General features: G+C 41.8%; 80 protein-coding genes and 3 pseudogenes. 48 read left to right on the forward strand and 35 right to left on the reverse strand.

The annotated features are described in order from the left end of the window. Nucleotides 1-126: pseudogene (locus tag IQ274_RS23180) on the forward strand (IS630 family transposase); the annotation flags it as partial. A 150-nt stretch (nucleotides 127-276) separates the two neighbouring features. Here IQ274_RS23180 and IQ274_RS23185 read toward each other — a convergent pair. From IQ274_RS23185 to IQ274_RS23235, 11 genes are all read right to left on the reverse strand, one after another. Next, nucleotides 277-1,491, reverse strand: a complete 1,215-nt coding sequence (locus tag IQ274_RS23185; RefSeq protein WP_194143538.1) for a hypothetical protein — start codon at nucleotides 1,489-1,491, stop codon at nucleotides 277-279. Continuing rightward, the gene (locus IQ274_RS23190; RefSeq protein ID WP_194143539.1) at nucleotides 1,488-2,201 is read right to left on the reverse strand and encodes a hypothetical protein; all 714 of its coding nucleotides are present in this window, start codon (nucleotides 2,199-2,201) and stop codon (nucleotides 1,488-1,490) included. Before IQ274_RS23190 ends, IQ274_RS23185 begins: the two co-directional genes overlap by 4 nt. A 14-nt stretch (nucleotides 2,202-2,215) precedes the next feature. Next, nucleotides 2,216-3,802 (reverse strand): TrbI/VirB10 family protein, encoded by a 1,587-nt coding sequence (locus IQ274_RS23195; protein ID WP_194143540.1) that lies wholly within the window; start codon nucleotides 3,800-3,802, stop codon nucleotides 2,216-2,218. Further along, nucleotides 3,799-4,590, reverse strand: a complete 792-nt coding sequence (locus tag IQ274_RS23200) for a hypothetical protein (protein ID WP_069074533.1) — start codon at nucleotides 4,588-4,590, stop codon at nucleotides 3,799-3,801. Before IQ274_RS23200 ends, IQ274_RS23195 begins: the two co-directional genes overlap by 4 nt. A gap of 67 nt (nucleotides 4,591-4,657) precedes the next feature. Then, entirely contained in the window at nucleotides 4,658-5,776 is a 1,119-nt protein-coding gene (locus IQ274_RS23205) for a hypothetical protein (RefSeq protein ID WP_194143541.1), read from the reverse strand. 54 nt (nucleotides 5,777-5,830) lie between these two features. Beyond that, nucleotides 5,831-6,541: a hypothetical protein gene (locus IQ274_RS23210; RefSeq protein ID WP_194143542.1), complete on the reverse strand. Its 711-nt coding sequence runs from the start codon at nucleotides 6,539-6,541 to the stop codon at nucleotides 5,831-5,833. Between the two features lie 2 nt (nucleotides 6,542-6,543). Continuing rightward, a complete protein-coding gene (locus IQ274_RS23215) occupies nucleotides 6,544-9,366 on the reverse strand; it encodes a hypothetical protein (protein WP_194143543.1) in 2,823 nt (940 codons plus the stop codon). 322 nt (nucleotides 9,367-9,688) lie between these two features. Continuing rightward, on the reverse strand, nucleotides 9,689-10,003 hold the full coding sequence (locus IQ274_RS23220; protein ID WP_069074926.1) for a hypothetical protein: 315 nt from the start codon (nucleotides 10,001-10,003) through the stop codon (nucleotides 9,689-9,691). 169 nt (nucleotides 10,004-10,172) lie between these two features. Beyond that, nucleotides 10,173-10,778 carry a hypothetical protein gene (locus IQ274_RS23225; RefSeq protein WP_194143544.1) on the reverse strand — a complete coding sequence of 202 codons (606 nt, stop codon included), beginning with the start codon at nucleotides 10,776-10,778 and terminating at the stop codon, nucleotides 10,173-10,175. 473 nt (nucleotides 10,779-11,251) lie between these two features. Next, nucleotides 11,252-11,767 (reverse strand): DUF192 domain-containing protein, encoded by a 516-nt coding sequence (locus IQ274_RS23230; protein ID WP_194143545.1) that lies wholly within the window; start codon nucleotides 11,765-11,767, stop codon nucleotides 11,252-11,254. A 3-nt stretch (nucleotides 11,768-11,770) separates the two neighbouring features. Further along, nucleotides 11,771-13,390 carry an ATP-binding protein gene (locus tag IQ274_RS23235; protein WP_194143546.1) on the reverse strand — a complete coding sequence of 540 codons (1,620 nt, stop codon included), beginning with the start codon at nucleotides 13,388-13,390 and terminating at the stop codon, nucleotides 11,771-11,773. A 555-nt stretch (nucleotides 13,391-13,945) separates the two neighbouring features. Between IQ274_RS23235 and IQ274_RS23240 the strand changes: the two genes are divergently transcribed. The 4 genes from IQ274_RS23240 to IQ274_RS23255 all read left to right on the forward strand — a co-directional run bounded on the left by IQ274_RS23240 (nucleotide 13,946) and on the right by IQ274_RS23255 (nucleotide 22,875). Further along, nucleotides 13,946-14,587, forward strand: a complete 642-nt coding sequence (locus tag IQ274_RS23240; RefSeq protein ID WP_194143547.1) for a hypothetical protein — start codon at nucleotides 13,946-13,948, stop codon at nucleotides 14,585-14,587. A gap of 477 nt (nucleotides 14,588-15,064) precedes the next feature. Then, entirely contained in the window at nucleotides 15,065-16,378 is a 1,314-nt protein-coding gene (locus IQ274_RS23245) for a Fis family transcriptional regulator (RefSeq protein WP_163930330.1), read from the forward strand. Continuing rightward, nucleotides 16,371-19,916, forward strand: coding sequence for a hypothetical protein (locus IQ274_RS23250; protein ID WP_194143548.1), 3,546 nt, complete (start codon nucleotides 16,371-16,373; stop codon nucleotides 19,914-19,916). The genes IQ274_RS23245 and IQ274_RS23250 overlap by 8 nt, the downstream gene beginning before the upstream one ends. Before the next feature lie 115 nt (nucleotides 19,917-20,031). Next, a complete protein-coding gene (locus IQ274_RS23255) occupies nucleotides 20,032-22,875 on the forward strand; it encodes a pPIWI_RE module domain-containing protein (RefSeq protein WP_194143549.1) in 2,844 nt (947 codons plus the stop codon). Here the strand turns inward: IQ274_RS23255 and IQ274_RS23260 are convergent. The 4 genes from IQ274_RS23260 to IQ274_RS23275 form a co-directional block, all read right to left on the reverse strand. Then, nucleotides 22,872-25,829 (reverse strand): hypothetical protein, encoded by a 2,958-nt coding sequence (locus IQ274_RS23260; protein ID WP_194143550.1) that lies wholly within the window; start codon nucleotides 25,827-25,829, stop codon nucleotides 22,872-22,874. The genes IQ274_RS23255 and IQ274_RS23260 overlap by 4 nt on opposite strands. 269 nt (nucleotides 25,830-26,098) lie before the next feature. Beyond that, complete coding sequence (locus tag IQ274_RS23265; protein WP_163939226.1) at nucleotides 26,099-26,638, reverse strand: hypothetical protein; 540 nt, start codon at nucleotides 26,636-26,638, stop codon at nucleotides 26,099-26,101. 21 nt (nucleotides 26,639-26,659) lie between these two features. Beyond that, a complete protein-coding gene (locus tag IQ274_RS23270) occupies nucleotides 26,660-27,208 on the reverse strand; it encodes a GNAT family N-acetyltransferase (protein ID WP_194143551.1) in 549 nt (182 codons plus the stop codon). Between the two features lie 89 nt (nucleotides 27,209-27,297). Further along, nucleotides 27,298-27,993 (reverse strand): hypothetical protein, encoded by a 696-nt coding sequence (locus tag IQ274_RS23275; protein ID WP_194143552.1) that lies wholly within the window; start codon nucleotides 27,991-27,993, stop codon nucleotides 27,298-27,300. A gap of 1,257 nt (nucleotides 27,994-29,250) precedes the next feature. Here IQ274_RS23275 and IQ274_RS23280 point away from each other — a divergent pair. Together IQ274_RS23280 and IQ274_RS23285 are read left to right on the forward strand one after the other, a co-directional pair. Continuing rightward, nucleotides 29,251-29,415 (forward strand): hypothetical protein, encoded by a 165-nt coding sequence (locus IQ274_RS23280; protein ID WP_194143553.1) that lies wholly within the window; start codon nucleotides 29,251-29,253, stop codon nucleotides 29,413-29,415. Nucleotides 29,416-29,504: 89 nt separating this feature from the next. Then, nucleotides 29,505-30,311 (forward strand): phosphate/phosphite/phosphonate ABC transporter substrate-binding protein, encoded by an 807-nt coding sequence (locus IQ274_RS23285; RefSeq protein ID WP_194143554.1) that lies wholly within the window; start codon nucleotides 29,505-29,507, stop codon nucleotides 30,309-30,311. 124 nt (nucleotides 30,312-30,435) lie between these two features. On the opposite strand, the gene IQ274_RS23290 is transcribed toward IQ274_RS23285, so the two are convergent. The 4 genes from IQ274_RS23290 to IQ274_RS23310 form a co-directional block, all read right to left on the reverse strand. After that, entirely contained in the window at nucleotides 30,436-31,686 is a 1,251-nt protein-coding gene (locus IQ274_RS23290; RefSeq protein ID WP_194143555.1) for a tetratricopeptide repeat protein, read from the reverse strand. 273 nt (nucleotides 31,687-31,959) lie between these two features. After that, the gene (locus tag IQ274_RS23295; protein WP_194143556.1) at nucleotides 31,960-32,943 is read right to left on the reverse strand and encodes a tyrosine-type recombinase/integrase; all 984 of its coding nucleotides are present in this window, start codon (nucleotides 32,941-32,943) and stop codon (nucleotides 31,960-31,962) included. 84 nt (nucleotides 32,944-33,027) lie between these two features. Beyond that, nucleotides 33,028-36,528, reverse strand: a complete 3,501-nt coding sequence (locus IQ274_RS23300; RefSeq protein WP_194143557.1) for a plasmid replication protein, CyRepA1 family — start codon at nucleotides 36,526-36,528, stop codon at nucleotides 33,028-33,030. Nucleotides 36,529-37,408: 880 nt separating this feature from the next. Further along, nucleotides 37,409-38,914, reverse strand: coding sequence for an NB-ARC domain-containing protein (locus IQ274_RS23310; protein WP_194143559.1), 1,506 nt, complete (start codon nucleotides 38,912-38,914; stop codon nucleotides 37,409-37,411). A 398-nt stretch (nucleotides 38,915-39,312) separates the two neighbouring features. On the opposite strand from IQ274_RS23310, the gene IQ274_RS23315 reads away from it, so the two are divergent. Together IQ274_RS23315 and IQ274_RS23320 are read left to right on the forward strand one after the other, a co-directional pair. After that, nucleotides 39,313-41,178, forward strand: coding sequence for a protein kinase domain-containing protein (locus IQ274_RS23315; protein ID WP_194143560.1), 1,866 nt, complete (start codon nucleotides 39,313-39,315; stop codon nucleotides 41,176-41,178). A gap of 50 nt (nucleotides 41,179-41,228) precedes the next feature. Continuing rightward, nucleotides 41,229-42,248 carry a fibronectin type III domain-containing protein gene (locus IQ274_RS23320; RefSeq protein ID WP_194143561.1) on the forward strand — a complete coding sequence of 340 codons (1,020 nt, stop codon included), beginning with the start codon at nucleotides 41,229-41,231 and terminating at the stop codon, nucleotides 42,246-42,248. On the opposite strand, the gene IQ274_RS23325 is transcribed toward IQ274_RS23320, so the two are convergent. The 5 genes from IQ274_RS23325 to IQ274_RS23345 form a co-directional block, all read right to left on the reverse strand. Then, the gene (locus IQ274_RS23325; protein ID WP_194143562.1) at nucleotides 42,215-44,767 is read right to left on the reverse strand and encodes a CHAT domain-containing protein; all 2,553 of its coding nucleotides are present in this window, start codon (nucleotides 44,765-44,767) and stop codon (nucleotides 42,215-42,217) included. The genes IQ274_RS23320 and IQ274_RS23325 overlap by 34 nt on opposite strands. Continuing rightward, nucleotides 44,694-46,382 (reverse strand): ShlB/FhaC/HecB family hemolysin secretion/activation protein, encoded by a 1,689-nt coding sequence (locus IQ274_RS23330; protein ID WP_194143563.1) that lies wholly within the window; start codon nucleotides 46,380-46,382, stop codon nucleotides 44,694-44,696. Before IQ274_RS23330 ends, IQ274_RS23325 begins: the two co-directional genes overlap by 74 nt. An 8-nt stretch (nucleotides 46,383-46,390) precedes the next feature. Continuing rightward, on the reverse strand, nucleotides 46,391-48,673 hold the full coding sequence (locus IQ274_RS23335) for a filamentous hemagglutinin N-terminal domain-containing protein (protein ID WP_194143564.1): 2,283 nt from the start codon (nucleotides 48,671-48,673) through the stop codon (nucleotides 46,391-46,393). Between the two features lie 7 nt (nucleotides 48,674-48,680). Beyond that, nucleotides 48,681-49,502 (reverse strand): class I SAM-dependent methyltransferase, encoded by an 822-nt coding sequence (locus tag IQ274_RS23340; protein WP_194143565.1) that lies wholly within the window; start codon nucleotides 49,500-49,502, stop codon nucleotides 48,681-48,683. Nucleotides 49,503-50,046: 544 nt separating this feature from the next. Next, complete coding sequence (locus IQ274_RS23345; RefSeq protein WP_416209847.1) at nucleotides 50,047-50,559, reverse strand: hypothetical protein; 513 nt, start codon at nucleotides 50,557-50,559, stop codon at nucleotides 50,047-50,049. 402 nt (nucleotides 50,560-50,961) lie between these two features. Here IQ274_RS23345 and IQ274_RS23350 point away from each other — a divergent pair, with 402 nt between their 5' ends. Then, entirely contained in the window at nucleotides 50,962-51,903 is a 942-nt protein-coding gene (locus IQ274_RS23350) for a hypothetical protein (RefSeq protein ID WP_194143566.1), read from the forward strand. Nucleotides 51,904-52,576: 673 nt separating this feature from the next. Here the strand turns inward: IQ274_RS23350 and IQ274_RS23355 are convergent. Beyond that, the gene (locus IQ274_RS23355) at nucleotides 52,577-55,711 is read right to left on the reverse strand and encodes a tetratricopeptide repeat protein (protein ID WP_194143567.1); all 3,135 of its coding nucleotides are present in this window, start codon (nucleotides 55,709-55,711) and stop codon (nucleotides 52,577-52,579) included. 30 nt (nucleotides 55,712-55,741) lie between these two features. On the opposite strand from IQ274_RS23355, the gene IQ274_RS23360 reads away from it, so the two are divergent. The 5 genes from IQ274_RS23360 (at nucleotide 55,742) to IQ274_RS23380 (ending at nucleotide 64,993) form a co-directional block, all read left to right on the forward strand. Beyond that, entirely contained in the window at nucleotides 55,742-58,054 is a 2,313-nt protein-coding gene (locus tag IQ274_RS23360; protein ID WP_194143568.1) for a caspase family protein, read from the forward strand. Between the two features lie 174 nt (nucleotides 58,055-58,228). Beyond that, nucleotides 58,229-58,420: a hypothetical protein gene (locus IQ274_RS23365; protein WP_194143569.1), complete on the forward strand. Its 192-nt coding sequence runs from the start codon at nucleotides 58,229-58,231 to the stop codon at nucleotides 58,418-58,420. 216 nt (nucleotides 58,421-58,636) lie between these two features. Then, nucleotides 58,637-62,464 carry a tetratricopeptide repeat protein gene (locus IQ274_RS23370; RefSeq protein ID WP_194143570.1) on the forward strand — a complete coding sequence of 1,276 codons (3,828 nt, stop codon included), beginning with the start codon at nucleotides 58,637-58,639 and terminating at the stop codon, nucleotides 62,462-62,464. Nucleotides 62,465-62,483: 19 nt separating this feature from the next. Further along, a complete protein-coding gene (locus IQ274_RS23375; protein ID WP_194143571.1) occupies nucleotides 62,484-63,803 on the forward strand; it encodes a tetratricopeptide repeat protein in 1,320 nt (439 codons plus the stop codon). Further along, complete coding sequence (locus IQ274_RS23380) at nucleotides 63,800-64,993, forward strand: tetratricopeptide repeat protein (protein ID WP_194143572.1); 1,194 nt, start codon at nucleotides 63,800-63,802, stop codon at nucleotides 64,991-64,993. The genes IQ274_RS23375 and IQ274_RS23380 overlap by 4 nt, the downstream gene beginning before the upstream one ends. A 479-nt stretch (nucleotides 64,994-65,472) precedes the next feature. Here the strand turns inward: IQ274_RS23380 and IQ274_RS23385 are convergent, their stop codons facing one another. Further along, nucleotides 65,473-65,766, reverse strand: a complete 294-nt coding sequence (locus IQ274_RS23385) for a hypothetical protein (RefSeq protein WP_194143573.1) — start codon at nucleotides 65,764-65,766, stop codon at nucleotides 65,473-65,475. A gap of 299 nt (nucleotides 65,767-66,065) precedes the next feature. On the opposite strand from IQ274_RS23385, the gene rpaB reads away from it, so the two are divergent. Both rpaB and IQ274_RS23395 read left to right on the forward strand, forming a co-directional pair. Then, a complete protein-coding gene (gene rpaB / locus IQ274_RS23390; protein ID WP_194143574.1) occupies nucleotides 66,066-66,839 on the forward strand; it encodes a response regulator transcription factor RpaB in 774 nt (257 codons plus the stop codon). 492 nt (nucleotides 66,840-67,331) lie between these two features. Further along, a complete protein-coding gene (locus IQ274_RS23395; RefSeq protein ID WP_194143575.1) occupies nucleotides 67,332-67,742 on the forward strand; it encodes a response regulator in 411 nt (136 codons plus the stop codon). A 561-nt stretch (nucleotides 67,743-68,303) separates the two neighbouring features. Here the strand turns inward: IQ274_RS23395 and IQ274_RS36700 are convergent. Next, a complete protein-coding gene (locus IQ274_RS36700; protein ID WP_228058317.1) occupies nucleotides 68,304-68,576 on the reverse strand; it encodes a DUF4360 domain-containing protein in 273 nt (90 codons plus the stop codon). A 1,208-nt stretch (nucleotides 68,577-69,784) separates the two neighbouring features. Between IQ274_RS36700 and gvpA the strand changes: the two genes are divergently transcribed. Together gvpA and gvpC are read left to right on the forward strand one after the other, a co-directional pair. After that, on the forward strand, nucleotides 69,785-70,000 hold the full coding sequence (gene gvpA / locus IQ274_RS23405; protein WP_015080752.1) for a gas vesicle structural protein GvpA: 216 nt from the start codon (nucleotides 69,785-69,787) through the stop codon (nucleotides 69,998-70,000). 537 nt (nucleotides 70,001-70,537) lie between these two features. Beyond that, nucleotides 70,538-70,945 carry a gas vesicle protein GvpC gene (gene gvpC / locus IQ274_RS23410; RefSeq protein ID WP_322745296.1) on the forward strand — a complete coding sequence of 136 codons (408 nt, stop codon included), beginning with the start codon at nucleotides 70,538-70,540 and terminating at the stop codon, nucleotides 70,943-70,945. 1,168 nt (nucleotides 70,946-72,113) lie between these two features. Here the strand turns inward: gvpC and IQ274_RS23415 are convergent. From IQ274_RS23415 to IQ274_RS23425, 3 genes are all read right to left on the reverse strand, one after another. Continuing rightward, the gene (locus IQ274_RS23415; RefSeq protein ID WP_194143577.1) at nucleotides 72,114-72,254 is read right to left on the reverse strand and encodes a hypothetical protein; all 141 of its coding nucleotides are present in this window, start codon (nucleotides 72,252-72,254) and stop codon (nucleotides 72,114-72,116) included. 18 nt (nucleotides 72,255-72,272) lie between these two features. Continuing rightward, complete coding sequence (locus tag IQ274_RS23420) at nucleotides 72,273-72,683, reverse strand: hypothetical protein (RefSeq protein ID WP_194143578.1); 411 nt, start codon at nucleotides 72,681-72,683, stop codon at nucleotides 72,273-72,275. A gap of 163 nt (nucleotides 72,684-72,846) precedes the next feature. Beyond that, a complete protein-coding gene (locus IQ274_RS23425; protein WP_194143603.1) occupies nucleotides 72,847-73,779 on the reverse strand; it encodes a GIY-YIG nuclease family protein in 933 nt (310 codons plus the stop codon). Nucleotides 73,780-73,969: 190 nt separating this feature from the next. On the opposite strand from IQ274_RS23425, the gene dinB reads away from it, so the two are divergent. Next, nucleotides 73,970-75,079 (forward strand): DNA polymerase IV, encoded by a 1,110-nt coding sequence (gene dinB, locus IQ274_RS23430; RefSeq protein ID WP_228058318.1) that lies wholly within the window; start codon nucleotides 73,970-73,972, stop codon nucleotides 75,077-75,079. Between the two features lie 46 nt (nucleotides 75,080-75,125). Here dinB and IQ274_RS23435 read toward each other — a convergent pair whose 3' ends face one another. The 3 genes from IQ274_RS23435 to IQ274_RS23445 all read right to left on the reverse strand — a co-directional run bounded on the left by IQ274_RS23435 (nucleotide 75,126) and on the right by IQ274_RS23445 (nucleotide 76,973). Then, complete coding sequence (locus IQ274_RS23435; protein ID WP_194143608.1) at nucleotides 75,126-75,410, reverse strand: hypothetical protein; 285 nt, start codon at nucleotides 75,408-75,410, stop codon at nucleotides 75,126-75,128. 241 nt (nucleotides 75,411-75,651) lie between these two features. After that, a complete protein-coding gene (locus IQ274_RS23440) occupies nucleotides 75,652-75,945 on the reverse strand; it encodes a M48 family metallopeptidase (protein ID WP_322745298.1) in 294 nt (97 codons plus the stop codon). Then, complete coding sequence (locus IQ274_RS23445) at nucleotides 75,942-76,973, reverse strand: transposase (protein ID WP_322745299.1); 1,032 nt, start codon at nucleotides 76,971-76,973, stop codon at nucleotides 75,942-75,944. The genes IQ274_RS23440 and IQ274_RS23445 overlap by 4 nt, the downstream gene beginning before the upstream one ends. A 340-nt stretch (nucleotides 76,974-77,313) precedes the next feature. Here IQ274_RS23445 and IQ274_RS23450 point away from each other — a divergent pair. Continuing rightward, nucleotides 77,314-77,766: pseudogene (locus IQ274_RS23450) on the forward strand (transposase); the annotation flags it as partial. Nucleotides 77,767-77,879: 113 nt separating this feature from the next. On the opposite strand, the gene IQ274_RS23455 reads toward IQ274_RS23450, so the two are convergent. Beyond that, a complete protein-coding gene (locus tag IQ274_RS23455) occupies nucleotides 77,880-79,037 on the reverse strand; it encodes a transposase (RefSeq protein ID WP_194143580.1) in 1,158 nt (385 codons plus the stop codon). A gap of 213 nt (nucleotides 79,038-79,250) precedes the next feature. On the opposite strand from IQ274_RS23455, the gene IQ274_RS23460 reads away from it, so the two are divergent. The 26 genes from IQ274_RS23460 (at nucleotide 79,251) to IQ274_RS23590 (ending at nucleotide 109,796) form a co-directional block, all read left to right on the forward strand. Further along, a complete protein-coding gene (locus tag IQ274_RS23460) occupies nucleotides 79,251-79,415 on the forward strand; it encodes a hypothetical protein (protein WP_194143581.1) in 165 nt (54 codons plus the stop codon). 114 nt (nucleotides 79,416-79,529) lie between these two features. Beyond that, nucleotides 79,530-85,766, forward strand: a complete 6,237-nt coding sequence (locus IQ274_RS23470) for an AAA family ATPase (RefSeq protein WP_228058319.1) — start codon at nucleotides 79,530-79,532, stop codon at nucleotides 85,764-85,766. Further along, nucleotides 85,763-86,392, forward strand: coding sequence for a response regulator (locus IQ274_RS23475; RefSeq protein WP_194143582.1), 630 nt, complete (start codon nucleotides 85,763-85,765; stop codon nucleotides 86,390-86,392). The genes IQ274_RS23470 and IQ274_RS23475 overlap by 4 nt, the downstream gene beginning before the upstream one ends. 210 nt (nucleotides 86,393-86,602) lie before the next feature. Further along, on the forward strand, nucleotides 86,603-87,139 hold the full coding sequence (locus tag IQ274_RS23480) for a DsbA family protein (protein ID WP_194143583.1): 537 nt from the start codon (nucleotides 86,603-86,605) through the stop codon (nucleotides 87,137-87,139). Nucleotides 87,140-87,186: 47 nt separating this feature from the next. Then, nucleotides 87,187-88,092: an alpha/beta hydrolase gene (locus tag IQ274_RS23485; RefSeq protein WP_194143584.1), complete on the forward strand. Its 906-nt coding sequence runs from the start codon at nucleotides 87,187-87,189 to the stop codon at nucleotides 88,090-88,092. Between the two features lie 60 nt (nucleotides 88,093-88,152). Further along, a complete protein-coding gene (locus IQ274_RS23490; RefSeq protein ID WP_228058320.1) occupies nucleotides 88,153-88,683 on the forward strand; it encodes a cupin domain-containing protein in 531 nt (176 codons plus the stop codon). 35 nt (nucleotides 88,684-88,718) lie between these two features. Continuing rightward, nucleotides 88,719-90,302, forward strand: coding sequence for a GMC family oxidoreductase (locus IQ274_RS23495; RefSeq protein ID WP_194143585.1), 1,584 nt, complete (start codon nucleotides 88,719-88,721; stop codon nucleotides 90,300-90,302). Between the two features lie 139 nt (nucleotides 90,303-90,441). Further along, the gene (locus IQ274_RS23500; RefSeq protein WP_194143586.1) at nucleotides 90,442-90,654 is read left to right on the forward strand and encodes a hypothetical protein; all 213 of its coding nucleotides are present in this window, start codon (nucleotides 90,442-90,444) and stop codon (nucleotides 90,652-90,654) included. 276 nt (nucleotides 90,655-90,930) lie between these two features. Beyond that, nucleotides 90,931-91,791, forward strand: a complete 861-nt coding sequence (locus tag IQ274_RS23505) for an alpha/beta fold hydrolase (RefSeq protein WP_194143587.1) — start codon at nucleotides 90,931-90,933, stop codon at nucleotides 91,789-91,791. A 112-nt stretch (nucleotides 91,792-91,903) separates the two neighbouring features. Beyond that, entirely contained in the window at nucleotides 91,904-92,590 is a 687-nt protein-coding gene (locus tag IQ274_RS23510; protein ID WP_193946839.1) for an NADPH-dependent F420 reductase, read from the forward strand. A 154-nt stretch (nucleotides 92,591-92,744) separates the two neighbouring features. After that, a complete protein-coding gene (locus tag IQ274_RS23515) occupies nucleotides 92,745-93,215 on the forward strand; it encodes a RidA family protein (protein WP_194143588.1) in 471 nt (156 codons plus the stop codon). Nucleotides 93,216-93,237: 22 nt separating this feature from the next. Further along, nucleotides 93,238-93,588, forward strand: coding sequence for a DM13 domain-containing protein (locus tag IQ274_RS23520; protein ID WP_193946837.1), 351 nt, complete (start codon nucleotides 93,238-93,240; stop codon nucleotides 93,586-93,588). 227 nt (nucleotides 93,589-93,815) lie between these two features. Beyond that, the gene (locus IQ274_RS23525; RefSeq protein WP_194143589.1) at nucleotides 93,816-94,061 is read left to right on the forward strand and encodes a hypothetical protein; all 246 of its coding nucleotides are present in this window, start codon (nucleotides 93,816-93,818) and stop codon (nucleotides 94,059-94,061) included. A gap of 252 nt (nucleotides 94,062-94,313) precedes the next feature. Further along, nucleotides 94,314-95,183, forward strand: coding sequence for an alpha/beta fold hydrolase (locus tag IQ274_RS23530; RefSeq protein ID WP_194143590.1), 870 nt, complete (start codon nucleotides 94,314-94,316; stop codon nucleotides 95,181-95,183). Nucleotides 95,184-95,486: 303 nt separating this feature from the next. Continuing rightward, the gene (locus IQ274_RS23535; RefSeq protein WP_194143591.1) at nucleotides 95,487-96,188 is read left to right on the forward strand and encodes a dienelactone hydrolase family protein; all 702 of its coding nucleotides are present in this window, start codon (nucleotides 95,487-95,489) and stop codon (nucleotides 96,186-96,188) included. 62 nt (nucleotides 96,189-96,250) lie between these two features. Then, nucleotides 96,251-96,814, forward strand: coding sequence for a flavodoxin domain-containing protein (locus IQ274_RS23540; RefSeq protein WP_194143592.1), 564 nt, complete (start codon nucleotides 96,251-96,253; stop codon nucleotides 96,812-96,814). 67 nt (nucleotides 96,815-96,881) lie between these two features. Continuing rightward, nucleotides 96,882-97,190, forward strand: a complete 309-nt coding sequence (locus IQ274_RS36705; RefSeq protein WP_194143593.1) for a glycosyltransferase — start codon at nucleotides 96,882-96,884, stop codon at nucleotides 97,188-97,190. Between the two features lie 153 nt (nucleotides 97,191-97,343). Then, on the forward strand, nucleotides 97,344-98,156 hold the full coding sequence (locus tag IQ274_RS23550) for an alpha/beta fold hydrolase (RefSeq protein ID WP_194143594.1): 813 nt from the start codon (nucleotides 97,344-97,346) through the stop codon (nucleotides 98,154-98,156). Between the two features lie 23 nt (nucleotides 98,157-98,179). Continuing rightward, complete coding sequence (locus IQ274_RS23555) at nucleotides 98,180-99,568, forward strand: mercuric reductase (protein WP_228058327.1); 1,389 nt, start codon at nucleotides 98,180-98,182, stop codon at nucleotides 99,566-99,568. Nucleotides 99,569-99,646: 78 nt separating this feature from the next. After that, a complete protein-coding gene (locus IQ274_RS23560; RefSeq protein WP_194143596.1) occupies nucleotides 99,647-100,396 on the forward strand; it encodes an SDR family oxidoreductase in 750 nt (249 codons plus the stop codon). Between the two features lie 255 nt (nucleotides 100,397-100,651). After that, entirely contained in the window at nucleotides 100,652-101,143 is a 492-nt protein-coding gene (locus tag IQ274_RS23565; protein WP_194143597.1) for a cupin domain-containing protein, read from the forward strand. Nucleotides 101,144-101,454: 311 nt separating this feature from the next. After that, nucleotides 101,455-102,237 (forward strand): glucose 1-dehydrogenase, encoded by a 783-nt coding sequence (locus IQ274_RS23570; protein ID WP_194143598.1) that lies wholly within the window; start codon nucleotides 101,455-101,457, stop codon nucleotides 102,235-102,237. 188 nt (nucleotides 102,238-102,425) lie between these two features. Beyond that, on the forward strand, nucleotides 102,426-105,101 hold the full coding sequence (locus IQ274_RS23575; protein ID WP_194143599.1) for an MGH1-like glycoside hydrolase domain-containing protein: 2,676 nt from the start codon (nucleotides 102,426-102,428) through the stop codon (nucleotides 105,099-105,101). Next, complete coding sequence (locus IQ274_RS23580) at nucleotides 105,088-105,918, forward strand: MIP/aquaporin family protein (RefSeq protein ID WP_194143600.1); 831 nt, start codon at nucleotides 105,088-105,090, stop codon at nucleotides 105,916-105,918. The genes IQ274_RS23575 and IQ274_RS23580 overlap by 14 nt, the downstream gene beginning before the upstream one ends. Further along, a complete protein-coding gene (locus IQ274_RS23585) occupies nucleotides 105,915-107,480 on the forward strand; it encodes a GMC oxidoreductase (RefSeq protein ID WP_194143601.1) in 1,566 nt (521 codons plus the stop codon). The genes IQ274_RS23580 and IQ274_RS23585 overlap by 4 nt, the downstream gene beginning before the upstream one ends. A gap of 528 nt (nucleotides 107,481-108,008) precedes the next feature. Then, nucleotides 108,009-109,796, forward strand: coding sequence for a DUF4157 domain-containing protein (locus IQ274_RS23590; protein WP_228058321.1), 1,788 nt, complete (start codon nucleotides 108,009-108,011; stop codon nucleotides 109,794-109,796). Nucleotides 109,797-109,842: 46 nt separating this feature from the next. Here IQ274_RS23590 and IQ274_RS23595 read toward each other — a convergent pair. Continuing rightward, a pseudogene (locus IQ274_RS23595) lies at nucleotides 109,843-110,091 on the reverse strand (hypothetical protein); the annotation flags it as partial. 189 nt (nucleotides 110,092-110,280) lie between these two features. Between IQ274_RS23595 and IQ274_RS23600 the strand changes: the two are divergent. Then, nucleotides 110,281-110,436, forward strand: coding sequence for a hypothetical protein (locus IQ274_RS23600; RefSeq protein ID WP_194143602.1), 156 nt, complete (start codon nucleotides 110,281-110,283; stop codon nucleotides 110,434-110,436). Nucleotides 110,437-110,860 lie beyond the last annotated feature (424 nt).

Consider the following 110,860-nt stretch of genomic DNA (forward strand, 5'->3'; position numbering starts at 1 on the left):
CGTTTTTGTGCTTTAATTCCAAAATTCTCTCATCTAAAGTGGATGTTTGAGTGGTTCATTCAAAATACTACTTTTGATTTTCCGTCTCTTCAGATGTACGGAGCTTTTTCAAAAATCAAATACTAATCCTATAATCCACTTGGTTTAAATAAATGATGAGTGTACTTACCAATGTCACTATGTGGATTTTGTAACTGTTCAAAATGAAATGGTTGGTTGTTTCTAGAAGTAGTCAAATTATTGCTCATCACGCAAAAACTCAGGAATTAAGAATAGTTAATTAGGAACAGTAGAGGGACTACCAAAAATAATTGGGTCTTTTTCGTGATAATTGATAAACGGAACTGGCCCAATAAAGTAGGGAGTACAAGTCCGACCAACAAAAGGAATAGTCTTGCAAAAACGGAAAAACATAGCAGTGTTAACGGAACCGCTAGATTCATCTATATCCCAAACCACTTGTTTAAATGATTTACCAAAGGGATGACGACCTGTTGGCTCAAGACCACCATTAGCTACAGCTAAAATTCCATAGCCACCTTTGACTTTTTGGACTTTACCCGAAATCCATTGCGCTCCAGTGGTCTGACCAAGACCTGAAGCTTCAAAGTGGACGCAATTATTTTGATTGCAAGGGACATTAAACCCCTCTTGATAACTGCCAGAAATGCTGCGAATCCGGTTAGCTTCTATATCTCCCAATGGCAAATCTACTTGACCAACGAAAGAAAGATCCGGCTCTGGCACATTAGGAAAATTATTCCAAGATAAATCCTTCAATCCGGGAATGTCTGAAATTAGAGTATCTTGCCAATTAGCAAATTCATCAAATGATGAGTTTTCAATCCCCGGAATCGATGTCAGCTTGTATTTAGACAAATCAATTTCATTGCCGAGAGTGATATTATCTAAATTGTAATAATTAGCAACGTTACCAATTCTTTGATTAGTGCTGATACCCATTTGGCGAAAAAAGTCGGCTATTGGTGCTACACTACTGGCTGATTGATTAGCTAAATCAGGTATAGCCTTGACTAAATCGCTAAGGGTTTGAGTTTTGATTATTCCAAAATCATCAAGCTTTAAACTATCTAAATCAATAGCTAATGCCTGAGATATCGTCGAAAGGGTAAGCTTTTCAATATTCAGATTGGCATCTTCAAAATCCCCAAGCTCCATAAAATCGCCAATACTTTGTCCAGCTTGCCAAGTTCTAGTCTGATTCCCTCGGTCAGTTGGGTAAGTCACATTACCAGATTCAGATACAATCATGTCTTGAAACTTCATTTTTGACCAGTCTGGAATCAAGCCATTCTTGCTACTAACAAATGGGACTTGTGCTGATGCTTTGGGCAGTATAAATCCAATTACCTGATTCATGATTCCATACTTACAAAAACTGTGAATAAACAATCCTCCTAGCAACCCAAACAATATTAAATAGCGAATCGTGTCAAAACTAATTTTGGGCGAACGCTTTGATGATTTCATATTTGTCCAAGCTCAATTAATTTGTTAACTAAATTAAGTGAAACACCAGCTTGAAGAGCAGCAGCAGGCATTTGCTCTCCACCTTGAAAATGAGTCAAGAATTGCTCAATCCGATTGTTAAGTTCATCAGATGAGGAGAGCGAACCATTACTAATCGCTACTCTCATCCCCGCTCTGATTTGTTTTATGGTGTTGATAGTTTGTACTAGTGGCGATAATCTCGGTCGCGTTACCAGAGAAGATGGCTTATCCGAGATAATTGACACTTGACTGTATTCAGGACGGGAATTAGATGGGGTAACTTGAAAGTGGTAAACTTTGCGTGAGCCAGAAGCAGTTTGAGTAATCACTGTAAGCAAAGTTGCACTTGTTTGCGGCAGTCCTGGAACCGGAAGCTTTTTAATCCGGCGTAAGTGAAGTAATCCAGCACTACTGTTTTGACAGTTCTGGTCGATTCCCTCTAAACAACCATCAGTGTCAATCAAAACTTGCGAGGGATCGTCAATCCACACCCGCTTCACCATCTCCTTGACTTCATAAAATGAAATTGATACGCCTGAGCCATTCCAGACCTTAATTTTTTGCAGCTTGGCAGTACTGCCACTAACCTGAGATTGCTTTATGGTGCGGACTGTACTTTGAGCATAGGTTTTGACTGGAACTAGACACACTGCCAAAAAAGCAGCAACCCCAAGCTGGAGCGCTGTCATGAGTTTTAACTTCTTCATGGCAACTCCAGAGAACGATTCACCAAAAACGTAATCTTCGTCCCCTGTGGGATATACCAAACATTGGGACGAGCGGTGATTTCTTGGTTAGAAGTTTCTGCACGACGAGCAATGGTGTCACTAAGCTTGCCAAAAGCACCTTGCAAGAATGCCCCGCCAATATTGCGCTGGCTGTTTGAAGTCGTGCTAGAGCTAAATGTCCCTGTAGCAGAATTAATTACACTGCTACTGGAATCAGATTGATTCAGGATTGTTCCTACTTGGCCCAAACCACTGACTAATCCCACAGTCAAGTCAGAACCTCCCCCTTTCTTATCTTGGAACTGTTTAGCTAACAACGGTTTCCCGCCTTCTCCTAATACAGAAATTGCACCGCTACTAATTGGGTACTCAGTGTTATCTTTGATAATGCTCGTGACTTGCACACTTACATAAGAGCCACCATTAACCTGTAGGGGTTCAACGGCCAATAAAGTGCCTTTATGAATTGCCACATTTCCATAGTTGTCATGCAAATCAGCCGTTAATCTAGCAACATAGCGTTTACTATCATCTGGAGCCTGCTGTTGTTGGAAGCGAGTATTTTCGCTTTGCTGCTTGACCACTGGAGTCACTAAAACACCATTTGCGAATTCCCCAACAACTAAATAGCGAGTTTTACGCTGTTGCAGAATTTGGTTTTCTTGAGGCAAGTAATTACCATCTGCTATTTGTTTATCAGATTTAGAATCGGCTAACCAACGAGGGCGAATTTTCTCAATTTCTGTGGATGTACTGTTAGAGAAGTTAGGGCGTGTTTGCTGTGTTGTATAAGCACTATTGGGTGGCTGTACTTGAATTCGTGTTGTATTCGGTGTTTGAAAGGATGTCGCCTCTGTTGATATCTGCTGGTTATTTGAAGTAGGTGTATAAGCGATTTTTCCGTAAGATCCTAAGCTGCGAAGTCGATTAAATTCAGCTATCACGTCTGTTGGCGTTTCTGTTTTCGGCGTAACAGTCCTAACAGGATTACTAATTCTTGGCAATGTTTGATTACGAGGTGGTGATGAAATAGTCTGGTTAGTTCTACTCGGAACGTAATATCGTCTAGGGCTATAACTTTGTGTTTGTGCCACAGGTCTAACTGTTGGTGTTGGTGGTGAAGCTGCAACACTCACAGGTTTATTATTAACTTTAACTTCCTGCTTACTCTGATTAATCTTATTTAATTCATCTTCTTGCTGATTCAGCGCTAACTTAGCGTAAACATCCCCATCTGTTTGCTCAACTTGTTCTTTATTTCCTGAAGACTTTGGTTCTTCAATAGTTTTAGTAGTATCGCGGTTATCAGGATTAAAAATTCCATTCAACAGCCAAAATATAGCTAGGAAGGTCAATCCAAAAGGGAGTGCTATGACCAACAATCTTGACCAGGGAGAAGTAATTACTGTATGTTTAGTTGTGACTGATGGATTATCTAATTCTTGCTCTGACGTAATTTCCCTTGGGCTAAAATCTGAACTCATTGCTGAAGATTTTAAGTCATCATCTATTTGGAGAAAATCATCTACAGTTGATGAGCTATTAATGTGAGTATTTGTCATTGTCTGTTAGCCAAATTTAAATCGACGATTTGCGTAATTTCTAATCCAGCTTGCCTGACTTGATATATTTTCTTTGCCAGAGCAGTAGTATCATTAGGGATGTTTTGCGGTGTACTAATGGCTTCTACAGTAATAGTTTTGTTAAAGGGTATACCTTTGCCTGCATTATCAACTCTTGTAAAAGTAACGAGAGTAGCTACTAAATCTACTGACCATTGACCATCTTTAATTTTGCGAGGTGATGAAATGAAGCGGGGAATCAAAGATACTTGTGTATCACCGTTAAATACCCCTGCTGGGGTCATTTGAGCTAGCTTACGCAAAAATGCTGTCCGAAAATCATGCTTTTCACTGATTGCATAAGCAGCTTCATAAGAAGAAGTAGTTACTCTGCCATTAGAACGTTCAGTTCTACCTACATCTATACCAGCATCTTGTTTAGTAATGGGTTCTCCTTTTTCATTAAAAGTTTGAACAAGTCCATCCCAGTTAAACATCTTGATAAATGTGTTAGAAATAAATTTTTTAATAACTTCATCGGAGCGTTCATTCGGTTCTACTGCTTGGGCAACAACTGATTCTCCTGATGACAATTGCACTAGGGCTAACTGCTTTTTACCTAAACTACTGACTGCCCCATAATTAAGGATTTGTAGTAATAAAGAGAACAAAGCCATCGAAAATCCAGCTAGTGAAATTATTCCGATTCTAGTTGGGACAGATTTGTTATATTGCAGAAGCTGTAACGGCTCTGGTTTTGCCTTTGTACCATTCTTTGTATTAAACATTGTTAGATTATTGGTGAAGAGGGAACTCTTAACTCTTAATAGAGAACTCTTAATATAGCTATTACCTCTATTTACTGAATTTTGATACTAAACTGCCACCAGATGTTGTTATAGCTTTAGTAGCATCAATAGCGATTGTGCTATAGGTTTCAGCCGCTTTGTTGATTTGTTGAAGTACAGCTAAACCACCACCAGCAGCTAATCCAGTTGCTAAGAAAGGAGCAAAAATCCCAATTGTAAAAAGAAAGAATAGAGGTTGATCTGCTCTAGAGGTAGCAATCAATTGTCCGGCTAATCCGGCAATTACGTTGAAACAAAGTTTTGCCATTCCTACAGCGAAATAACCCGTAAGCCAAGTAAAAATTGCTTTTCCACCATAAGGTAACAAAGAACCACCTACAGCTAAAGGGCCAAGAAGTGCTGTTAACAACATCGTTAGTTCAATCGCCCATTGGTAAGCTCCGTTCAACCCAATCAGTACAATCGAAACAATTTCGATGACCGAAGAACCAATATAAGCACTGAAAGGAGAAAGTATTACTTGTATAGGATTAGCCCCACCTTTAATTGCCTCTATTGGAGCTTGAATAATTCTGTCTATTTTTTGAATGACCCACGAAAACGGGCCGCTTTCACCAGTAAAATAACTCGGATAGTCTTGTTGAAGTCTATCTTTAGCATCCGACAGACATTTAACAGATTCTTCTGGACTCAAAGACGAGGTTTTGCAATTTTCTATTTCTTTCGCAATAGCTCCACGCACCGCTTCTACACCCAAAGCTTTTTGATATGCAGCTCTTAAATCAATACCTTTTGCTGTACGTGTTAGCATGTATTGGTTTGTATTGTTAATGTAATTTCTGATTCCGAGAGTACCTGCTCCTAAAGCTTTGCCATTATTTGCTAAGAGTACTATAACTATCAACACCCAAATAAAATCTGTGTATGCACGTTGTTCATCACCTAAGAGCATTTTCTTTGTCCACTCAACCATGAAAAAAACAAATGTTGCAACGGCGAATAATACACCGACTTTGCACATAGCAGCATATAAATCACCTGTGATAGTTTCTTCCCAAGTCTGATTAAAACCTTGAGCAATAAAATCTGCTGTCTTACTTGCTTGTTCTAATAAATCTGCACCAGCAAACTGAGATTGAGCGAATAAGTAATTTTTTGAAAGCATAAGGGTGAATTGATGATAAGGAATCAGGAAGATGTTAAGAGTTTCCTCTCCTGGTTAATTTTCTTGCGTTGGATCTAAACGAGATATACCGATAAGTTCATGGGTCAAAGAAAGAGTACCTAATTCATTCAAATCTTGTTTTTTGCGTGCATTTGCTGTGTTTTCTGCAACTTGAGTCAGCATGAGATTGGAGTATGAATTATCCTGCCTTGCTTGCAATGAATCAGTGCGCTGTTGTGCCAACATGGAAACCACCAGACCATTTTGAGCGGCGATCGCTTTCAGGACATTTTGAGAAGCATCCATGTCTTGAGCCTGGTCAGCAATAGTTTTTGCGTCTTGGGCTATTTGTGTTGTTTTCTCTATTTTTTGAGACGTATCTGCTTGCCCAGTTTTACCTACAACACTGATGATTGAAGCTCTTGTGAGTTCTCGCTCTAAATCTTGCCCCTTTTCCTTAGCGACTGGTAAAGAGTAAGTATCAGCAATCCGATTTTTTAGTTGATCACTACTAGCAATCGGATCTGGCGCTCCCATCTCTCCGACAGTATTATCAATTGCAGCTTGAGCATCTTCCTTAATGCCAGCCCAACTCTGATCTATTTGCGATTGTGTCCAAGTTTGGATCTGACTTACTTCACCTTTAATATCATCAATTATAGAGCTAAAAAAATCACTAATGACTAATCCATAACTGGGTGTAGCTAGTAATAAACTTACTACAGTAGCAGAAAGTAGTACAGCAACTTTTTGACGATTCTTCATGGTTAAGCTACCTTTGTTTTTTGTAATTGAAACATGAGTTTTTTAGCTTCCTCAGATAATTCTTCTGACCGAATCATTTTGATATAATCCTCAGTAAACCTGACCATTCCTAATAAAGGATTATCTTGATAATTTTTCAGAAAAAGAGTCCGCAATTCTTGCTCATGGGGATTGTTAGCAACAGATGCCAATAAACAGTGGGCGGGATAATAACGGCAAAAAGTTAGTTTACCGTTATCATCAAGCAACCATTGAGAGTAAATCCCCGATTTTTGAGGATAGAAAGCTTCTGTACTGTTAACCCGAATGATTTCGGCAGGATATTTAAATCTATCTATGAAGGGGTCTACTGCTGAGGTTTGTATCCTCCCGACTAATCTAGTCCCAATATTTGCAAAAATCTTAGATGCTGCCTTGCTTTGATAAATACTCTCTGGCTCTTGGGCAGATAGGATTACGCGAATTCCCGCTTTTGCACCATTTGCACACAATCTACCAATCAAATCTGCAATTGATTCAAATTGAAATAAGATTGGTGCTTCATCGAGGAAGAAGATACTGACTTTCGATGCTAACGCTCGTCTGAGTGCAGCAGCATAAGCGCTCAGAGCTAAGATGGCTGCATCCGCTTCACTTGATAAATTTCTTAATGCAAAAACAAGTAATTTTGCATCAGTTCTAAAACTAGAAGGGCGAGAAATTGACTGTCCAACTCTTGTGCTTAACCAGTAACTAAGTCTCAGTCGAATTTGTTCTAAAGCTGACATTATATCTCGACTGTTACTGGCAATAGAATCTAATTTAACAAAAGCTGGGGAACAGTATTTGTAAAAGTCTTGCAGCGTTGGAGTTTCTGTCCATGCCTTAGTTCCCACTCCTGATAAGAGCGCTAACTTATAGCGCATTTTGATTTCATCATCGTTGAAAAATATTTTTAATGTTAAAGCAATGATTGACTCAATATTGGTAATCATTCCAGGACTAACCCCAATCATGCTAGTTCCAATCACCATTGTCATCAGCACCGATTTCAAAAATTCCTTGAAATCATTCAATCTTTCATTGATAATTTCTGGTTCTAGCCCTTGCAAATTCGGTAACTCAAAAAGATTGTTGTATTCTTTAGAAATATCAAAGTAAGCCCCGTCTTTCCCCAACAAATTAGTGTAGTCAGTGAAGGTAGATGTACCATCTGGTTTGGGGTAATCTAAAGCGACAACTGGGATATCTTGGGCAAGTGCTGGTGTAAGAATTCCAGCCACCAGTACTGATTTCCCCGAACGAGTTGCACCGAAAACAGCTAGATTCTTGTGATTTTGGTACAAGTCTAGATATACAGGTGTTCCGCCCTCTTCTGCAATTAACTCAAACCCAGTCCGATCTCCTGTGGCTGTGCGAATTAAAGGCATCAGCCCTGGTGCTTCCGAACTAAAATATGGCAGTCTGCGGTTAAAAGGCTTGGTTAACAGTGGTTCCCAAACAAATGGACAACACTGCAACCATGTCTTCCAGGCGTATTCTATCTCCCGGTCAACTGCCGCCGGACGCAAGAAGTAACTCGCAAGGTAACGGCAAGCTTCATCTAAAGAGCGTGTTGATTGACGGTGTACCAGAAAAACTACAGCCGTGTGTACGACAACATTTCCTTTGTAAATCGTCTTTTGGGCTTCTACTGCTGACTCAATATTCAGTCCCGACTTGACATCAATATTACCTTTATCACTGGATAATGTCGTAGAAGTAATCGATTGTTTAGTTAGTCTTTGCAGATTAGTTTTTGTGATTCCTTGGTTAGCTTTCGTAACTTGACAGATGATTTCAGTATCGAAAATCCTATCTCTAGATATCAGTGACCAGAGATATCTTAGTTGTCCCTGTTCGTCTATCCAGCCCCCTGGTTTTTGACTAAAATTCAGCGCTCCAATATATTTATCTTGGATTTTTACCCATTGACGATCCAAAAATGGTAAAGACTGCTCATCTTCTAGTAAATGATGCCGGATGTGAAAATCGCTTGTTTGGGTTTCAATTAGTCCATTTATTTCATCTATTTTTAAGGGATTTGGGATTGCTGTTGGTGGAGAATGGTTAAATTGCTGCCAGATTACCGTCCAGAGTTCTTCAGGACTCAAAGCTTTAATCCCTAATTTCATCTTATTACTAAGCAAATTCTCCCATGATTGAAAACCATCATTAAATGAATTTTGCAGAATATTTTCAATCTTGGTATTATTAATGTAGTGAATTTCTCCAGTGAATTTGTACCAGAATTTCTCCAATTGTTTAATAATAGACTCAACAAAATCTTGATTTCGTGACTCATCAGAAGCAACAGTATAAGTACACCATAACCTCAAGAATTTGTTTTTTCGGATTCCACTTTTAGTTAATCCTTTGATTCGTAATCTTTCACTACGAATCAAGAGTTTAAGTTGTTCGACTGAACAAGTATTCTCAATTTGCTTAAGTTCTTGTTGACGTTCATAATCCGAAGTAAATGAACCAAAATGTATGGTCATTGATTCTTGCTCTGGGATTTCCTTAAGTCCGGCTTCTATCCCCTCGAATATCGGTAATATTTGTTCATTGGCTAAATTCGGATGAATCCCTAAACAATCAAAACAAAATTTAATCTGAATAGATTCACCTTTTTTGAGAATCAATGCACCTATGCCTTTTCTCCCGCCTAAATTCAAGTTGCAAATCCCTGCTAAATGAATAATGTCCTCAAAGGGAGTCAAGACTTTAGCAAACTCAATTTGCTCTTTTTCTAATGTTTTCTTACCTAATTTATCTGGATATTTAGATTGTTTCGGAGTTTTCATTATGAAGGCACAAATTATCTACGATTGGTGGATGATTCAAATTATTTACTGTTACAAAATAGGGAACTCTTAACTCTTAAGTGGGAACGGTAAAAAATGAGAAATTCAAGAAGAATTCAGGAGCAGAGCCGGAGATGCTACGAAGCACCGCTTTTTCGGTCTATTACATTCCTGAATTATGACCCAACTCTTGGAGAAGCTACGCCCTAAGCGTAGCTATGCCGCAGGCTTTACGACAAGCTCAGGGCATCGCCCCTGACGGAGTGAATTTTGACTCTCAACCTACTTCTTTAATTCTGGGAATTCCTCTGTTGCCTGTTCCCTATTCCCTTTTAATTCTGATTTTTGTATTCTTTTTCAATGTTTTAAAAGGCATATAACCTCTACTAATTCGTGGTACGCCGATAAATTTTCCCAAAAAATCTTTATTCGTAGAAACTACCCACCATGTTGCCCATCCCCAAGCAATACTTAATCCAGTTGCTAACCATCCAGCTTGAAATGTATAAGAAACAACAAATACATTCACTACTCCTATTACTGACCAAGGAAAAATTTGGTCGGCGGGAAATGGGCCTAATCTGGGTCTGTCTCCCAAAATTCTATTTACAGTCCGAAATTTATTTTCATTTTTCATGATCTCAAACTATTTCAGCATGAAAAGACTGTATTAAATCAGTTATCAGTTATCACAGTTTCAGTCAAATAGTTTGACCCTAACTGTTACCTACTAATGAGTGAGAAATGGGGGACTCTGACGATGCAGATAAATACATCACTCTCTACTGATAACTGTTTACTGTTGGTTATGCCGCACCTCCACCAACAATCAAGCCAGTAACTAAATCTCCTACAAAAACTGAAAGGACAATAATTAATGGAGTTCTGGCTAATGTTTGCCAATCTTCATCGTTGCGGGCCGCTTGAACAACCCGGACTAGGCTGATGCCTACGTAGAGTAAGAACAGACCCCTTAATACGTTGAAGAACAATGCTACAACTGCTTGTGTTTGTCCGTTCCCAGCATTACCAAAGGTATTAGTCATCCAGGTTTGAGCAGTGTTAAAAAACTGTGCATCGGCTGGCGAGGAAGCAAAGTCAAGTAGACAAACAACCGTCAAAATCGTAAACAACACCGCATAAAGATTGACTCCATACTTGCGTTGTATCTGCTCAAAATTAGTCAACAGAGCTTGAGATTGCTTTGGTAGTGCTATAGCGATCGCCGTAGCAATCATCAATCCACCTAAGAGGATGTTATGGACTGACATCGACACAATCATTGCCGCACCCGTCGTTCCCATTAGCACTAGTGTGCTATTTGTTATCGTGCTGTTCTTTTTTCCTGAAGCCAGTACAGCAGCAGTATCGGTATTAACAACCCTTTCAGTCTCGTTGCCGTAAGTATGCATTTCGTTCTCCTAAAACGATACGCATATTATTCGAGTTTTCACCCACAAAACCTACAAACTAAAGTACTAAAAAAAACCGTACCTTTGCTTACATAGAATATTTAATACAATCTATTTCACAGTAAATATAGCAACTAGACTGCTTATATAGATGTTATAGCTGTTTATTATCAGTATTCTAAATTATATAGGTATACAATTTTGTATTCATTAAGAAAAATTAGAAAAATAAGCGCCAGATAGCCTATTGACTTTTTTCCCTTTATTGGTTTTCTCGTCAAGCAGGAGGGTGTGGGGTGGTGCGAATACGGTTCAGATAAGCATTTTTCACTTTCCTTGTGGTCTGGGGAATGGCTTTGCAGGTATTGGGTAAAGGATGTATCCAAAACCAATACCAATACCTTTCACCGAACCGTATTGGGGGTAGTGCGACTCGTTTGCGGTGAATTCATAACCGCTCCAACGGGGCTTGGTCAGTATGGAACCGGTAAAGGCTGGATGTCGAGCTTGTCGCCGACTTGAATTTTAACAGCACCAGAGGGCAGTTCTAAAACCTGAGTAGCAACACTACCCCTGTAAATTGGACAAGGATTTTTTGCACAAGGTGGAGCGTTGTAAATTACCGTCGTCACCATACTATCCTTGATGAAAATGATGTCTAGGGGAATTTTTACTTGCTCCATCCAAAAGGGGACATTTTTGTATTCCTTGCCCAAATTAAACAACATCCCGCGATCGCCGGGCACATGATTGCGAAACTTCAGCCCCTTCTCTAATTCAACAGGTGTGGTGGCTACTTCCAACTTGAATGTCCGCTGATTGTAGGTGAGCATCTGCTTTGTGGGTAAATGCTGGGGACGAGTTTGCAAGTAGGCGATAGTTGATGAAGCGACAATTATTGATATTCCCGCAATTGGGCCAAGAATATTTAACAGTTTGTAAGCCGCAGCATATAAGTCGATTGTTGTGGGAATTTTGACTAATTGCATAATTTAACCAAAAATATTGACATTGCCGGCACTATATATACTTGAGTCAAGGGGACTGGACGGTAAACCCTGTAAATCAGCTTTGTTTCGCATACCCTCAATCCGTTCAGCTTCCCGGATTGCCAGAGGATTCATATTATTTCTCGCTGACAATAATGCTTCAAGTCTAATTTCTAGCGGCGGCAGTTCACCTATAGGTGGAACATCGTCTGTGAACATCAGGCAAAAAGTAGAGATAGCCGCCCTTTCCACAATTGCTTGGATTTCCGCACCCACACAGCGATGGGTCGCTTTGAGCAGTCTACGCCATTCTTCATCGCTGAACCCATCTCTATCACGGAACCGATAATCAAATCTAGCGAGATGAATTTTAAAAATCGAGTGTCGTTCCCCATTATTGGGTAAATCCACCTTAAAAATGTCGTCAAATCTCCCGCTTCTAGTCAGTTCTGGTGGTAGCCATTCAATGTTGTTGGCAGAAGCAATAATTAATACATCACTCTTTCTTTCCTGCATCCAGGTTAACAACATCCCTGCTAGTCTTCGGGACAAATCATCATCGAGAGTAAATCCCTTGTCAAAGTCGTCTAGGTATAGAATTACACGGTTAATCCTGTCTACTAGTGCCAGCAAGTTTTTTAGCTTGTACTCCGCCATGTTGCCGTAACTACGAAAACTGCCCCACTCTAAAACGATCATCGGAATCCCCAATCGCTGGGAGCAAGCTTTCGCTGAATGAGATTTACCTGTGCCTGGGGGCCCAATCAATAAAATACCTTTGGGTAGCCGAAGATTATATGCTTTAGCTAACGGCGTTAATAAGCGCTTATATGTCTTAAAAGATTCCTGCATCAAGTCCAGTCCGCCAACTTCAATTGCTGGGGGCTGGAGAAACTCAATATTGTAAACTCGCCTGAGCAGGTCAGTTTTGTAAAGAGAAAGTTTTTTTGTCAGTTCTTGGGCTTTGGTACAAGAAGCTGTAGCCCAACTAATCCCATACTCAATATCTGCTAAATACATCCCCACAGCAGCAAGGGCAATCTCATTAATTTCCTTTTCACTATAGTTTTTTGGCAATACCCCTTGTAGATAATTGCTGATTTCTTCAACTGTTGGCAGTTCTTGTCTAATCGTCGGCACAAATGCGGTAATTTCAGATGAAAGACTGGCGTTTGGCCCCAACAGGATAGCTGTTCTATTTGAGTTCCGGTTGTCAAGTTTCAGATTTATAAGGGCAGACTTAATCCATTCGGCGGTTAAGAAAAAATCCGGGTCAGTAGTTGAGTTTCCCAACCAAGGAAATATCCCCTCTAATATTAAAATGCCTTCTTTTTCAGTCGCTTTCCAAAATCGCAGGATCTCAAAGTAATCTTCGCGTTTATTTTTGGTCATCGGCTGATACTCTAGTACTTGTTGTAAAATCAAGTCCTGCCCATTAACCTCTAACTGATGTAGTTGATCGTCTGATAGTGTCCACAGATAGCATAAAACGTGCTTTTGTTGACATTCCCTAGCAATGCTTTTCAGTAGTCTTGCCCTTTCTTGCAGTGGAGATTCTATCGCAATCAAAGGATTGTTTAGTTTTATCAGGTCAAATACTTGCTCTATCAGCGTAGTATTCATCAGTTTTTTTATTTGTTGGTCATCCTGATAATAAAAGTTGTAAAAAATTGTTTCCACAGACAAAAGTATTGAAAAATACAGTACTTTTACCTCTTGCTTTTTGACTACAATATGCCATTCTCTCTTAATTTATCCAACAGAATTCAGGAGTCAGGAGTCAGAATTCAGCAATGCTTTATGACCGAAAAAGCGGATGAATAATAGGATTTAAAACCCCCACCAAATCTACGATTTGGTGGTCAACAAGACCTGCGCCGGTCTGAATCCCCGACTGATTGATTCTGACTCCTGTTAGCGGATAGCTAAGGTTTAGCCCATTCTGACTTCTGAATTCTTCTTCAACCGCATTGTCTGAGTGAGCAATTTTACTTAAAATCAACGCTATATTATCAGAAAATTGCAATTAATATTAATATTTAAGTCTCAACTATTTTTTGTATTTAATATTTGCCATATTTATCTATAGATAAAATAAATATATTTAATAAATTGACTTTCAAACTTATTCATCTGTTAAAATATTGACAAAAAATTGTGCAAATTAGGTGTGCTTTTATGATATTCAATCTTAACAAAAACCGGATTTATGTACTTGCTTTACTGTTAAGTTTGGGAGTGTCTTCATGCCAATCACCAGAACAAAAAGCTGCTTCTGCTCAAAAAGCAGTAGAAGCAGAGCGAGAGCAAAAGTTCAAACAGTTTGTCGAGAGTACGCCTGATTTATACAAAGTAACTTGGAAAGTTTGTGGGAATGCTGGCGTAGATTTAAATAGAAAAATAAATTTGGGCTGTGATGAAACTAAAAATATTCCTACTCAAGGTTTCCAAACACCCATTTATGTATGGGGCCCTGCTGGAGAAATAAAGTTTATCACTAAGCCTAGCTTCTTTGCTGATATTTCATCGGACTCAACTCTTTTTGTCAAATCTAGGGGATGTCTTGCATCAGGTACTGCTAAACAAGAGCAATTATATGTTGTCAGAGAATTTCCACTAAAGAAAGGCAGTAATCCTCAACCTAAAGATGCGAAAATAGAAATCCTGCCAAAACAGGAAAAAGAGAAGATATTGCGAGATGCTGTCGCAAATGCACAAATAGAAAATGCAGCTCTTACAAATTTTGGTGTATCCTCCAATGGGCTAATTCCTACAGGGAAAGCTTGTCAATCATTTGATGAGTGGAAGAAAGCTAATTAGGAACTCTCTTTCAGTTTAACTAATATTGGGGTCAAGTCCCCATCCCATCCAGGGGAAACGCATCTGAATTACTCTATGATCGCAACGAAGGTTAGGAACCAACGAAAAAATCTTTCCTTTCGCGTTTGTTTACCTCCATCTGTGTGAAGAAAGCCAATCGCCGCAGACCAGAACTGTCTCACCATCTCCCTAATGTTTACATTTGTATACGTTGTAGACGTATCCACGGCTTCCATTTGCCGTTGGGAGAACGCATTTAAATTCTTCCTATTAACTGATAAATATTCTGAAAATCTCTATTTCACAGTCAGAGTCCGAATTCTTTGCAATGCCTGCCTAAACTTGTTGGCATCATAGGTTTTTTTTAAATAATTTTGGAAACATCGGAAACATTATGGAAACATTGCAAAATTTTCTTGACCTATCAGTGAAGGGATGCCAAAATTGGTCAAACAAGCGCAAGTAGGAGATTAATCGATGAAAGTAACTAGACATCGAGACAAAATTTTAGCAGCGCTACGGGAATGGTTTCGCATTCATAAACAAGCACCTACTCTGGAGGAATTCTGTGCTGAACTGGGAATGCAACCCCGCCAGAAAGCAACACTGCAACGATGGTTGCAGACGATGCGAGGTATCGATGTGGAATGGGAAGATAATGCTGCCCGCAGTCTTCGCTTCCTCACCCCTGAACCGGACATTGAACCAGGACTACAAATACCCGTAACGGAAACATTGCGGTATTTAGCAACCGGCTTAGTAGAGTGGGAAAAACAAGAACCTATGAACAGAGCGCATATTCCAAAAGCTCTTCGTGTTGGAATGTCCAGAATGCATTTAACATCTTTGCTTTCTGGAGACGAACAAGCCCCCTCAAGCCTGCCAGAATTTTTTAACTGGGCAAAAAAACCAGTTCTTGACTGGCAACCAGCAGCAGAGATTAAACACCTATCATCGGAAGTCACTCTTATAGAAGATGGGTTAGTTTCCGATTTTGCCCTCCAGTGGCAAGTTACGGGTGCTGATGTAGAAATGCAGGTGCAAGAGAAAGTCCTGCAAGATGTCCTGGAATACTGTCGGGTAAACCAACTAGAAGAAGCTTATCGCGCCTTACGAAAGCTGATTATTGAGTGTCCTGTCCTCCCCTACTCTCAATACCGTCGCCTTTTGTCTTCATCCCAATTAAGACCTCTGCGTGATTTTTTGCTGCAAATGTATGTGGATTTGGTTGATTTAACAAGTGACCCCACTTATCACTTCTGCTCTCGCTGCAAATATGTAATGCGTCGCCGTCGAGATGGAACTTATAACTGCCGAAACATGACTTGTGAACAGCTGAGTGCGAAACTCCGCCTCCCACCCCAAGCGTCAATTCCCAAGCATGAGGCAGAAGATTGGAAAGCCCTTACCCCTGGTGTGCATCGGTACGGGACACTGCCAGGACTTTGGGAAATTCAGCTTGCAGAAACCCTGACAAAACTGGGAGTACACGTTACTCTTTGGCCTGAAATTGATCAATTTGACTTACTCGTAGAGTTTAGTAAAAAAGTTCGCTGGGCAATTGACGTTAAAGATTGGTCGTATTTAGATGAAGAGCGTTTGCGGAAAGTAGACTATCGCTTTGATACTACTGAAACCTTTATAGTCTTCCCAGATGAGCGAAATGATGTCTTACGAATTGAGGTGGAACGCCAAAGACTCGAACCAGGATTGGGTGGCGTGCGCTTGAAGCTGGTTAGTGAAATTATCTCCCAAGCGAAAAAAATTCTGGAGAAGAAAAATCATGCGTGATATTTCTCAATGGGGTAAACCATTGCGTCAAGCCCTTCGCAAATCGCAGGACTTAAAAGCTTATGTGGAAGAAAGTTTACCTGATGCAGAGGCTAATATACAGCAACGAGAAATAGCACGTCTTGCTCAACTTATTGCGGAAGTGGAATTGGGGTTAACCTTACTGATGGAGGTAGCTCCAGAAGAAAGAGCGACTTCCGTATCAGCGTTACTTTTAGGATATCGTTTTCCAGTCAAAGCACTTGAAAGTGAAGAAAACTGGCTACTCGTACAAAAAGCCCGTTTTTATCTTGTGCGTCGTAAAGGAAGACAGTGGGAGCGGACTCTGGCTGAATACATTAAATTACCTGAAATTATCAGGATATTCAGCTTAACGGATACAAATGATGTTGCTCAACTGATTCCATGTAGCACTTACCCCCAACGTTTACAACTGTACCGTCAAACCCTATCAAAAACTCCATCGCACAAAAAAGGAAAAGTCAAACTAGCAACCTCTGGTTATTGGTATGCCAAAGTTTCTCATAAAGGTCACACTACCGTTGATGTTCCGATCAATATTCCTGAAGCTGTCGCTAATCTGGCTCTTTCTCCGCAGATATCTTTTCATGGCACACGCACGGCTGTGAATCCCTCTCGTCTTGTCACCTTAGAAAAATTGCTACAAGATGCTCAGGAAATGGATGAAAAACTGGCCCAAGCTGGGTACGAGCCAGAAAATTATCATCAACGTCTAACAGGAATTGCCTTAAAGTTATACGACGCATCAATAGATGATTTTCAACCTTCCCTACCAAACACTGAAATTAAACTAGAGCAACTTGTCCACATTGTCGGTTTATTGAATGTAGGTAAATCAACACTGCTTGATATTCTGATTTACCATTTTGCGAAACTTGGATATCGCTGTGCATTGCTGGTAAATGATGTTGTGGCAGCAGTGCGTGTGGCTTCTCTATTTCGAGATGGATTGGGAATTCTTGCGGCCCCTGTGTTGGGAAGCAGCGATCGCTTTCAACACTTAGAAAAAGTTTATGAACCAATTCTAGCAACCCAAGGTGAAGAAATCGAAACAGGAGCAATCCACCCAGCATGGCGTTGGTTTAGTCCTGTCTGTCCTTTACTACCTTTAGTGCAATCAGAAGAAAAATGGGAGTTCGGTGAAGAACCATGTCACAATCTTTACCAAAAACAACCCACTACTAAAAACGGCAATTCCCAGACACAGGATGATGAGGATGTCGAAGATTTTGAGGAGGGCGAGAGTGAAGATAAATATACTTGTCCCTTGTATTACAAATGTCCGCGTCACCAATTAGAACGAGACATAGCTACAGCATTGGTTTGGGTGTTAACACCAGCCAGCTTCATTCATACGCGCGTTCCCCCGCAAGTTTTTGCAGAAAAACTGACCTTTGCTGAAGCTGTTTACCGTGAATGTGACTTTCTCTTTGTTGACGAAGCCGACAGGGTACAGGTGCAGTTTGATGAAGCTTGCGCCCCCGATGAAGTCTTAGTAAATTCTTCTGGAAACTCCCTATTAAATAAGCTAGGACTCAAATTCGCCACCACTATTTACAATTCTGACCGCCGCAGCATGGCGGCTGAACTCGTTGCCACTGCAAAAAGAGCTAATGACTACGCGCAAATTGCAACAGACCTAATTCTCCCCCGGCTCCATAACCAACCAAAACTTGTGGAATGGGTGGGACAAAACCCCTTTACAGGTCGTTCACTCTTCGCCCATATAATCCGCGACATTCTAGAAACACCAGAAACAGAACAGAACGAACCATCTCCTAAGCTGAAACGTGCCGAACGCAGCAAGGAACGACAAAAACGCATTCAGGCTGGTTTACCCCCCGAAGAGGAACGCCAGCGCCGTAAAAAAATCATGCAAACTTTGGAGGGATTTTTGCAAGCTCCCCTTAATCGTCGCAAAGGAGGAGAACTTTCAGACCTTGCCTTTACTCTACTGAGTGCCGAAAATGATGCTAGGGCATTAACTGAGGTTGCTGAATGGTTACACAAATGGCTGGAATCCTTGGGGATTTCTCTCGCAGAAAAAACTAAATTCGAGGAAGTTACGCACCATTTGCACTTAGCAATTCTGGTAACGGTACTCAACGATAAGCTGGGCTTTCTAGTTGATAACCTGAATGCACTCATGCGGGCGGGAGTTCTTGACTTGCATGACACGAGTCTTGCCCTTGTGTACCGCCCACCCCGTGATTATCTGCCAGTTGTGCCATCTTCACCTGTGGGAAACATTTTAGGCTTCAGGTATACGCGAGATCGGAGTAACAAATCTGGTGGGAAGTTGGAATATTTTCGCTACGTTGGGGTTGGACGCTATTTACTCCTAAATTTTCCCCATCTCTTTGCTGTTGATGGTTGGGATGGCCCCCATACAGTTTTGATTTCAGGCACTAGCTACGCTCCAGGGACACCTGCTTATCACATCCGCAAAAAACCGACTATATTGCTAGAACCAGCTACCAATAATTACACAGCAGGTGATGCCGGAATTGGCGAAAGCGACTTTTTCTTCAGTTCCCAACCTAATGCAGTCGGCAAGTACATCGCCCTATCGGGACTGCCACCAGATGTGAGAAAAATAGCTGTTAACGAAATGGTCAAGGCCATCTGTCACAATCCTGGACAAGCCAACAGCTTTCTCGATCAATTATTTGCAACCTTGAGTGATTTAGCCAAACAAGATCCAGAACGTTGGGGCGATCGCCAACGCTTATTGCTGATCACCAACAGCTATGACGAAGCAGAATTGGTGGAGTCAATTTTAAAACCCCTCTACCGTAATGTTGAAAATCTTAACGGCATTGCTACCCTACGCCGTGACAATGCTCCGGCTCACTTGAGTGGTATTCGTCGCGGTCAAATTCGTGACCTCGCCCAAATGTCTATTCCAATTGTCGTTGCACCTTTGATGGCATTAGAGCGAGGACACAACATTCTCAATGAGAAGCGGATAGCAGCATTTGGGGCGGCGGTATTCTTGAGCCGACCAATGCCAGTTCCCGATGATTGGCAAACTACTGTCCAGCAACTCAATAATTGGGCGCTGGAAAAGTCTGAAGATTCTAGGCTTTATGAAGCACTAGAAAAACGAGGCGATGCTCTCACGCTGACGAATATAGAAAATGAGTTCTACCAGTATGCGGTGGCGAAAATGCTTGACTTAAACTGTCGGGCGATGTCCTTCAAACAGTTAACCAGTGATGAACGTTCTATACTCTGCTGGACTCAATTGGTAAGTGTTTGGCAAATTATCGGGCGTTTGGTACGTGGAGGAGTTCCCTGTATTGTCCATTTTCTAGATGCAAAGTTTGCACCTCAATCAGTTGACAGTGAACTCGACAACGAACGAACCTCACTGTTAGTAGGCATAATCAAGGAACTTCAACTTGCTATTGAGCTAGAAGACAAACAACCTTGGGAAAAAACATTAGCTAAATCCCTCTATGGTGCTTTCTTTAATGCACTCAAACAAACAAAGGATTTACGCTATGACCAATAAAATCATTTCGCTATCGTTCTTCTTGGTCAACAATCTTAGGGAAAAACATTAGCCAAATCCCTCTACAATGCTTGCTTCAATGTACAGAAGAAAATGAAAGATAAGGAGTTAAATTATGCCATTTAAAATTAAAAGCATTCTCCCCGGAGCTTGGGAACTTACTAAGAATGAACAATACGAACTTTTTTCTCTCCAAGTCCCTACTGTATGGCAGCAAGTCGCTCAAGCTCTGGCGCAAAAACGTGTCAATTTGCAAGGTAGAGGTTATCCCGCCGTTCCCGTCTACTCCCTCGACCCGATTATCGCGGCGAGCTTTCCCAGAATCATTCAAACAGTACGTAATGGCTGGCAACGTCCCGGTGTACCTTGGATATTAGCAACAGAACGGGCTGACCTTTTCAACTTGCCTGACTTGATCAAAGATTGGTTGCGTGAGGAATTTAGCTACTGTTTAGGTGATGATGAAGTTGAATCTATTCTCGACCAACTGGATGATAATGCTTGGGAATGGAAGGATAAATCAACAGTTTATCCTTTGCAACTTCCACCAAATAACCCGTATGGCATAGACATTCGCTGGCAGGCGATACCTGATTATATGGCTGGGGAATTTCTCAAAAATCCACAGGTCACTTTCGGTTCCGATAATCAGTACCAACTAACTTTTTACCAAGTAGTAAACCTTAAGCAAGGAGCCGAACTAATATCATGGCCTCCTTATGAAGTTCCGCTAATTAAAAATAAAAAACAAGTTGGCAAAGTAAATATCTCATTTGTCATTCATTTCAAGTTGCAAACAGTTCCTTGGCGCAGTCAGCCAATGATTTATCATCAACTTTCGATTCGGCGATGGCTTACCGAAACTATAGAACGCCTACCTTATCGAGGCGTTACTTCTTTTGTTGGTGATAATCGACGGTGGTTAGATGGGAAAAAACAACCATTCCGCTTGATTCATATCCCTATTAAGCAAATTACAACGCAAGAAGGAAGAAAAGCAAGGTGGCCACTCGCTATTAGTGAATTACTGAAAATTAATGATTCTCCACTTCCTGAACCTGATAGTTTAGCTAGTGAGCCAGTTTATAATTGGTCTGTCTTTGGTGCTGCCCCGACTGGAATACAAGCTGCTATTGCTTATGACTCTCGACATTTGGGTGAATTTCCTTGTTTTCCTGGTGTGAGTCCGCTAGATTTAGCTAGTTTAGATAGTGCTATTCAAAATAAGATCGAGCAAGGAAATTTCCCAGTTCGCCGTATAGGTAAAACGATGAGAAAATCTGGTGAATCTTTACCTTTTTGGGAGCCTGGAAAGTCACAAAAAAAAGGTAGTCTAGAACCTAAAAATCCTGATGATTTATCTACGCCAATGTTGCGTCCAAAAATTGCTGCTCCTGCTACATTTCGACACCCTGAAAGCTCTCCTAATACCATCCTAATTTTGTGGGAAACCCAAAAATGTCGAGAGGCGCTAATTGCAGAAATTTGTAAATTACTTTCAATCTCACCTCAAGGAGAAACAATCACTTACGAAACTTTAACGGGGTTAACAAGAGAAGAAACTCTTTATCAAAATCAGGATATATGTCTGCGGATTATAACTCAGCACGTCTCAGACATAACAGCAAGACTAGATGTTGATAATCCTGAAGTTGAGGGCAATAACCGACAACAAAAACGCACTAATTTGATAGACAAGCGTATTCATCAGATTACCTCATATTTACCCTCACCAAAAGGATTAAGTGGTGCTTTAGTAGAAATTAAACCAAAGAAATATTTCTTTCCACCGGAGTCAGATTCAAAACTTGCTGTGCGAATTGGGGTAATGCAGGCTGGTTATGTCAATCAGCACATCCATGCTTTAACAACATCTGAAACAAATGGTCAAGAATACATTCCGAAAAAATCTCAAAATCGAGTCCAAAGGGCAGTATCAGACTTATTACGACAATTTGGAATTTTACCTGCTCCTCTCATCGACTTTGAAAAAGATGGCATAGATCCAAATATGTGGCTGACTTGTTTTTATGTTTTACGCCGCACTCGAAAAACAACAGCTAATAATCAAGCTTCTACTGTAGCGTTGATGGTACGAGTCAACCCAATCAAGGGAACGGTACAGGTCACTACCCCTACTTTCTTCGCTACACAAGGCTGGGTATCGTATTCAGCAGGGCTGGGATATTTACTCCGTGAAAAATGGGAACCTAATAGCTATGCTGATGAAACGACTGGTGATACTAGCGATGCACAACAGTCTAGTGATACCCAAAACGAACAGAAGTTTCTCAATAAATTTGTTACCGATTGCTTGCGTGATTGTTTAAGTACATCAATTGAAAAGGAAAAACCTCCCCATGTGCTGTTTATGGCTGAAGCCATAAATGCTCGTACAATGCTGACATGGTTACAAAATCCCCAACTACCAGCTAACAATTTACCCGATCAACTAAAACGGCACATGACAGAATCGGAAATAAATCGGCTTTCGGTTGTGCGGTTAAGAGTTCCAGGTAATGGTGAAGTTCCCGTTGCTATTGCTAAGGGTTCTCCTGGTAGCAGAACTAATGGTTTATTCTGCTGGCAGGATGTGTGCGATGATGAGGCAACAGCACTTTACCTCAGCATGAGGAAGCTGTTAAATACCGAGCAAGGTACAAATACATTACAACAGAAACAGTCTCGTCTGGATAATGGCGGTGTACAACCAGGCAATCCAAAACCATTAGAAATAGCTGTTATTCATCACCCAGGTCTTGAACGCGATAAGTTAGCTTGTTTTGTTCATAATCTTAGAGATCGATGGCCATATTTTGCTAATGAGGTTTCTTTACCGTTACCTTTTCCGTTTGCAACTTCAGCTAAACAATATGCTGTGAGTGCTAAAGATAGAGTGGAATCTGTTGACTTAGAAGAGGAGGACGAGGAGGAAGATTCTTCTGAATCTGTTGATTAAAGTGATGATAAACTACTGTCTATAGATTCTAGATAAAAACTGTAATTGGCATCAAAACAATCACTTGATTGTGGCGAACTACAAGTGTTGATAGCTTGAAAGCGGTTGTAAATTGTGTTGTAATTACGACTATATATTTGTACAACTTCTGATGCTTGTACTGAAACTGTTGTTCCAGAAGGAATACTGCTTAACACATTTGTTGCTTGTTTGATTTTTGCAAGTGCATCTTGCAGTCCAGCTAACGTGTAAGGCGTATTTTGAGCAATTCTCTCAACTTGTTTAGCTAATTTTTGCGCTTGTTTAAATTTTAAAACAGCGTTATCTTCAATTATTAGCCGTTTATTAATTGTAGTATAGTTAGCCTTATATTCTTGAAGCCGCTGTTGTTCTTGTGCATACAAAGGGGAATTTTTAGGCATTGTTCCTAAAAGCTTTATTGCCTGTTCAAGTTTATTGCTGGCTTGTTTCCAAGTTGTACTAGAATGTGGAGGGTTCTGTGTAATTTTTACTGCTTCCCAACTCAATTTTTTGGCATTTTCAATCGAATCAGATGCTTGGATTTCAGATGACAAACGCGCTGAAATTACAGCATAATTATTACGATATTGTTCAATTTTTGTTTTTGCATCTACGCTAACAAATGAATCTTCGGGAATCGACTCTAAGATAGTAATTGCTTCTTGCCATTTATTACTTGCTTCATTCCATACTGTTGCTGGGTGCGGTGGATTTTGCACCAAAATAGCTGCATCCATTGCTAACTGTTTTGTAGATTCAAACTTAGCTGCTGTATCTTCTTCTATTTGCAGTCGTTTTTCAACTGGATCGAGTTGCACGCGAAATTTACTAATATCCTGGTGTGCTGCAAGATATGCAGATGCAAATGAATTCGGAATTATTTCAACTGATGCAATTGCCTGTTTAATTTTGTCACGCATTAGTCTGATTTCATTAATATCTTTTGCTTGTGTTACATCACCTATGCTTGACATTAACGTTTGTGCATTCCAACGTACTTGCTCTTGAGAAAAACGCTTCCAACCAAACCAAACTCCAGGACTAATTAAAATTAAAATACTTGCAACAATTGCAGTTGTAATCTGAACAGATTTTCTTCGTTGTTGTCGCTGACACTGTTTCATCAATAGTGGATTTTTTAAACATTCCTGTGCTTCTTTTATTTTTCCTTCTCCTTCTTGAATTAAAGTTTCAATTTTTGGTTGTAGCTTTTGACAAAAACTTAAAATATCTAAAACTTTTTCGTTTTGACTATTAAAATCAATAAATAATTCATCTTTTGGGCTAAACTCTACTGCACAAATGCTGCCAAAAAGCAATAACAAACTTTCTAGTGTAGTAGATTTAATATAAGTAATTTTTCCTTTTTCAATTGTATTAATAATATTCTGGAAGTTTTTGTTTATTGATATTAAATCTTTCTGTACAATTTTGATTTGTTCAAGCTGGCATAACATGACACCTTGATTCCCAAAACTTAAACTGTTCTTGATTATACGACTCTTGGTTTTGACATCATTTTTAATATCGCTTATTGATTTATTTGAATGTATTTCTTCTAATGCGGTTATCAGTCCCGGATGTTGAGTGCATTCTTTTCCAAATGAAACAAGATACGCTAACTGTAGTATAGGCTTTTCAATAATTTGCTTTAAATTAATACATTTATTAATAATAGATTTTACAGATTCGTATTGAGAATTATTATATAAAATAATAACTCCGTTTTCATCCAAACCTAATGCCGTAATGGATTTACCAAGAACACCAATTAAGGCTTTAATAACATCAATATTTAATGGATTATTCGCTTGCTTGTTAATCTTTTTTGTAACTATATCTAGTTGTCTATATACGTTTCTCAATTGTACTTGTACTTGAGACATACGATGTAAATTTTGCTGCATTACAGGGAGACTATCAAAATTTAATCGCTTTTCTGCTGTTATTAAAACAGCAGAAACTTTTTCGTGTAATTGATCAATGCTAATTTTTGACTGTACTTGCGTAAGAATATGTAAAAAGCCTGCATCACTTAGACAAGTATCTATAAAATTTTGTAAAAACTTTGCAGGTGCTATTATATTTATAATTTTATGCTCATATTCTTCACATTCTTTAATAATATCTAATAACCTATACTGTTGATTTTCAATATAAATAATTATTTCGTTTTTATTATTAAATACTATTCGTGTAATCGCTGCACCAAATACTAAAAATAACGAATTTATAGTATGATGGCTAACCAAAAATTTTTTTGTATTATCAATTGAAGATGACAAACTGTTTAATTTATCTTTTATTTTGATTAAGCGCTCTAATGCAAGCATTGCTGTTGCTGCTTTGTCTTGCATTAATTCTGGTTGGCTAAAGCTAAAATCTAACCGAATGCTGAATGATAATTTGGATATTTGTGCAGCCAAAGACGGTAAATTTTGGGAATGTTTTTGAATTTCTGTATCGAAAATACTATCTGAAATCAGAAAACATTGAGAGCTAATCTCTTTTAGCCATGTACCTTGCTGAATAAAAATATCAATCGTCTGCACCAAATCCCAAAATATTTTCCGAACCTCCCGCAGATGGTTTTCATCGTGAATCGCTTCATCCAAAAAATCATGTCCAATTTCTAAAGCAATTTCTGAAGCTATTTGTGAGAGTATATTATCATCATCACTACCATTTTGACCAAGTAAAATTAAACCAACACCTACAACACCTTTTGTCAAACGAATAGCATCAATCCGTGCAATTTCTTCATCGAGTTTTTTTAGTGTAGGTGCTAACTCACCTTTTATATGATGCAAATCTAAAATCGTGTTAGAAATTATAATTAGTTGTTTTTCAATGACATCTGAATTATGGCAATCTAATGCCATCGAACTACCAAGCATCAAAGCCTTATTAAGTATTACATCAAGGTTGTTCATACGTTAGAACTAAAATATAATATATATTAATAGTTCATACTTTTTTATACATCAACAACCGTAATAACCCTGAATAAAACGCTGTTTAGCATAAATCAATAGCCGTCAAGCACCACATTTAAAGAACAGACTTAAGCAAAACTTATCAATCAACGAAAGAATCAGGATTTATATTTGTCAACTCCTTGATCTAAGCTGGTTGACAACCGGGAGTAGCACTGGAACAAAAATGCACTATTTAATTTGACACGATATTATTGTGATTATATTTACGCAGAAAGTTTTCCGGAAAAATCCACTTTAGACATAACTTGTGTGCGTATTGAATTCGCAGCCTTCTCTGCAATTTCTTCTCTATCAGAATCAGTAAGAACTACTGCAAGTAAGGATTTTAGAGCTTCTCGGTTAGATATAAACTCTTCATTGTATAAATCATCTTGCAACAAAGTAGCTTCCAAGTGAGGTATTAGCTCAGACGAAGGGGATAGCAACCGCTCTTTAATGCGTGCCCTTGCAGTTTCTGTTGCAGAAGTTGTACCTATACCTAAATCCCATGTTTCAATTATTAGCCTGACTTCGCGGTTGAGAGATACACGCAGCGTTGATAGGCGGCCAAATAAAGGAAGGTTGAGCATTAAAGGTGGTAATGCATTACCCCAATCCAAACCAGCGCCAATAGTGCAATTTGCTTCATCTTCGATGCAAACAGCCTCTTCGAGCCATCCTTCACCAAAAAGTAAATCTATAGCTTCTTGGGTTGTTATTGACTCGTTTGCCTCAAAATTATCCTTTTGCTGTTGATGATTCATAAATTTTTACCCGCTCGAACTTTATCTTCGTCTCAATACACCATACTCAAAGTAAACTAAATTCTCATATTCTTCTTCCGAACCGCAGTTCAACATGTTTTGTTTTTCGTAAAATCCTTCAGACCTTGGTAAGGAATGCAACCCAACTCTACCTTCATACCCTAACTCAACACTTCTAATTATTGCGAAATTTAACAGTGCTTGACCAACACCTTTGAATTGAGGTGGGCGTTGAATCTCGATTCGGTTAATGGGGGCAGTGGCAATGCCATCAATATAAACTAACCTCTTACCAATATTCAACCGAGAACCGTGCATTTGTGTTTCTATTATCATCAATCCTTGAGTTTTGTTTTCGCACTCAACTGCGTAACCTTCAAGATTTTGTTGATTGCCAATATATCTTAATTTAAATACCCAGTCCCAGTATTTATCTTCTTGACTAAATAACCTTAGTTTTTCGACCCACTCATTAACATAATCATCAACATGTCTTTGTTCTAAATCAACCAAATATGCTTCAACAGTTGTATTATCAAAACCCCTTTTTAATTCGATTTTTCGCTGCACCTAAAGCTCCTAATTGTCATTATCTGCAATCACTCTATTCGGCGGGCGAGTCAGTGTAAATTCCGAAATTCTTGAAAAGAATAAAATTACTAACTTACCGGATGATAAAATCCCGTATTTTCGTTAAATTCCCACCCAATACCGGATCTATCTTTGCCCTTACACCATGCTACAAAAAGCGGTGGGGGGAGTTTAATTCGCTCCTTGCGTACACTTTCTTCACTTACACCAAGCCTCTTGGCCAAACCTTCTTCAGTTAACGGTTGCATTCTGGGAGTATGCACTTTGAATGATGAATTATTGTAGTGCGATTTCTGTCCCCGCTTTTGTTGGTTGTTGAGATAGTCTTGAATTTTAATGATCGCCTCAGCCAACTGTGTCATTCGGGCATACATCTTCTCCACTTTTTGTTCTAAATTGGCGAGATTATCAATTGCTGTAGTTTGATTGCTATTAGATTCATTTGAAAACTCTGACTCGAGCTTATCAAGTCTTTCGCAAATAGCTCTTATCATTTCATTAGTAGAACTACTGTGATTTTTATTACTCTTAACTAAGTAATTCTCTATACTTGCCTTAATCTTTGAATCTAGGCGTTCGTCTAAATCGTTACCACTTATTGCATCAACCTTATCTTGGGAATCGCCTAAGTAGAGATCGATAAATTCGAGCAGCGTGGCTGTTGCTGTTGTGTCTTTCGAGTTGCAACAGGCGATAAACTGCTCCCACTTTCTTTGATCGCAGTTGAAAGATGCTAATTTTTTTTTACGCCCTGTATTGCTCATGTTCAGGTGTCATCTAGGTAAACTGGGACTGGCCACGCCTATTAAATCGTGTAATTCATCATGATGAATTACCTTGATGTTATCATCGCCAAATGCATCAGCGCATTTTTCAAGCGATGGCTTTTATGAAGAGATGCTACTGCCAACGGCTACCATTGGCAATCAAAAATTATCTCAGGCTTAAACACTTGCAGGATTGCTTTATCTAATTTTTGCTCATCGAAACAGTGCTGAGTACCTAGTTAGATTGCTGAGTAAGAAAGCAATAATTGCATCCAGTACAGTCAGTCTGTACCCCTACGGGGATCTTGCTACGCATACGTCTCTAAAAGTTGCCCCTGCTTTTAAGCCCTGGTGTCCATTAAATAATTAGTTGTCAGTTTTAAATAATTAGTGTCCAAACGCATCGGAAAAAAGTTTGAGTTTTTGGGGAGCAAGTTTTACCCGTCCGTTTTTTGAAGAATTTTTTATAGAGGAATCAAACCACTCTCAAAAAATAAACTGAAAATGACTCTATAGTTTTATGGCGTGATAGCGATTAAATAGCGGGCTATTCCGATAAGCTTGATTTGGTATGAAAGCAACAGAAGCAGGGAAGAATTTTGTACAAGTTTCTTAAAATAAGCACCTTTGCCCGTTTTCTTTAACCCAAACCTACACCTGTAATATTTCTGTAGTGAACTGTTAGGAGTATGCTCTTTATCCGGTTTTATTACTTGTTAACTATAAAGTCATTTTCAGTTTATTTTTTTCACCGATTTTTAGGTTTTTCTTTTAAAGGTGTATTTTTAGGGGGAACCACAAAAAAAGATACCAGCCGTGTTCTTAATTGCTTGTTGTGTGCCGTGGATCTGGTGGATCTTACTTTCGTATCTTTATGAGCGGGTAAGTGCCTTACTACCCAAATCGGGAAAATTGACTTGCATGAAGTGTTCGCCCAAAAGCCAAGATATTTAACTCCAGAGAAAGAAGAGATAGAGGTAAGATGAATTGTGGCAAAAATCAAATTGGAAGTCTTGTATTTTTGCGAAATTAGAGAATATAGAATATAATCTACACTAAGCCTATAGAATTACTGTTTTTTAGATTCTCTGTTAACAGGAGAAATCACAATGACATTAGCCCAAAACATTAGTATCCAAAACAATAATAGCGGAAATTATCATTCTTTGTAGAAAGGATTAAAAGCCTGAACATTTGTGTAAAAACGGCTGTGGTGGCTGGCATATTAATGTTCATACGACTGTTTTACGAATTATGCTGCTGAGTTTTGCTAGTCTGGAATTTTTATATATGAATGATTCTGGGCGGAATGGCACGCTTGTTAAGCTGAAACCTCCTTGCTGGCAGGGTGTGGGAGGTGTGGGAGGACGGGGAAGAAGTCTTACCCCCCACACTCCCCACACTCAAAAATCTTGTTAGATCAAGGCTTTGCGATTAACAAGCGTGCCATTCGGCTCTGGGCGGAAGTTAACTCAAGTTTTCTAGAAAAATACTGTTTTAAAACAAGAATGACTATATTAACAAGCTTACGGGCTGTATCCTACTTAGCTCCTAATTGGTTCGGATTATATCAGGCGATCACAGCTTATTTGGGTCGTGTTTTACAAGTAGAAATCCAACTACATCAAGGTGAATGCGATCCCCTCCAAGACCCTCTATTATTTCAAGACCAAATAGACCTAGCTTTTATTTGTGGATTACCACTAATTCGTTACAGTCAAGAAGTTATAGACCAATTGCAGACATTGGTTGCACCTGTAATGCAGGCATCCCGGTATGGCAACAGTCCTATTTACTATGCAGATGTAATTGTCAAGGCTGATAGTAATATCAAAAAATTTGCCGATTTGTCAGGGAAAACATTTTGCTATAACGACCCTGGTTCTAACAGTGGTTATAATTTACTTCGTCACTGGTTAAGTCAAGAAAAATATCCGCAAAATTTCTTTGGAAAAACTATAGAATCAGGTTTTCATCAACGTTCAATTCGCTGGGTAGTTGAGGGGCTGGCGGATTGTGCAGCCATTGACAGTGTAGTGTTAGAACAAGAATTACGCGATATTCCAGAATTATCACAGCATTTGCGTGTGCTGGAAGTGATCGGCCCTTCTCCTATGCCACCATTGGTTGTAGCACAGCGTCTAAGTATCCCTTTAATTCAGAAAATGCTGATTAGCTTACTCCAACCAGATGCAGAGTTGCAAGGAGTTATGGAACAATTTGGTATTAGACGTTTTGCCGCAGTGAAGCTAGAAAATTATCGGGTACTCAACCAGATTTACTGCGAACGCTCTTTTGTCAGTTTGTCTAGTTAACCCTGTTTTCTCACTCTTGGGAAAGAATAATCGAAGCAAGGTTCTGAAACTTTTATTGATTCAAGCTTTGAGGGAAGAGAAGAAAAACAGCCTTGCTGAATTCAGCAACACCATAACTTTTATATCAGGCGGTAATGCCATAAACCCAACTCTGCTTTTGTGTCCATAACACAGCATCATGATAAATTTGCTCAAATAAAACTCGCTGTGCATGACTCCCTCCAATCTCATGCAAGCGTGGTAAAACCAATTTGAGTTCGGTAACAGCGGTGTTAAAGTCACCTTTGGCATGAGCTACCATACCTCTAGCTGCCGGAATTGCTACTTCTAACCAACTCCTTTGCAAGAAGGGATTGATATTCAAGGCATGATACTGCATACTCTGAAGCATCTGGTTTACCCAACCAGTATGTCCGGCTTTAGCAAGGGCATAGACATAATGCAAATCTTGGAATGCTAAAGCGTGTTCATCAATACGGCTGTAAAGATAAGGAATGATACTTTGCCAACGGTTTCCGACATTTACCCCACGTAATTCCAGGCGTAATAATAGTGAAATTGCCCCTACTTGGTCTTTGGGAGATTGTTTATTTGCACGTTCCCAAATTTGGGTATCGTATAGTGAAACAACTTTTTGGTAGTTTTCTTGCTCCAAATAATACAGTGCAATATGCCACCAGTTGTGGCTATAAAGCATAGAATTGCAATTTTCCCAAGTGTCTGCAAAACTCTCCATCCAAGCTATACCCTCATTGACTCTTCCTTGAGTTTCCATTACATGAGCTAAAGCATGGTGCGCCCAGGGATCATATCTATTTAAGGCGATCGCCTGACGTGCCATTTTTTCTGCTGCTTTAAGAAGGTGACATTGTTCTAAGCCAAAAGCTACCATGCCATATAAATAATCTTGTTGGGGATTGCTAGGTAAAACTTTCTGGGCTATTTTTAGTAATTTTTCTTTGTTGCCTGTATAAAAATAGTGATACTGCCCCTGCTGGACTGATATTAAATCACGGGGAAATTTGTTGGTAATCTCTTCATGAAAACTGATCGCTAAATCAATCTCTTGATTTGCCCAAGCTAAAATTGCCTGCACATATAATTTTTCTCTGTCAGTAATCTTGGCTAAATTCCGTTGTGCTACTTGCAAATATGGTTGCACTTGCTGCCAAGCTTTGCTGTTTTCTTGGGTAAGATAATAAGCCGCTGCATAAGCATGAGCTAAAGCACAAGTTGGATCAGCCTCAATTGCTTGGAAAATCGCTGTTTCTGCATCTTGACCATAACAAAGCGCTTGATCAATGAAACGGTTAATAGCTGCGATCGCCTGGGCTGAATCTGTCGTCACTACCAGTCCTTGTGCATCTTTAAGCATGATTAATTAATTCCTTGCAGCAAGATTTATGGAGGATATTTTAAACCCCGGTAAACCTATCGAAATAATGTACTATGACCAAAAGTATGTCACAGCCTCCACAAAACTGCAAGTTTTAACTACTGCAAATTGATAAACTTACCGTATTAATTTTTGTAAAAGTATTACTTATCGAGTCTCAATCTTTCATCGACCTTATCTAAATCATCACCACCAATTGCATCAAGGTTATCTAGCTAAAGTTCAATAAATTGTGTGAGCGTGCCTGTTGAACTAGTGAAGCCCCCTTGAATTTTGACGCGAACCTGGAATAATCAACTTTTGGACAGCACGGCGTTTAGTTTCTTCACCTCGACGGTCATATCTGGCAGTCTGGTCACTGTGAGCGTGTCCAGCTAACCTTTGAACTGTAGAAATATCTTCACCAGCATCGAGCAGATCGGAGATGAAAGTTCTACGGAAATCGTGAGCGGAGAAATTAGTTACTCCCGCCTCTAAACCACGTTTTTGCAAGATGAACAGCACTGCTTGAGAGGTAAGCCGTCGTCGTACTATCCTTGAGCCTCTGTTGACATGACACAGCAAGGGGCCTGCCTCGTAGTCTCGAAGCGATAACCAGTCCAAGACGACAGTAAGAGCAGCATCGGGTAAGTACACAGTCCGGTCTTTACCACCTTTGCCACCGCGCACTTCTATTGCCCCAGTATTCAGGTCAAGGTTGCTCAAGTCTAAATTCACAACTTCAGAGCGGCGGACTCCAGATCCACGGAGTATTGCAAATATTGCAGCATCTCTGTAACCAGTGGGGGTAGGGTCATCAAAGCAGGTTTGCATCAATTGGGCGATTTCTTCTGCCGTGAGGACACGTCCCCGCAATTGCTTGGTGACTTTAACGTTGGGAATGTCTACAGCACGAGCAAAATCAACAGCATCCATTATCTCTAACCGCAAGGCTTCTTTTAAAACTCGCCGCAAAGCACACAGCACTTTGTTGACATAAGCTGGTGCATATTTTTCGCTCAACACAGAGCGGACTGCTGCCGTATGTTTGTAACGCAGTGCTGCCCAGTTCAGGGTCATCGCATCACAACTCGAGTTGGTTAACAATTGCGCGATCGCATTGAGAGCTTGGCGCATTGTGGGGCGGGAACCAGGGGAAAGGGTTGCCAAATAGACGGCAGCGGGATGTTCGATTAGCGGGATGGGAGAAGGCAGAGCGAGAGGAGAAGGTGTGCTGTTTTCAAGGGTTTGATGCATTTACTTATCGGAACGTTCATTCTTATAAGCAAGATTCTGATAAGTAATTGTCTCATAATTGCGTGCTAAGGCGATCGCTCTTTCTTATCCCTCCATCGGCAACACCTCTTCACTTAGCAAGCTGTAAAATTCAGGAACTTGAGCTTCCACAAGTCGCAGTTCATTTGCGGCGATCGCTTCAAGTTCCAGCACCGTCTCCCAGCGCAAATCCTCAACCCATCGCTTAAGGATGCCTTTAATCGCGTCAACCCCCTGCTTAATACCAGAGCGAAGTATTTCTACGCAGTGGAGTAGCGTAATGCGATCGGTTGGGGGCGACTCAAATTCGGTAGTATCCTCCCCTTGGCAATGGGAGTTCCCTATAGCATTAGGGGGGGGTGTGGATACGGCCTGCTGATTGGGGTTTACACTATACGCAGCAGGGGTTTGAGCAGCATAATAGGTTCGATTTTCTTTTTGATTACGCTTTTCCACGCGATGAGCAATCACATGCATTGCAAATTCTAATTCCTCTTTAGATAAAGAGAAAAGTTTCACCTGTTGACCCCGTTTACCTTGCTTGCGGAAAGTCAGCTTTAGCCCCAGCTGCTCTATAAGAGTGCCTAGCAACCAAATAGGTTTACAGTCTAGGGGAATAGTAAACCCAAGAATTGCTTTGACGTGAGCAGCGCAGTTTTTAGCGATCTCCGTCATCTTGAGCAAAGTGGGGTCATCGGCGGTAACTTCATCACCCTTCATTAAAGAAGTGAGAATTTGATGCAGTCCCAGGTTAAATCTAGCCAGCCACCGTGCCGAGTAATTGCCCCAGTCGATGCACAAAGGTAGATTGTCGCGCTCGGTGCGGTCTTTTTGGGTGACAATTGTTGGTGGGGTAGGATAACTTTGCCCAGTTTTGGGGTCAGTAAACGATTCTTCGGGTGGGGCTAAAATTGCCTCAAGTCCAGCTAGGGCTCTAATTAAGCGACCACCTTTATCCATTTCTACGAGTGATTCGGTTACTTCGATGCCGTAAGAATCAGAAATGCGGAATTTTTCGCATTCAAAAATTTCATTAGGGTCAAGGTAATCTTTGCTCTGACGGGCACGGTACTCGCTCAAAGTAATATTCTTGGCCTTGGCAACAGCCGAATTGTGGGCACGATCCAAAGCTTGTGCTGCTGCTTTAAGACTTTCAAGAGATTGAGGATCTGAATCACTGCCCACATATATAAATGTATTGCCCATTTCGGTGAGGAGCGATCGCAAATCATCGCGCAGATTATTCAGAGAATAGTGGCGGTTAGCCATAATTTGGCAGTAAGCCTCAAGCGCCCAATCTTTCTCCGCTCCCCGCTTACCCGTTTCTCTGTCAATTCGCAACAGAAAAGCGGTCATTTCATTGGTTTGGAGCAAGCGCTCTTTAATCTTGGATGCGTTTGTATCCTTGTAACCAAAGGGAGGACGCGGAGCCACCCAAATATGAAACGGGACTTTTGGACGATAACGGTACAGTTGCTGGGCGCATTCAGTAGCAGTTTGGGAAACGCCGTGAAACACACCAAATACTAAGTCAAAATGATACTGGGAAATATCGACACCAGTACCGAGACTGGGAGAGGTGAACAAGGCATCAAAGTTTTTGACGGCGTTGGTGATATCTTTGATGAAAGCGACATTCTCATCACTGCCAGAATTATCGGAATGAACCGACCAAATGCGCCATTTTTGAGGTGTATGTGATTGTTCAGAATCCGCTGATTCTTCGCATTTGATAGTAAAGGATTTGTCGAGTTTTTTGATGAAACGCTTACTGTCACTGGCAACCATAACTTTTTCTCCAAGCATCAGCGCTGCCGAGATTTGGGCGACTAGGGCGCTAGAATTATCCCCCTCGTACCAATAAATTGTGCGTGAACCGTTTCGCCATTCGTTTTTGATAATGTACGGGACTTCACCTTTTGGTCGCATTGCAAGAAAGAAGTTTACCGTTAAATCATCCATGTGTGCATCAGCGATGACGACCAGTGGCGCATTGTATACTATATATTCCAGTACCTCCAAAATGGCGGCGCGATGTTGTTTGCAAGTATTACTGTGCAGTAGGTGGGTAAGGTATTGGCAGGCTTCATCTATAAATATGCAGCCGTAGGTGAGAGACTGAGTATTGAGTTTGTGCAAGCTGTCAATAGTAATACTAAGAGCTTGAGCCTGGGCTAAACCTGTGTAACCCAAGTCGGAATACATCGCCGTCCGCAAGCGTTCGGCAAGATTTTTCAACAAGTTAACCCGATGTCCATTGTTGAGGAATCTGGCATCAGGATTTTGGTCACGCCACCAGCGCATAAGTTCAGTTTTACCAGTGCCCATGTCGCTCCAGAGTACGACTAGTCCTGATTTTGGGAAATTGAAGGTAGGGGATTTCTTCGATTTGTCTGAATCAACTCCGCCAGAATCCGTAGACTCCTTGTTTCTTTGATGTCCTTTTATAGATGGCGTGAAAAGTTGTTCCTTTTCAAGATCATAAAGCTCAGGCACTCTCAAGCATTTTTCTTCAAGTTCAGGAATGCACAAAGCCTCAGAGAGATACTTGATATTAATAGTGACATCTGGTTTGTATTTACTTAGTCCCCATTTTTTAGCCCGATACGAGCGTTGGTAATCGGCAAGTGATTTGGCATCGTCTACGATCGCAGTCAGTAGAGCATCAGCATTTTCACCGCGACCAACCACAAAATCATCAACGCCTTTTTCTGGCCCCGGCAGTAATGCAACTTCACATTCACAACCTGCCGATTCGATTGCCTTTGCAGTGCGGACAGTGGCTTGAAACACCGACCACCTGGTTTTAGAAGAAGTTTCGTGGTCAAAAAGAATTATGAAATTGCGTCCCGGTTGTGCCAAGGGCATTAAATCTGGATGCAACCGTTCATCAAAATCCCGTCTTCCGACGCGCCCGTTCCAAATTCCCGGAAGCGCGATCGCTACAAACCCCAGACTCAGCAAGCAAGCGGCTTTCTTCTCCCCTTCGCATAAGATAATAGGAATCTCTGGATGCTGTTTCACCCACTCCCAAAATATTAGTGGATTGAGTTGATCCAGCAAGCGCAATGCTAAAAGTGAATGATAGCGCTTAATTAAATAACGCTTTGCAACTTTGTCCCAGATGGGGTTAGCGACATCAAAATAGGTAACGCGGTTGGGGGTTTTGGGGGGTGATTCGTACTTAACTGGCTTGCCTTTTTCCCAATCAATGCGAGGGAAGTTCGGCTTAATCCGCCCCCACTCCATCGGTTGCCAGTTTTTAAAGGGGTCAAGTGACTGAATCCACGTCCCACCCAGTAATAGATGCTGATACATTTTGATGTATCCATCTGTTACCCGACCCGCATTCTTACGTGGGATTTTATCAGATATGAACAGGAAATCATAAACTGATTCTCCCTCAACATGGAAAAAGTTGCGCTCAATCAACGCCGGATGAATGGCGCTGCCCACCGCTAATTCATGATACTCGGCGGCAGTGAGATAATTGGGGTATTCACAAATGTTACCTGGCAACACTTGATCCCCAACGCCCATCTCTTCTGGGCATTGGTTATTTTGCACGGTAGATTCCTCCGATAACTTTATTGTCAAGTTTCAGAGGGGGTCGATTAAATCAATTCGCAATTACCAACTCGCAATTCGCAGTTATATTTACGCCCGTACTTCCTCCTCATAGACGAAGTAGAGTAAAAGAGCCTGAATTCATTAATTATTCAATTACTCTGCAATTGCGAATTGCGTAGACGCGCTTTGTGCTGCTTTCTGTAGGGTTTTGCGAATTGCCTATGACGCTGCTTTTACAAAAATTTACATATCTTAAATATAAATTTTTTGTCAAAATACTACCAATGGTCAGCAAAAGCTGGCCGTGCGTATTGCTTTAGAGTATAATGGCAATAGCAAAGCAGCGTGGGTATCTTTTGACAAGTCAGTGGTTTCAAGTCGCCAAACTTTAAGTGCCACTTTCTTTGTCAGCCGAGATCAACCCCGCCCTAAAATATGTCGTTTTTTTCACCTTAAGGCAAAGCGTACTCCCTAGTGCGTTTTGCCTAAATTTTTATGTATGAGCTTCTCCTCCATTTTTGATTCTTGGGTTTATACATGAACAAGCTTGATCTTACAGAACTTTGCTTCTTTTCGCATCTAGTAAGGTTTAAATGCTGAGTTATACTACCTCCTGTTTTGTTAAACTTAATAAAATTACCCTATTCTATAAGGGTTTTTCTCAAGCCAACCCTAGTAGTAGGTTAAAAACTTCATCTTCAGATTGGCGGGGAAAACTTTTTGCTTAGGCTCGTGCAGCGCAAACCAATGCTCGGCTGGATTCAAAGCTACTTGTGTAGAAAAAAACAGTTTTTGAAGTAAATTCTCTACATAATTATTTGTCGTTAAAATTTTAGTAGCTAGATTTTTGTTTTTTCTTGTGAGCATAAATACTTCTCTAAAATGTGTTAGCTAATGAGGGGAAAGATTTTTGTGGCTGTACTAGACCCAAGGGATCAGTATTAATGTATTTTTTGACTACAGGTTGCAAAGTAAAGGCGATTTCTTTAGTGTTTGGGTCTTTAATGCTTTCAATTAAAGATAGTTGTTCTAACTTTTCTAAAGCTTTAATAATTGCCGAAGTAGAAACCGATATATTCTTAGAAGAATTGAGATGTATTAATAGGTCACTAAAACTAATCGGTGCGGGGTCTAGGGATAAACTTTTAGCTAGGTAAATCATAATATAACGTTCGGTTTGCTCCAAAGATTCACCAAAAGTTTCATCTAACATTGATTGAAACTCATCAGTAATAAAAGTAGTTTTATGTTTAAAGAATATTTCTGTACTGCCAGAAAAGAAATGTTTAATCTTTTGAACTACTGTGGCTAATTCTGAGGGATTACTACGATAGGTTTTAATTAAATCAAGACAATCGTTTTTGTTTGTTAAACCTTGATCCGATAAAAAATTTAGAGCAGCATCTGTATCTAAACCGTCTACCCGAAAATAGAGGATAGATCGGTCATCTTTGCTCATAGCATGAATTTCATTAGGTAAAGCTCGACAAGTCAGTAATACACAACTCTTATGCTCTTCCTCTAACAGCCGACGCATGAATATTTTATAGTCTAATCTTTGTTCTAAATTAGAGGTTTTAAACAGAGCTTCAAAACCATCCAGTACGAGTAAACAACGATGAGATTGTAAATGCTTAATTAAGGCGGTAATCAGAGCTTGAGTATATTCAGGTAAGTTGAGAGAAGTATCTGGTTGAATTAAATCGATTAGTTCGCCCAATAAATCTTGAAGGCGTACTGAGTGAGTTACTGATTTCCAAACCAGGAAATCAAAGTGTTGAGTAGAGTCTAAGCTAAGTTCTGCTAAGAGTTTTGCGGACAAAGCAGTTTTACCAACCCCAGGGACACCTGCTAAAGATATGCACCGATGGTTGTTAATTAATTTCTTTAAGTGGTAGAGTTCTTGTTGCCTACCGTAAAAATTGGATAGTTTAGAGCTAGGAAGTTGACCTTTAATAAACTGGCTATCAAATAAAGGAAGTTCTAGGTGGGGATTAGATTGATAATAGTTTATAACAACTTCTGTGAGCAGGGTTCGTACTTTCCTCTTTAAGACCTGTTGTCCTTTGGTTACTGTTTCAGAAAGCAAGTTCCACAGTTGAGGAGCTATACGACGCTGTAAATAGCCAGCCTTATAGCCAGACTGCTGCCCTATCTCAGAAAAATCTTGGTTTTCCCATGCACCCTTGAGGACGGCGATCTCAGGTTTAGTCAAGGAGCGGTTTTTTTCAGTAAAAATTATATTGTTGACTACAGTTAGAGCTTGGTAAAAGGATACGGTTGGGGAAGACTGTAGTAACTCCAGAGACTGTTGCTCTTGTGTAAAAAATGATGAAGAAAGAGAATTCTGAAAATTTACCCCATGCTCAATGCTCAAATCCATAAAAGAAGTTTTCCTTTTGGTACGTGAGTTCCGCAAGAAACGTTTGTAAAATCAAGTCAACTGGCTATTTAATTCTTATGACTCTAAGTCACTTATAATAGTATCAGCTTTTTAGATTATAAGTGTATCTCCTAAAAGATTAAATGAGTGTTTTTATGCAAAACAAAGTCACCCAGATTAGCCAACTATTACTCAAGCCTTATTTTATGAGGGTTTTGATAGGAGCTTGAAAATTTAAAAATATAATTTTTAACGCAAAGTGACTTCAAGTCACAAAAATTTTTACTTTAAGGCATCAAATGTGAATAAAAGCAATAGTCATAAGAAATATTTTTATAATGTTGTCAATAACGGAACATTGCTCAAATGCTAATTCTTTAATAAAAAGTTAAGACAAGATGTCGTGTTACTGTATAAACCCTCTGTGTGAACGACGGCAGAATCTTGATGATGCCGACAAATGCGCTTCTTGCGGTACATCTTTAGTGATCAATGAACGTGTCCGTCTAGTTAAACCATTAAGAGAATTAGATCGCAACCCGTTCACGGCAAATGAGATTTTTGAAATAGAGGATTCTGGGACGCAGTGGAGTCCTGGGCGTAAACGACGAGTCATGAAGATATTAAAATGGAATTCGCCTCAATCTGTGGAGCGATTTGAGCGCGAGGTTTTAGCTTTGCAATTAATAGATCATCCAAATATTCCGCAGACAAACGGAGATGATGACTACTTTACCGTAGAATCAGAGAACAGCCCCTTCAAATTCCGATGCTTAATCATGGATAAAATTGAAGGGGAAAATTTAGAAGATTGGATAGAAACTCATCATTCAGTTTCACAAGAGTTAGCACTAGATTGGTTGGAACAAATAGTAGCGATACTAGATTTAGTACATCATACAGAATTCTTTCATAGAGACATCAAACCAAGCAATATAATTTTAGATCCGGATGGACAATTGTATTTAATAGATTTTGGGGCTGCACGCCAGATAACAGATACATATTTAGCCAAAGTAAGCTCGACTGGAGGAACGGACAGAACTATCAGTAATTACGAAATCACCAAAGTAATTTCCCATTATTACAGTCCGCTAGAACAAGCGCATGGTCATGCGGTTCCACAGTCGGATTTTTATGCTTTAGGTCGAACTATGGTTCGCTTGGTAACGGGAGTAAAATTAAGAGAATTAGAGACAAATCATGATGCGGGGAGACTGATCTGGAGACATAAAGCGCCACAGATAGATAAGCCATTGGCGGATTTTATTGATGAGTTGATGGCTCCAAACCCAGCACATCGACCGCAAACAACGGGAATTATTTTGTGGCGACTGAAAAAGCTGCCTGGGCAAAGTAAGATTTACAGAATAACAAAGTCGAAACCTTTCATATTCAGTGCAGCGATCGCCAGCGTTAGTTTGATAGGATTACTAGGTTATACAGTTGGATTACCAATGTATGCAAATAATTTAATAGCACAAGGGCAAAAGCTAGAGGAGGAAAATAATACAGAACAAGCGCAAAAGGTATTTGACCAAGCAGTAAAAATTCGCCCGGAATTAAGTAATCAAATTTCCAAATTCTACTTTGATATAGCAGCAAGAGTTAAAGAAGATTTAGAATTAGAAAAGAAATATTATAATTTAGCGGCTAAATATAATCCGAATGACATAGATTCATATAATAATCTAGCATTGGCTTGTCAATTTTTGAGAGATATAGATTGTGTAAATAAAAGTTACCAACAGCTTTTTAGGCTAGAGCCTAACTCCTGGACAGGACACTACAATTTAGCTAACTTTTATGAAAGTCAAGAAAAATATGATTTAGCTCAAGAACAATATAACTTAGCAATTAAATCTGGTCAGGAGCAGGCGTTAATTGCTGTGAATAATTTGTCTAGGTTGAATAATTTGCAAGGAAATTATACTCAAGCTCAAAAACTAGCAATAGAAGGATTGAATAAAGCCCCATCTAGTGATAAACAGTTAAGAGCAGCATTGTATAAAAATTTAGCCTGGGCGAAACTGATGCAAAAAGATTATCAAGGGGCGGATAAAGATTTGCAAACAGCCTTTAATTTAGATTCGCAAAGAGTTGATGTGTATTGCTTGTTATCGAAAGCGAAAGAAGCGTTAGGAGATATAAATTCTGCAAGTGGTTACGGTGAAATATGCTTACTGGCAAAGATGGATACGTGGTTGCCAGAAGTACAAAAATGGCGAGGAGAATTAATAGAAAGGATATTTAAAAAGAGATAAGTTTTAGTATTTAAAAAAATAGTTTGTAGAAAAATAAGTATATAAATCCCATGTTGAAGAAGATTCAGATTGGAGCCATTATATTAGGATTGATATTAGCAAACGTCACTGTAAGTCGTGTGCGGGGGCAGGAAGTAGTGAGGGCAAATCGGCAATCTAAAGCCTCTTGCGAACCAATAGCGAAAGTGATAGATGGAGATATTCACCATAAGCCTTTAACAAAATTATGTAGTGAAGATAGAGTTAGAACAGCCAATGGTGGGAAGGTAAAAATCCTCTGTTACCCAAGAGGGATAATAATAGACATCCCTAATGATGTGGTAGGTAAACATTGTTTACCATTACAAGCGAACGAAGGTAGAGGATGTAACGTTTTGCAGGGAAGAAACTGCGTCATCGCTAAAGGGCCGGATGAAGAGAACAAGCCGAATAAGATTACACCGTATGGTGTAGTAATCAACAACTCACGACCGACATTATCCTGGTTTAGAACAAAGGGAGCTACCAACTACATTGTGCAGGTCAAAGGAAACGGAGGTATTAACTGGCAACTAGAAGTCAAGGGCGAAACCCTAACCTATCCGCAATATCTTGCAGAACTGAAGCCAGGGCAAGCATACAGTGTAGAGATAGTGGCTATGCGGGGCGATCAAGTAATAGATAGTAGCTCGGCGCTGTTATTGTTAGCTTCAAATGAAAGACTACAACAAGTAAAACAGACTATTAACATTCTTTTAAGCCTTAAACAGCCGCTTGATGAATTGGCGATTGATATGGATGCAGTATATGAGTCACACAATTTAGTCAATGAATCGATAAAAGTATTAGATGCTAGAGCTAAAGCAGGTTCAACGAACCCCACGATTTATAGATTGTTAGGTGATCGCTACTTAATAGCTAAGTTCCCTCAACAAGCTAATGAAGCGTATTTAACAGCTAAGAAATTAGCCCAACAAGCAAATAATACTGTAGAGTTAGCTTTAGCAGAAGCTGGCATAAAGATTGCGGCACAGACAAAGGTCAAGGAGCAAACGAGTTATCCGCCAACGAGAATAAATGCGCTCCAATAATATGGGTGAAAATATTTGTCACTTTTTAATAAACTGAGTTGTGCTGATCTTAATGCTTCAGCTTTAGTAAGTCCAAATTTGAGTCCTTCATAAAATTTAGTCATCAGTTGAGCAGTAGAATCAGCATCAACTAGCCATAGACTAGCTACAACACCACGCGCTCCGGCTTGTGCGGCTATGCCAGCAATACCCAAAAAGGAGCGTCTATCACCTTTGGCAGTTTGGCAAGCACTCAACACCAGTAAATCAAGATTGCTTTTATTTTGTAATAGCGTTTTTAAATCATTAACCATCAGGGGAGTATCCCATGCTAAGACAAAGGTTTGTTCAATGTCCGAGCTAAATTGAGCATGGCTACTTAAATGGATTGCCCAAAAAGAATTGTTTTCAATATCTTTACTAAATCGTTCATGGGTAAATTCGCTATCAAGTAATGTAATGGCAGAGGGATTAGCTTTCTTAATATTATCAATCTCTAATTTGACTTGAGGTAAAGGATGTAAATCTCTAGGCACAATAGGATTACTGAAACTGGGGCTAATCTGAGAAACGCCACTAGCTAAAGTTGTAGCTGGTTTAAGCAGCGATTGCCGCAATTGTTTAGCACTAGAACCTACAGAAATAATGTATTTCTCTAATAAATATTCTTGCCCATCATATAACATATCTAGGGGCAGATTTTGAAAATAACTATCTAGGACGAAACCTATTTTGCCCGATGAGGGTAAATATTGTTTGATAGGTTGAATCAAAAGCTTATAAACAGCTTGCGAATAGGTGAGAAAGTTATAACCTTTAATATCAACGAATTCTAAGTTCTGGATAATATTGAAGAAATTAGTCAGAGGTTCACCAATTATATCTAAATCTATTGTATGACGATAGATATCTTGAGAAGTTTTAACAAGCACCTCTATTCGGTCATTTAATTTAATGAGGTAAACAATATAATCCAAATCTTTTAATCCGCGATCCAATCTTGCATCTAGGGTGTTTTCAGCAAATTTACCACAACGTAAGAAATTCTCTACTTCAGCAAATTTAAGTTGTTCTTGAATTTTAATAGCTTGCCTATTGTAGGTTTTATTAGAAATATTATTGTTAAGTAATAATGATATGTATTCGCGGTAAAGTGGCTCTACTTTTTCTTCAAAGGCAAATTGAATATCAGAGTTAAACAGTAAAATATCGCTACGCACTTTATCAAGATTTTTGATAGCAGTTGCATAAAATTGATTAGCTCGCTCGATTTTATCAGATACTTTATAAAGCCGAGCTAATTCCCATTGCCATTGATAGACGATATCCCAAGCCTGTACTGATTGAGCATATAACACCCCTTCATAATAGGAACTTTCAGCTTTGGATAACTCTCCATAAGTAGTGTAAATCTTACCTAGAGTACCATAACTGTAAGCAATCGCTCTAAGATTATTCAAATCTTTAGCATTAGTTAATGCCTCCTCTGATAAGGATAAAGCTACAGATTGTAAATTGGTACTGGTTAGTTCTTTGACTTTTAAAGTAGGAGTTTGAGTAATGTTTATTAAACTTCGGGACAATTTAAGTTTGCCATAAATTGACTCAATCTTTGGCAAAGTTCTAAATTGCTCTAATTTTGCAAGGATATCATTTATTATTTCCGAAACAGACTCATTGATGGGTATATCTTGAGAAAATTGTGATGATGTACTATCTAAAAGTAACTTTAGCCAATTTAATTTAGCCTGTAGAGAAACTGTACTTTGGCTATTGCTGAGTTTCTGGTATATTTTTTGGGCGGCAACAAATTTAGACTTAGCTAAAATAATTGCCTTTTTTTGGGCAGCAAAGTCATCAGTAAGTTGATATTTACTTTTGGCTTGATTGTAAAGTATTACTTCTGTATTAGCTAAATTCAGTAATAAGTTTTCTTGGATTTTTTTGTTTTGTAATTGTACTGCCGATGTTAAACATTCTTGTAAGATTACATAGGAAATTTCAGGTTCGCCCATAACCCGAAGCACGTTAGCTAGGTTATAAAATCCAATAAGCTGAAAATATTCGGTGATTTGCTTTTGATGAAGTGTTGACTTTAAATAAGACGACTGGGAAAAATTAGTTTGTTTCTGTAGCGAATCAGGGCAAATACCATTATTTAGAGATAAAGCTTGAGTGAGGACTTGGCAAGCTGTAGTATAAGAGCCTAGTGCTTGCAGCGCCAGACTTTGATTAATTAAACTGCTGTTCATTCCCTGCTCATTGTTTAATTGTTCATAGGCTCGATAAGCTGCTTGCCATGCTTTAAATGCAGCTTCTGGTTTTCCATCGTACAATTGTGAAAACCCCTGCTGTGTGAGAGACTTTGCTATTTCTAAACTAGGTGTAGATGCTGCTAGTATTACTTCATGGTTAATCACCACTATTAGCGTAAATAATAAACTTAGAAATAGGTACTTAATTTTTTTAAAACAGTTGATAATTAAGCGAGAAATAAATGCCATTTTCTTGCCATGTGTTGGAGTTTGAGTTAATTTCATTCAGAGGAATGCCCCAATCAAGACGGGCATTGAAGCGATCGCTGCGATATTGGAGGGCTAGCCCAATAGAGGTTAAACTACCTGAAGGGCTGAAAGTATCAGAACTATTGTTCCAGCTTGTGCCAAAGTCAATGAAGGGGATGACCTGTAATTCTTGCGTAGTCGTTTCCCAAACCGGAATGCGTAATTCTGTAGATAAAAGAAATCCATTGTCAGATATAAAAGTATCCTGCCTATAACCTCTGACAGTACTGATGCCTCCAAGACTAATTTGCTCAAAAGCTGGTAAAGGTCTATCCGCCAATTGGAGGCGTGAGCGGATAGCAACAGAAGTATTACTATTGCCTAAACGTTTCAGCCATAAAGCTTCGCCTACCCAACTAAAAAATTGTCCATCAGGAGGGATGGCATTAATAGTAGAATCCATTGCATCTAGCCCTAAACTCAAGGTCGAACGAGCGAACAAAGCTTCTGTCAGACTACGATTTGACCAGTCTTGGAAAAACCTGAGTGCAAAAATCCTTGTGCGTCCCGAAGCATCTGCGCCCGCCGAGATAGGAAAAGGAGTATTTTGCAATGATGATTCGCTTTCTAGCCGCGAAACAGTCAGCCCTAATGCCAATTCTTGTGCCGAGTTAGCCGAAGCCTGTTGTATTAAAGGTTGGCGAAAACTAATTTCATAGGCCAATGCATCGGCCACAATATCTAGGGAATTAAGAGGTTGCTCAATAATATTATTAGTAATATTGGCGTAGAGGAAGCGGATAGTACCATTGTTTGAGTTGACAGGTACAGAATAACCAAGAGCGATCGCATTGCTGCCATCTGTATTTCTGTAACTAATGCTGAGTCCGTCTCCCAATCCCAGTAGGTTATTGTGCGAAATATCAATGCGGCGCTGGAAAGTTCCGATGACTGGAGAGCGGTAGTTGTCTAGACCAATATTGATATTAAATTCCTGTCTGGGCTGCACATTAATATCCAAAATAGCTTGGCTTGGTTTAGCTCCCTCCTTCAATGAAGCAGTAATTTTTTCAATTAATGGGTCTTGTTGAAGTAACTGTAACGTTGATAATAAGCGTTGATTGTTGAGAATTGGTTGTGGGATACGGGCACGTATATAATTGTGTAGTCTCTGTCCGCCTACAATATTGATTTTTTCTATCTGTCCTTCGACAATTGAGACAGTAACTATGGCATTGTAAGCCTTGAGAGATTGATTCTCGGCAACACCAATGTACGCACCAGAGTTGATATATCCTTGCTCTACATAATAATCAGTAATTTTATCGCTGATTTTTGATAAATCAGTAAAAGTGATTTCTTGACCGACAAAATCTGATAATACTTTCTCCAACTCCTGATTATTAAAGACTGTATTCCCTTGAAAACGAAAACCTTGAACTTTGATTTTGACGAAATTATTCGGTTGAATTATCCTTTGAGGAAGCAAGGGGGTAGAGGATGCTGGAGGTATTAGTGGTGATGGTGTTGGAGCTAATGGAGAGGGAAGCTGGGGTATTTGTTGTATGGTTGGCGGATTTTGTTGATAAATCCTACCTGGCTCAATTTGTGCCTGTGTCAAGATTAAAGATGCTAGTAAATGTAAACTCACTCTCTTGTTTAGCCCTCTACATCTGGTACTCTCTTAATGCAAGATGATCTCAATGGTGAAGTGTATGCACCCATCTCGTCAGTAGGGCCTGGAGTAATAACAAAGCTAACAGTCCCATCGCCGTTGTTGCGCCACCCTTGGGCTACCACTATATTTTCTGTGTTATTTTCTGTATTATTAGTTTGAGCAGATTGAGGTAATTGTTGAGAAGGAATGGAAGAAGATGGATCTGTCAAACCCAATGTAGTAGTAGATAAATCATCGAGATTAACGGGAAGTCCTCCTCTACCAGAAATGGAGAGATTGTTAGGTAAACCGAGGGAATTTGGAGAACAGGCATTAAAAACCAGGTTATCTTGAAAAGATGAACTTTTGATGCCAGAATTTACAAGGTCTAATTGTGGAGTATTAATTTGTACCGTCCCGTCAACTCCCTTTTCTGAAGTAGCTGTAACTTTGCTATCTGATGACACAAATAAACCTTGAGTATTAATTTTAATATTTCCACCTTGCCCTTCAAAAGCATTAGCTGTAATGTTGCTATTTTGTAATACCAATGCATCTGTACCAACGTTGATATTGCCACTATTCCCAGCATTAAAAGCATTGGTATTAATAGAGCTATTACGCAATATTAAATTATTAGAAGTTAAAAATATATTACCTCCTTCTCCACCAAATGTAGCAGCTGATATGGAGCTTTCGGACGTTAAATCAACTTTGTTAGCATCAATTTGAAGACTTCCTGCATTTCCTGTACCTGGGTTTTCGATAGGAATATCTACAGAAGGTAACTCACTGCTAACACTTATTCTTGCCCCATCTTGAAGAGATAGCCGCCCAGCTTCTATTCTTATATTGCCTGCGTTTCCAGAACCCCATGTTAAGGCTGATATTCTACTCGTTGACAAAGTATCATACCCTGGCAATTGTCCAGTTACAACGATAGAATCAGAAGCTTTAATAGCCAAGTTACCTCCATTTCCTTGACTATAGGTAGAGACTGACACGGCTCCTCCATCACGAATGGTTAATCTCTCAGTATTAATACTAATATTGCCACCAATACCAGAACCTCCTGGCTCAACTACAGTAGCTATTGAACTACCAAATGGTGAGTCAGTGATTACAGATTTTCCAACTACTTCTATATCACGAGCTGATATTTCTATAGAACCACTATTGCCGATACCAGATGTACCAGCAGATATTTGTCCTTCATCTGCAAGGAGTAAGCGGCCAGTATGGATGTTGATATTGCCGCCTGTACCAGTGGCCCCTTCATAAACTTCTGCTGCAATAGTTGTGTTCAAAAACAAGTCAGATCCAGGCGCTCCCATTATAGTTAGTGAGTCTGTTGTATTGACCTCTATAGTACCCCCAACTTCAGTTCCTAAAGTGCTGGCTTCAAGTTGAGAACCTCCAGTTAAAGCTAAATTTCTAGAATTAACACGGACATCGCCACCTCCATTACCACTAGCATCAAGCACTGCTGCTTGAGATAATGCAATGCTGCCAAAAGTTTTGATATTTGAATAACCTAAGACCCAGCCTTTATCTGTTGGTGTTAAGTTAACCAAACCTTCTTCAGATACACTACCTAATTCAATTCGCCCACCTGCGGTCTTGATTGTTGCGCCTGTTAGCGCCATATCACCGCCGACTAAAGCAAGAGTTTGATTTGGTTGTACGCGCAGCCCAGAAGTAGTATCTATAAGGTCATCTCCCGTTCTTGCCCCTTGCCCATCGCCAGAAACAAGAATACTGGCTGGTCTATTTGAAAATCTTAAGCCAATCGGAATAGCAACTGTTAGTAGACCTTGGGTTTGAGAAGTCTGTTGAGTATCAAAGTAAGTACCATCGGCAAATTCAATACTGTTTGCTGTACTGGCTATAAACGAACCGCCAATATTTAAGCTAGCATTAGAGCCAAAAGAAATACCATTGGGGTTAATAAAGAATAAATTAGCTGTGCCGTTGGCTTGAATTAATCCATCAATACTAGAAGGAAATTGCCCCGTAACTCGAACTAATATATTATTAATATCTAGTGCATTATTAAAGTGAGCTTGTGTTCCGGTAGGAAGGGAAAACTGTCTAAAACTGTGGAATAGGTTGCTGCCTGCTTGAGAACCACCAGTAATAGTAGTAATATCGCCATTTATCGTAACTTGTGAGTTAATTTTTAATGTATCTGGAACAATTTGAGGATTAGCAGATTTTATTGTTACTTGAAAAATAAAAAAAGCGTTGGCTGTCAAAAAAAATAAATTAGCTAATATTTTTTTCATAGGAATTTTAAGTTATTTTCTTAGCTTTGATGAGGAAAACACGCTCTACGTTTTCATGATTGCGTGGTGGGAAAGGATGGATATAACGATTAAAGTTTGCTCCCTCTTCTCCTGGTTGTAATACCTCTGCTTTCCAGCCATAAGTAGCTAATAGTTCTTCTGGATTATCAAAACCAGAATGAAAATACCCGTGATAAAATTCATCATAAGTAGATTCTTTGCATAATTGGTTTAGTAAATCTAAACCAATCCAACTACCAGTTGTTGTCAGATCCATGATTGTGTTGAGCAAAGCATGAACCTCGGAATCACTCAAGTAATACAATAATCCTTCCAGTAACCAGACAGAAGGTATGCTTTTGTCATATCCTTGTTGAAGTAGCTGCTGAACCCAGCAGTAATCAGTAAGGTCAATTGCAATAGAGTACCGATGACAAGTAGTAGGCGTATCCTTCAAGATTGAGTCTTTATAGTTCAGAACTTCTGGGTAATCAATTTCGTAGTATTTTGTACCTTCTGTCCAATTCAGGCGAAAAGCACGGGTGTCCATTCCAGCACCCAAGCTAACTACTTGTGGCGCAACATGAGCAAAACTTAGTAGAAAATCATCAAAAAAGCGTGTGCGGACAGCTAAGTAAGCTCTACCATCTTCTTCTGGGTCTTCTAAGGCGATCGCTTCTGCTTCAGGAGTGACTAATTTGGCAGCAAATGGATCGTAAAATAGGCGATCATTTCTTTGATTTTCTATTGCTCTATAAGCTGCCATTAAGGGCGCTGATAGCAAAACAAAATCCTTTTGAGAAAGTTTTTTATTACCTGATTGATTCATAAAAAATTCAAATGTTTTTATTATTAATTTGATTTTAGAATGGCTACATATTATGCTTGTAGAGCTAAAACATTACATAAATTAACTTATTAATATTGTTTTCAAAATTAATACCTAAAAGTCTTGCATACCTTAAATAATTTAGCAAGTAAAATAGTAATATAACTTAGGCATTAGCAGGAACTTGACTATGCATAGTAAATCCTAATTGAATGAGCCGATGCCCAGCTACGGAGTAATATTTCCTTTGCTAATGTATTCATTATTTCTTAGCGGGCTGAAATTATTCTTTTTACAAGATAAAAATCTCATAAGAGAAAAATCTTAGCCAGTGAAGATCGAGATTATAGTATTGAACTTAAGCTTTAAAATCTTGAAAAAACCCGATTAACTCTCAGCAGTATCCCAAAAAGCCATACCTGCTGTTGTGACTTATGCCTTAAGCAAGATGACATTCAGCTTCAGCTAGGGTGGAAGTGACGGCTGTCGAAGCACTAGAAGATTTGGCACAGGGGAGCAAAGCGATCGCCATTGAACTACAGCCCTAAAAAAATCTAGATACATGTACATATTTAAAGTTAGTGTTCCCCTTGTAACCAGAAGCTTTCGCTAGCTCCTTGAGGTTTTGCACACCTATGTACTGGCGACCATTGATGACCCAAGTAGGAAAACCAGGGATTTTCGCGGCTTCGCACCAGTCAGGATGTGGATTGATGCCTTTGCTGTCGCACTCCACCTTAATACTGTCGCTGATTATTTGATACGCTTCTTTGCCGAACAGTAACTTCTGTTCATGACAATGAGGACACCACCACGCGACATATTCTTTAGCACCTGTATTAGCTAAATGCCGCGCTAGAGCTATCTCTGCTTCACCAGAGGTAGTGGTGATTTCCCAGCCGACTCCAGTTTTCGGATGTTCGCTGGCAGGAAAGAATATTTTCTCTTGTTCTTTTGATTGAGTTGTGTAAGGATGCTGGGCAGATACCGAAGCTAAACCAGCGATAGCGATCGCTACTGTTAATAGTCCTACTGTCCACGCAAGTTTTAGATTCATGCAGATTCGGGTCTACACTGTTGTGACGAAGATATATTACAACTAGCAATCAACTTGATATATTAATTTTTATTCAATCAGAAAGGCAAGCTGAAGAGCCGGGGTGCAGAGGTGCAGAGGAGGTGAAGGCTCTTGAGTAGGGGAGATAATTGTATAAGTTATTTCCCCTCTGCTTTTAAGGGGGAAGAGATGTTTTAAGCGAACGGTATTGAGGCGGCTCCAGGTTTAGGGGGTTTTCTTTTTAAGATGTTTCATATTTGGTAGTGCTTTAAAACTGCAAAATATAAAAAGCAATGAAAAACCCCAGCCTATTTGAAGGATGGGGGTATAAATAAAAAACTCTATTTTCATGATGACACAACTCAATATTGCTACGAGCCAATTTGTCCTGGAGGTGGAATAATGAACAAACCACCATCTAGACGCAAGAAAGTTATCCCTGGGGCATCTGAGGAACCAAAGCTAGCAACCGACTCTGCTGCCGAAAATATTTCTGCCCAAGATAAGCCAGCATTAGCAACCATCGAGGTTGTGGCTGTTGAAATAAGAGAGTTGACCCCCGAAGAACAAAACGAGCGGCTGAACTTAGAACGCCGTGTAGAACGTGCGTTTTTAGAAGCAGGTCAGGCGCTAATGGAGTTGAGGGACAGACGGCTATACCGTTCCACGCACCGTACTTTTGAGGAGTATTGCCGAGATCGCTTCAATTATAGTCGTGATGCGGCGTACTTGAAGATTTCGGCTACTGTGGTTTATGAGAATCTTCAAAAGTTTTTGCCGACCATTGGTCGGCAAATTCCAATGCCGACCAACGAACGACAATTGCGTTTTTTGGCGAAAGCCGAGTTGGAACCGACTGTACAAGCGGATGTATGGCAGCAGGCAGTAGAACAAGCTGGGAATAAGATTCCATCCGGTCGGATCGTGAAAGACGTGGTGGACAGGATACGCGAAAGGTCGAAAGTACCCAATCCTTATCATATTGGGGAAATATGCCTTCTGTTGCCGAAGGATAACCCGGAACTCAGAGGTAAAGCGGGTTATTGGGGCGTGGTAACTCATGTTGGCGAATACAGTTGTACACTTCAGACCTGGGACGGCGACTACACCGTGAAGATTGAACACCTGAAGTTACTGGAATTGCTTGATGAAGATTGCCAATTCATGCAGCAGCTATGTGTGAGGTTACGGCAGTTGCATCAAGTGACCAGCCGTGACTCTTCTGTGGATTGGCTGTTGCAGGGGTTGGGGAAACAAGCTAAACCTTATTTATCTTCGTTGCAGGCAAAATTGCTGGCGGCTGTGGAAAGGGAGTACAACCTTGTATGGAGACAGCAAAAGTAAACTTGATTCTTAATGCAACAATGCAAAAATTAACTTGTTGTATGAAAGTGATCGGTCCAATGAAATGATAGAACTCAAAAGGCTGCAATTGATGAGGTTAAATTTAAAAAGCCCCGATAAAAATTCAGGGCTTTGTTTTATATGCGATTTATTAAATGCCAGCCAAAAATTTGTGCCAGCGCTTTTCTATAGAATTAATCATCCCTGAATCGCTTGGTTAAAGATAGCGGAGAACTACCCATTTTTTACCTGTTTTACCTGGGTAGTCATTTAATAAAGTCAAAAGATTTGCATATATCTGCACTCTGCGATGGCGTACCCGCCATGAACCGGTGGCGTTCGTCGAACGCGAGTGCGTCTCGTAGAGAAGACGTGCCGAAGGCGAGTGCGTTCCGCAGGAAAGACATTGCCTCTCGAACGCGAGTGCGTCTCTGAAAGAGAAGAGAAGGTATCGCTTCCAGGTAAAATTCCGCTGCGGTATGGTATTTGGTTAAAGCAGGGCAGATATGAGTATGGAATGAGGAGTGTCCTTTTATAGCCGCCTATTATGGACAGTTGCACCGGAACAAATGATAACCTAGTCGCTAGGATTTAATTAAATTTTAGATTTTTAGTTTTGAATTAAAAGCTTTGAGAATAGGTCATTCTAGAGGTTTGCTTTGTATAAGATGAGCTACAATCCATTGCCAATCAGAATAAAAGGGGCCCAGTAGAAAGGATGGCTGAGATTGCGGGAGATAGATGCAGTTTGTCCATTTTGCCCTGGTGTATACCGCACGCTACTCCGGTTATTGTTGCTGCCTTGATGGTCGCTTTTAAGTAGGGCAAGTTGAGCTTGCTGGAGGGCTTGCGCTTTGGTCATTTTGCCAGTAGCGAGATTTTGGTAGAACTGCTGCATCAATTGGCTGGTGCTGGCATCGTTGACAAGCCAGAGAGAAGCAACTACCGTTTTAGCGCCGTTAGTAAGAAAGTAAAAACTGATGCCAGACATCTCCAAACCATCAGAATCTACTCCACCCAAAGCCGTTTCACAAGCGGAAAGTACGACTAAATGGGTATCTGCCATGTAGTTTTGTAGATTTTGGATCTGTTCGACAGTTAATTCGTCACCAGTACCTAAGAGAAGAAAAGAATTTTCGGGGCGACCTGATTCAAATTTACCGTGGGTGGCAAGGTGTAGCACTTGATTGCCTGTTAGATTATCTCGCAAGGTGGGGAAAGTGAAGCTTTCATTCAGAAACTCCAATCCTGCAAAAATACCCCCTGGTGACTTTCCTGATTGTTGAACGATGCTTGCCAATTCTATCGGCACATTTAATAAGGGATTAAACCCCGGAAAAGCCTTGGAAACTCCCATTGCTAGAACTCGGATATTTTGTTTATTGGGAGGAAGCCGAGTGCTAACATCTGTTAAGCCTGCATTCAGAATCGTGGAAACTGTATAACGCTCAATTAAATATTGTTGACCATCAAATAGGGCTGCCATTGGAATGTAGCGGGTGGAACGGTCAAGGGAAAATACAAGATGACGTACATTTTTATCTTTGATTTCCCCTTCCAAGGGTTTGATTAGCCAGTTATATAGTTGTTTACTTGTGGCTTTGACATCTGTAACGTCTTCAGGACTAGACAGTTGAGTTCTGAACTTAGAAACCGTTTTCCAGAGTTCCTGTTGATTGATAGGCGTTTCAAAGCTGCGGAAAACCACGCCCCTTTCTCCCGCTCTACTAGCCAGGAGAATCCGAATTTTATCTTTCAAGACTAGGGGATAAATTAGGACTGTATCGGGTTCACTCGTGACAATTTTGGCAGCAGTGCTGCGGAGTTGTTCGGGTTCGAGCAGTCCGGGGTCTGTGGCAAGTCGTTCTTGCAGAGTTTTGCGAAAAGTATTGGATTCTTGTCGGAATTTTGTGGTTAAAGCATCGAGTTGGTCGCGTAATTGACTGAGGTCACTACATTTTTTTTGCTCGCATTCGTACACCTTTGATCCAAAGGCGATGAGAGTGCCATATTTTTTGAGGATATCTTCTTCAATGCGGGCTAAGGAAATCCCAGTGGTTGCGCCACCTGCTCTGGCATTACGGGTAAAATCGCGCAATTCTTGGATTTTTAGGAGTTCGAGAACCTGTTGGGCTTCTAGTAGCCGTCCTTGGGAAAGCAACAAGTCAGCCAAACTGCGATAGGTATCTGCTACGGTTTGAGTATATGACTCTTGTTGCTCACGGGGTAATTTCCGCAGGTCTTGCCGGATGCTCTCCCGCACATTGACCGATTGCTTGTAGAAGACAATTGCTAATTCTGGTTGCTGCTGTTTTTCCAGTAGTAAGCCAATATTACTGAGGACAAGCCCTTCCCCTTCACGATCGCCGATTTGGCGAACAATAGCTAGAGATTGCTGATAGAATTCAATAGCCTTGGGGTATTGCCCCAGGTTACGGTAAACATTGCCCAGATTATTCAGGGAAGTTGCTTCTCCATTACGATTGCCGATTTGGCGAACAATAGCTAGAGATTGCTGATAGAACTCAATAGCTTTGGGGTATTGCCCCAGGTTACGGTAAGCTTCGCCCAGATTGTTCAGGGAAGCTGCTTCTCCATTACGATCGCCGATTTGGCGAACAATAGCTAGAGATTGCTGATAGAACTCAATAGCCTTGGGGTATTGCCCCAGGATACTGTAAACATTGCCCAGATTATTCAGGGAAGTTGCTTCTCCATTACGATCGCCGATTTGGCGAACAATAGCTAGAGATTGCTGATAGAACTCAATAGCCTTGGGGTATTGCCCCAGGTTACGGTAAGCAAGTCCCAGATTATTCAGGGAAGTTGCTTCTCCATTACGATTGCCGATTTGGCGAAAAATAGCTAGAGATTGCTGATAGAACTCAATAGCCTTGGGGTATTGCCCCAGGTTACTGTAAACATTGCCCAGATTATTCAGGGAAGTTGCTTCTCCATTACGATCGCCGATTTGGCGAAAAATAGCTAGAGATTGCTGATAGAACTCAATAGCCTTGGGGTATTGTCCCAGGGAATTATAAGCAAGTCCCAGATTATTCAGGGAATAAGCTTCTCCATTACGATCGCCGGTTTGGCGAAAAATAGCTAGAGATTGCTGATAGAACTCAATAGCCTTGGGGTATTGCCCCAGGTTACGGTAAGCTTCGCCCAGATTATTCAGGGAATAAGCTTCTCCATTACGATTGCCGATTTGGCGAAAAATAGCTAGAGATTGCTGATAGAACTCAATAGCTTTGGGGTATTGCCCCAGGGAATTATAAGCAAGTCCCAGATTATTCAGGGAAGTTGCTTCTCCATTACGATCGCCGGTTTGGCGAAAAATAGCTAGAGATTGCTGATAGAACTCAATAGCTTTGGGGTATTGCCCCAGGATACTGTAAACATTGCCCAGATTATTCAGGGAAGTTGCTTCTCCATTACGATCGCCGATTTGGCGAAAAATAGCTAGAGATTGCTGATAGAACTCAATAGCCTTGGGGTATTGCCCCAGGTTACGGTAAGCTTCGCCCAGATTCATTAGGGAATTGGCTTCCCCATTATGATCTTTCAGTTCTTGATAAATAGCTAACGCTTGTTGCCAAGACTGAATCGCATTTTGGTATTGGCCGCGTTCAAATTCCTGTTTTCCTTGCTCTAACAGCTTGTCTGCTTCTATTTTACGGTTTTGGCTTGTCTGTGCTTGTGCGGTGGTAGAGACGATATAACTAGAAATAGGCAACAAAGAAGGAATGAACGTCAGCAGCAGAGGTGACATGAGCCAACCAATAAGTCTGAGTTGCCAGGACATAACCATTGTTTAACTGAACGGTATGGAACTATGCTAGTTATCAAGCGTCGTCAGTTTCTACAATCTATAGGTGCATCCCTAACAATTCTGGGTGTGAATCAACTTGGTATTCAGCAAGCCTCTCTTCGTTATGGCAAGGTCCTGGCACAAGACACTCATCGCAAACGTGCATTGCTGGTTGGTATTACTGACTATCCTGGCGCTAATACCCAAGACTTGAAAATCAGAGGATTGTGGTATCGGTTACAGGGAGCAGTCAACGATGTCTATCTTCAGCGAGAGCTGTTGATTCATCGATTTGGGTTTCAACCAGATGATATTCTCGTATTGACTGATAAAGAAGCTACTCGTAAAAATATTCTGGCGCAATTTGAGCAACATCTAATTCAATGGGTGGCATCAGAAAATGATGTGGTAGTTTTTCACTATTCAGGACATGGCTCGAATGTCATTGATCCCTATCAGGTATTCTCAGATGGTGTGAATGGAACTATTGTCCCTGTTGATGCAGATTTACCTGATGGCTATCCTCAGAAAGGTGGCGAAGTGGATGATATTACTGCTGGTCATATATTTTTGCTGCGGGAAGCTCTCAGTCGTAAAACTAAAAACGTGACCTTCATTCTTGACAGTTGCTACTCCGGTGCAGGAGTGCGGGGAAATTTAATAGTGCGATCGCGTCCTGGTCACATAGAACTGCGAGGGGACGGACAAAATACAAAACTAGAAGCTAGTAAAGAAGAACTAGAATATCAGCAACGCTGGCTGAAAGACTTACAACTTTCTCAACCAGAATGGATTAATCGGCGTAGAAACAATCTGATTAACGGTGCAGCTATCTTTGCGTCCCAGCGTAATCAGCAAGCTGTTGATGCGTCATTTGCCAAAGATGTTCATGCAGGTGTGTTTACCTATGCCTTGACGCGCCAGCTTTGGCAGCAAACAAGTAATGAGGGGATGGGTAAAGTAGTGATTGCTGCTGCTGCAAAAACCGAGCAGTTTCTGAAGACGATGCAAAATTCTCGTCTGCAAAACCCTGCTATTGAGGTAAATTCTGGCAGCACCGATAATCAACTGCCGATGTATTTTCTCCCCATGCAGAAACCAGCAGCAGATGCAGTGATTACAGAAGTTAAGGGTAATGCTGTCAAAATCCTGTTGACTGGCGCAGAACCACAAGTTTTAGTAGCTTTAGGTAAAGGAGCAACTTTTACTGTTGTCAATGAGCGGGGACAAACCCAAGGTACGGTAGAGATTCAGTCACGCGATCGCCTAGTTGCTACTGGTTCACTAAAAAATAATTCTGGAGTCAAAATCACCCCTGGTTCGGTTTTACAAGAAAAAATCCGGGCAATTCCCACCAATCTCAAATTGCGGATTGGGTTAGATAAATCACTACAACAAGAAGAAGCCGTAGCAGAACAGGCATTGCGATCGCTCCCCCGCATTGAAGTTGTACCGTTGTTAGAACAGGAAGTGCATTACATTCTAGGAAGAATGCTGCCAGCCAACCGCCAGGAGTTGGAAAAACGAGGAATCATCGCAGATTTACCTGCCATAAATAGTGTAGGTTTATTTTCTGTTGCCTTTGATCCCATTCCTGGTTCATTTGCAGACGCAGATGAATCTGTTCAAGACGCAATCAATCAGCTACAAACAAAATTTAAGTTATTGTTAGCAGCCCGACTCATAAAACTGGCTCTTAATACTACTTCATCTAAGTTAAACGTCGTTGGCAGTCTGCATCTGGCTAATAACCAAGCATTACTAGCTGAATCGTTTACAGTGCGTGGAGGTAGAAATCAAAATTTAGAAAATCGTCAACCTGTAAGGTCTATCAACCAATCTCTCGCGCAAATTCAGATTGAGCAACCAGTGCAAATCTCCGTGGAAAATCGAGAAAGACAAGATTTGTATATGGCAGTGTTAATATTTAGTCCCGATGGAGATATAGATATTTTATTTCCTTTGGGCGATGACAAGAATGCGGCACTAATAAATGCGGGAGGAACACTTCAGATTCCTAGTACAACGCAAATTCAAAAGGGTTACAAATTAGCATTTACAAAACCATTGGGTATTGCTGAAGTTTTGATTGTATCTAGCAGTGTACCCATACAAAACGCATTAAAGCCACTACAAACACTGGTAGCGGAAAAACAGAACCCCCAAAGAAGTAGTGATATTGTAGCTGAGAAAACGGATGTGGCGATCGCTAGTCTGTTAGATGATCTCGCTGGAGGGAGTCGCACTGCCGCAAAACCAACTTCAGAGATTCGCCAGTTAGATACTCAACAGATGGTGGCGTTATCTATTACTTTTGAAATCATCGACGAAAACTAAATAACGAAATTTATTCATTTCGGATTGTGGGCTACTACCCTCAGATAGATGGCGATCGCTCTCTAAGCGTAGAAAAATTATATCTAAATGTTAGAAAATATCAACTACAGACTTGATTATTTCTGTCAAGATTTAATTTCTAATATTCAGTAATTACCCGAAATATCAACTGTCATGTCCTTGCGACTTATACTGGTTGGCTGGCTCACGCCGACACTGTTGCTGGCGCTCATTCTCTCCCTACTACCCATTCCCAGTTATCTCCTCTCCACCACCGCACAAGCACAAACAAGCCAAGACCGCAAAATAGAAGCAGACAAGCTATTAGAGCAAGGAATTCAGCAATTTCAACGCAGCCAATACTAAAATTTGAGCCAGTCTTGGCACCTATTTCTTTAACAAATGTCATCGTAGAAATATTTTAAACTTCTATTTTTCAGTATTTTTCTGGGTCTGCAACAACAGAGGGTCATGATGCTCAAATGACATAATTTTATTGATTGTTCACGTTGCTATATGCTTTTATGTCGCTTTAACCTAATTTTTGTCAGCTTGCTTTTGTCCTTCACAACTTCGGGACAAATGGCAGCTAATGCAGCCTTTGCAAATCAGACTTTAGTAGCAACCACACAAACTGCTCAAAACCTGAAACCTGAAGCAGATAATTTGCTCACAGAGGGCAAACAAAAACTAGATAAAAAACAGTTTCAAGCAGCACTAGAAGCATTTGAAAAAGCTTTAGTTTTATATCAGCAAGCTCATGAGCGCAAGGGTGAAGGTGATACTCTCTACAGCATTGGTGATATCTATTACTCTCAAAGTAAATATTACCAAGCCATCAAGTTTTATGAGCAATCTTTGGTAATTTTTAAGGAGCTAGGCGATCGCCATAATCAAGCTAAAACGCTCAATGATATTGGGTTATCTTACAAGAGACTAGCACAGTACCAGAAAGCCTTGGAGTTCTATCAGCAAGCTTTAGAAATTCGTCAACAAGTGGGTGACAAAGCAGGGGTAGGACAAACGCTCAATAACATTGGCGGAGTTTACGACAATCAAGGACTGTACTCGAAAGCCTTAGAGTTCTATCAGCAAGCTTTAGAAATTCGTCAACAAGTGAGCGACAAAGCAGGGGTAGGACAAACGCTCAACAACATTGGGGGAATTTACGATAGTCAAGGACTGTACCCCAAAGCCTTGGAGTTCTATCAGCAAGCTCTAGCAATTATCAAACAAGTGGGTGACAAACCAGGTGAAGGCGCTATTCTCAACAACATTGGCTCAGTTTACCGCATTCAGGGACAGTACCCGAAAGCCTTGGAGTTCTATCAGCAAGCTTTGGCAATTATCAAACAAGTGAGCAACAAAGCAGGGGAAAGCACTACTCTCAACAACATTGGCTTAATTTACGACAGTCAAGGACAGTACCCGAAAGCCTTAGAGTTCTATCAGCAAGCTTTGGCAATTATTAAACAAGTGGGTGACAAAACAGAGGAAGGACAAACCCTCATCAACATTGGCTCATTTCACTACAGACTGGGAGAGTACTCGAAAGCCTTGGAGTTCTATCAGCAAGCTTTAGCTATTATCAAAGAATTTGGCGACAAAACAGGAAAAGGTGCAGTCCTCACAAATATTGGCTTGGTTTACCACAGACTGGGAGAGTACCCGAAAGCCTTGGAGTTCTATCAGCAAGCTTTAGCTATTATCAAGCAATTGAGCAACAAAACATGGGAAGGTACTATCCTTAACAACATTGGGGAAGTTTACAGCAGTTTGGGAGAGTACCCCAAAGCCTTAGATTACTATCAGCAAGCTTTGACTATTATCAAACGAATGGGCGACAAACTAGGGGAAGGCACTACCCTCAGCAACATTGGCGGAATCTACCATAATTTAGGAGAGTACCCCAAAGCCTTAGATTACTATCAGCAAGCTTTAGCTATTATCAAGCAATTGGGTGGGAAAGCAGGGGTAGGACAAACGCTCAACAACATTGGGGAAGTTTACAGCAGTTTGGGAGAGTACCCCAAAGCCTTAGATTACTATCAGCAAGCTTTAGCGATTGTAAAGCAATTGGGCAATAAAGCACGGGAAGGTACTATCTTCAACAACATTGGGGAAGTTTACAGCAGTTTGGGAGAGTACCCCAAAGCCTTAGATTACTATCAGCAAGCTTTAGCAATTGCCAAACAAGTAGGTGATAGAGCAGGATTAGGCACTAATTTCAACAACATTGGCGGTATTTACGACAGACTCGGAGAGTATCTCAAAGCCTTAGATTACTATCAGCAAGCTTTAGCAATTATCAAGCAATTGGGCAATAAACCAGAGGAAGGCATTACCCTCAACAACATTGGCGGAATTTACAATAGTCTGGGACAGTACCCCAAAGCCTTGGAGTTTCGCCAGCAAGCTTTAGCGATTGCCAAACAAGTGGGTGATAGAGCAGGGGAGGGCGTTACCCTCAACAACATTGCGGCAGTTTACAACAGTCTGGGGCAGCACCCCAAAGCCTTGAAGTATCTTCAGCAAGCTTTAGCGATTGCCAAACAAGTGGGTGATAGAGCAGGGGAGGGCATTACCCTCAACAACATTGCGGCAGTTTACAACAGTCTGGGGCAGCACCCCAAAGCCTTGAAGTATCTTCAGCAAGCTTTAGCGATTCACAAACAAGTGGGTGATAGAGCAGGGGAAGGACTAACCCTCGGCAACATTGGCTTGTTGCTAAACGCACAAAAACAACCTGAGTTGGCGATTGTTTTCTTAAAGCAATCTGTGAACGTTAGAGAAACAATTCGGCAAGACTTGCGGAAATTACCTCGTGAGCAACAAGAGTCCTACACCCAAACCGTAGCAGATACATATCGCCGTTTAGCTGACTTGCTGCTTTCCCAAGGACGGCTACTAGAAGCCCAACAGGTTCTCGAACTCCTAAAAATCCAAGAATTGCGCGACTTTACCCGTAATGCCAGAGCAGGTGGCGAAACCGCCGGGATTTCTTTAGCCCGCATTGAAGAAGATATCCTCAAAAAATATGGCACTCTCATCGCCTTTGGATTGCAGGTTTACGAATGCGAACAACAGAAAGAGTGTAACGCCCTCAGTCAACTACGAGACCAACTCGACGCTTTGACCACAAAATTCCAGCAAGAATCCAATACTTTTCGCAAGACTCTGCAAGAACGACTTGCTAAAGACCCCGCACTCCTCGAACCCGAACAAACCCCCAGTACTGCTGCCAAAATTGTCACGTCGAAGCCAGGTACAGTCTTAATTTATCCCTTAGTATTGAAAGATAAAATTCGGATTCTCCTGGCTAGTAGAGCGGGAGAAAAGGGCGTGGTTTTCCGCACTTTTGAAACACCTATCAACCAACAGGAACTCTGGAAAACGGTGTCTAAATTCAGAACCCAACTGTCTAGCCCTGAAGACGTTACAGATGTCAAAGCCACAAGTAAACAACTATATAACTGGCTGCTTCAACCATTGGAAGGGGAAATCAAAGATAAAAATGTGCGTCATCTTGTATTTTCTCTTGACAGTTCTACCCGCTACATTCCAATGGCAGCACTGTTCGATGGGCAGCAGTATTTAATTGAGCGTTATGCAGTTTCCACGATTCTGAATGCAGGCTTAACAGATGTTAGCACTCGGCTTCCTCCCAACAATCAGAATATCCGAGTTCTAGCAATGGGAGTTTCCAAAGCTTTTCCGGGGTTTAAGCCTTTATCAAATGTGCCGATAGAATTGGCAAGCATCGTCCAACAATCAGGAAAGTCACCAGGGGGTATTTTTCCAGGATTGCAGTTTCTGAATGAAGGCTTCACTTACAAGACCTTGCGAGATAATCTAGCAGGCAGTCAAGTGCTACACCTTGCCACCCACGGTAAATTTGAATCGGGTGCCCCGGAAAAGTCTTTTCTTCTGTTAGGTAAGGAAGATAAGGAAGATAAGGATGGAGGTAAGGATGGCAACAAATTAACCGTTGATAAAATAAACCTCTTGGTAAACAATATGGGAAATACCCATTTAGTTGTGCTTTCTGCTTGCGAAACTGCTTTGGGTGGAGTAGATTCTGATGGCTTGGAGATGTCTGGCATCAGTTTTTATTTTCTTAAGAACGGCGCTAAATCGGTAATTGCTTCTCTTTGGCTTGTCAACGATGCCAGCACCAGCCAATTGATGCAGCAGTTCTACCAAAATCTTGCTACTGGCAAAATGACCAAAGCTGAAGCCCTTCAGCAAGCTCAACTTGCCCTCCTGAAAAGCGACCACCAAGCTAGCAACAATAACCGGAGTAGCGTGCGGTATACACCAGGACAAACTGGACAACCTGCATCTATCTCCCGCAATCTCAGTCATCCTTACTACTGGGCACCGTTCATTCTAATTGGCAATGGGTTGTAGAGTAGTACCGGAGGTTTAGATGGAACTGGAACAGGCAATCCAACAATATAATTATGCTCTTAAGCAGTTAGTTCAGACGCTTCATCCATCAATTCCGATTTCTCAACCAGAAGCACAAGATTCTCCAGTTGAGCATGAAGTTGTTGTCTTTCAAGCTGTTTTAAAAAATCAGCTCTCTCCTGCTAAAGTTATCCAAGTTTTAATAGCGCGAGATCGGGTTCAGTCAGCCTTAGAAGCACTGGCTACTTCAGTCAATTCCCTTCCTCTATCTAGTGACAGCCTAGAACAACTCATCAAACTTGATGAAACTTTGAGAAAACAGGCAAGAGCGATCGCCCCTTTTACTCAGTCTACTGATTGGCGTGCCAGCTTTAACCCTAAGGAATCATCTTGGTGGTGGTTTCTGCAATCTCCCAGAAATTGGCTCTGGAAAAGCATTTCCATTATCTGCCTAACTGTGTCTTTGGGCTTAATTGGCGACATTGCCCCCCGCTTTCTTACGGGTGTACCCGATTCCTTGGGAGCTTTTACAGTCAGCGCCCAAAGCATTCTTACGTTGTTGGCAGTAGGAAGTATCTTCACCAAAAGCGGACAAGAAGGACTCAGACGCTTGCTCAAATGTATAAATATTCCCGAAAAATACTGGTATGTGCTTGGTGTTGGGGGTTCTCTGCTGCTAGTGTTGAGCATCTTTATGCTTCGTCAATCTTTGCCTCGAATTGGCACAAAGTATTATACCCGTCCAGGTATCGAAAGCCGGGGAAAGGGAAACTGGAGTAGTGCTGAAGAAAAATTTAAACGGGCAATTAAACTGAATGCCGATGATGCCGAGGCACATTTTCAATTAGGCAATCTTTACGAAGACCTGCAAATGTCAGATCAGGCTCGCCAACACTACCAACTTGCCATTCACGGTGGTATTCCAGAAGCAACAAATAATCTAGCACGGCTCAATATTTTAAAAAAAGACTATCCGGTTGCGGTTTCCCTTTTGCTCAAAGCCTTAGATACAGATAAAAAACAGCCCTTAAACTCAAAAACAAAACATACTGTTCTCAAAAATCTTGGTTGGGCAAGGTTGATGCAGAAGAACTACCCAGATGCTGAAATCAAACTATTAGAAGCAATCGACTTACAACCTACTCTCAAATTAGAGAGGTATGAAATTGCTGCTCCTCATTGTCTCCTGGCACAAGTGATGGAAGCCCAAGGTGATAAAAAACAAGCATTGGGAGAGTGGAGAACTTGCAACCAGTACGCTAATATTACCATTCCAGAACAAGATGAGTGGGTTGTAATGGCTGGAAAGCGTTTGACACCGCAGGAAACAAATAAATGATTTATATCAGAAAGACAGTCAAATTAGTCTTAATACTTGCATTTGCTATTATTACGCTTCCCCTATCTACTGTTGCCCAAACTGTTAGAATTCACTCAATTTCTGGCCAAGGCAAAGTGAGAGTACAACGTGAAAAACGAACAGAATGGATACCTGTTCGCCAGTATATCGACTTATATCAAGGCGATCAAATTTTGCCAGACAGAGGAGTCAGAGTTTATGTAAAATGCCCCCCTGACTATAGGAATCTTGTCCTGGTCAAAGCAGGTGTACCATCCGGTCTAGGCTCAATTTGTATTAGCTGGGCAAATCAAGATACTAGAGGTTCTCAAGCTGAAGAAACAATTGGCGGAATCGATCCTTCTATTCCCTATCTCATTACTCCCCGTCATAGTCTCTTGCTCACTGCCACTCCCTTAATCCGTTGGAACAAAGTCTCTGGGGCTAAAGAATACACAGTGGAGGTAACAGACCCAACAGGCTTAATGTGGAGAACTAAGACAAGGGAAACTCAGCTTGTATACGCAGGTAAACCACTAAAGCCTGGTGTTTCCTATTCCATAGTTGTGCAAACAGATACTGGAAAATCCTCTGAGGATGATGCTGCACCCAATGCTCAGAAAAAAGCTGCCAATCTGGGATTTAGAATTCTTCGTAAATCAGAAGCAGCTTTGGTTCAAGTAAAAGTTGCGAAAATTTCTCCCACCCCATTGGATAACGAAGCATCTGCATTAACTGTGGCAGATTTTTATAGTAACTATGTTTTGCCCCAATCTGTTATTCAAGCCTATAATTTATCAGCTAATACATTTGAAACTTATAGCCTAACCAGTGATGCGATCGCCATTCTAGAATCATTGCTTCAACAGGGAAAGCAGTCACTCTTAATTTACCGTACCCTAGGCGACCTCTATTGGCAAACAGGGCTTATCCGCCCAGCAGAAGCTAATTATCTCAAAGCAATCAGTCTAGTTCAGGGACTAGAAGATTTAGAAGATTGGACACTAGCTCAATATAGTTTAGGGCAACTGTATGCTGCGATTGATAACCCGAAGCAAGCAGTGGAGTACTATAGCCAAGCAAGACTAGGCTATATTTTCCTTGGAGATTCAACACTAGCAGAAGTTCTCCAGCGCCGAATAGATAGATTCAAGAAAACCGCAGTTAATGATCCCAGTATAAAAAAATAAACAACACAAAATAAGGTACTCTTATCTTTTATCCGATATAATCTACGATTAACACTACTTCCCTTGATATACAACACTTCCACCAACATGCGATCGCGGAGGGTGCATGTTGGCAACGGAATAGTTTCTATTACGCTGCCGATAAATTTTGCTTGTCTTGGTATCGCCTTTGATGCGTCATCCAAGCGATAACCATTTACAGGGTGCTAACTTCTAGTTATAGTTAGCCGTAACTTATTATAGGCACAATGCAACTATAACTTTGACTGAGTGCAAAGATAGTTTACAAAAGTTGCTCAGGCGGTTGCCATAATATTGGTTCAGCGAAGAGACAGAGGCAGAGGCATTGCAGCCGAAGAATGCATTCGGGAAAACTTTTCTCCCTGAAGCGGTTCCTGTCCCTCAATTTCTAAGATTTGGATCATGGATAACTGCAACCGCCTTGATGCAGAACCGTCTGGGAATACAAATTGCCTGCTTTAATTACAAAAATCATCCACGCGGATATCCCGCCAGACATCAGACACTTGCCAGCCGGAATTGCCCACCGATTGTACTGGAGGGTTGTCAAGAAATGGAATATAGTCAGGAACTCTAGGCTCTGAAATCGCTACTGGTTTCTCCTCAACCTCAACCACAGGGGCAGTAGAATTGTCAGTATTAGCTAGAAGTTGTTGGTCTTCTGCTTCTTCGATTAATTTCATCTGTCTCAGGGTAAGCTTGTCAGATTTTTTGATGATTTTCTTAGTGTGTATCTCATTAGAAGTATTCATTGGCTGTTCCCTCGAAGGCATTGGCTTAAAATTTGTCTGAGTAAAGTTGGGAGAAGTTAGGTATAAATAATTTGCACAGAATTAACAAGGTACACCAAATCGATGGAAAATACGAGTCCCTTGCTGAGGAATTTATTAATTGTGTACAAATCTGTTTTCGGGTAGATGTCCCAGCATAATCTGTTGCACAGATGCAAGTATCAAGCGTAAGCGTAGCTCGCCGCAGGCATCGCTTCTTTCCTCGTGACTGTAGGTCAAAAATGTGATTACGTTTTTGACTCCTAATAAGCAGATAATGGATGGTTGAGAGTTCTCGCTGTGGAGGAACAGTGTTGAGAAACTTATCAGGTGAGAAAGGCACAATCTTAGTAGTAGATGACGAAGCCAGCATCCGCCGAATTTTACAGACGCGGTTAGAAATGATTGGCTACAGCGTAGTTACAGCTAGTGATGGTGAAGAAGCTTTGTCAGCTTTTCGCCTGTTGACCCCTGATTTGATAGTTCTAGATGTGATGATGCCAAAACTAGATGGCTATGGTGTCTGTCAAGAATTACGAAAAGAGTCAGACGTACCAATTATCATGCTCACAGCTTTAGGAGATGTAGCAGACCGAATCACTGGGCTAGAACTTGGTGCTGATGACTACATGACAAAACCTTTCTCACCCAAAGAACTAGAAGCTCGAATTGCCTGTGTACTAAAACGGCGCTCCCACAAAACCAACATCAATGCTATTCCTAACTCTCTTGTAATTCATGCAGGCAACCTGAAAATAGATACAAGTAAGCAGCAAGTCCATAAAAATGAGCAACGCATTCGGTTGACAGGTGTGGAGTTTAGCTTATTAGAGTTGTTAGTAAATCATTCGGGAAAGATTTTTTCAAGGGTTGAAATATTACAGCAATTGTGGGGCTTTGTACCAGAAATGAATACAGACACCCGTGTGGTAGATGTGCATATTTCACGATTGCGGACAAAGGTAGAATCCGATCCCAATAACCCAGAATTAATTATTACAGCAAGAGGTAGTGGTTATTTTTTCCCACGAATTGTTGAATCAGAACACGATTGAGGAAGAAGTCAGAGGTGAAAATGTTAAAAATTCTAGAAACAACACCCAATCGACTTGTCATCAAGTCAGAAAGAAGAAATTTTGATGCCAGTCATTGCAAACTGCGAATTGTTCAGTCATTCATGCACGATCCAAAAATCTTCTTCTAGCGACTGACACCAATATTGCTGTTTTTGTATCAAAAGACGTAGAAAGGGCTATAGTCCTAATAAAGTAATATTTTACTTAAATGAAAGCGTCAAGAGAGTGAGATTTCCTTCTTCAACGCTTGACTCTAAGCAATAACTGGGTTCTCCATGAGGAACGAAACTCAGTTGGGATAGCGCACTCAACTGCCACCGCCACTTTTTAAAAGCTTGATAACAAATATTTACATAAAACTAACACTAGCAACTAACACCACAGCCACTAGCAACTAACACCACAGCAAGACGAAAAAAGTTGTTTGTTTAACTATAAATAGACTTACAATGCTATGTTACCTATTTTAATATGGTGGTTAAAAGAGGAGTTAAACAAGATAGTACTAATAAACTTATCCTTGTCTGCGATGATGTTGCAGACAACTGCTTTTTCTTCCAAACTCTTTTAGAAATGGAGGGTTATGAAGTTGAAACTGTGGATTCGGGCGCAGCAGCGCTAGCTTTCCTTGAATCCAAAATACCTGATCTACTTCTACTAGATGTGATGATGCCCGACATGGACGGGTACGAAGTCGCTCGGCGCATCCAAAATAACCCAATTTTACAAATTATAACTGTTTTGTTAATTACGGCCAACGAAGAGGCGTTTTTTAGAAACGAGCTTGATGTCAAGGTGGCTGGAGTTATCCGAAAGCCTGTTGAGCCGGATGCATTAATAGGACATATTCAAGCGGCTTTACAGCAACCGCATCATTTATGACCAGAATCTCTTGATAAAGTACTGAGAATAGTGCGATCTGATACTCTTAGCGAAAGTGTTACAAAGGCATAAACAAAAGTATTACAACTAAAAGGCGCAACAATGAGACTTCTTGGCATTTGTCGAGGAATGGGGTTGCGGTTAAAGGGAAAAGGATGAAATTTTCCCTTCCCCTTTGCTCGAATGGCACGCTTGTTAATCGCAAAGCCCTGATATAACGAGATTTTGAGTGTGGGGAGTGTAGCCGCACTGTTGCAATTGCCCCATTGATTGCTATTTGCAGCCCTTCTAGTAGTTCGCTTTCGTGACTTGGCGGGGTAAAGGGGAAAGGGGAAGGTGGGGCCCCCTCTGGGGATAAGGGGCGGGGGGAAAGGTTTCAAATCCCTTCCCCCTTCCCCAGCCATCACGCAGCATTTTTGGGTTGGCGAACTACTAGGGTCAATATTTGCTTTTACGCTAGCGCAAAGTATGTACTGTACTCTGCGTTTACTACGAGTAAAAATCCCACTAGATAAAAGGTTTCAGAATAAATTTTCTGTGCCCGAATTATCCGGAAGTGTACTAGTTTTTACGACAGGTGCGATATTTTATGTGATAAACCAAACCTCGGTGTGCAAGATCGAAGGAGTCAACAGTAGCCATCCCTTGACCTTTGGCAGTCATCGCAGTATTCACCCGTATATTTACACTGTCACCACAGCCTGACCAAACATCAGCTATTGTCGGCTTTTCGCCTGTTGACCCCTGATTTGATAGTTCTAGCGCTTCGCCACACAAACTTTGCGTGGTGGCAAGCTCTTGGGCAGAGGGGCAAGGGTGAAAAAACTTGTACAAATCTCTCCTTGTGATTTTACCCCCTGCATGACCAAATTTTGAACCATAACGTGACCAAAAGTTAACGTAATTTCAAGCTTTTGAGCCAATCAATAACTTAACTTTATGAATCAAATTATGTCCGCGTGTTTTAAATGTGAACCATAATACGACCAAAAGTTTTATTTTGAGACTTGGTAAAAAATGCCGAGCAAGACACACTAATTTAGTCGAAAATTTTAAACTTTCGGTCAAAATATGATTCAAAATGTCCACAATATGGTTTAAAAATATGTTTCACCAAAAATTGAGTGATAAAGCGATCGCCTGAAATCTGAATTTTTATTTCTATCTCATCGCGGTACGGTACAAATGAACTATTTGACCATGTTCCTTGCTGTAATTAAGTTTTGAGTTTTTTGAACTCCATTTATAGCTTTGAACTATATGTTGTCCTAGTACAAAGTGAAGTATTTCGTGACCGTTTGGCTAAATTATCGTTCAAATCACACTCCTCTGCTCCAATACTTTTCGGTTAAACCCAATAATCTCTCTTTTGGTCTGGGGAAAGGTTAAAGGGTAATGGGTAAAGGGAAATTCAAACCTTTTCCCTTTCCCCTTTCCCCCAAAACCCGAAAAGTATTGTCCTCTGCTCCCCTGCTCCTTTGCTCCTGGAGCCCTCCTGCTGCCTCAACGATTTTCTCTTTACTTAGTGTCATTCCACCAAGGACAATCATTTCCCTCATCCCTACACGGTTCATTGCTTTAAAAGCTGTAGTGCTTATCCTGCAAAGATTACAGCTTTACTTAGTGCCATTCATTAATTACCAAAGGTTTGAGTAACTGTAATATCACGTAATTTGAAACATATAGATAAACATAGCAGTGTATTTACTTAATAAAACGTATGAAAGCACTAGTGAAATATCAAAAAAACATATTTTTTTAAACTATTTAAAAGTCTCACAAAAATCAGAAAACTTACATTAAATATTCCAAAAAAAGACCCTTTAAAGCTAAAGCTTACATTTTAATTTGAGTCCTGTATAAAATCAACATAACTTTAACATTAAAGCTATCAACTGCTTTTGCTAGCTATCTTTTTGAGATTTTTTATACAAGTAAACCCTTTACATTCTTGAAAACGTATGTTTAATTTGATTCAGTAGAGAGCAAAGGCAAATGCCTAGCTAATACTAACAATCAACAATGAGTTAAGGTCTAAAATCATGGCAGTTGAAAAAACCAATTCTTCTTCAAGTTTGGCAGAAGTTATTGATCGGATCTTGGATAAAGGTATCGTTATAGATGCTTGGGTACGTGTTTCCCTAGTTGGTATTGAATTACTTGCAATCGAAGCTCGGATCGTTATCGCTTCTGTTGAGACCTACTTGAAATATGCAGAAGCTGTAGGCTTAACACAGTCAGCTGCTGTACCTGCTTAATTATTAAGTAGATGCAATCAAATTAGAATTACAAACTAATACCATTTCTTCGTAAAGTCATCTGCGTCAAGATATTTCGATCTCCCCTTTTCCTGTGTTGTTCTTTGCGTTATTTGCCATTCCTTTTAAGGGACTTGCATTCCAGTATATCTTCATAGAGACTTGGTAGAAGTAATTCTGATTGTTCTTCTGTTTTTCGTCGATTATCTTGATACTTTTCAATCAAGATTTATCAAAGGATAAAATGTCAGAAGTAGATATTGTATGAGCTACATTATCGAACAGAATTCAGGAGTCAGGAGTCAGAATTCAGCAATGTTTTCTGACCGAAAAAGCGGATGAATAATCGGCGTTTTTGCACCCCCACCAAATTGAAAATTTGGTGGTCTTCAATTCCTGCGCGGTCTGAATCCCCGACTGATTGATTCTGACTCCTGTTAGCGATAGCGGGGCGTTTAGCCCATTCTGACTTCTGAATTCTTCTTCAACTGGATATTAATTGTCCAGTTGATGTAGTTTATTCACTATTTTCATAATATTGCGGAGAATCTCATGACGGCTTTAATGGAAAAAATCCGGCAAGAGCATAAGTCGATAGCTGAGGAAGTATCTCAACTATTTAGAGAGACTCATGAATTCTTGTCCGCTACAACAGCAAACAGAGAAGAGCTTGCCAAAAAGCAAGCCCAATATCTGCATCAGTTCCACGAAAACCTGGAGCAAACAACCCACGAGTTTCTCACCGAAACAACTAAAGAAAGGTTTGCTCAAGCTCAAGCTCAAGCAAGGTTTTTGCAAGAGTTCTACCAAGAACTTGAGCAAACAACCCACGAGTTTTTAGCAGAAACAGCAAAGAACAGAACTGAACAAGCCAAAGCACAAAGGCAATATCTGCATCAATTTCGTCAGGATTTGTTTGCAAGCATTTTTGGCACGCATATTTAGTCGTTAGTCAACGTTCTGACCAAGGGAGTTAATACCCTTTCTCTAAATTACCGAAGAAAGGCAGAGGGCTTCAGCGTTGGAGGCAGAAGGCAGAAGGCAGGAGGCAGGAGGAAGAAAAAAATTTTTGCCCTCTGCCAAAGGGGTTTAAAGCCCCTAAATTTATTTATGGGGATTAACTCCAGCAAGAACTGCCTTGTCTACGACAAGCTGCGCGAACGTCCTCCTACCTCCTTAAAGTTCATTCTCCTTTCCTGCTTGCTGTATAGAAATTAGATTTATTTTAGATAATTGGTAATTTGTTGACGAAGTAGATTAAATAGTAAAACCTCCTAATCTTACAGTTAAATAACTGGTCAGAAAAGGGGGCAAATTTAACAATGAGTTTTAGTGTAAAATTTTAGATATTCTATCTATAATACCTTAGTGGTGCAGAAAACTTTATCTTCTAATGTGGCACTTCTAGTAGAGAAAATTTTATCCCAATTTAATATTAAGCTGTAGATAATAGAGAAAACAAATTCGATAAATTAAAATAACCATGAGCCGGCCTTTTAAGATTGAAATCGCAGAAAGCGAAAAAGAACTTAAAAAACGTCTACAAACAGCCAACTTAGGGAACCAAAAAGAAAAACTTATTATGCTGTGGTAGATAAAAAGCGGGCAGTTTAAAGAGTAGTAAGACATTGAAAAACGCTTGAAAAGAGATAATTCAACGGTCACAAGATGATTGCAGAAGTACAGAACTGATTGGATATCAGGCTTGTTAAAAATCAAAAAAGACTCGCTTCCTGCCGGCGCTATCAGTGGGGGCTTGTACCCAAAATTAATTAATTAAAAATTATTCTTTTCACTAATTTTTAACTTTTAACTTTTAACTTTTAACTTTTAATTAAAAAAAGGTCAGCATTAATGGCAATAGACAATCGTTTTTAGTCAAGGTGAATTGCTTGAAATTGTATAGCGATTTTTTAATTTGTCGCTCCACTAACTATGTGGAGGTGAATTAATGGAAAAGAAAAGTTGGCGATCGCTACAATTAATATTTCCAGTACTTATACAGAGGTGTGAATATTTAATATTGTATAAACTAAGTCTTAGTCGAATGGTAATAATGTAACTTTATATACTCTTCTGAGATGAATAACTCAGTAGAGTATTTTTGTGAGAGTCACTGCTCTTGAGAAATCGTCTTGTCTTGTTGCAACCCAACAAAACCTCTTTCTAACAACCATAAATTAAAAACTGCGGCTGCCCTGTCAAGAAATGCGATGCCTGCGGTTCTTGCTAGCCTACGGAATTCTTGAAACATCTATAAGTTGCGCTTCTCTCAATTGTAATCATTGCCATTAGGAGCCGACAGTTGAATCATCGAAGGATTACGTGAATATTTAACCGCATCGGTAGGGGGATAATCTGCCGACACTGCAATTAACCCAATTTTGATATCCTCGAAATAAATCACACCCCCAATACGTACTTCGATTTGAAAAGCTCCATGAAATAAATTGTACGGAGCGATGTAGATTAGCAAACAGTCACTAATCTTTATTGGCCTGTCAAACATCTGCTGACAAGTTTTATGGAGGACAGCATCTAGATATTCATTATAGGCAGGCTCACCCAGGTCAGTAAATTCCGGCCAATCCGCAAAATGATCCATATAAAATAGCCAGATATCGGACAAGTCTGCGTCATTAGTGAGTTTTTGCTTAAGTTCTTGCAATCGGTCGATATTCATATTGTGGATATTGAGGAGATAGGGTAAACAGATAGTACTGTTAAAAAATTATCAATTATTTTTGCGTTAATGGGGGATAAAGAATTATCACCAAAGGTTTCTACTAAATGGTTGGGGACTTAAATGACAGGATAAATAGACCATTGATAACTGTTCAAATAAGCTAGATAGCAACTTGAGATAAGCTTATGTTGTCCTTAAGAATTTCTATCTCGACTGGAGAAAATACTTTATCTTTCATTTGTTGTAGCTCATGTAGAGCAGTGTTAGCATCGGTAGCACTAAATTTGAAGTACTCAGTTAAACTACCAATGCAATAATTGTAATTATGATAGCGGTGTTTAAAATATAGTTCTACATTACCCCTGTGTGACCAAGTTCCAAGTATTTGAATAGCAACAGTTTCATAAGGGAGAAGTAAATCCGTTTCTATTTCTGTCAATCGCTGTTGGATGGATCTGGCGGTAACTCCTATCTTGTGCAAAATACCAATATTCGTTTGTATCTCTAAAAAATACAGAGTACAAGATAAAATGCGTTGAAGTTGAGCGCGATAAAGTGCCAAGTCGGTGAGCCGATATGACTTATCTGGTGCATTTTTGTATAATGCGTGTTTGGCTGCTAGCTCTAGTTTCAGTAGCTTTTTGAGCAACAGAGGTTCTTGCACTTCGTTGAATAAACTGAATTCTAGCGCTCCAACAGGGATTTTTCCTAAACTAGTAAATTCATAAGCTGGAGGGGTTAAATACACGTTTTTTTGGAACATTCCAGCTTTGAGAAGCCCTGGAGTAACTAAACCAGGGCTGATCGGATAATTGATTGAGCCGTATTCTTTCCACAGCAATTTTAACTGTGCTAAATCTTTACGCGATAGGTAAATATCAAAATTATCGTAGAGTGGTAAAATCGGAAAATCACGATTAGCTACAGGTAGGCAGGTTGCTGAAGAATGTGCAAAATGATGTTGCTTAACCTTACCTTTCTTAGCAGTTAGCTTACCGTAACAATAAGGGCATTTAAGCTCGGTTTTACCACTACCAACATCTTCAACACAGACTAATTGTCCATCTGGAGCTACACCAAATTTGAGCCACATTGTCACGCTTACTCATTAACAGAAAAACCAATCGGGGTTGATAGTAGAAAGTTCAAGCAAGCTTTAAATAATTTGCATATCTGCAAAATTTGGCTCAAACTAGTGCTAGTGTACTATAGGATTTCTAATTTAGGATTTAATTTGCTTGAAAATGGTGTGAAAAGCGAGACTGTTTGTAGTGGAGCTACCCTTGGGACAAGAATCTGTCGCTAGAACCAGGAAGATAGTTCACGTTGATATGGACGCATTTTACGCATCGGTAGAACAGAGGGATAACCCTAGCTACCGAGGTAAACCGTTAGTCGTCGGTGGCAGTCCCAATCAACGAGGCGTAGTTGCAGCCGCCAGTTATGAAGCTCGTAAGTTTGGCATTTACTCAGCAATGCCCTCGGTAACAGCAATTGCAAAATGCCCCGGACTGATATTTGTCAGACCAAGATTCGACGTTTACCGAGAGATTTCTGCTGCAATCCACGCTATCTTCAAACGCTACAGTGATTTAGTGGAAGGGGTTGCGCTAGATGAAGCATATTTGGACGTTACTGAGAACAAGCAAAACATCCCCTACGCCTCTACTATCGCAAGACACATCAAAACTGCGATTTTCCAAGAAACCCAGTTGACAGCAACCGCAGGCGTGTCGATTAACAAGTTTCTTGCAAAAATGGCATCAGGGCAGAACAAGCCCAACGGACTAACCGTGATTTTACCGGAGGATGCGATCGCCTTTGTAGAACAACTGCCAATTGAGAAGTTCCACGGCATTGGAGAGGTTACAGCAGCGAAAATGCACTCGCTCGGCATTCATACTGGCGCAGATTTAAAGAGGCGATCGCTGACTGAGTTAACACACCACTTTGGTAAAGCTGGTCATTATTACTACAAGATTGCCAGAGCAGAAGATGACCGCCCAGTTGAGGCGAATCGGGTTCGCAAGTCCATTGGTGCAGAAACTTCATTTGCACAAGACTTAAGCGATGTCGGTCAGATGTTGCAGGAACTTGAACAGATTGCCCAGATAGTGGAGCAACGGTTAGAGCAGCACGAAACACGAGGCCGCACATTAACCCTGAAAGTCAAGTTTTCTGACTATCATCAGATAACCCGCAGTAAAACAATGCTTGCTCCCATCGGTGAACTCTCTACAATTTTTGAGATAGCCAAAGCGCTGTTTGAGTCGATTGATTTGGAAAACCGCAGTATTAGGTTGCTGGGCATTTCCTTGTCTAACCTTGATAACGTCAAACAAACCCAAGTGATTCAATTGCCACTATTTCAGAATGCAGGCATTATATTTTAGTGTAGGCTAGCAAGAACCGCAGGCATCGCGCTGTTTAAATACTGACTCACCCACGACAAAAATCATCAACTCTTAACTCGCGCCACACATCAGACGGTTGCCACCCGGAGTTACCCACAGAGCGTAGGGGGCGATAGTGTTCAGAAATGTATTCGGATTCGGAAACGTAGTCTTCAATGTACACAGGTGGATTTGATTCAATCACCGGTTCAGAGATATCTAAGTTCTCAGGAATCTCAATGGGTTCAGTCGGTGCTGGGGTTACTTCTGTTTTCTTGCGAATTGGGTTAGGGTTTTTTTTGATGAGTCGTTTCATATCTATAGGAATCATTCGGCTCTCTACAAAGAACGATATCCCAGAATACAAGAACTTATCAGCGAATCAGAGACATTTTGCCGTTTGTTTTATGGGTGCGGAGTGCTTTTTGAGGACGGGAGCGGAGCGCGATGCCGAATAGCCAGTCGTAGAAAGGGATTTAACAATAGCTATGATGTTGTCTACTTGCATATCGAAACATATTTGCCGACCAATGGTCGGCAAAATAGCTAGTTATTGACAACTGTTTTCGGAATCACCGCTTATTTGACCCCACGGAACGTAGTTCAATGCGAGTATTGAGGTAATTTTTGCGAGTTTGCCAGTCTGGAATGATGGTTTCTAAGAGTTTGTAAAAGCTTGGGGAATGATTATGAATACGAATATGGCACAGTTCGTGGATAATTACATAGTCAATGCAATCTTTTGGGGCGCTGACCAGCAAGGGGTTGAGTATTATCTTACCTTCCTTGGTACAGCTTCCCCAGCGTTTGTGCATGGTGCGTAGCTCAAACCTAGAACTTACGCATTGACGAAAATTTGATACTATGCAATCAAACCCAGTTTTTGCGTTAGGTGTTCTAAAATAAAGTCACGAGCTACTTTGAGCGATAAATTTCTTTGGAGTTCATACCAATTTTCAACTAACTCTTCGGAACGCATTAATTCTAATTGTGTAAAAGCTCGGATTGAACTAAAAAAGTGAGTTCTGATAGCCTCAGTTGTTCTCACCATAAATTGACCAATGCCACAAACTTGCTTAATAGCTCTGTGGTAACACTCGATTCCCCAATGTATTGAATGTAACTCCTTAAATTCTGCTCTCGAAATTGAATTTAGAGTATTTTTTTCAGGTGTGTACATAATATAATATCTGTAAGTTTCGTTTTTGAAACTTCTCCGAAATACCTTCACCTGACCAAAATTTTTTAGATCAACTATTAAACCAACTTCGGGAATTTCTAGATTTTGGACTTGGGTATAATTCTTACCATCAATTGAACATGAGCGATTTTTAGCTATTCCAGTTAAAAACTCTAATCCCTTGTTTTTAAAGAACTTCAGATTTTTTTGGCTCGAATACCAAGTGTCAGTAGTCACTGCTTTTGGGCTTAACCCCCAAGTCAAAACCTCCGCAATCATTTCTCGTAAATAATCATTTTTAGTCTTTCCCTCTTGTTTGTTATAAATGCGATAATTCACAGGTACAGATTTACCTGATAAATCGGTATAATACAAGGTAATTAGTTGAATTCCCTTAACTGCCCGATGATGTCTTCCTGAATAATAGTAACCAACTAATTCTGTTATTTTTGGGTCACTATGTGGTTTATCAATTACCGTATCGTCTCCACTTAATGTTCCCCCTAACAAGTTGATTTTTAACTTGACTTCGTTAAATAAATCTTTGGGTTCATAACACTCACGCAGCAAAAATCTATTCACACTATCATGAGACAAATCTTTCATGATTTCCGCTAGACGTGTACAGCCTGGATATTTTGATTCTGCTAGCAGAAACAATGTATAAGTATCCAGGTCACATTTTGCTGTGGATGGCTTAGTTATTACTCTAATCGTCCGAACCCTCAACGCAGACAAATAAATTATCTGCTTTTCACTCCTCTAAGAACTAGCGATCACTTATTTTTTTCTTCATTCTTTCCATGCACTTATTGTGTTTCTTGTCAATGCGTAAGTTCTATTAGTTACGATTAAGCTCCAATCTGAAGCCACCAATGAAAACCCGTTAACCCGCGAATTAAATCTTGCTGTTGAAGTAAAGATTGACAGCGATGAAATAAGACATCCTCTAAGCTCGACTTTATCCATTTTTGAGAAGATGAGCAGGCAAAAGGAAGAAACAGGAGCATGGGAAAATAGGAAGTAGGATCAATGACAATGTGCATCTATAACCATGAGCCTGAATTTTCCCGCAGGAATAGCCAGTATTATACAACTGTTCTCAAGACTGTTCTCAACTAGAGTCTGGAAAAAAGCAGAAGTATTGATGATAGGGGCAATTTTAGCAACTCGAAAGCGTACAGTCTCCTCAATACTGGAGGTTATGGGAATAGCACACGAGAAGAATTTTCAGAATTATCATCGTGTTTTAAGCCGTGGAGTGTGGTCAAACTTAGAAGCCAGTCGCATTTTGTTAATGATTCTGGTCAGCATTTTTGTACCATCAGGGCCAATAATCATGGGAATAGACGACACGATTGAAAGGCGAAAAGGCAAGAAAATCAAAGCCAAAGGTATCTATAGAGACCCAGTACGCTCCAGCCACAGCCAGTTTGTCAAAGTCAGTGGATTACGATGGTTAGCAGTCATGTTACTCGTAGAAATACCTTGGGCACAGAGAGTTTGGGCTTTGCCTTTTCTCACCGCTCTAGCACCATCTGAACGTTACAACCAACAGTTCAAACTATTGACATATTTTTGTAACCAAGTCCTTAGTGGTGCAGAAAACTTTCCGGAGTCTCAAGTTGAGAACACAGTGACACGGGAGAACTCAATTTGTTGCTCTATCTGCGTTCGTTTTTTTAGTGAAGCAGTGGCAGATGGGGGACTCTTTCGAGGTAAGGTAGCTAATAGGGGAATTGGGAGGCGTTGATAACACAACCGTTCAATTTCGCGTAGTCCTAATTGTAAAAAACTTAATCCCCGTTGGCTATGCCAGTCGAGCATTTTGCGCCGACCTTCACGGACGACAACCAGAGCAACAGCAATGGCAATCAGGGTGGCAGCAGCCAGCAACATCAATAGACAATTGAGGGCTTGAGCATCCCGCAAGTGAGAACGGATTAGCTCAAAAGCTGCCGATTTGTAATCCTTAAAATGCGGTTCTATCCCCCCAAATCGCTGACCATAGATTTCAAAAGTCTGTAATGACGGAGGCACATCTGAGAGGACAGCCCAAGGCTGACTCGCCAGGGCTAAATGGGCAGTTGCCAGATGACACTTAATATCCTGTAAAACCGTGACTTCTCGAAAAAGATAGGCTTCTCCCTCTGGGGGGAAAAGATCAGCAACCGCAGCCGTTTTACCATTAGAGCGTGTAATATTCAGGTCAGATTTCGCACGAATGACCCACGACCATTGATGATCCCGTAACCACCGAATCAACGCACCGTGTTCAAACCCTCGGTCTGCTAATAATGTCACCGAGCATCCTGGAGGTAGTAGTCGCAAAGTGGTTTCTAGCGTTGGGCAGTAGTCTTCAAAACCAACCGTCGCACTGCCGTGTGACAACACCGTTTGGCCCAAAGGAATCGAGCGTCCTCCCCAAACTAAACAGATTTCAATTAGACAATACTCATCCCATAACACACTGGTATCGAGTGTCAGCGTCATCGGCATTCCCGACCATGCTGTAATAAACTGCTTTAATAGGGGAAAATAAAAGGTTTCGGGGTTGATTTTGGGATTATGGACAAAGTAGTTTAATCGCTCCATGTGGCTGCGGGCTTTGCAGCCCCGATGACTCAGATAGGGCAACCACTGGCTCAGACAGGCGCTCTGAGCTTGTAAAATTGCGGCCACATTCTCACAAAACACTTGTAGATGTCTTTGGTCTTGAGGATGAATCCATTGACTTACTTGAGTTTGCAGTTGACGATAAAGATGGGGGACTGGCATGGGGGAGCTTTTTGTGTGAAAACTTGAGCATCCCATGCTGTCCCCCTCTGTGTCACTCTTGTCTCCGTAAAATTCCCCATATATCAATCATTCAGGAATTTTCTGCACCACTAAGCTGTGAGACTTTGACATGGCGAACACACGATTGGGTTGCTGCATCTGAAGTCCTTCAACTACCTACCCCAGGAGTGTGAGCAGGTTCGGAGATTAACGATGCCTGCGGTTCTTGCTAGCCTACGCATTAGTCAGGCGTATTCGAGTGCGTTGGAGGAGTCGGTGCAGAGGTTTTTGGAGATGCTGGGGAAGCTGAATCGCGCTTATTTGACTGCTCTGGAAGAAAAATTGTTGAGTGTTTTGGAGGCTGAAATCAGAGTTTAAATCTTTTATTTCATCAAATTTATTCTCCATTACCAAACAGTAAGTAATTATTTTTGGAATGAGAATTACTGTATAGTTTGAGGTATTCCAGATCAAACTCTCAAGAGTTGCTCTATGATTGCTCTACCTAGTATTGCTATCCAAAGCAAGATATACGAAAGTTCTAATTCTCTGGTTTATCGGGGCATCAGAGACGATGGAGTCGCGATCGTCGTAAAAATGCTAAAGTTTGATTATCCTTCTCCCCAAGAACTGACTCGCTACAGACAGGAATATAAAATTACCCGCTCCCTAAAATTAGAAGGAGTTATCAAAGCATACAGCCAGCAGGACTATCAACGCACTGTCGTCATTCTCTTAGAAGATTTTGGGGGAGAGTCCCTAGAGCAATGGATGCACAAGCGCCCAGATATATTCTGCCCCATGCCTTTATCGCAATTTTTAAGTCTTGCGATCGCTATTTGCGACATTTTAGGCAGAATCCATGCAGCCAATGTCATTCATAAAGATATCAACCCTGGAAACATAGTCCTAAATCTGGATACTGGCGTTGTCAAAATTATTGACTTTGGAATTGCTACTGAATTTAATCGCACGAATCCAACTTTCAAAAGTCCTCATGTGTTAGAAGGGACACTTGCCTACTTATCTCCAGAGCAAACAGGACGCATGAACCGTTTACTCGATTACCGCACCGATTTTTACTCGCTCGGTGTAACGTTCTACGAACTGCTAACCGGACATCTGCCGTTTCCCACAACGGATATGTTGGAACTAGTCCATTGTCATATTGCCAAACAGACTGTTCCGCCTCATGAAATAAATACAACAATTCCTAAGCCAGTTTCAGATATCATTATCAAACTGATGGCGAAAAATGCAGAAGAACGCTATCAGAGTGCCTGGGGAATTAAAGCGGATTTAGAAATCTGTGCTGAACAATTAGAAGAAATCGGTCAAATTAATAGCATTCAACTGGCGCTTCAAGACGTTTCGGCTCAGTTTCAAATTCCCCAAAAATTGTATGGACGGGATAAGGAAGTTGCAATGTTACTGGCGGCGTTTGCTCGTGTAGCGTGTTCAGAGTCAAATCCCGTTGCTGCTTTACCAAACAATTCAGAAACGACTTCACAAACCCAACAAACGGGCAAACCAAAATTCCAAGTTGAAATGATGTTGGTATCTGGCTACGCTGGCATTGGCAAATCTGCGTTAGTGCAGGAAATTTATAAACCAATCACCCAGAAGCATGGCTATTTTATCTCTGGTAAATTCGAGCAATTTCAGCGCAATATTCCCTACAGCGCGATCGCAGATGCTCTGCAAAAATTGGTGCAGCAATTACTTAGTGAACCAGACGACCAAGTGCAACAGTGGCGATCGCACCTTCTAAAGGCTTTGGGAAGCAACGGACAAATCATCATTGATGTGATCCCAGAAGTTGAGTTAATTATTGGTAAGCAGCCATCCGTACCGGAAGTTGGAGCAACGGAAGCTCAAAATCGCTTTAATCTAATTTTTCAGAAGTTTGTGCGGGTGTTTTGTTCAAAGTCACATCCACTTGTGATTTTTTTAGATGATTTGCAGTGGATAGATTCAGCAACGCTGAAGTTAATTGAGGTGATGCTGCTTGATGAGCAAACCCAATCCTTATTTTTGATTGGAGCTTATCGAGATAATGAGGTAAATCTAACGCATCCACTGGTATTAACCTTGGAGAGGCTACGAAAACAAGGAGCAGTCCTTCAGGAGATTATCTTAGCACCATTAACGCTGGAGCCGTTGAGTCAGTTAATTGCCCAGACGCTGCATCGGAATGTAGACAGCGTTCGTTCCTTAGCAGAGTTAGTGTTGTGTAAAACCGAGGGCAATCCTTTCTTTGTCAACGAATTTTTGAGGACGCTGTATAGCGAAAATCTGTTGACCTTTGACCCCCCTCAATCCCACGCCAGATGCTACCCTACGGTAACGCTAAGAGCGAACAAGTCGGCAGAGCCGACGGCAGTTGCTCCACTTGGGGAGACCCCAAGACCGCACTGCCTCCCCAACGCACTGGCTCCCCTTACTAAGGGGGGAAGAAAAGGGGGGTGGCAGTGGAACATTGCTCAGATTCAAGCTCAAAATATCACTGATAATGTTGTGGAGTTGATGCTTCACAAGTTAAAGAAACTGCCAGAGAACACACAGCAAATTCTCCGGTTAGCGGCTTGTATTGGTGCTGAATTTAATTTAGATACGTTAGGAATCGTTTGTAAGGAATCCTCTAAAGCAGTTTCTCTAGATTTACTCGTAGCTATCCAAGCTGGATTAATTCAACCCCTGTCTGAATTAGATGAAAACTTGTTAGTTCAAGAATATAAGTTTTTGCATGATCGCGTACAGCAAGCAGCTTATGCCTTAATCGATGAGTCGCACAAACAGGTGGTTCATCTCGAAATTGGTCACAATTTACTTGAAAAAAGCTTACCAGAGCAACTCTCAGAGCGGCTGTTTGAAATTGTGGATCATCTCAATCATGGAATTGAACTGGTCACAGATCAACAAGAACGAAACAAAATTGCCAGATTAAATTTAATCGCAGGTCAGAAAGCAAAAGGGGCGATCGCTTATGGCGTGTCAAAAAAATATTTAACTACAGCAAGAGAATGGCTGGCAGCATCTAGCTGGCAAACAGATTATGACCTGACCTTAGAGTTATACGCAGAAACAACAGAAATAGCGTACTTGTGTGGCAATTTTGAGCAGGTGGAGTACTGGGCAGCGATCGTTCTGCAACAGGCTAAAACGATCCTTGATAGCGTGAAAGCGTGCGAAGTCAAAATTCAAAGTTACATCGCACAAAATCAGCTATTAGAAGCAATCAATATTGGATTGCAAGTGTTGCAACAGATCGAAATTAGTTTTCCCGAACAGCCAAGCCAGTCAGATATTCAGTTTGAACTAGACGCAATCTTATGCCTTCTTAGTGAGAAATCGATGTCTAACGATAAGCCCTACCCTGCGGCAACCCCTTCGGGGAACGGGTTTGCAGTCGCCTGCGGAGGGAAACCCTCCGGCAGCGCTGACTCACCTCTGCGCGTCTACGAGGACTTGATTCTTTTGCCCCAAATGCACGAGCCGGATAAGTTAGCAGCAATGCGAATCCTATCTAGCATCACGACTGCTGCTTATAGTGCTGCTCCTATTTTGATGCCGCTACTGATATCTAAACAAGTCAGCTTGTCAATCGAATATGGCAATGCGTTTGCGTCTCCTTTTGTTTATGCCAACTTTGGATTAATTCTGTGTAGGCAGGTTGGAGACATCGAGACTGGCTACAAGTTTGGACAGTTAGCTTTAAGGCAGTTGTCACAACCTAAGCCCCATTCTCTCAGAGCTAGAACATTGATCGTCGTGAATACCTTCATCATTCATTGGAAAGATCATGTGAGAGACACATCACAGCCATTACTGGAAGCCTATCAAAGTGGGCTAGAAACCGGAGATTTAGAGTTTGCCGCCTATGGCGCTCATTCTTATTGCTTTAACTCCTATGCTGTCGGAAGCGAACTCGTGGTGGTTGAACGCGAGATGACGAAATACAATGAAGCAATTCGTCAAATCAAACAGGAAACAGCACTAATCTGGAATCAAATATTTCAGCAGGCGATCGCAAATTTGATGGGATGCTCGACCAATCCAACCCGTCTAGTTGGTAAATTCTACAATGAAGAGAATGGATTGCCACAACATAAAATAGCAAATGATGGAACTGCAATCTTTAATGTCTATTTCAATAAACTTTTCCTGTGCTACCTATTTTCCAAGTATGTTCAGGCAGTTGAAAACTCAACTATAGCAGAACTTTATTTAATCCGAGTAACAGGCTCACCTCTTGGCCCTTTTTACTACCTATATGATGCTCTGGCAAGACTCGCCATATACCCCGAAAGCAGCGCTCAAACGCAATCAGAAATCATCAAAAAAGTCGCTGTTAACCAGGAGAAAATGAAACAATGGGCGTATTATGCGCCAATGAATTATTTGCATAAATATCATTTAGTCGAGGCAGAGAAAGCGCGAGTTTTGGGTCAGTGGTTTGAAGCAGAAGAGTTTTACGAACAAGCAATTCTTGGGGCTAGAGACAACGAGTATCTTCAAGAAGAAGCATTAGCTTATGAATTAGCTGCAAAATTTTACCTATTTCGTGGTAGAGAAAAGTTTGCCAAAACCTACATGAAAGAAGCTTACTACTGCTATGAACGGTGGGGAGCAACTGCGAAAGTAAGAGATTTAGAAACTCGCTATCCACAGCTATTTCCTCAATCGTCGGATGCGGCTTCGCCAACCCCTAAAACTTCTGTCACCATCTCTAATAACTCACCCATTTCTTTCGACTTAGCGGCGGTGATGAAAGCATCACAAGCGATTTCGAGTGAAATTGAACTGGATAAGTTACTCAGTTCCTTGATGAAGATATTAATCGAAAATGCTGGCGCACAAACAGGTTTTCTAATTTTAGAAAACTCAGGAAAATGGGTGATTGAAGCTTCTGGGGAACTCATGGAGGGTGAAAATATCTATGCTACACAAGTACTGCAATCTATCCCAACTGTAAATCATCTACCTGAATCAATTATTAATTATGTTATTCGTACTCATGAATGTGTCATTTTAAATGATGCCACTCGTGAAGGTAATTTTATTAATGAGTCATATATCCAATACAATCAAATTCCATCAATCTTATGTTTGCCTCTGCTGAATCAAGGTAAGCTAGTAGGCGTGTTATATCTAGAAAACAAATTAGCGGCTGGAGCATTTACACCAGAAAGATCGCAGGTCTTGAATCTTTTATCAACCCAAGCAGCGATCGCCATTGAAAATGCCAGACTCTACTCAAAGCTACGCGAAGGCGAAAGTAGAATGAAACAATTTCTAGAAGCTGTCCCGGTAGGAATTGGAGTATTGGATGCGGCTGGTCGCATTTACTACGTCAATCAACGGGGAATTCAGCTAATGGGTAAAGGGATTGATCCTTCTGTGGCACCGGAGCAAATCCCAGAGGTTTATCAATTTTATCTGGCGGGAACAGATCAAAACTATCCAACTGAGAAACTACCAGTTATTCGTGCATTGAGCGGCGAATGCACCACAGTTAACGATCTGGAAATTCACCAAAACAGTGCAATAGTTCCAGTTGAGGTTTGGGGAACTCCTATCTTTGATGAACAGGGTAATGTAGCATTTGCAATCGCAGCCTTTCAAGACATTACAGAGCGGAAACAAGCAGAACACCTCTTAGCGAACTACAACCGCACCTTAGAGCAACAGGTAGCCCAACGAACGGCAGCTTTACAGAAAAGCGAAGCAGAACTACGCCATCGAGAACAGGAATTACGACTGATTACCGACGCTCTACCGGCTCTTGTTAGCTATGTGGATGCCAATCGACGCTATCAATTTATCAACCGTACATACGAGGTCTGGTTTAGCTGTAATCGAAATGAGATTCTGGGCAAGTCTGTTTGTGAACTCCTGGGTGAGGCGGTTTATCAAAGGGTTGAGCCGTATGTTAATCAAGTGTTTGAAGGGCAAACAGTAACCCTGGAAGCTGAAATTCCCTTTCCGCTTGGTAAAAAATCCATCAGTGCTACCTTGATCCCCGATTTTGATTACAATGCTCAAGTGAGAGGATTCTACAGTTTAATAACAGACATTAGCGATCGCAAACGCGCCGAAGAAGCCTCTATTCTAGAAGAACGCAATCGCATGGCGCGAGAAATTCACGATACACTAGCCCAGTCATTCACGGGTGTTATCATTCACGCCAGAACTGCTGCGAACAAGATAACAGTAGACCCTCAAAAAGCTCAGGCTCACCTAGCTCAAGTCCAGAACTTAGCCCAAACTGGACTCTCGGAAGCACGCCGCTCTGTAGAGGCACTACGCCGTCCCTACTTGTTAGAAAATAGTGATTTACTCAGCGCTTTCAAACATCTGACAAGTCAGCTAGAATCATCCACTGGTATAAAAATTATGTGTGAAGCCATCGGCATTCCCTATCCGCTACGCTCTGAGGTGGAGAATAATCTACTTAGAATTGGACAGGAAGCTTTGACGAATGCACTCAAGTATGCACAAGCGACTGAAATTCGTGTTGAACTAATCTATCAGTCCACGCAGTGCATATTACGAATCAAAGACGATGGACAGGGTTTTGCAATTGATCGTTCTTCTAGCCACAATGGCTTTGGTTTATTAGGGATGGCAGAACGTGCCGAACTCATTGGGGCACAGATCCAGATCCACAGTGCCCCCGGACAAGGAACAGAAATCGCAGTGTCTGTGAATCAGGAAAAACCATCATGAGTCAACCTAATACCATTCGTGTTCTGGTTGTAGACGATCATCCCGTTGTACGTCAGGGTTTGGTTGCAATGCTGGAAGAAGCACCAGATATCCTTGTTGTTGGACAAGCTGGGAATGGTCAGGAAGCACTCGCTGTCTTTCGTCAAGAACAGCCAGATATAACTTTAATGGACTTGCGAATGCCCCAGATGGATGGAGTCGCTGCGATTACTGCCATCTGCACCGAGTTTACTGTTGCTCGGATTATCGTATTGACAACTTACGAGGGCGACGAAGACATTTATCAGGGATTGCGGGCAGGGGCTAAAGGGTATTTACTCAAGGATGCCGAGCCAGAAGAATTGCTGTCCGCGATTCGCGCCGTTCACAAAGGACAGAAGCACATTCCACCCCGCGTCGGTGCCAAACTTTTAGAGCGTATGGCGAGTCCAGAATTGAGCGATCGCGAGTTAGAGGTGCTTCAACTCATTACAACGGGCAAGAGTACCCAAGTCATTAGCAAAGCTTTACACATTACTGAACGCACGGTCAATTTTCATGTCAATCATATTTTAAGTAAGCTGGGTGTGGAGGATCGCACTCAGGCTGTGATCGTTGCGTTAAGGCGTGGCATTGTTAACTTGTAGCGTCATACCTGTCAAATTTGTCAGTTTATTAGCTGTCTAAATTGTCAGCTTATCAACTGAAGTTTTTCTCAGAGACAAAATAGAGTGAACCCTCTAAATTGAGTTTATGCAACAGATAACAGAGCCAAATCAATCTATCCAATTTTGAAAAAGGTTTCATAGTAATCATCTGTCTTTACCTGCTGCACTCCTTTCCTTAGAGGTGCTTTCATGAGTCTTGGTGATTATAATCGGTTACTTGTGCCGATTTTAGAACAAGATCATATTCAGGGATTGGTGACTACTTCAGTAGTACTCGTTGAATATGGTGACTACCAGTGTCCCACTTGTGGCGAAACTCACCAATTAATTAAGGCAATTCAGCAACAGGTCAATGACTTGTGTTTTGTATTTCGCCACTTTCCACAGCCGCAAATACATCCTTATGCTCAACGTGCAGCTGAAGCAGCCCAAGCGGCAGCCACCCAAGGCCAGTTTTGGCAGATGCACGACATTTTGTTTACCCATCAACAAGAGTTAGGAAACGATTATCTTGTGGAGTATGCCAATAATCTAGGACTCGATATTCCCCAATTTCTGCAAGATATATCCAGCCAAGTACACATAGCGCACATTAATCAAGATATAGAAAGTGGATTACACAGTGGAGTAACGGCTGCCCCAGCTTTGTTTATTAATGGAATTCGATATAGCGATCGCTGGAACATTGAGCAGTTGATGGCAGCTATTGTGACTGCAAGGCATTAATGTTCTTGGTCTTTAAACCCAAACTAAAAAACAGAGGGTAAGCAGCTATGCAAAGAAGAACCAGTTTTGAAAGTAAAGGTCTAAAGTGTTCCGTCACCTTTTACACTCCAGATCAAGTCGCATCCGGCAATCGCTTTCCGGCCATTGTTATGGCTCATGGAATTGGCTTGACCAAAGAAATGGGATTGCCGCAGTTTGCCGAGAAATTCGCTCAAGCTGGGTTTGTCGTTTCTCTATTCGATTATCGCTACCTTGGTGCTAGTGAGGGAGAACCTCGCGGACAAATGCTTCCTACCGAGCAGCATGAAGACTTTCGTAATGCTATCACCTGGACTCAATTACAAAGCGAAGTTGATCCTGAGCGCATAGGTCTGTGGGGCTTTTCTTATAGCGGCGGTCACGCGCTGCATCTGGCTGCATTCGATCCGCGCGTGAAAGCGATCGTGGCACAAATGCCTGCGGTGAATGCGTTTCTCATCTCCCGCCGTGTGGCCTCTCCACTTCAACTCGAGGAACTCACGAAGATAATTTCACTTGACCGGATAAAACGGTATCAAACCAAAGAGGTGAGTTACCTCCCTTTGGTTGCTCCGCCTGGTGAACCCAGCTTCCTTGCGACACCCGACGCATTCAATTGGGTTGAATCGAACAAAAGCGCGAGCGAAGGAAGATGGGAGAATCGAATCTCCTTTGAATCGATTGAACACTGCCTCTATTACGAACCAGCTCCTCACCTCGAAGCAATTTTTCCTACCCCGTTATGCCTGATTACGGGTGAGAAGGACTTTCTTTCACCTGCCGACATAACCGCCGATGTCCATGCGCGGGCGATTGAGCCTAAGTCTCTGACAATCTTGAAGGGCGGACACTTTGACGGTTTTCAAGGTGAAGGCTTTGAGATTGCCAGTACAACTGCGTTGAACTGGTTCGAGAAGTATTTGAAGCAGGGATGACAGAACTCGACCTACAAAGCAGGCGATGGTGCAAAGCGCCCGCTGGAAGCGATCGCACCTTTGCAGCAATTGACCACTCTGATTAGTACAGCAATTAAACATCAACTTTATACCTATCCAAAAGGAGAAAGCAGCAATCTCATGTCACAATCACTCTGGTTGTTTGGTTCTCGTCTCACCATCATTGCCGATCACACAACTACCGCAGGTCAGTACGATCTGATCGAAGAGTACTCCCTTCCTGGCTCACAGACACCCCTTCATCGCCACACGCGCTATTCCCAACAACTATACGTGCTGTCCGGGGAGTTCACGGTCTTCGCTGGTGAGAACAAGGTCGTACTGAGTGCTGGTGACAACATCTTGATTCCTATTGGCACACCACACATGGTCGCCGTATTTAGCGATCAGCCAGCACACGGGTTAGTCATCAATGCACCAAGCGGGCCTGCTCGGCTGATTGCAGAAATGGGGATGCGGGATGAGACAGAAACACTGGATATGGCGCTGCTTGCGCGTATTTCTGCCGAGATGGGCGATGAAACCCTTGGCCCGCCTGGAACCCTACCTTCAGCTGCTACGAGAACGTAGCAAATCCATTCCAGGCAACAGAGGAAGAGAATTTTATGACTTACTATGACTACATTGTGATTGGTGCCGGTTCGGCAGGATGCGTTGTCGCCAACCGTCTGACCGAAGACAGTGAAACAACTGTATTATTACTCGAAGCGGGTACCCCTGATACGAAACCAGAAATTCACATCCCATCGGAATGTCTCAGTCTACTAGGTTCTGAGGTGGACTGGGCATATTTCTCCCAACCAGAACCCTACCTGAATAACCGCAAAATCTTTTGTCCTCGTGGCAAAGTACTGGGGGGCAGCAGTTCGATTAATTTCATGATTTATTTGCGAGGTAATCCTCACGATTATGACCACTGGCAGTCATTGGGAAATCCTGGCTGGAGTTACCAAGATATTTTGCCCTACTTCAAGAAATCGGAACAGCAACAGCGAGGTGCGTCCGAATACCACGGGATTGATGGGGAGTTGAGCGTAACCGATCTGATTGCACCTGCCGAAGTATCCCAACGCTTTGTAGATGCAGCAGTGGCGCTAGGATATGACCATAATCCTGATGTTAATGGGATGCAGCAGTTAGGGGCAGGACTTTATCAGTTGACCATTAAGGATGGTAAACGGCACAGTGCTGCTGCTGCCTTCCTTGTGCCCATTCTCCAGCGTCCCAATTTGACTGTAACGGCAGGAGCGTTAGTAACTCGCTTGTTGTTTGAAGGCACTCACACGGTTGGGGTGGAATACCTGCACGAGGGCACACTGCACCAGGTCAGGGTCAACTCCGAAGTGATTTTAAGTGCTGGCGCGTTCGATTCGCCTAAGCTGCTGATGCTTTCCGGCATTGGTGATGCAGAACACCTGCAAGCCTTGGGAATTCCGGTAGTGGCTGATTTGCCGGGTGTCGGCCAAAACCTCCAAGATCACCCTGTTGTGTCCGTGGCACACGAGGCAACTCAGGATTTACATACGGCAAGCAGCAGTAGTATCGCTGAAGCTGGCTTGTTTTTGCATACCAAGGGTAATCTGGATGCTGCGCCAGATTTACAGTTTCTTTTCGGTCCCGTTGTGTTGGTACCGCCTGGTTATGCCCACTCTGGTTTAGGATTCACAAGTTTCGTCTGTTTGCCTCATCCTCAAAACATTGGCAGTGTCAGTTTGCGATCGCCCGACCCCAAAGACGCACCGATGATTCAAATGAACTTTCTCCAAAGTGAAGCTGATGTGCAAAAGCTAGTAGCAGGGATTAAATTACTTCGTAATTTGTTCGGTGCAAGTGCCTTTGATGAGTTTCGCGGTGAAGAAATCACTCCTGGTGCCGATAAGCAGAATGATGCAGCACTCGTTGCTTACGTTCGAGAAGCTTGTGATACGGTGTATCATCCGGTCGGCACTTGCAAAATGGGTACTGACCCAATGGCGGTTGTAGACCCTGAACTACGAGTACATGGGGTTGAGGGGTTGCGTGTTGTGGATGCCTCCATCATGCCAACGATCACCACAGGAAATACAAACGCGCCCACCATTATGATTGGCGAAAAAGCAGCCGATTTAATTAAAGCCGCAGGTTGCGTTTCACAGCAAGTACCTTCAGCGATCGCACCGAGCGCTGCGCCAAAGGCAATCGCCAACTAACTCGCTCGTGCGTAGACAAGGGAAAGGCTTCTGACAGCATGGATACGGTATGTCGGCTTAGGGAAAGCAAGTTGGAAAGCCCAACAGATTGTGAATCCATTTTCCCTATTTGGTAAAGCCAAACTAAAACTACTAAATCATGTTCAAACTATCCGTTAAATTGTCTTTTGCACTGGTCATTCTTACAGCATTAGTCCTGATCGGTTTGCAATCTTTTCAAGCAAAGCCTGTTCTATCTGAAACGCCAGATATACAAGCTCTAAATCAGCCAAGACTTGTTGCAACTGCCCTCACACCCCCCAGCCTTGTCCGTGCTGTATTGGGAGGCAGACCTGTTTATTGCTGTACGTGACCCGATCCGAAGATACTGTCTTGGTGCGTTGTTACCCTACCTATGAACCCACAATCACGGTTCGAGCGATGGGGGGTGATCCCAATGCCAACGCTCAGAAGGAAGGGGTCATGACCTGCCGTCCTTCTGCATAAAAACTATACTGTGCAACCCATCTGAAAAGAAAACATACACCAAGAAATTTTCATATGCACAACATGATGGCGAGATTCTGAGTCCGCCTAGCTTTACTTTCCGCATAAGACAACAAATCGATTCACAAAAAAGGAGACTCTAATGCCTTACGTTACTGTCGGTAAAGAAAACTCTGGAGACATCGATATTTATTACGAAGATTTCGGAGCAGGACAGCCAATTGTGCTAATCCACGGGTTTCCTCTCAGTGGTCATTCCTGGGAAAAACAAGTGGCGGTTTTGCTTGACAAAGGCTATCGGGTCATCACTTATGATCGCCGGGGCTTCGGCAATTCCAGCCAACCGTCCTTTGGCTATGACTACGACACCTTCGCGGAGGATCTCAACACGCTGATCGCAAAACTTGACCTACGCGATGTTGTGCTGGTCGGTTTCTCAATGGGGACTGGCGAAGTGACGCGCTATCTGGGCAAGTACGGTTCGGGGCGCGTTAGTAAAGCCGTGCTAATGGCTCCGGTGCCACCCTTCCTGCTGAAGACAGACGACAATCCCGAAGGGGTCGATCGCAGTGTCTTCGATGGGATTATGAAGAGTATCGTAGAAGATCGCCCAGCGTATCTGTCCGCATTTCTTAAAGACTTTTACAACGTGGATGTGCTTCTGGGCGATTCTCGTTCCGAGAGGCTTCGCCAACGCATCAGCAACGATGCCATCCAGATGAGCTGGAATGTTGCAGCAGGAGCTTCTGCTAAGGGGACTCTGGACTGTGTACCATCGTGGTTAACCGATTTTCGTGACGATCTGCCACGCATCGATGTGCCAACCCTGATCATTCATGGAGATGGCGATCGCATCCTTCCATTTGAGTCTACCGCAAAGAAGCTGCCGCAGCTAATTAAAGACAGTCGCCTTGTGGTAATACCTGGCGGTCCGCACGCTATAAACTGGACTCATGCCGATCAAGTCAACCCTGTGCTGCTGGACTTTCTTAAAGGAAATTAATCAGCATTCCAAAGCCCGCCCAAAATCAATTCGAGCATTATGATTACTGGCGAATGCTTATCTATCGACTAGTCGGGAGATAAGCTCTACAAATAAATCTAGGAAGCTGATTATGGAAACTATTGGAATTCTCGGTACAGGTAGAATGGGCGTTCGTTTAGCGTGTATGTTTGCAGAAGCAGGACGCGATGTGATTCTCGCTTCTCGTGATATTGAGCGTTCATCCAGACTTGTTTTAGGGCTTAAGAATTCAAACCTTCGTTCCGGCAGCTATGCTGATGCAGCAGCAGCCCAATTCGTTCTTCCAGCAATGTTCTTACGAGACGGAATGCTTAATATACTTGAACCGTTGCGCGATCAACTGGACGGAAAAATATACATTGATATTTCCAATCCCTTTAACGACACCTATACTGACTTCATATTGCCGTGGGATACAAGTGGTGCAGAGCAGATTCAGAATCATTTCCCCAAAACTCGGGTTGTAGGGGCGTTCAAGAATGTCTGGTGGGAAGTTTTCGATGCACCAAAATTTGGAGACATGGTAAGTGATGTGTTTGTTGTTAGTGACGATACTCAAGCAAAAACGAAGTTATTCAATTTAACTGAAAACACACCTTTTCGATACCTTGATGCTGGCAAACTTAGTAACGCTCGCACTATTGAACGGATGACACTGCTTAGTGGCGAATTAGGTCAAAGATATGGCTACTTTCCCCGTATGAACTATAAGCTGCTTGGCGAACAATGGATACCTGGAGAGGCAGACCGAATTTCGTCGCTAATCCTCAATTCTTAACTGCCGTTTTGCCTCCACTAAAGGTAATAACGCCAATTCTAGGTGAAGCTGCCGCTATGCAACCCCTTTACCTAGACAGCAGTAAGGGTTTTAAATTCTTTTTTGGAGATGTCTACTACTTTGCAGACATACTTTCTTTAGGAGGAACACCATTATGACAATAGAGGAGCGATTAGAACAAGCAAAGCTAGTTCTGCCTGACCCACCAAAAGCAGTAGGAAATTACAAGCCTTGGGTTAAGGTAGATAACCTTATTTTCGTGTCGGGGCAGTTCCCTATAGTGGATGGAGTCTTACGATACAAAGGTAAGTTGGGTGCTAATCTGACGATGGAAGAAGGCTATGAGGCTGCAAAGTTGTGTGCCTTGAACTCATTGGCACAATTGAAAGCTGCTCTCGGCTCACTCGAACACTTGCAAGTAATCGCTCGTGTAGACGGTCACGTAAATAGCGCACCAGGCTGGACTCAGCAGGCTGCTGTTCTGAACGGAGCATCTGATTTATTCGCAGAGATTATGACCGATAAGGCTGGTCATGCTCGTACAGCTTTTGGACATTCAGAATTGCCCTTAAATGCAGCAGTTGAACTAGTCATGATTGCCGTTATTAAATCTGAAATTCATTAAGATAACTGGAGAATTCTCAACTATGAACTTATCTGGCACTTTTGTTTCTGGCGAACATCCTACCGAAGGAACAGTTCAGATTGTAGTAGAGTCCGAGCAACGATTCGTCGAGTTGCAGCCAGACTTTAAAACTTCCGATCTTGGCCCTGACTTACGAGTGGTTCTCCATCGCCTTGAAGACGTTATTGGTTCAACCACTCCCCCAGATTTTCCAATTAAAGAGCAAGAAATTTTCCTGCTTGACCGCTTACAAAGCTTTACTGGAAAGCAACGTTACCCCATCCCATCCTGGCTAGATTTAGCAAATTATCAGTCTGTTGTTATTTGGTGTTATGCGTTCAACGCTACTTTCGGCGCTGCCAAACTTAATTAACAGAGGAATCAAAATGCTACACAAACACCACCTCAATCAGATTGTTAAGTTTCAAGAAAATATTCTTGTAGAGATACTTCACTCTCAACTCCCTCAGAATTGATCGTTGAAGCTAATCAACTTTGATAAAAAATAAAATGCTGATTACTGTTTTCGATATACAGTATCTCAGATTCTTAGAGTTTAATCGCTGTTCAGTAACTATCAGTTCTTTGAAAAGGTGCAATATGACTATGAGTAATCTTTTGTGCTGGGTTAAAGGTTTAGGAGTGGTAATAGGTAGTGTAATAGTTTTTTCTGGAAACTCTGGTATTGCCAAGATTAGCCAGAATGTTACTTTACCTAATAATAATCTGAATACATCTAAATCTAACTCTAGCATGGCGCTTGAAAAGCATAATATCTCAGAGGAAACTGCCCTAAAGGTTAATTACAGTATTGACCAAACCCAAATTCAAGATAAAATACTGTAGACAAGTAAAAAGATTATAAACTTACAGAAGTAATTCCAGGTAAGAAAAATATTTTGCTAGCAGGGTGCCACTTTCGCTGTTTGTAATTGAGGCTGGAAGTTGGTGTCTATACAACCATTACTGCGTGTTATATACCGATGCGAAAGACCGCGAGTTAATAGTTCAAATACTATCAACTCACCCTCGTAAATTGGCGTTCGCGTAGCATGTCCTAAAGGACAAGATATTGCTAAACCGACAAGGAGTAATCTGATGACTACATTTGGCACGATCGCAATCGATGGTTTAGATATCTTTTATCGAGAAGCTGGCTCCCGCGAAAATCCAACAATTTTGCTGTTGCACGGCTTCCCGACCTCATCTCACATGTTTCGCAACTTAATTCCTGCCTTAGCCGATCGCTTCCATCTGGTTGCACCGGATTATCCTGGCTACGGCAACAGTTCGATGCCAACCGTGGATGAGTTTGACTACACGTTTGATCGCCTGGCACAGATGGTGGAAAAATTTATTACTGCGATCGATCTCAAAAAATACAGTCTTTACTTAATGGATTATGGTGCTCCCATTGGCTATCGGATTGCAGCTAAATATCCTGAGCGAGTGGAAGCGCTAATTGTGCAAAACGGGAATGCCTACGAGGAAGGCCTCGGCGATTTTTGGGGACTGTTCAAAGCATACTGGCAAGACCCTTCTCCTGAGAATACTGACAAACTCAAATACCTTGTCACCCTAGAAGCAACGAAATGGCAATATACCAACGGTGTCCGCAATCTTGAAGCCATCAGCCCAGATACCTGGAACATGGATCAACTCTTCCTCGATCGCCCTGGTAATCAAGATATCCAACTGGCATTGTTTTACAACTACCAGTCCAATTTGCTTCTGTATCCGCAATGGCAAGCCTACTTTCGTCAGTATCAACCACCCACGCTGGTGGTGTGGGGCAAAAACGACCAGGGCTTTATAGAACAAGGAGCCTATGCCTACAAACGCGACTTGCAAAACCTTGAGTTTCATCTACTCGATACCGGGCATTTTGCTCTGGAAGAAGATGGAGATGCGATCGCAAACTACATCCGTCAATTTCTCACGTCACGGCTGCAACCCATCTCTGCCTAATCAGTGCAAGGTTTAGTCACTGGCTTGACAACAATTGGACGCATTAAGCACACATCTCCATGAAAGAGGGTCGGAATTCGTTTGAGGAATAGCTCACTTCTAGGAGTTGTCAAATTTTGATTTCCGATGCCCTTAATGAAACGTTGTACTAAGGAGAGCAGGATCGTGCACCACTTGTTTTATCTTCCTGGTGTCCATTTCAACCATGCTGATGCCACTGACGATCGCTTCATACTTGCATTCAGCAACATTGTCTGATTTGGTCAAAGTCTAAATAGCAAATTCTTAAAAAGAAAGGGCACCATGACAACTCAAAATGTAACCATTTCAGCCTTGTCTGGGGGCAGTTTTAGCGCCTACCTAGCAGCACCCAGTAGTCAGCCTCGTGCAGGAATTGTGCTGATTCAAGAAATTCTTGGGGTCAATAATACTATGCGACAGATTGCCGATGATTATGCTAAGGCAGGTTATTTCGTGATCGTGCCAGATTTATATTGGCGACTGGAACCCAATGTGCAACTTGATGCTGACGATAAGGATCAGTGGGCTAAAGCCATTGAGCTACTCGGAGCGTTTGATGTGGATAGTGGCGTAGAAGACCTAAAGGCAACCCTGTCTTTTGTGCGGCAATATCCCAGCAGCACAGGCAAGGTCGGCAGTGTGGGCTTTTGTATGGGTGGTAAACTGGCATATTTCATGGCAACACGTACTGATGCGGATGCCAACGTTAGTTACTACGGTGTTGACATTGACAAGAATTTAGCAGAGGCGACAAAGATTCAGAAACCGCTGATATTGCATCTGAGTGGAAATGACGAGTTTGTGTCACCAAGCGCTCAAGCGACCATTCAGCAAGGACTAAAAGATAACCCCCTGGTAACAATCTATCGCTATGAAGGAGTAAGTCACGGGTTTAGTCGCGTGGGTAGTTCCGCTTATCGCAAAGAAGCCGCAGAATTAGCGGGTGATCGCACGTTGGCATTCTTAAAACAGCATTTAGGGTAGCGGGACTTAAATGCGATTGGATGCACAAACATCTGTCAACTTCAACAAATGTGAGGTAAAAGGTGACAAAGGTCTTAATTGTTTACGCAACAGATTACGGCAATACCGAGAAGATGGCAAAAGCGATCGCTTCTGGTGTGACATCAGTTTTAGGTACTGAAGTGGAGGTAAAGTTTGCTGAGGATGTTACTGAAGATGATGTAATCGCCAGTGATGCAGTCATTGTTGGTTCTCCTGTACACATGGGGAGTCCAGATTGGCGCGTAAAAAAATTTATCGATCAGGTTTGTGGTCCTCTTTGGATTAAAGATAGCCTCATTGGGAAGGTGGGTGCTGTCTTTGCGACTGGTGGCGGTTACGGCAATACAGGTGGTGGCGCTGAACTAACCATGCTGGCACTGTTAAATAACTTTGCTGAACTGGGAATGGTGATGGTACCTTTACCCAAAATCACACCAGGATATCCTCTTGGCGGTCTGCAATGGGGCCCCTATGGGCGTTCATCGGGAGAAAATATGGAGCAGACAGGCGTTACTGAACCAAGGCTGGAAGCTGCCAAGTATCATGGTGCGAATGTAGCACGAGTGGCTGCTGCTTTAGCAGGCAAAGAATTGTTTGCCAAGTAAAAAAACTCAGGACTTACGCAACTGTTATATGCGATCGCTTGCCAGTTTATATCTTTTTGCTTGACTTATGACTCATTTTGCCATTGTCTGTCCAGCAGGAACGGGTCACCTTAACCCGATGTTTGCATTAGGCCGTGAACTGAAACGGCGCGGTCATCGCGTTACTTTTATCGAAGTTCTTGATGCCCAAGCTACGACACGAGCAGCGGGATTGGAATTTCAGGCGATCGCAGAATCTGAGTATCCTTTGGGGGCGATGCCAAAACTTTTTGCACGTATCGACAGGGAAGCCTGTATTAGCTCAAGAGGGTATTTTTTCAACACAAAACAGCCGAAAATAACTTTTTTCTTGAACCGTTTCCGTTCACCTAACTGAAACGTGGAAATGGTGTTTGTCTATTTGGTGTTACCGCATATCCAGCAGGCAACCTGTTACCAATTCCACCAGTTTTCAAGTTAATCATGCGAACAACAAAGGCCATTTTAGAGATTTCAACAATCCAGCAGGAATATAGAGGTGACAACAAGGATGATTTTTACATGGAAAAAAGTTCAAAGATTGTTGCTATTGCTACTCGCATTTAGTGTTGTCGTTATGGTATCAATGCATCCAGCATCAGCCATTTTTAAGGAATTACCCCAAGCGTCCGGCTCTAAACCTTCGATCGTTCTTGTTCATGGTACCAATGCCGATGCTACATCCTGGCAACATGTCATTCCGCTTTTACAACAGGATGGCTATACAGTGACCGCTGTGCAAAATCCGCTTACTTCTTTGCCAGACGACATTGCCACAACCAAGCGGGTAATTGATGCCCAGCGGAGACCCGTTGTTGTGGTCGGACACTCCTATGGTGGAAACGTGATCACAGCTGCGGCGGCTGGCAACCCGCAAGTGAAAGCATTGGTTTATATCGCTGGTTTTGCACCAGAACCAGGCGAAACGATTAGCGAGTTAAGTAGCAGATATGCTCCCCCTGCACTCAGCAAAGCACTTGTAGCTGATACAGCAGGGTTTCTCTACATTGATCGTGAGAAGTTTCACGAGGTCTTTGCTAAAGACGTATCGACAGTCGAGGCGCGGGTGATGGCAGCGACGCAGAAGCCACCCGCCAAGGCGGTCTTTGACCAATCAGTGGAAAGCGCAGCTTGGAAGACGATTCCCTCATGGTACCTCGTGGCTCAGGAAGACCAGGCAATTAACCCTGAGCTTGAGCGATTCATGGCAAAGCGAATCGGTGCTAAAACAACTGAGATCAAAGCAAGCCATGTGGCCTTTATTTCTCATCCAAGAAAGGTTGCCAACCTGATTGTTGAAGCAGCAAGCTCTGCTGTGAAATAACGTCAAACGCAAAGGAGATGAAAATGAATACCCAATACTACGACGACATTATTATCGGCGGTGGGAAAGCGGGTAAAACACTAGCACCTGCATTAGTCGCGGACGGACGCAAAACCGCTCTGGTGGAACGCAGCTTAAACATGATTGGTGGCTCGTGCCCTAATATTGCCTGTATTCCCAGCAAAACGATGGTGGCAAGTGCAGAGGTGGCAAATAGTGTGCGAAACAGTGCTGCCTATGGCATCAACACGGCACCGCCCACGGTTGATTTGGCGGCAGTGATTGGGCGCAAACGATCGGTCGTGCAGTCCCTACGACCAATAAATCTTAACAACTTGCACACCGCATTGGGGGACGATCTGATCATTGGCACTGCTCGCTTTGTCGCACCTAAAACAATTGAAGTGGCAACAGATGAAGGAACGACTTGCTTACTCACCGCAGAACGATTGTTTATCAATACAGGCACGCGACCGTTGATTCCATCCGTGCCGGGACTTAAAGAAGCTGGGTTTTTGACCAGTGAGTCGATCATGGAGCTAGAACAGTTGCCGGAGCACCTGATTGTTCTCGGTAGCGGCTATATTGGGTTGGAGTTTGCCCAAATGTTCCGGCGCTTTGGCTCTCGCGTCACCGTAATTGGGCAGAGTGAGCAAATCTTGTCACAGCAAGACCCAGATATTGCGATCGCCGTTCAAACACTCTTAGAACGAGACGGCATTGAATTCTTGCTGAAGGCGAAGGTATTAAGGGTCGTTCGCTCTGGCAATGCAACTAAACTTCTGATTCAAGTTGGCGATCGTGAGATCAGCCTCGAGGGTTCACACTTGTTAATAGCCGTCGGTCGTGCGCCAACCACCGATACCTTAAATCTAGCCGCTGCTGGTGTGGCAACCGATGCACGCGGATTTATTCCAGTCAACGAGCGCCTGGAGACGAACGTACCGAATATCTGGGCGTTAGGCGATATCAATGGGGGACCGCAATATACCCATGTGGCACTGGATGATTATCGGATTGTCAAAGCGAATCTGATTGATGGCGGCAACCGCAGCACGCGCGATCGCTTGGTACCATCCTGTCTTTTCATCGACCCAGAACTGGCTCATATAGGTCTGACCGAAACCGAAGCGCAGCAAAAAGGGTATGCCATTCGAGTGGCGAAGCTGGATGCAAGAGACATTATGCGAGCGGTAACACAAGGTCAAACAGATGGACTGATGAAGGCGATCGTGGATACCGAGACGGGTCGTATTCTCGGTTGTTCACTCTTGTGTCATGAAGCGGGTGAAGTGATTTCGACAGTGCAAATGGTAATGCAAGCTCAGATGCCCTATACCGTTCTGCGCGATGGAATTTTGACTCATCCCACGATGACTGAAGGGTTAAATATGCTGTTTTCAAACGTGTAAGCAGGTGGCTAGCACAGACACCTCACAATTCTTTACACCAACTCTTTCAGCCCTCAACAACCATAGAGACTCATCATCATGAAAAAACTAGAAGGAAAAGTCAGTCTTGTTACTGGTGGCACCAGCGGTATCGGTCTTGCCACTGCCAAGCGTTTTGTCGCCGAAGGTGCCTACGTCTTCATCACGGGTCGTCGCCAAACTGAACTGGATGCCGCTGTGGAAGCGATCGGTAAAAACGTCACAGGTGTTCAAAGTGATGCCTCCAATTTGGCAGACCTCGATCGTCTGTTCGCTACGATTAAGCAAGAGCAAGGACACCTCGATGTGATCTTCGCCAATGCTGGCGGTGGAGGAATCGCCCCACTTGGCGAAATCACCGAAGAACACTTTGACAAAACGTTCAACACGAACGTCAAAGGTTTGTTGTTCACCGTGCAGAAGGCACTGCCTCTATTGCCAGAGGGCGCTTCCATCATTCTGAACGCCTCTACTGCTTCTACCGTGGGTACCCCAGCCTTCAGCGTTTACAGCGCGACCAAAGCCGCTGTGCGATCGTTTGCCCGTAATTGGACACTCGACCTCAAAGAGCGCAAGATTCGGGTTAACGCCATTAGTCCTGGCGTGGTTCCTACTCCTGGCTACAATCTCATGGGATTGAGTGAGGAACAGGTGCAGCAATTTGTCGCAAGCCAGGCTGACACTATCCCCCTTGGGCGGGTGGGTACACCGGACGAAATCGCTAAGGCGGTTGTTTTCCTTGCCTCGGATGATAGCAGCTTTGTGAACGGTATTGAGCTATTTGTCGATGGCGGCATGGCACAAGTTTGAATTTGGTTGCAAAATTACCTGACACAAAACTGCCGCTAGGCATCTTTATCACGGTTGCCGATATCACTCAACTTTATGTGCATGAGCAGTGCAATCCAGAGTTCCAGAGTTACTTTACTGCGCTGTTCAACTTGAAACCTTACCCCAAAGTTGACGTGACTATTTCCAGCGGGAAGTAGGTGAATAGAATTAAATGTAAGGCTTGTGTAGATTGCTTAAGGCATGAAACCTAACTTAAAAAGGAGAGTACTTGCAATGACAATTCATCAAAACGGACTTTTTGTTCAACCGGATCGAGGTCGTTCTTATTACTTTGGTCAAGACCTTTATACCTTCAAAGCAATTGGTGAAGAGACAGGAGAAGCTTATGCGCTTTGTGAGGTAATCGTTGCACCTGGTGGCGGTACGCCTCCCCACCGACACACTAGAGAAAATGAATCATTTTATGTTCAAGATGGAGAGATTGAATTCCAGCTTGACGATCGCATCCTTGTTGCAACGGCTGGAACCTTCCTCCATTCACCCAAAGGTCAGCTTCATCGATTTACTAATACGACCTCTGTACCTGCCAAACTGTTAGTTTGGGTGACACCTGCTGGATTTGAGAAATTTATTGCCGAAGTTGGAAAGGCGGTGAATGGTCAAATTACATCTGCCCCACCATTGAGTCCTGAAGACTTAGATAAAATTCTCACCACTTCACCTAAGTACGGCATTGAGATTATTCCTCCCCCTCCTGGGCAATGACAACACAAGGCACTAGGACTCAACATAAAACCAGGATTTACGCAAAACTTAGTTAGGGACTTCCAAATAAAAAATATCCCAAAACTGAAGCAAAAATTCTCTCTATTTCAGTGAAATACCTATTATTAAGGATAGGGAACACACTTCTCTACGAGACGCTGCGCGTAGCTTGCTTCCACGAAGTGGTACGGCTGCACTCAGTGACCGGGGGAAAAGAGTTTTAGATCTTTGCATAGATATCTCAAAGAATCATTAATCAACCGGACTTGATGTAACAGAGCGCTTTCCAGATTAAATTCATAGGAACAGTTATGAAACTAAAAGAGAAAATTGCACTGGTTACAGGCAGTAGTCAAGGGATAGGACAGGCGATCGCAATTCGTTTAGCACAGGAAGGAGCAAGTATTGTCATCAACTACCGCTTTCATCCTGAAGGGGCAGAAGAAACCTTATCGAAGGTAAAGGCGGCTGGTGGTCAGTGCCATATAGTAGACGGGTTTACAATTCAAGCAGATACAGGTACGGTTGCCGATGTGCAGCGCATGATTGCAGACAGTATTTCCCACTTTGGCAATCTAGATATCTTAGTTAACAATGCAGGCATTGAAAAAAACGCCAACTTTTGGGATGTGACTGAAGCAGATTACGATGCTGTCATGAATGTGAATCTCAAAGGAATATTCTTTGCCGCACAGGCATTTGTGCAACACCGACTAGAAACAAAGCAACCTGGCAAGATTATTAATATTAGTTCCGTACACGAAGAATTACCCTTTCCGCACTTTGCTGCCTACTGTGCTAGCAAAGGTGGCTTGAAAATGCTCACCCGTAATTTAGCTGTGGAACTGGCTCCTCACGGCATTACTGTTAATAATGTTGCACCAGGAGCAATTGAAACTCCCATCAATACTAAACTTTTAAACGATCCACAGAAGTTAGGGGCGCTCCTAAAAAACATTCCCTTGGGACGATTAGGACAACCAGGAGATGTTGCCTCTATGGTGGCATTTCTCGCATCTTCTGAGTCAGATTATGTGACAGGTACGACATTTTTTGTTGACGGGGGATTACTCTGGAATTATCAAGAGCAGTAGAGAGGCAGGGGGGCAGAGAAGCAGAGGAGCAGAGGAGTGAAGTTCAAAGACTCATTAATGGAGTTCAAAGCCTCATTAATGAAGCTCAAAGGCTCATTAATGGAGTTCAAAGCCTCATTAACGGAGTTCAAAGCCTCATTCCCCATACCTATTTTTAATTTTAAATTTTGAATTCGGAGCGAAGCGACATGACTCCAGAAGAAGTAAGATTGCAGCAGGATCAAGAACGTGTTGCCTACTGGAAACGCTGGGGGCCTTATCTGAGCGATCGCCAATGGGGAACGGTGCGGGAAGATTACAGCCACGACGGTTCTGCTTGGGATTATTTTCCTCACGATCATGCCCGCTCGCGTGTTTATCGTTGGGGCGAAGACGGCATTTCAGGTATTTCCGATAGTCGGCAACGTTTGTGTTTTGCGATCGCGCTGTGGAATGGCAACGATCCCATTCTCAAAGAACGATTGTTTGGGCTAACGGGCACAGAAGGTAATCACGGTGAAGATGTTAAAGAATATTACTTTTATCTTGACAATACGCCCACCCACTCTTATATGAAATGCTTGTACAAGTATCCCCAACAAGCATTTCCTTACACGCAACTGGTACAAGAAAATCGACGCAGAAGCAAATTTGAGCCGGAGTTTGAGCTACTTGATACAGGCATCTTTAGCGAGAACCGTTATTTTGATGTTTTTGTCGAGTATGCCAAAGCCGCACCGGAAGATATTTTGATTCAGATTGCGATCGCTAATCGCAGTTCAGAAGTTAGCACACTCCACCTACTGCCAACACTCTGGTTTCGCAATATCTGGGCTTGGAATCCCGAAATTGAGAAACCTTTTATGAAAGTGGTGCGCTCAGATCCCAACTTCAGTTTAATTGAAGCCGAGCATTCTCACCTGGGAACTCGTTGGCTATACTGCCAAGGAGATACAGAACTTCTGTTTACCGACAACGAAACCAATTACGAACGATTATTTGGTTACAGCAATGACTCACCTTATGTCAAAGATGGCATTAATGAGTATGTGGTGAATGGGAAAACAGCAGCCGTCAATTCTCAGCGCATAGGCACAAAGTTTGCTGCTCACTACACATTAACAATCAATCCAGGTGAAACTAAAATTGTGCGCCTGCGGTTGAGCGATGTGCAAACACTGACAGAGCCTTTTGGTGAAGATTTCGACACAATTTTCCAGACACGCATTGCCGAAGCTGATGAATTTTATCACGGCATCTGTCCTTTCCCAACGTCAGAAGATGAGCGCAATATTCAGCGCCAAGCCTTTGCCGGCTTGCTATGGAGCAAGCAGTATTATAACTATGTCGTCCATGACTGGCTTAAGGGCGATCCCCAACAACCGCCACCTCCACCGGAACGACAGGCTGGACGCAACTATGAGTGGATTTCTCTGTTCAGCGAAGATATTCTCTCGATGCCAGACAAGTGGGAATACCCTTGGTTTGCTGCTTGGGATCTAGCATTTCACCTGATTCCCTTAGCTGTCATCGATCCATATTTTGCCAAGTTGCAGCTTGACCGCCTGACACGCGAATGGTATATGCAGCCTAATGGTCAATTACCTGCTTACGAATGGGCATTTGGTGATGTTAATCCACCCGTACAGGCGTGGGCAGCTTTGCGGGTTTATCAAATCGAGCAGAAGTCTTGCGGAAAAGGCGATCGCGCTTTTCTGGAAAAGGTCTTTCACAAGCTGTTGCTGAATTTTACTTGGTGGGTAAATCGCAAAGATGTAGAAGGTAAAAACGTCTTTCAAGGTGGATTTTTGGGGCTGGACAACATAGGAGTATTTGACCGCAGCAAGGAACTACCCACAGGCGGCCATCTCAATCAAGCAGATGGTACAAGCTGGATGGGAATGTACTGTTTAAATATGCTAGCGATCGCCTTGGAACTCGCCAAAGAAGATTCTACCTACGAAGACATTGCCAGCAAATTCTTCGAGCATTTTCTTTACATTGCCGATGCCATTGACGGCATTGGGAATGCAGACATTTCGCTGTGGAATGAAGAAGACGGCTTTTACTACGATGCGCTGCGTTTACCTGATGGACGGCAATTTCCCGTCAAAGTGCGCTCAATGGTAGGGTTAATTCCCCTCTACGCTGTCACAGTGCTGGAATTGGAAACTTTAGAGCGTTTTCCAGGTTTCAAGCGTCGTATGCAATGGTTCATTCGCAATCGTCCAGATTTAAAAGATAATGTCGCCTGCATGGAAACACCGGGGGTAGGTGCAAGAAGGCTATTAGCGATCGCTTACCAGACAAAGTTAAAACGTATTCTGCAACGAATGTTAGACGAGAATGAATTCTTGAGTGATTACGGAATTCGCGCCATCTCAAAGTATCACCTAAAAGATCCTTACATTTTACGTCAAGGCGAACATGATTACTGCGTCCGCTACGAACCCGCCGAATCTACCACAAGTTTGTTTGGCGGTAACTCTAACTGGCGTGGCCCGATTTGGTTCCCGGTAAACTACTTAATTATTGAAGCACTCTGGAAGTTTTATGATTACTTCGGAGATAGCTTGAAGGTGGAATATCCCACAGGTTCCGGGCAAGAAATGACACTAAGAGAAGTAGCGATCGGGCTTTCTCATCGCTTAGTTGCGATCTTTGGGCAGGATAGTGCAGGTCGTCGCCCGGTATATGGCGGTCTGGAAATATTTCAATCCGATCCCCATTGGCGCAACTATATTCTTTTCCATGAATACTTTCATGGAGATAACGGGGCTGGTATTGGAGCCAGTCATCAAACAGGCTGGACAGGATTAGTCGCCGCGCTGATTCTCCAAAATGCTGAACACCGAGCGCAGGAGCAGCAGCATGGAAACATTTAAAAAGCATTTACCAGAATACTTAATGGAAGCAGCAGAACTGGGATTATTTCTAATTGCTGCGGGAATATTTAGTTGTGTGTTTGAGTATCCTGGTTCTCCAATTCATCAAGCAATTTCCAATGGTGATTTGCGTCGGTTTTTAATCGGTGTGGTCATGGGTTTGACGGCAATTACCATTATCTATTCTCCTTGGGGCAAGCAATCCGGCGCACACATGAATCCTGCTGTCACGTTCACGTTCTATCGTCTGGGAAAAGTCAAACGTCAGGATGCTTTTTTTTACATTCTGTTTCAATGTTTGGGTGGATTGCTTGGGATTTATTTGGTGGCACTATTGCTGGGTCAAGTGTTCACTAAAGCGCCTGTGAATTACATCGTCACCGTGCCCGGAAAATCAGGTTGGATTGTGGCTTTATTAGGCGAATTAGTCGTTGCATTTGTAATGATGATGACTGTTTTACTAAGTAGTAACAACCAAAAACTCAATCGGTTTACAGGTCTATTTGCCGGATTTCTGGTAATGCTTTACGTCTTCTTTGAAGCTCCTTTATCCGGCTTTAGCATGAACCCTGCCCGCAGCCTTGCTTCTGCGTTACATGCCCACATTTGGACAGCATTTTGGCTGTATGTAATTGTGCCACCTATGGGGATGTTGCTGGCATCAGGAGTGTATCAATATCTATTTGGCAAACGCGCCATCAAGTGTGCCAAATTGCATCACGCCAATCACAAACGCTGTATTTTTCGCTGTGACTACAATCGTAACGGCAAAATCGATTTGAGCGATCGCCTGCCGATTCCAGGAGAAGAATTATGACAACGAACACTCATTATGATGCGATTATCATCGGCACTGGGGCGGGTGGCGGCACTTTAGCCTATCATCTTGCTTCCAGTGGCAAGAAAATTTTGATTTTGGAACGGGGTAAATTTTTACCGCGAGAAAAGGAAAACTGGAGTGCGCTGGAAGTTTATCAAAAAGAACGATATCACACTCAAGAGCAGTGGTACGACGTAAACCATAAACCTTTCTGTCCAGCAACGAATTACTGGGTTGGTGGTAATACCAAAGTTTATGGTGCAGCTTTGTTGCGATTACGGGAACGTGATTTTGAACAGGTGGAACACAAGGACGGCATTTCACCGGAATGGCCATTGAAATACCGCGATTTTGAAGCGTATTATACTCAAGCAGAGCAGCTTTACGATGTTCACGGTCAAGGGGGAATTGATCCCACCGAGGCAGCTAGGAGTTTACCTTATCCTCATCCTCTGGTACACCATGAACCCCGAATACAGGAACTTGTTAACGGTCTAAGGCAAGCTGGTTTGCATCCTTTCAACCTGCCGTTGGGATTGAAACTTAATGAAGTAGATAAGAGCTTGGGGAATTGTATTCGTTGTAATACCTGCGATGGCTTTCCTTGTTTAACTCAAGGTAAAGCTGATGCTGAAGTTAACTGTATTCAGCACATTCGCCATGATGAAAACATCACTTTACTTACTGAAGCCAAAGTCACACGCTTGCATACAAGTCCCTCTGGTCGAGAAGTCAGCCGCGTAGAGGCTGAAATTAACGGTGAAACTCAATTCTTTACAGGTAATATTGTTGTAGTTGCTTGCGGCGCGATTAACTCGGCAGCATTGTTGTTGCGATCGCACAATGACCAACATCCCAATGGATTGGCAAACAGTTCCGATCAGCTAGGGCGCAACTTGATGAAACATGTTTGCATGGCAATGGTGCAACTAAATACAAAACTCAATCTTTCTGTTTATCAAAAAACGATCGCCATTAGTGATTTTTATTGGGGCGAATCTGATTTTCCCTATCCGATGGGTTTGGTACAAAATACTGGCAACGTGTTAGCAGATATGCTACCCGCCGAGGTTCCCGCACTGTTGGCTCCACTATTAAGGCTGCGACCAGGGGCAGAACTGAAAACAGTTGCCGATCATACAGTTGGCTGGTGGTTGCAAACAGAAGACTTACCCGATCCTGAGAATCGCGTGCGGGTAGCGGAAGATCGTCTTTACTTAGACTATAAACCCAACAACCTAGAAGCAAGCGATCGCCTAGCTAAACGTTGGGTAGGTGTTCTCAAGCAGGTTGATCGGGCAGAACACTGTATTCCATTTAGCCTCTATCCCCGCAACATGATGCCATTGCAATCGGTTGGTCATCAATGTGGTACTTGTGTTTTTGGAGAAGACCCAGAAACCTCCGTACTCGATCTGAATTGCCGTACCCATGATGTGGATAATCTCTATGTTGTCGATGGCAGTTTCTTTCCATCCAGTTCTGCCGTCAATCCTACACTGACCATTATCGCCAATTCATTGCGAGTGGGCGATCGTTTATTAGAGCGCTTGAAATAACAATACCTTTGCCAAAAAAAGAGCATAAAGAAATAGTGCTGATGTAAATGGCACTAAGAAAAACCGAAACACTTGTGGTTGGGGCAATTTGCAAAAGATTTCGTAGAGTACGCAAACCAGGAACTTATTCCACTATTCTAAAAATGCCTACTTCTTTTAGGAAAGTGTGCTTGAAAAGTTTGATATTTCGTTTTTAGTTCTCAATAAGCTTATGCTTTTTAGCATAAATCTTATTAATGGAATAGATTTAGGAATAACTATGTAATATTAAATATCTTGTACAGTTATGCTTTGTGGTAAAGCATCAAATTTATCATTGCTCAATCATTGGGGGCAGATTTTAGGTTTATACCAAGTTACTAATTTGTCACAATCTCCAACAATTTTGCCAACCCATTTTGGGATAGAATTCTCTTTGCACATATAAAACTACTGTAATTCAGCTCAGTGGACAAAAGGATTTATCGAAAACCGTAGGAATCAGTCATAATTCTTTATTGACCAATTAGTTTGAATCGTAGGTATAAGATGAAATTTCCCAAAATCCACTTATCTACTCCCTCGAATCCTAGAACCTCAAAAAATACTTCAACGCTAGCGCCTAAGCTCTCTAGTATTCCACTAGCATTGGCGACAGTGGGACGCAAGTCAACTCAAGAAATCGAGGACAATGCCTTTGCTGACAAACAAATGGAGGCAACCGAACTAAAGCTACAGGCGAAGTTTGGCTCAATTACACCCGAAGGACAGGAGCGCCTAACTGTCTTGCAAGCCAAGATGGACGGATTATTGAATTCTCGGCTAGAACATGCAACTCGATTTGGTCATAATATTGCCAATATTCCACTGAGAAGACCAGATACACCAACACCAATTCAGGCAAAACTGACGATTGGGGAACCTGGGGATAAGTACGAGCAAGAGGCTGACGATACAGCCCGTCAGGTAGTGCAACGGATTCATCAACCACAGAGCGAAAAACTTCAACGCGAGTCATTGCCTGAAGAGGAAGATGAATTACAAATGAAGCCGATGGTGCAGCGTGTTTCAGACGGCGGTATGCCTGCATCACCGGATTTGGAAACATCAATACAACAGGCACGGGGGAGCGGACAACCACTAGCTGACAGTATCAAGTCACCGATGGAGCAAGCGTTTGGGGCTGATTTTAGCGGGGTGAAGGTTCACATGGATACTCAGGCTGACCAGTTAAATCAATCGATACAGGCGAAGGCGTTTACGACCGGGCACGATGTGTTCTTTCGGCAGGGAGAATATCAGCCGGGGAGTCGAGGGGGGCAGGAGTTGTTGGCCCATGAATTGACCCATGTTTTACAGCAGAATAGTGATACTGTGCAGTGCCGGATTATCCAACGGGCAGTAGACACAATGGGTGGTAGTTGGGAAGCTAATAATTACCAATCAGTGTTGGAGAATGGAAATCCCGGCGCAGAAATTGAGCTAGAATTCATGCCTAACAAACTGGTGAACTCTAAAAAAATAGCACTGCTCCAAAAAATAGAAAAAACTCATAATGGCATAAATTTAGATCGGGGATATGCAGACAAAAAGAATAACAATGAAGAATTTTTTGGGAACGCAACAAAAACAGCAGCAAGCCGAACTCAAGGAAACGGTCATTGGGATCGTGGACTCACCTATACCAATCCAGTTTATGGTGCCCCGAATTTGAAACCAGGAGAGCCAGTATCGAAAACACCCAAAAGCAAATTGGACATGAACTCTACGACATCCCCAGACAAGATGTCTAACTATCAGTTAGGCCATCGTTACAGATTGTTTCCAGGTCTGAAATGGAATGAACGGAGCGCAAAACTATATGATAAGCCGAATATGCCAACTGCCAAGATTGGATCTAACATGATATTTGAGACAACAGCTATTTCACTAGAAGGGGCGCAAAAAAATCTTTACTACGGGTCAGTAAAGTGGGGTTGGAATATTAACAGCATTGCTGACTCCAATGGAAAGGTCGCAACTACAGACATTGAACTAGAACCTCTAGCAGTAGTAGAGATGGGAACTCCCTCAGCAGAGATGAAAGATTTGGCTAATACTTGGAATCAAGCAGAGACTTATACACGCGATGCCCCCGAAGGGATACCAAACACTGGTATTCCCACAACAAATCACAGCACAACTCTTACTTTGCAAGAATTACAAGACCCTGCAAGAATTCAGCAAGAGATTAACAATCTTTTAGCCCAACTAAAACTTAATCAGCCAAAAAATGATAAGCAAAACAAACAGTTTGAGTTAAAATTCTTGAAAAAGAAATTGCAGGAACTGAAATGATTTTCTGGCGTTACTGAGTGCGGTATGAATTAATTTAACAGAATAACATTGACCCTCGTGATACGTCTAAAATTGTTTCGATCTCATCATACAAGTATCCTTGATAAACCAGCTTTACTGCCAACGCTCTCCTGACCTCACGCGCATCTGGACGCAGAGCTATAAAATCTTGTAGTTTGGCTCCCGCCTCATATAGGGCGCTCCGCGCAATAGCATCCAGTAACATTCCCTCTGTTGACTGTTCCTGCGATACTTCTATTGTCAGTGTGGTAGTTTGTGAATGCTGACTTATGATTGTTAAGAGTTAGACTTGTATGCCTCTCCGTATTCTCTCTTAGTCTTGTTCAGAAATCAAATAGGAGTCCTATGGCTCTTTACAAAGAACGGATATCCCAGAATACAGGAAGTTATCAACGAATCAGAGACATTTTGTTTATTGTTGTATGGGTGTGGATTGCTTTTTAGGGACAAGAGCCAGCTTGATTTGGCATTAATACAACTCGATCGCTGTACTCCCAAATCAGCCATTCAGGTAATAGTTGCTCAAAACGACCATTTTTTCTTCTCTGTATACAAAGGTGAAAATGAGAAGTTGATTGTGTCTTGGGTTGCGATCGCTGCCATTGAGCAGTGCCAGTAAATTTATATATTCTATTGAGATGAATAACTCATTGCCTGGCTAAAACGATTTATTTACTTTTCCCTGACTTGGCAAAAATCTTTAATTATTTTTTAATATTTCTATTAGGTCATGCCCTCAAACCCTCACAGCCTCTTACTACTCTAGATACAAATTAACTATTCCCTCTCAAGTATCTTTAGGTAGAACTTATAAATTTATAGAATTCGTAGGATTTGAAACGGAAACTTATTTTAGTTGATGTAGTTTCAGAATAAGACTCATATTACCTGTTGAACAATGCCAAGTAGTTATTTCACATCAATAGAAGAAAGAGAAAAAATATTTTGCACAGAACTGGTTAAGTACGGTGTGGAGTATGAAAAAGCGGTTATAGCAGCTAAAATTATAGCTTCTGGGCAAGGGGATGAGCATTTATCACCCT

Origin of the sequence: Nostoc sp. LEGE 12447, assembly GCF_015206985.1 — a bacterium.
GTDB lineage: Bacteria > Cyanobacteriota > Cyanobacteriia > Cyanobacteriales > Nostocaceae > Nostoc.

Bases quoted from the DNA above. Each gene is read 5' to 3' on its own strand.
- IQ274_RS23185 (WP_194143538.1), bottom strand. From the start codon at position 1,491: ATGAAATCATCAAAGCGTTCGCCCAAAATTAGTTTTGACACGATTCGC.
- IQ274_RS23190 (WP_194143539.1), bottom strand. From the start codon at position 2,201: ATGACAGCGCTCCAGCTTGGGGTTGCTGCTTTTTTGGCAGTGTGTCTA.
- IQ274_RS23195 (WP_194143540.1), bottom strand. From the start codon at position 3,802: ATGACAAATACTCACATTAATAGCTCATCAACTGTAGATGATTTTCTC.
- IQ274_RS23200 (WP_069074533.1), bottom strand. From the start codon at position 4,590: ATGTTTAATACAAAGAATGGTACAAAGGCAAAACCAGAGCCGTTACAG.
- IQ274_RS23205 (WP_194143541.1), bottom strand. From the start codon at position 5,776: ATGCTTTCAAAAAATTACTTATTCGCTCAATCTCAGTTTGCTGGTGCA.
- IQ274_RS23210 (WP_194143542.1), bottom strand. From the start codon at position 6,541: ATGAAGAATCGTCAAAAAGTTGCTGTACTACTTTCTGCTACTGTAGTA.
- IQ274_RS23215 (WP_194143543.1), bottom strand. From the start codon at position 9,366: ATGAAAACTCCGAAACAATCTAAATATCCAGATAAATTAGGTAAGAAA.
- IQ274_RS23220 (WP_069074926.1), bottom strand. From the start codon at position 10,003: ATGAAAAATGAAAATAAATTTCGGACTGTAAATAGAATTTTGGGAGAC.
- IQ274_RS23225 (WP_194143544.1), bottom strand. From the start codon at position 10,778: ATGCATACTTACGGCAACGAGACTGAAAGGGTTGTTAATACCGATACT.
- IQ274_RS23230 (WP_194143545.1), bottom strand. From the start codon at position 11,767: ATGCAATTAGTCAAAATTCCCACAACAATCGACTTATATGCTGCGGCT.
- IQ274_RS23235 (WP_194143546.1), bottom strand. From the start codon at position 13,390: ATGAATACTACGCTGATAGAGCAAGTATTTGACCTGATAAAACTAAAC.
- IQ274_RS23240 (WP_194143547.1), top strand. From the start codon at position 13,946: ATGATATTCAATCTTAACAAAAACCGGATTTATGTACTTGCTTTACTG.
- IQ274_RS23245 (WP_163930330.1), top strand. From the start codon at position 15,065: ATGAAAGTAACTAGACATCGAGACAAAATTTTAGCAGCGCTACGGGAA.
- IQ274_RS23250 (WP_194143548.1), top strand. From the start codon at position 16,371: ATGCGTGATATTTCTCAATGGGGTAAACCATTGCGTCAAGCCCTTCGC.
- IQ274_RS23255 (WP_194143549.1), top strand. From the start codon at position 20,032: ATGCCATTTAAAATTAAAAGCATTCTCCCCGGAGCTTGGGAACTTACT.
- IQ274_RS23260 (WP_194143550.1), bottom strand. From the start codon at position 25,829: ATGAACAACCTTGATGTAATACTTAATAAGGCTTTGATGCTTGGTAGT.
- IQ274_RS23265 (WP_163939226.1), bottom strand. From the start codon at position 26,638: ATGAATCATCAACAGCAAAAGGATAATTTTGAGGCAAACGAGTCAATA.
- IQ274_RS23275 (WP_194143552.1), bottom strand. From the start codon at position 27,993: ATGAGCAATACAGGGCGTAAAAAAAAATTAGCATCTTTCAACTGCGAT.
- IQ274_RS23280 (WP_194143553.1), top strand. From the start codon at position 29,251: ATGCTGCTGAGTTTTGCTAGTCTGGAATTTTTATATATGAATGATTCT.
- IQ274_RS23285 (WP_194143554.1), top strand. From the start codon at position 29,505: ATGACTATATTAACAAGCTTACGGGCTGTATCCTACTTAGCTCCTAAT.
- IQ274_RS23290 (WP_194143555.1), bottom strand. From the start codon at position 31,686: ATGCTTAAAGATGCACAAGGACTGGTAGTGACGACAGATTCAGCCCAG.
- IQ274_RS23295 (WP_194143556.1), bottom strand. From the start codon at position 32,943: ATGCATCAAACCCTTGAAAACAGCACACCTTCTCCTCTCGCTCTGCCT.
- IQ274_RS23310 (WP_194143559.1), bottom strand. From the start codon at position 38,914: ATGGATTTGAGCATTGAGCATGGGGTAAATTTTCAGAATTCTCTTTCT.
- IQ274_RS23315 (WP_194143560.1), top strand. From the start codon at position 39,313: ATGTCGTGTTACTGTATAAACCCTCTGTGTGAACGACGGCAGAATCTT.
- IQ274_RS23320 (WP_194143561.1), top strand. From the start codon at position 41,229: ATGTTGAAGAAGATTCAGATTGGAGCCATTATATTAGGATTGATATTA.
- IQ274_RS23325 (WP_194143562.1), bottom strand. From the start codon at position 44,767: ATGAAATTAACTCAAACTCCAACACATGGCAAGAAAATGGCATTTATT.
- IQ274_RS23335 (WP_194143564.1), bottom strand. From the start codon at position 48,673: ATGAAAAAAATATTAGCTAATTTATTTTTTTTGACAGCCAACGCTTTT.
- IQ274_RS23340 (WP_194143565.1), bottom strand. From the start codon at position 49,502: ATGAATCAATCAGGTAATAAAAAACTTTCTCAAAAGGATTTTGTTTTG.
- IQ274_RS23345 (WP_416209847.1), bottom strand. From the start codon at position 50,559: ATGAATCTAAAACTTGCGTGGACAGTAGGACTATTAACAGTAGCGATC.
- IQ274_RS23350 (WP_194143566.1), top strand. From the start codon at position 50,962: ATGAACAAACCACCATCTAGACGCAAGAAAGTTATCCCTGGGGCATCT.
- IQ274_RS23355 (WP_194143567.1), bottom strand. From the start codon at position 55,711: ATGTCCTGGCAACTCAGACTTATTGGTTGGCTCATGTCACCTCTGCTG.
- IQ274_RS23360 (WP_194143568.1), top strand. From the start codon at position 55,742: ATGCTAGTTATCAAGCGTCGTCAGTTTCTACAATCTATAGGTGCATCC.
- IQ274_RS23365 (WP_194143569.1), top strand. From the start codon at position 58,229: ATGTCCTTGCGACTTATACTGGTTGGCTGGCTCACGCCGACACTGTTG.
- IQ274_RS23370 (WP_194143570.1), top strand. From the start codon at position 58,637: ATGGCAGCTAATGCAGCCTTTGCAAATCAGACTTTAGTAGCAACCACA.
- IQ274_RS23375 (WP_194143571.1), top strand. From the start codon at position 62,484: ATGGAACTGGAACAGGCAATCCAACAATATAATTATGCTCTTAAGCAG.
- IQ274_RS23380 (WP_194143572.1), top strand. From the start codon at position 63,800: ATGATTTATATCAGAAAGACAGTCAAATTAGTCTTAATACTTGCATTT.
- IQ274_RS23385 (WP_194143573.1), bottom strand. From the start codon at position 65,766: ATGAATACTTCTAATGAGATACACACTAAGAAAATCATCAAAAAATCT.
- rpaB (WP_194143574.1), top strand. From the start codon at position 66,066: ATGGTTGAGAGTTCTCGCTGTGGAGGAACAGTGTTGAGAAACTTATCA.
- IQ274_RS23395 (WP_194143575.1), top strand. From the start codon at position 67,332: ATGGTGGTTAAAAGAGGAGTTAAACAAGATAGTACTAATAAACTTATC.
- gvpA (WP_015080752.1), top strand. From the start codon at position 69,785: ATGGCAGTTGAAAAAACCAATTCTTCTTCAAGTTTGGCAGAAGTTATT.
- IQ274_RS23415 (WP_194143577.1), bottom strand. From the start codon at position 72,254: ATGTTTCAAGAATTCCGTAGGCTAGCAAGAACCGCAGGCATCGCATTT.
- IQ274_RS23420 (WP_194143578.1), bottom strand. From the start codon at position 72,683: ATGAATATCGACCGATTGCAAGAACTTAAGCAAAAACTCACTAATGAC.
- IQ274_RS23425 (WP_194143603.1), bottom strand. From the start codon at position 73,779: ATGTGGCTCAAATTTGGTGTAGCTCCAGATGGACAATTAGTCTGTGTT.
- IQ274_RS23435 (WP_194143608.1), bottom strand. From the start codon at position 75,410: ATGATTCCTATAGATATGAAACGACTCATCAAAAAAAACCCTAACCCA.
- IQ274_RS23455 (WP_194143580.1), bottom strand. From the start codon at position 79,037: ATGCCAGTCCCCCATCTTTATCGTCAACTGCAAACTCAAGTAAGTCAA.
- IQ274_RS23460 (WP_194143581.1), top strand. From the start codon at position 79,251: ATGCCTGCGGTTCTTGCTAGCCTACGCATTAGTCAGGCGTATTCGAGT.
- IQ274_RS23470 (WP_228058319.1), top strand. From the start codon at position 79,530: ATGATTGCTCTACCTAGTATTGCTATCCAAAGCAAGATATACGAAAGT.
- IQ274_RS23475 (WP_194143582.1), top strand. From the start codon at position 85,763: ATGAGTCAACCTAATACCATTCGTGTTCTGGTTGTAGACGATCATCCC.
- IQ274_RS23480 (WP_194143583.1), top strand. From the start codon at position 86,603: ATGAGTCTTGGTGATTATAATCGGTTACTTGTGCCGATTTTAGAACAA.
- IQ274_RS23485 (WP_194143584.1), top strand. From the start codon at position 87,187: ATGCAAAGAAGAACCAGTTTTGAAAGTAAAGGTCTAAAGTGTTCCGTC.
- IQ274_RS23495 (WP_194143585.1), top strand. From the start codon at position 88,719: ATGACTTACTATGACTACATTGTGATTGGTGCCGGTTCGGCAGGATGC.
- IQ274_RS23500 (WP_194143586.1), top strand. From the start codon at position 90,442: ATGTTCAAACTATCCGTTAAATTGTCTTTTGCACTGGTCATTCTTACA.
- IQ274_RS23505 (WP_194143587.1), top strand. From the start codon at position 90,931: ATGCCTTACGTTACTGTCGGTAAAGAAAACTCTGGAGACATCGATATT.
- IQ274_RS23510 (WP_193946839.1), top strand. From the start codon at position 91,904: ATGGAAACTATTGGAATTCTCGGTACAGGTAGAATGGGCGTTCGTTTA.
- IQ274_RS23515 (WP_194143588.1), top strand. From the start codon at position 92,745: ATGACAATAGAGGAGCGATTAGAACAAGCAAAGCTAGTTCTGCCTGAC.
- IQ274_RS23520 (WP_193946837.1), top strand. From the start codon at position 93,238: ATGAACTTATCTGGCACTTTTGTTTCTGGCGAACATCCTACCGAAGGA.
- IQ274_RS23525 (WP_194143589.1), top strand. From the start codon at position 93,816: ATGACTATGAGTAATCTTTTGTGCTGGGTTAAAGGTTTAGGAGTGGTA.
- IQ274_RS23530 (WP_194143590.1), top strand. From the start codon at position 94,314: ATGACTACATTTGGCACGATCGCAATCGATGGTTTAGATATCTTTTAT.
- IQ274_RS23535 (WP_194143591.1), top strand. From the start codon at position 95,487: ATGACAACTCAAAATGTAACCATTTCAGCCTTGTCTGGGGGCAGTTTT.
- IQ274_RS36705 (WP_194143593.1), top strand. From the start codon at position 96,882: ATGACTCATTTTGCCATTGTCTGTCCAGCAGGAACGGGTCACCTTAAC.
- IQ274_RS23550 (WP_194143594.1), top strand. From the start codon at position 97,344: ATGATTTTTACATGGAAAAAAGTTCAAAGATTGTTGCTATTGCTACTC.
- IQ274_RS23555 (WP_228058327.1), top strand. From the start codon at position 98,180: ATGAATACCCAATACTACGACGACATTATTATCGGCGGTGGGAAAGCG.
- IQ274_RS23560 (WP_194143596.1), top strand. From the start codon at position 99,647: ATGAAAAAACTAGAAGGAAAAGTCAGTCTTGTTACTGGTGGCACCAGC.
- IQ274_RS23565 (WP_194143597.1), top strand. From the start codon at position 100,652: ATGACAATTCATCAAAACGGACTTTTTGTTCAACCGGATCGAGGTCGT.
- IQ274_RS23570 (WP_194143598.1), top strand. From the start codon at position 101,455: ATGAAACTAAAAGAGAAAATTGCACTGGTTACAGGCAGTAGTCAAGGG.
- IQ274_RS23575 (WP_194143599.1), top strand. From the start codon at position 102,426: ATGACTCCAGAAGAAGTAAGATTGCAGCAGGATCAAGAACGTGTTGCC.
- IQ274_RS23580 (WP_194143600.1), top strand. From the start codon at position 105,088: ATGGAAACATTTAAAAAGCATTTACCAGAATACTTAATGGAAGCAGCA.
- IQ274_RS23585 (WP_194143601.1), top strand. From the start codon at position 105,915: ATGACAACGAACACTCATTATGATGCGATTATCATCGGCACTGGGGCG.
- IQ274_RS23590 (WP_228058321.1), top strand. From the start codon at position 108,009: ATGAAATTTCCCAAAATCCACTTATCTACTCCCTCGAATCCTAGAACC.